This window comes from Nocardioides aestuarii (assembly GCF_039527245.1).
Classification (GTDB): Bacteria; Actinomycetota; Actinomycetes; order Propionibacteriales; family Nocardioidaceae; genus Nocardioides; species Nocardioides aestuarii.
Genome location: NZ_BAAAJT010000003.1, coordinates 129,287 through 241,073, shown reverse-complemented (window position 1 = coordinate 241,073; position 111,787 = coordinate 129,287). Strand labels below are relative to the sequence as shown.

Here is a 111,787-nt window from a genome sequence, read left to right as displayed (position 1 = left end):
AGCCCGACAGGCCACCCTCCTGGCGCAGCTTCTCGAACGCCTCGCGCCGGCCGGTCAGCAGCTTGTGGACGTAGGCCTGGTGCCCGGTGTCGAAGACGACCCGGTCGGTCGGGCTGTCGAAGACGCGGTGGATCGCGAGGGTCAGCTCGACCACGCCGAGGTTGGGTCCGAGGTGGCCGCCGGTGCGCGCGCAGGTGGAGACCAGCAGGTCGCGGATCTCGCTCGCGAGGGCCGTCAGCTGGTCGGGCGTGAGGTCGCGCAGGTCGCGGGGGGACGCGATCGACTCCAGCAGTGCCATGTCGACCGAGCCTACAAGTCGGTGACGGCGATCGCGGCTTCGAGGAGGCTGCCCAGCCAGACCCGCCCCTCGTGCTCGCGCACCCCGGTCACCATGTGGAAGTCGGTCGCGGGGCGGCGTACGTCGCGGACGAGCGCGCCGTCGTCGTCGAAGGCCTGGACGTGGACCACGCGTCTTGGCTGGGGCTGCAGCCGCTCCGGCACGGACGTGGCCGCCACCCGCAGCCACCGCGGGCCACGGTGGAGCAGGCGGACCGCAGCCAGCGCCGGGGAGGCGATCGTGACCCAGACCAGCCCGTCGCTGCCGCGGGCGGTGTTGTCGGGATAGCCGGGCAGGTCGTCGACCAGCAGGTCGGTCGTACCGGCGCGCTCGCCGGCGAGCCAGTGACGCACGACCGTCCGGCCGCCGCTCTCGGCGACCGTGACGAACGACTCGTCGGCGGCCAGCGCCACACCGTTGGCGAACGCCAGCCCCTCCAGCACCACCGCGACGCGGCCGTCGGGGTCGCGGCGCAGCAGCCGGCCAGTGCGGGTGTCGCGCGCGAAGTCCTGGCGCCACTCCTCGATCGGGTGGACCGTGGAGGAGTCGCTGAACCAGATCGTCCCGTCGGCGGCTATCGCGGCGTTGTTGGTGACGAGCAGCCGCGCCCCGTCGACGGAGTCGGTGAGCACGTCGACCCGTCCGGTCGCGGGCTCGACGCGGAGCAGGCCGCGGTGGGCGTCGCAGACGAGCAGCCAGCCCTCGGGGTGGTGCTCGATGCCGAGCGGGCGACCCCCGGTCGCGGCGACGCGATCGATCCGGCGGAGGTCGTGGGAGACCCGCCACACGCTGCCGTCCTCGGTCCCGGTGAAGCAGCAGCCCTCGTCGGGTCCGTGGGTCGCGACGACGACGTCCTCGGCTCCGAACCCGGGGACGGGCACGACCGTCAGGCCCGTCACGGTGCCAGGTCCCGGTAGGCGTCGGAGGCCAGCAGGCCCGGCAGCGCCAGCAGCGCGGAGGCGGTGAGATCGAGGTCGGGCACGGTGGCCGGGTCGACGAAGACGATCTGCCGGCCCTCGTGGCACTCGACGTCGGCGTCGGTGAGGTCGACCCCGGCCACGTAGAGCCGGAACGGGTCGTGGGTCGCGGTGTGCCGGTGGAAGACCGTGAAGTCGCCGTAGGCCGCCAGCGACCCCGGCGGCATCACGATGCCGGTCTCCTCCTCGAGCTCGCGGTAGGCGCCGGGCTCGTAGTCCTCACCGGGCTCGAGGTGGCCGCCGCAGAACCCCCACTTCTCCGGGTCGATCGCCGGGTGCTCGTCGCGCTCCTGGAGCAGGACCCACCCGCGTCGGTCGACCAGGACCACGCTGGCGAAGCGGTTGCCGTCACTCATCCGCTGTAGGGCACCTCGGCCCGCCAGTCGGCCTCGTCCTGGTGGGCAGCGGCGTGGATCGCCGCGGCGACCCGGTCGGGGGTGAAGGCCCCCTCGTCGGACAGCGTGCCGCGGACGGTCACCGACACGGCACGGATGCCGTCGTCCTTCAGGGCCGCGTCGATGCTGAGCACCAGGTTGCGCAGGCCGGCCTTCTGGACCCCGAGCGAGGCGGCGCCGTGCCAGGGCTGGTCGGCCGCCATCGAGCCGGTCGCGGTGATCCGCGCTCCGGCGGACATGTGCGGCCGCGCGGCCTGGAGCGCGCTGAGCAGCGCGCCGACGCCGAGCGTCACGTCGGCCAGCAGTTCGGGCACCGTCAGGGTCAGCGGGTCGCGCTCGCGGAAGGCGCTGGGGTTGAAGTGGAGGACGTCGATCCGGCCGAGCCGCGACCCGAGCTCGTCGACCGCTGCGCGAGCCGCGGTGTCGTCGGTGATGTCGGCGACCACGTGGCCGACCCCGGCGCCGAGCGCCTCGAGGTCGACGGAGAGCTCGCCGAGCGGTTCCTCGTGGACGCCGACGAGACCGACGTCGTAGCCGTCGCGTGCGAAGCGTCGGGCCACCGAGCCGCTGACTCCCGGTCCGGCCCCGACGATGACGATGACCGGTCTGCTCATGGCGCGACGCTAGCGGGTCGGCCTCACAGGCGCGCGACGTAGCGGCGACCGCGCAGGGCGTCCTCGACCAGTCCGACGGAGCGACGGACTCCGAGGAGGCGCGCCTCCTCGAGCAGGAAGGTCTGGACGGCGGCCTCGACGACCGAGAGCTCGGCGACCTGACCCAGGTCGCCACGGGCCTCGCTCAGCCCGCGGCGGCACGCCGCCTGCGCCGACTCGACGTGGAGCACCGCGAACCGGGCCAGGACGACGACGTGGCGCCGGAGACCGTCGTAGCGGCGGTAGTCGGGCGGGCACAGGTCGAGCAACCAGGCGGCGGCCGTGCGCTCCCAGTCGGGCGTGTCGGGCGGGCGCACCTCGCGCGGCCAACCGGGCGGGGCGACGGGGCGGTCCATGCAGGTCATCGTACTCGAACACGTGTTCGATCTCGTGCCAACTTCGGTCCACGAATCACCCACGGGGCGGTGTCGGTCCTTCCCGAACCACCCGGTGTCGCGCCACCATGCTCGGGTGACTCCCGAGGTCGTGGCCGACGAGGAGCTGCCCCCCGACGCCACCAGCGCGTCGCTCGCGCGGCGCCTCGTACGCCGCGCGCTGGCCGCGGCCGAGAACGAGGACGCCCTCGACGCGGCCCAGCTGGCGATCAGCGAGGTGGTCACCAACGCGCTCGTGCACGCCGCTCCCCCGCTGCGGCTCCGGGTGCTGGTCGCCGACCAGTCGCTGCGGGTCGAGCTCAGCGACGGCAGTCCGCGGCTCCCGGCGACGCGCGACTTCGGCGACCAGGCGGCGACGGGACGGGGCCTGCGCCTCGTCGAGGAGCTGGTCTCGCGCTGGGGCTCCCACCCGACCCCTGACGGCAAGGTGGTCTGGTTCGAGATCAGCGACGGCGACCTGCTCGACGGGCTGCTCCCGGACGCCGACGAGGTCGAGACGGTCGAGGCGGCCGACGGCACCGTGGTCTCCATCGAGCTCCACCGGATGCCGCTGCTGATGCACCAGGCCTGGCAGGAGCACGCGGCTGCCCTGCTGCGTGAGGTGATGCTGGTGCGCCTCGACGCCGAGCTGAGCGCGCTCCAGGAGCACGCGGGCGCCAGCGACGCCCTCGGCCTGCTGCTCGACCAGGTCCCGGCGGCCGAGGTCGGCGTCGATCCCGACAGCCTCCTGGCCCACGCGGTCGAGCCCGGCGTCACCGTCGACCAGCTGGTCATCGAGGTGCCTCACGCCTCGTTGCCGAGCTTCGCGGCGCTCGACGTGATGCTCGACGAGGCGCTCGGCCTCGCCGAGAGCGGAGAGCTGCTGTCACCGCCGACGCAGCCCGAGATCCAGGCGATGCGGCTCTGGATCTGCAACCAGGTCCGCACCCAGTCCGCCGGCGGCCGCTCCTCGGCCTGGCCGTCACTGGCGGCCGCGCCCCCGCCGAGGCGGCGCGCGGACGAGCTGGCCTGGGACCCCGTCGAGGTGACGTGGTCCGACCGCGCCCTGGTGGCCGCCGACGACGCGAACCGGATCGTGGCGATCAGCCGGCCCGCGCTGGAGATCCTCGGCCACGACGACGAGGCGCTGCTGGTCGGGCGGCGGCTGGTGTCGATCATCCCCGAGCGGTTCCACCAGGCCCACGTCGCCGGGTTCACCCTCCACCTCGTCAACGGACGCGGGCCGCTGCTGGGCCAGCTGGTGAAGGTGCCCGCGCTGCGGCGCGACGGCCAGGAGGTCGAGGTCGGGATGGTGATCGAGTCGCGGGTGCTGCCCGAGGGCCGCTACCTCTTCGTCGCCGAGCTCTTCGGCTGACGCCCGCCCGTCACTCCCCCAGCTGCTGCCGGACGGACGCGAGCGTCTCCCCACGCAGCCCGACGGCGTCGTGCTCCCAGAAGACGTCGGGATAGACCATCAGGCCCCGCGCGCCACGGTCGTCGAGGACCACGACCTGGAACGCCGGCCACGGGATCCGGGCCGAGGGCCGCTCGAACCCGTGGTCGCGGGGCCGGGCCGAACCCGTGGCGCGCGTAGTAGCCCGGGGCTCCCTCGAGGAAGACGTAGGCCTCGCCGCGCTCGCGGGCGGCGGCGAGCGCCGCCCCGACGAGCGCGCCGCCCGTGCCTGCGCCCTGGTGGTCCGGGCCGACGCTGAGCGGACTCAGCGTCAGCGCCTCGACCAGCCGTTCCTCGTCGTCCACCCAGCACCGCTCGAGCCCGACGTGGCCGACGACCTCACCGTCGTCGACCGCCACCAGCTCCACCTCGACGCGGCCGGCGGCCCGCAGGGCGTCGACCAGGTCGGCGACCTGCTCCTCGCCGAAGGCAGCGGCCACCACGCCGTGGACCGCCACGTGCTCCTCGGGACGAACCGGCCTGATGGTCGTCATCCGGCGAGGAACGAGAGGCGGACCTCGCGCTCGTGGTTGTCGACGTTGAGGTCCACCAGGCAGATGCTCTGCCAGGTCCCGAGGGCGAGCCGGCCGCCGAGCACCGGCACGGTGGCGTACGGCGGCACGAGGGCCGGCATGACGTGGCTGCGGCCGTGGCCGGGGGTCCCGTGGCGGTGACGCCAGCGGTCGTCGGCCGGGAGCAGGTCGGCGAGGGCCGCGAGCAGGTCGTCGTCGGACCCGGCGCCGGTCTCCAGGATCGCGATGCCGGCGGTCGCGTGGGGGACGAAGACGTGGAGCAGCCCGTCGCCCCGTCCCGCGGCGTACGACGCGCAGTCGTTCGTGAGGTCGAGGACGCGGTCGACGTCCCCCGTGCGGTAGGTGCGGGTCTCGGAGTCCACGGACCCGACTCTGCCAGCCTGCTCCGCGCGGTTGTCGATAGGTTCTCGCCCGTGGAGCTGCAGTCGCTGGGATTCCGGACCGAGCTCGCGCTGCTCGAGCGCAGCGGCTCGGAGGTCGTCGACCGGGGCACGCACCTGGTCGTGCGCACGCCCGACAACCCGTCGTTCCACTGGGGCAACTGCCTGGTCCTCCCCGCCGCGCCGGCCGCGGGTGAGGTCGAGGGCTGGGTCGAGGAGCACCGGCGAGAGTTCGGCGCGCCCCACGTCACCCTCGGCATCGACACCACGGATGGCAAGCGCCTCAAGCCGCTGCGGCGGGCGGGGCTGCACGTCGATCTCGTGCAGGCGATGTCGGCCGATGCGGTCGTGCCGCCGCCGCGGCCCGCGTCCGACCTGGTGGCGCGGCGGCTCTCCGGTGACGGTGACTGGGGCCAGCTGGTCGACCTGACACTGGCCGGCGAGGAGGACGACCCCCACGTCACGCGTGAGTTCGTCGAGCGCCGGACCGATGCCTACCGCCACCTCGTCGAGGCCGGTCACGGCCACTGGTGGGGCGCCTTCGTCGACGGCGACCTCGCCTCGAGCCTCGGCGTCTTCCGCGCCGGCGACGGGCTCGCCCGCTTCCAGTCGGTGAAGACCCACCCGGACGCCCGGGGGCGGGGCCTGTGCGGCACCCTCGTCCACCACGCGGGCGTCGACGCGCTGGCCAGCCTCGACGCCGCCACGCTCGTGATGTGCGCCGACCCGTCCTACTCGGCGATCCGCATCTATCGCTCCGTCGGGTTCCGCGACGCCGGGCTCCACGCGGAGGCGACGCTGCGGCCCACCGCCTCCTGACCCTCGACGCCCGGGAGCAAGTCCCTCAACCGCGCCAGGCCGGCGCTGGTCTGGGACTTCACCGTGCCCTCCCCCACACCCAGCAACGCGGCCGTCTCGGCGACGCTGCGGTCCTCGAGGAAGCGCAGCACCACCACCGCGCGCTGGCGCGGGGCGAGCTGCGCCAGGGCGCGCTGGAGGTCGAGCCGGTCGGACCGGTCCTGCTCGAGGACGGGGTCGCGGGACTCGTGGGTCAGGACCTCGCGCCAGCGCCGGCGCCGCCAGCGTGAGACGTTCTCGCGCACCATCACGGTCCGGACGTAGGCGTCCGGCTCGCCCTCGATCCGGTGCCAGTGCGGCACGACCTTGATGAGCGCCTGCTGGACCAGGTCCTCGGCGTCCTGCCGGTGACCGGTGAGCAGGTAGGCCGTGCGCAGCAGGCCGGCCTGCCGGGCGGCGACGTACTCCTCGAAGCCGCGGGGTGCCTCAGCCACGACGCCTCCTGCGGACCAGGAGCACGGCACCGAGCAGGAGCGCCCCGGCGATGGCGGCCTGGAACCAGCCGTCCATCCAGACCCTCGGATCGCCGACGCCCGGCTGGTCGGCGGGGTGGGCGACGGGCCGCGACCACAACCCGCGCGCGTACACCGGGACCATCGTCGACTCGGCACCGAGCCGGAGGCGCTCGACCTCCCCGGTCATGACGTCGACCACGGTCGCACGACGGGGACCGTAGGCACTGACGACGACGTGGGTGTCGTCGCGCCAGCCGAGGACCTGGACCGGTTCGAAGGCCAGCGCCACCTCGGACTCCTGCCCTGCCTCGTCGGTGAGGTAGAGGCGCCACGGCGACGGTGTGCCGCGCTCCTGCTCGGTCCCGACGTAGGCGAGCCTCCGCCCGTCCGGCGCATAGGCCGCGTCGACCAGCTGGTGGGGAAGTCGCAGGCTCGTCCGCTCGCCCGTGTCGGGGTCGGCGACGTGCACGTCGCGCCGGCGGGTCCACACGACGCCGGTCGGCCCGTGGGCCGTGCCCGGGATCCAGTAGTGGCCCGGCCCCTCGACCTCCGCAGGCGCGCCCGACGCCAGCTCCCACGCGACCAGCGAGTCGTCGGTTTCCCCGCTCTCGCCGTCGAGGGCCAGGTTGGTCACCAGGAAGCGACCATCCGCGGTGAACTGGAGGTAGCCCCACCCCTGCTCGACGGACTGGTTCCCGGGGAGCCGGAGCGAGGTCAGCTCACCCGTGCGGACGTCGAGGACGTCCCATCCGAGCTGCCGGCGCCCCTGCATCCGCACCGTCGCCACCAGCGTGCCGTCGTCGGAGAGGGCGACCGACTCGGAATCCACGTTGACCTGCCGGCCCGGCAGGTCGAGGAAGCGAGATCGGCCGTCGACAGCGGAGACGCCGAAGAGCATCAGCCGGTCGCTGTGGCCGATGAGGCCGTCGGGCTGTCGGTGCATGTCAGCCGAGACCGCCGACAGCGGGCCCGGGGTCCGGGTCGGCTCCGACCACGGGTCCGGCGGACGGACATCACGCGGGATCCCGAGGCTGCCGACCTGGCCGGCAGGCTGCGGCGGCGCCGGGGACGGGACGACCGCGACGAGCCCGGCGACCAGCGCCACCACGGCGGCCGTCCCGGCCACGGCCCCGGCCACGCGCAGCCGGTGGCGGCGTACGCCATGGCGCCAGACGGCGTCACCGTGCAGGTCGCCGGTCGGCGCGTGGTCGGCGAGGTCGTGAAGACGCTCGCGCAGGTCGCTGGTCATGTGTTCCTCCTCGGGCTCTCACCCGGGAACACGCACTCAGCCGTGGGATCGGTTGGTGCCCGAGACGAACTCGCCGGAATTGTGCCCCAGGTCGGTTCCCTCCGCGGTGCTGACCGTCAGGACCGGCACGGCGCCGCGGCGGAGCACGAGGGTGATGCCGTCGTCGCGGCGTACGGCGAGCAGTCGCGGTTCGTCGTGGACCACGTCGTAGCCGTCGAGGTCGCGGAGCACGTCGGACCAGGCGGCGAACCCCTCGGCGCCACCCTCGACACCGACGCCGCACGACTCTCGGCTCGCCTCGAGCGGGCCGTAGAGGTGGGTGGGACGCGGAAGCCCGGCGAGGACCTCGTCGATCCGCGGGTCCATGGCCATGTCCCCGCCGCAGCCGATGCGCTCGCTGGCCGCGGCCGCCCGCGCGTCCCGCTGCTCGAGGCCGATCCAGTTCGCCGCCAGCCCCGCGCCGACCAGCAGCACCGCGAGGGTCACCGGTGCGACGAGCATCGTGCGCCGGGAGAGCCCGGGCCAGACCTGCACCGTGATGGCGCCCAGCAGCGCGGGGATCGCCACCGCGCCCGGGAGCAGATCCAGCCCGTAGGCGTACTCGAGCGACAGGCCCCACACCGCTCCGATGCAGATCACGATCGCGCCGAGGGTCAGGACGCCGAGCACGGTGCCGACGACGTAGCGGGCGCGGGTTCCCCTGGTCATGCCCACGAGGGTCCTCCCGACCGTCGGGCGTCCGCCTGCGTCGGCGTACTCAGCCGGGGTGACCCGTCGGGATCAGCCGTCCTGGCCGGCGAGTGCGCTCTCGATCCGCTCGACCTTCGCGGTCAGCTGGCCGTCGTAGCCGGGACGGATGTCGGCCTTGAGGACCAGACCCACCCGCGGCGACACCTCGGCCACCGCGTCGACGGCGGCCTTCACGACCGCCATCACCTCGTCCCACTCCCCCTCGACGTTGGTGAACATCGAGTTGGTCTCGCACGGCAGGCCCGACTCGCGGACCACGCGCACGGCGCGGGCGACGGCCTCGCTGACGCTCCCGGTCTCGTCGGACCCGGTCGGGCTGATGGAGAAGGCGGCGATCATGCCCCGACCGTAGACCGCGCCCCGAGGCCGAGTCGTGGAGTTGTGACACGCGAGTCGCGCAGACGTGACCGCCGAACCCGCACAGATCCGCGACTCGGCGGTCACACACCCACGACTCGACCTGCCTCGTGGCCCTCGAGGTAGGCGGTGACCAGCCCGCCGAGGCTGGGCAGGTGGTAGCCGCCCTCCTGGACGAGGACCGAGGGCAGGCCGAGGCCGCCGAGGATGCGCCCGGCCCGGTGGTAGCCGGCGGCCGTCACCTCGAGCGGGCTCTCCGGGTCGTCGGCGGCGGCGTCGACCCCGAGCGAGACGACCAGCGCGTCGCAGTCGGCGACCCACTCGGCCAGCGCGTGGACGGCCTCGAGCCAGGCGGCGTCCCCGGTGCCCTCCGCGAGCGGGAGGTTGCGGGTGGCTCCCGCGCCGTCGCCGTCCCCGGTCTCGCCGGCGTGGCCGAAGACGTGGGGGAACCACCCCGCGGCCGGATCGACGTGGAGCGAGCCGTAGCGGACGTCGGCGCGCTCCCAGAAGATCGCCTGCGTGCCGTTGCCGTGGTGGGCGTCGACATCGACGACCGCGACCCGGGCGTGGCCGGCGTCGCGCAGCGACTGCGCGGCGAGCGCGGCGTTGTTGACGTAGCACGAGCCGCCGTAGCCGGTCGGCGTCGCGTGGTGGCCCGGCGGCCGCGAGAGCGCGTACGCCGTGGGCGCGCCGTCGGCGACCAGCCGCGCGGCGGTCAGGGCACAGCCGGCCGCCGCCAGGGCTGCCTCCCAGGTCCCCGGCCCGACCAACGTCATCGTGTCGTAGCCGAACTGCCCGGCGAGCCCGTGGAGCGCGGTCGGCGGCGTGGGCGGCATCCCCGAGAGCAGGGCAGGGGTCGGGAAGACGTAGGGCACCACGCGCGACTGTCCGACCAGCTCCTCGTAGGGGCCGTCCGCCCAGCGCGCGGCGGCCGTCCGGAGGAACTCGACGAGCCCCCGGTCGTGGACGGCGTGCAGCGCCTCGGCGGCGTACGGGTCGGCCTCGACGAGCTCGCGGCCCGGACCGACGGCGTCGAGGATCGCGTCGACGCGGGCGGCGACCTCGGTCCCGGGCGTGGGGACGCCGACCCACACCTCGTGGCGCGGCTCGTGGCGGCGGGTGTCGGGCGACCAGACGACGGGGGTGATCGGCATCCGCGCAGCATCCCACCGAAGTCGGGCAGGATGCCCCCATGCCCCGTGTGCGTGACCTCGGTGTCGTCATCGGCACCCTCCCCACCGGCCCCACCAACTCGGTGCTCGACGTCGCCGGCGTCGGCCTCGGCCACGCCACCGTCCACCGCGACGAGCCGGCCCCGCCCGAGGGCCGCGGCACCGCGCGGACCGGTGTGACCACCCTGGTCCTCGCCGAGGACGCCTACCGCCGACCGCTGCCCGCGGGCGGCGCCGTGCTCAACGGCGCCGGCGAGTGCACCGGCTTCCTCGCCGCCGGCGAGTGGGGCGCCACCGAGACGCCGGTCTACCTGACCTCGACCATGCAGCTCGGCCGCGTCTACGACGCGGCGTGCGAGATCGCCCTGGAGCAGCACCCCGAGGTCGCCGACGACGTCGTGATCCCGGTCGTCGCCGAGTGCGACGACTCCTTCCTCAACGACTGCCGGCGGATGCAGGTGACCGCCGACGACGTCCGGGCGTCGTACGCCGCCGCGCTGGCCTCGCGCGGGACGTCCGATCCGCCGGAGGAGGGCGGGGTCGGCGCCGGCACCGGCATGTCCTGCTTCGACTTCAAGGGCGGCATCGGAACCGCCTCGCGCGTGACTCCCGACGGCCACACCGTCGCGGTGCTGCTGCTGACGAACTTCGGGGTCCGGGCCGAGGCGGTGGTGGCGGGCACGCCCCTCGGGCGGCTCCTGGGCACGCCCTCGTCGGGACCCAACGCACCGCAGGGCTCCTGCATCGGCGTCGTGGTGACCGATGCGCCCGTGGACGGTGCGGCCTGCTCGCGCCTGGCCCGGCGGATCGGGCTGGGCCTCGCCCGCGCCGGGTCGGTGGCCCACCACGGCAGCGGTGAGATCTTCCTCGGGATCGGCACCGGCATGCGGCTGGACCGCGACGGTCGCCACGACCGGACGGACCTCGCGTCCGGGCGGGCGCTCGACCCGCTCTTCGCGGCCACGGTCGAAGCCGCCGAGGAGGCGGTGCTGAACTCCATGTTCGGGGCGGTGGACACGGTGGGCCGCGACGGCCACCGCAGCGAGTCGATCCACTCCCCCGCGGTGCTCGACGTCCTGGGGCTGTCGTGAGCGGCGCGGTCGGCTCCGTGGTCGAGGTCCGGGTCCCCGGCGACGGGATCGAGCTCGCGGCGACGCTCTGGCTGCCCGACCCGGCCGCCGGACCGCAGCCGTGCCTGCTGGAGGCGCTGCCCTACCGCAAGGACGACCTCACCTCCTCCTACGCCGAGAGCTATGAGGGACTCCGCGACCGGCACGGCTACGCCGTGTGCCGGGTCGACCTGCGGGGCACCGGTTCGTCCCCCGGAGATGCCACCGACGAGTACCCGCCCGAGGAGCAGCGCGACCTGCAGGCCGTCATCGCCTGGCTGGCCGACCAGGAGTGGTGCGACGGCGAGGTCGGGATGTTCGGGACGTCCTACTCCGGCTTCAACTCGCTCCAGCTGGCCTGCGAGCGGCCGCCGGCGCTGAAGGCGATCTGTGCGATCTACGCGACCGACGACCGCTGGACCGACGACGTCCACTGGCGCGGCGGTGCGCTGCGGTTCATCGACCTCGTCGACTACTGCCACTACATGACCCCCATGAACCTGCTCCCTCCCGTCCCCGCCGTGTGGGGCGAGGGCTGGGAGCAGGAGTGGACCCGGCGGCTCGCGGACCCGCAGCCCTGGCTGTTCCGCTGGCTCGAGGAGTCGGTCCACGGCGACTACTGGAACCACGGCTCGGTCCGCCTCGACGGCACCACCCGCGGCTACGAGCGGATCGAGTGCCCGGTCATGATCGTCGCCGGCTGGGCCGACGGCTATCGCAACAACTCCTTCCGCACGGTCAAGGAGCTGGCCCGCGCGGGCGTCCCCCACCGGCTGCTTGCCGGACCGTGGGCGCACGCCGACGCGACCACCGCCATGCCAGGGCCGCGCGTCGACCTCGAGACCGAGATGGCGGCGTGGTTCGACACCCACCTGCGCCGACGCGGCGACCACGAGGACCGCTGCGAGGTCTTCGTGCGCTCCTCAACGCGACCCGAGCCCGACCTGGACCTCCACGAGGGGACGTGGCTGCGGCTGCCGAGCGTGCCGCCCACGACGCCGGTCCTGCTCCACCTCGCCGCGCCACGCTCGCTCGCCGTCGACCCGTCGGTGGGCACCACCGCGTGGATCGACTGCGCCGGCCACCTCCCGTGGGGCCTCTCGACCGACCAGCGCACCGACGACGTGCGCTCCCTCACGTGGGACGACGAGCCACCGGGCGCGCCGGTCGTCGGACACCCGGTCGCCCGACTCCGGGTCTCCGCGACGGCACCGGCTGCGTCGGTCTCGGTGAAGCTCTGCGACGTGTTCCCCGACGGCACCTCCGCCCTCGTCTCGCGCGGCTCCCTCGACCTCACGTTCCGTGACTCGGTCCACGGCACCCCGTCCCCGCTGGAGCCCGGCGTCGAGTACGACGTCGAGGTGCCGCTCGACGCCTGTGCCTATGCCTGGGCACCAGGACAGCGGCTGCGGGTCTCCGTTGCCGGGGCCGACTGGCCCAACACCGTCGCCCCGCCCGCGCCGGTCTCGATCACGATCCATGCCGCCTCGGTCGAGCTGCCGGTGCTGGAGGGCTCCTGGCCCGACCCAGGTCTCGCCCCCGGCGACGCCCACTCCACCGAGTCCGCCGAGGGTGTGCGGTGGTCGGTGACCGACGACGTGCTGCGGCGACGCACGACGGCCACCACCCTCACCGAGTCCGAGTACGACGCGCCGTACGGCGGGCGGGTGCTGGAGAGCTATGCCGGCGAGGTGACCGTCGACCGGGTGAGCTTCCTCCAGACCGCGACGGCCACCACGGTCTTCCGCCTCACGTGGCCGGAGGCCACGTGCGAGGTCCGGGCCGACCTCGACCTCAGCGTCAGCGCCGACGGCGTCGAGGCGCACGTCGAGACCGTCGCCCTGCGTGACGGCGTGGAGCTCGACCGCTGGTCGACGACGCGGACGTTCGGGGGCCAGTCCGCCGGCGCTTCCCCCGCCCCACCCCCGAGCTGAACGAGCACCGTCCTGCCTTCCGCCGGCGACACGCCGATCGAGACCGGCCGACCGCAGGATGCTCAGCCGACGAGCCGCTCCAGCAGGTGCTCGAGCTGGCGCGGCGGGTCGGTCGTGAGGCCGCCGTGCACCGGGCCCGGCTGGATCACCGTGCTGCGCGGCGCACGCAGGAACCCGAACCGCTGCCCCAGCGGCGCCTCGGCCGCGTCGCCGGCCGCGGGATCGGCCGCGCAGACCGCGCCGACGAAGGCCAGGCCGGCGTGGACCTGAGCGAGGTCGACGCGCGGGTCGAGGGCACGCAGCCGCTCCTCGTCGACGTGGCAGGCGACGTCGAGGAAGCCCTGCTCCTCGCAGTAGACGACGACGCCCACGTTGAGGAACTCCTCGCGGTCGGGCCGCGGCACGCACCGCAGCACGACGTACTGGTAGGCCAGGCGGGTCACGACCCACCTCCGGGGAGCCACGCGGTCGAGCCGAGGCGCGCGGTGAGGAAGTCGACGTACGCCGCGCGCAGGGCGTCGGGCGACTCGACGCCGGGCACCGGCTCGAGCCACACGTCGGGCACGTCGGCGAGCACCTCGACCATGACGTCCGGGGTGAGCTGCTCCCGGGCACGCGCGTCGACCTCGGCCAGGTCGCCCGCGTGGCGGCGCAGGACGTGGTCGGAGGCGTCCCACGGCTGGGCGGCGAAGCGTGCGGGGTCACCGATGCCACCGGACCATCCGTGGTGGAAGTAGAGCGAGGCGCCGTGGTCGATCAGCCAGAGGTCGCCGTGCCAGACCAGCAGGTTCGGGTTGCGCCAGCTGCGGTCGACGTTGGCGGTGAACGCGTCGAGCCACAGCACGGAGGCAGCCTCGCCGGCCGGCGGGGGGTGGGTGCCGTCGTAGCCGAAGGCACCGGGCAGGAAGTCGATCCCGAGGTTCGGCCCCGTGCTGGCCTTCAGCAGGTCCTGGACCTCCTCGTCCGCCTCGTAGCGAGCGATCTCCGGGTCGAGGTCGAGCTGCACCAGCCGCGGCGTCCGCAGCCCGAGTCGTCGCGCCAGGCCCGCCACGACGACCTCCGCGACCAGGACGCGCACACCCTGACCGGCGCCGCGGAACTTGCAGACGTAGGTGCCGAGGTCCTCTCCCTCGACGACCCCCGGGAGCGACCCGCCCTCCCGCAACGGAAGGACGTAGCGGGTGACGGCGACGGTCTCGATCACGCCGGCGGCACCTCGTCGGCGAGCCGCTGCTTCTCGGCGTCGATGTCGAAGTCGGCCGTGGGCCACTGCGGGTTCATGCCGCGCAGGGCGTCTCGGAGGAGCCGGCCGACGGCGAGGTTGCGATACCACTTCCGGTCGGCGGGCACGACGTGCCAGGGCGCGATCTCGGTGTTGGTGCGTTCGAGCATCGTCTCGTACGCCGCGCGGTAGTCGCCCCAGTGTCCGCGCTCGTCGATGTCGCCCGGGTTGAACTTCCAGTACTTGGTCGGGTCGTCGAGCCGCGCCAGCAAGCGCTCCTTCTGCGTGTCGGGACTGATGTGGAGCATGCACTTGAGCACGACCGTGCCGTCGGCGGCCAGCTCCTTCTCGAACTCGTTGATCTGCTCGTAGCGGCTCTCGACCGTGCGCGGGTCGACCCAGTCGTGCACCCTCACGATGAGGACGTCCTCGTAGTGGGAGCGGTCGAACACCCCGACGTAGCCGGCCTCGGGGAGCTTGCGCTTGACCCGCCAGAGGAAGTGGTGCTGCTTCTCCTCCTCGGTGGGCGCCTTGAAGCTGTGGATGCGGACGCCCTGGGGGTCGATCAGGCCCACGGTGTGGCGCAGCACCCCACCCTTGCCGGAGGTGTCCATCCCCTGGAGGACCAGGAGCAGCCGACGGTGGGACCCGGACCGGCCCTCGGCGAACAGCCGTTCCTGGAGGTCGGAGAGCTCGTCGCCGAGCTCGGCCAGCGCCTCCTTGCCGTCCGCCTTGTCGCCGTCGAAGTCCGGGGTCGCGTCGGTGGGGATCGTCGTCAGGTCGACAGGGCCGGGCGGCAGTCGGAGCAGGCTCATGGAGCCCATCATGTCGGACCCGCGGCCGCTGCTCAGCCGACGACGCGCGCGAGGTCGAGCGAGCAGCCGACGAGGGTGGCGGCCGTGCCGTCGTGCTGCGGCTCGTCGAACCAGGTCCCGCGCTCGAACCCGACCTTGTCGAGCACCCGCAGGCTCGCCTCGTTGCGGTGGTCGGGCGCGGCGAAGCAGGTCACCGCGTCGCGGTAGCGCCGGCGAGCGCTGCGCAGCCAGACCCAGAGCATCGTGGTGCCCACGCCCTGGCCGACCAGGTGGGCCTCCCCCACGACGTAGTCGACTCCGACCGAGCCGTCGCCCAGGAGGTGGTCCTGCACGAAGCCGGCACTCCGGCCGTTGACCTCGACGACCCACATCCGGGTCGGCTCGACCCCGTCGATCCGGGGGCCGTAGTGCGCAGCGACCGACTCCTCGGTCGGCTCCTCCGCCGTCACCCACCAGCGCCGGACGTGGTCGGCCCGCCGCCAGCGCAGCACGTCGGGCAGGTCGCCGCGCACCATCGCGCGCAGCGCCACCCGCCGGTCGTGGTCGACCACGAACCGCATCGGCTCGCACGACAGGTCCAGCGGTGTCGGCTCGACGTGGAGGCTCGCCGTCGTCCGGAGCGCCGCGTCCCGCCACGACTCCCCCGGCCGGACCACACCGCTGAGCTCGTGGCCACGGTCGGAGACCGTGAGGTGGACCGCCATGGCCTGCACCCTAGCGGCGCGGACGGCGGGCGACCGGCGCGTCAGCGCTGGCTGATGACGCCCTTGAGGGTGGTCCACCTGCCGAGCGCGGCGAAGACGAAGAAGAGCGCCATGTCCTTGCCGTAGGCGCCCAGCACCTCGCTGTCGGTCAGCGAGGAGGTGACGAACTCGCCCTTGGTCATCCCCGGCGAGACCGTGTCGCCGACGATCTCGTCGTAGGCCGCCGCGGCGTCCCAGCCGACCAGCAGGAAGAAGGTCGCGACGACTCCGAGCACGATCATCGCCACGAGCGGAACCAGACCGCGCCGCGGCGGGGCGCCGGCGAGCATGCCGTAGAGGTAGACCGCTCCCGCGGCGAGCACGAAGCTCGTGATCGAGGCGATGAACCCCAGCTCCCAGACCACCAGGCTGAGCACGGCACCGGCGACGACACCACCCAGGGCACCCAGCAGGCCGCGGCCCACCTTCTCCCGGACCGGGCGGATCCGTCGCCGCCCGAGATGGCCCGTGGAGCCTAGAGATCCCCGAACGGCGCGTCAGGGGAATCGTCGGACTCGCCGAGCTCCTCGCGCACGACCTGCCAGGCCAGCCCGGCGGGATAGCCCTTGCGGGCGAGCAGCCCGACCAGGCGCCGGGTCCGGGTCTGCTCGTCGAAGCGCTCGAGGCTGCGCCGCTTCTTGCGCACCAGGCGGCGAGCGGTCTCGAGCTGCTCCTCGCTGCCGAGCTCGTCGAGGGCCTCGCGGGCGACCTCGTCGTCGACGCCCTTGCGGCGCAGCTCCTGGGCGATCGCCCGCGGCGCGAGGCCCCGGCTGGTGTGGCGCCCCTCCACCCAGCTGCGGGCGAAGGCCGCGTCGTCGACCAGGCCGACCTCCTCGAACCGGTCGAGGAGGCGGGAGGCGATCTCGCCCGGCACGTTCTTGCTGGCCAGCTTGTCGGCCAGCTCCTTGCGGGAGCGGGCACGACCGGTCAGCTGGTCGAGCAGGATCGTCCGGGCGACCGACTCGGGGTCGGCGTCGGGGCCGGCGACCTCCGGATCGACCGGTGGGTCGTCCGGAGGAGCCGCCGCACCCCAGGCCTCGACACCGAGCCCGACGTCACCGCGCCAGGACTCAGTCTCGACACGCGGTCTCGCCCTCGCAGGCTCGGGCGAGCGCTTGCTCGACCTGCCCGCCCCCACGCCCGCCCGACCTCCGGCCGGGCGAGCTGGGCGGTCAGAAGTCATTGATGCCGATCGGCTCGTCGGACAGGTCGTCGGCCGGCTTGTCGACGGCCGGGGTGACGCCCAGCTTCTCGAGGATCAGCTTCTCGATCTCGTTGGCGAGGTCGGGGTTGTCGCGCAGGAAGTTGCGCGAGTTCTCCTTGCCCTGACCGAGCTGGTCGCCCTCGTAGGTGTACCAGGCGCCCGCCTTGCGGATCAGGCCCGCCTCGACGCCGACGTCGATCAGGCCGCCCTCGCGGCTGATCCCCTTGCCGTACATGATGTCGAACTCGGCCTGCTTGAACGGCGGGGCGACCTTGTTCTTCACGACCTTGACCCGGGTGCGGTTGCCGACCATGTCGGTGCCGTCCTTGAGGGTCTCGATCCGTCGCACGTCGAGGCGCACCGAGGAGTAGAACTTCAGCGCCCGGCCACCGGTGGTGGTCTCGGGCGAGCCGAACATGACGCCGATCTTCTCGCGCAGCTGGTTGATGAAGATGGCGGTCGTGTTGGAGCCGTTGAGCGCACCGGTCATCTTGCGCAGCGCCTGGCTCATCAGGCGGGCCTGGAGGCCGACGTGGCTGTCGCCCATCTCGCCCTCGATCTCGGCCCGCGGCACCAGGGCGGCGACCGAGTCGATGACGATGAGCGAGAGCGCGCCGGAGCGCACCAGCATGTCGGCGATCTCGAGCGCCTGCTCACCGCTGTCGGGCTGGCTGACCAGCAGCGCGTCGGTGTCGACGCCCAGCGCCTTGGCGTAGTCGGGGTCGAGCGCGTGCTCGGCGTCGATGAACGCGACGATGCCCCCGGCGCGCTGGGCGCTGGCGACCGCGTGGAGCGCGACCGTCGTCTTGCCGCTGGACTCGGGACCGTAGATCTCCACGACCCGGCCCCGGGGCAGCCCGCCGAGGCCGAGCGCCACGTCGAGCGCGATCGAGCCGGTCGGGATCACCTCCAGCGGAGCCCGCGTCTCGTCGCCCAGTCGCATGACCGAGCCCTTGCCGAACTGCTTCTCGATGTTGGCGAGGGCGACGTCCAGCGCCTTCTCGCGGTCTCCACCAGCCATGTGTGGGGCCTTCCTGTGTCGTGTCGGGTCGGTGCGCCTTCGACGCTAGACGGATCCGCCGACAAGCCGGGGGCGTCCGCGTCGCACCTGTGGAGAACACGCTAGCCGAACAACTGTTCGATCGCGTCGAGCGCCGCCCCGCGTGTCGCGTCAGGTCTCGAGACCGAGCGGCAGCCGCACCAGGAACCGGCACCCCACCGGCGCCCCCGTCGGCACGTTCTCGACGTCCACGACCCCCTGGTGGGCCTCCACGATGCCGCGCACGATGGCCAGCCCGAGACCGGCGCCGCGGAGCTCCCCGGCGGCACCGGGGTCCGGCGTACGCGCCCGCTCCCCCTGCCAGGCGACGTCGAAGACCCGCTCCATGTCGGCCGGGTCGAGGCCGCCGCACCCGTCGGTGACGCTGAGCTCGACCCAGTCGGCGAGGCTGCGCCCGTGGACCTCGACGACGCCGTCGGCGGGGGTGTGGCGGATGGCGTTCATCAGCAGGTTGGCGACCACCCGGGAGAGCCCGGCTGGGTCACCGGCGACCGCCAGCCCCTCCTCGACCGAGCCGCCGAGCCGCACGCTCCGGGACCGGGCCACGGGGTCGGCTCCCGCGATCGCCTCGCTCACCAGGTCGCCGACGACGACCGTCTCGGGCTCGACGCGGAGGACGCCGGCGTGGATCCGGCTCAGCTCGAAGAGGTCGTCGACCATCCGCACCATCCGGTCGACCTCGCGCCTGATCTGGGTGCGGTAGCGCTCCGGGTCGGGCGCCATCCCGTCCTCGAGGGCCTCGGTCATCGCGCGCATCCCGGCGAGCGGGGTGCGCAGGTCGTGCGAGACCCAGGAGATCAGCTCGCGACGGGAGTCCTCCAGCCGCGCCTCGCGGGCGCGCGACTCCTCGAGCCGGCGGCTCGTCGACGCCAGCTCCTCCGAGAGGGCCCGGACCTCCGCCGGGCCGCGCACCCTCGCCGCCACCGGTTCACGGCCGCCGAGGGCACGCGCGTCCTCGTGCAGCGCCGACCACCAGTGCGACACCGCGGCACCGAGCGCCAGGGCCACCCCGACGGACACGACACCGGACACGACCGCGACCAGCGTCACGACGTGCCAGTCGTGGGTCGAGATGAACATCAGCTGCGCCGCGGCCACGACGCCGAGCAGCACCGAGGCGGCCGCCACGACGGCGACCAGCGTCAGCTGCCACCGCACCGACCGGCGCCGCAGCAACCAGGCGAGCCCGAGGCCCACCAGCCCCACGGCCACGGCAGCCGCCGCGGCGACCGCGACGACGGCCCACTGGTCGGCGCTCACGCGACCACCTCCCCTTCCCAGCGGTAGCCCACGCCCCAGACCGTCACCAGCCGCCGCGGCCGGTTGGGGTCGGCCTCCACCTTCTCGCGCAACCGGCGGACGTGGACGGTGACGGTCGACTGGTCACCGAAGGACCACCCCCAGACCTGCTGGAGCAGGTCCTCGCGGGAGAACGCCTGGCCGGGGTGCGCGAGCAGGAACCGGAGCAGATCGAACTCGCGGCCGGTGAGGGCCAGCACCTCGCCGTCGCGCAGTGCCTCGTGCCGCACCGGGTCGACGACCAGGTCGCCGTCGGTGAGCGGCGCCGTCGCGACCGGCTCGGGCTCCGCCGTACGCCGCAGCACGCCGTCGACGCGCAGCGCCAGCTCGCGGGGGCTGAAGGGCTTGGTGACGTAGTCGTCGGCGCCCAGCTCGAGCCCGACCACGCGGTCGGTCTCGGAACCGAGGGCGGTCAGCATGATGACCGGCACCCGACCGCCGTCGGCGCGCAGCCGGCGGCAGACCTCGAGGCCGTCGATGCCGGGCAGCATCAGGTCGAGGACGACGAGGTCGGGTGGGAGCCGGTCGGCCTCGGCCAGCGCCGTCTCACCGTCGGGCGTCTCGACCACCTCGTGACCGCCCGCGCGGAGATAGCTCACGACCACCTCACGGACGGTCGGGTCGTCATCGACCACCAGGACCCGCGCCACGGCGCCTCCTCTCGAGCACCAGCGTGCCGCACGCGACCACCACCACGACGATCGACGCGACCAGCAGCCAGCCCGTCGTGTAGTCGCGGTCGAGCAGGGTCGGGTTCGCCGGCTCGCGGCCGAACAGGACCGGCAGCGAGAGCAGGGTGAGGCTGCCGAGCACGACCGCCACCACGGCGAGGGATGCGCGGACCGTCCCCGGCAGCGCCCGGGCGGCCACCACGCCGGCCACCACGACCACCGGTGCGAGCACCGCGTCGTGGAGCACGACGCCCCCGCCCAGCCAGAGCACCGCGGAGACGAGCTGGTCGGTGTCGGTCCGCGACAGCAGCAGCCACGCGCCGTACAGGCCGACGACGACGCCGACGGCACCAACCACTCCTCGCGTCGCCCTCATGCGGAGATCCTCCCCAGCCACTTGGTCTGCTTCACGCCGGGCCGGTTCGGCGCGATCAGCCGTGCCGGGAAGCCGTGGTCGATGGAGAGCGGCTCGCCGCCCAGCACGAGCGCGACGAGCGTGCGGTCGTCGTCGGCATAGCTCGCCGGCAGCGTCGAGCGCCGGAAGGCGCCCCGCTCCTCCAGCGACTCCACCGACACCGTCGTCCCGCGCGGCACCCCGGCCGCGTCGAGGACGTCGCGCAGCCGGACGCCGCCCCAGCTCGCGCTCTCGCTCCAGCCCTCGACACAGGCGATCGGCAGCGTCTCCGTCCGCTGCGGCATGGAGAGCAGGTCCTCCAGCGTGAACGCGCTCGTGCGGCCGCCGTGGCTGACCTCCAGGGCGTACGCCGCGCTCGTGGCCGCGGCCGCGACGCCGGCCGCCCGTGCGGTCCTGGTCACCGGCAGCCCCTGCGGGCCGTCGCCCGAGCGGACCGACAGCACCGAGACCGACCGCAGCCAGCCGACGCTGTTGCCGGCCGTCGCGAGCAGCGCCACGCCGGCGGCACCCCACGTCGCCCGGACCAGCCCGCGGCGGGTCAGGCCGCCCCCTGCCGGAGGACCGTCGTCGTCGACGTCGCGCGGCAGCGCCTCCCGGACGACGGGGAGCTTCACGGCGACGTGGACCGCGAGCGAGCCGATCGCGATCCACGCCACGGCGTAGTGGGTGGTCCGGAAGGAGAAGTCCCACGGGTACCAGGCGGTGATGTTGACCAGCCCGGTCGCGAGCAGGAACACCGAGGAGGCGACGAGGGCAGCGATGGACGCCCGCTCGGCGAGGTGGACGAGCAGCTCCCGGGACGGACGCGGCGGCCGGAGGAAGAGTCGCGGGAAGACAGTCCAGAGCTTGACCAGCAGCAGCGGCACGGCGGCCGTCCCGCTGAGGACGTGGACGCCCTGGGTCACCCGGTAGCCCCAGGCGGGAGCCGTCGGCACCGGCACGACCGGGTCGGGCAGCTGGGCGTAGTGGCTGAACAGCCCGGTCACGAAGCAGACCCCGAAGCTGATGCCGAGGGCGATGCCGATCCGGCTCGTCACGGCGGGGCTGCGGAGCCGACTGCTGAAGTCGCGGGTCTCGGGGACCCTGAGCGTGGTCACGCCGCCTCCTCGAGGACGGCGTAGAAGCGCTCGCCGGTCGTGTGCGTGGCGCTCACCTGCAGCCCGACCTCGGCGGCGAGGCAGGGGGCGGCGTCCATGCCGACGACCGCCCACTCGAAGGGCCGGCTCCGGACACCGTCGCAGGAGATCACCGCGCGGGTCCGGCTCAGCCCGGTGCCCGGCGCGCCGAGCTCGACCACCACGCGACCACGCGGGTCCAGCAGCTGGCGGACCCGGGACAGCAGGGCGACCGGGTCGCCGCCGATCCCGATGTTGCCGTCGGCCAGGAGCGCCGTGCCCCAGCGCCCCTCGCCGGGGAGCGCGTCGAACACGTTGCGGTGCAGCGCGGCGGCGCCGCGGCGTACGGTCTGGGCGACGGCCTCGGGCACGACGTCGATGCCGAGGGCGACGTGGCCCAGCGCGACCAGTCGCTCCACGAGCCGGCCCGGGCCGCAGCCGATGTCGAGCGTGGGACCGTCGCAGAGCGCCAGGAGGGCGTCGTCGTGGTGGTCGGCGCGCCGGGTCCAGTCGGCGACGGGAAGCAGTCGTGGCACGCCGACCGGGCCGTCGGCACCGAGGTCGAGCACGTGGCAGGGCAGTCCCTGGAGCGCACGGGAGAACACCTCGGTGAAGGGAAGGCCGTCGTGGCGGGTGCTCATCGCGGCACCGCCCGCCACGCCCGGCCGAACTCTCCGGCCGCACACCCACCGACGACGAGGTCGGCGTCCGCGGCCGTGTCGACGTCGGTCAGCGACGGGCCTTCGGCCACCGACGACCCGCCCGCCTCCAGGGCCCGACGGGTGTCCCGGCCCGTCGACTCCGTCGACATGCGTACGCCGCGCAGCGCCGCGGCGGCGGCCGGGTCGCGCAGCGCCAGGACCCACCACCCTCCGTCGGGGGCCGCCCCGAGCACCGCGTCGTGCTCGTCGAGCCCCGCGGCCACCTCGAGCAGCAGGGCCGGGGTGAGCTGCGGGGTGTCCATGCCCACCTGCACGACCGGGCCGGGGCCGGCGTCGACGTGGGCCGCCGCGAGCCGCTCGGCGAACCCGGCGCCGCGCTGGGGCACGACCGTCCAGCCGACCAGTGCGTGTCGCAGGTCGGGCTCGCGGGCGCACCCGGCGAGGTCGTCGGCCAGGGCCAGCACGCACCGGTCGGCCCCCACGGCGTCCGCGCACGCCCGCAGCGTGTCGAGCAGCGCCGCTGCGGCGAGGTCGGCGGCCACCGCGTCCCCCACCGTGGCCGCGAGCCGGGTCTTCGCCCGGCCGGGGTGGGGCGCCTTCGCGACGACGAGCAACCGCACCCGCTCGGCGTACGCCCTCACTGCGCGCGATTGTTCGCTCGGTCGCTCACTCGTGCCTCGCTCGTCTCCGTCGCTCACGAGAGCACCCGCCAGAAGTCGCGGGCCGTCCGCGCCGTGCCGCGCACCGACCCGGACACCTTCGAGCGGGTCCCCTCGGCGCGGGGGTGGTAGCCCACGTCGCGCTCGGTGAACCGCCAGCCGGCGCGGGTCGCGCGGTCGAGCAGCTCGACGGGATAGCCGAAGCGCCGGTCCTCGACGCCGAGGTCGAGCAGCTGCCGGCGGCGTACCACCCGCATCGGCGCGATGTCGTGGACCGGCATCGCGATCCGGCGGCGCAGCCAGGTGACGACGAGACCGTTGCCGAGGCGCGCGTGCCACGGCCAGACGCCGCGGGCGACCGGGCGGCGGCGGCCCACGGCCATGTCCGCCCGCTCGCTGCGCACGTCGTCGAGGAGCGGCAGCAGCTCGGCGGGGTCGAAGGAGCCGTCGCCGTCCATCACCGCCACGTAGGTGGCGGTGGCGGCCTCGACGCCGGCGTGGACGGCCGCGCCGTAGCCCGGCCGTGGCTCGGTGACGACCTTCGCGCCGAGCCGAGCGGCGACGTCGGCGGTGCCGTCGGTCGAGCCGTTGTCGACCACCACGACCCTCAGTCCCTCCGGCACCCGCGGCAGCAAGTCGCGCAACGAGGCCGCCTCGTCGCGGCAGGGCAGGATCAGGTCGCAGTCGAGGTCCACCTCCTCAACGTAGGGGCGGACCGGGCGGGACCGGGGGGTTCGGCCGCTTACGAAGTAGTGACGTCGTGCCGGCAGGTGCGCGGCCCCTGCCCGCCCGGCCGCTACGGTCGCAGCCGTGGACAGTGCCCGGGACGACCGCGCCGCGTGGCTCGGGCTGCTGACGGCCGTCGGGCTGGTCGCACTGGCGATGGTGGTGCCCGCCCTCACCGGCTGGGAGGTGCGTGCCCGGTCCGCGGCAGCGGGCGGGATCTCCGTCCCCCCGCTGCACGGGACCTGGCAGCCCTACGGCGTCGGCCCCGGCACCGTGCCGGCCGTGCTGCTCGCCCTCGCCGGCTGGCGGTGGGCGACCGGTCTCGCCGACCGCCTCCCCTGGCGGCGCCTGCTGCTCGTGTCCTACGCGGTCGCGCTGGCGTGGGCGCTCTCCCTCGCCACCACCGACGGCTGGGCCGGCATCGCGCACGTGACCGCCCACGGCTACGACTACGGCGACACCGCCCGGTCGGTGACCGACGTCGGCACCCTGCTGGAGGGCTGGGTGCCGCGCATCGGCGCCGACCACCCCGACAACTTCGTGACCCACGTGGCCGGCCACCCGCCACTGGCGCTGCTGTTCTTCGTCGCGCTGGTGCGGGTCGGGCTGGGCGACGACCTGGCGATGGGGATCGCGGTGACCGTGGTGGCCGCGACGACCGCGCCGTCCGTCATGGTCGCGCTGCGGCGCCTGGGTGCGGAGGACGCCGCCCGCCGGGCCGCCCCCTTCCTCGTCCTCGCACCGGCCGCGATCTTCATGGCGGTCTCGGGCGACGCGGTGTTCGCCGCGGTCGGGGCGGCTGGGCTCGCGGCCCTCGCCACGGCCGCGACCTCCGCGGGGCCCCGGATGGTCGGCTGGTCGGTCGTCGCAGGCCTGCTGCTCGGGAGCGCCGTGATGATGTCCTACGGCCTGCCGCTGCTGGGCCTCCTGGCGCTCGCCGTGCTGCGGCTGGCCCGGCGCTGGTGGCCGCTCCCGGTGTCCGCCGCCGCGGCGCTGGCGCTCGTGCTCGCCTTCGCGGCCTCCGGGTTCGCGTGGTGGGAGGGCTATGCCGAGCTCACCGACCGCTACTGGCGCGGGCTCGCCTCGCAGCGGCCCGGCGCCTACTGGACGTGGGCCAACCTGGCCGCGCTGGTGCTCGCCGCCGGACCCGTGCTGGGCGCAGGGGTCGGCCGGCTCGCCGCGCTGCGGCGGCGTGCGGACCCCGTCGTCGGCCTGCTCGTGGCGGCAGCCGCCGCCTGCGTGCTGACGGCGACCGCCTCCCAGATGAGCCGCGCCGAGGTGGAACGGATCTGGCTGCCCTTCCTGCCGTGGCTGATGGTCTCGACCGCGCTGCTCCCCGACCGCTGGCGCCGGCCGGCCCTGGGGCTGCAGGTCGGGTGGGCGATCGCCCTGGAGACCCTGCTCTACACGAGCTGGTGACTCAGGCGCGCAGCGGCGCGGTCGCGAACGCGGGCAGCCCCTCCTCGGGCGCGACGGACGCGGTGAAGCCGAGCTCGGCGGTCGCCAGCGCCGGGGACGCGACGACGTGGCGGACGTCGCCGGGACGGTAGTCGCCCGTGGTCTCGGGCTCGAGGGCGCGGCCGCTCCCGCGCGCGACGAGGCGGGCGACGTCGGCGATCGACACCGGCCGGCCGGAGCAGACGTTGTAGGCCGACAGCGCCCCCGTCGGGGCCGCCACCACCGCGTCGATCGCGGCGAGGTTGGCACGGGCGACGTCGTCGACGTGGACGAAGTCGCGCATCTGACCGCCGTCCTCGAAGACCCGCGGCGCCTCGCCACGCTCGAGGGAGGAGCGGAAGATCGCCGCGACGCCGGAGTAGGGCGTGTCGCGGGGCATGCCGGGTCCGTAGACGTTGTGGTAGCGCAGGGCGACGGCGGCGCCGCCTGCCTGGCGGGCCCACGCGGCCGCATAGTGCTCCTGGGCGAGCTTGCTGGCGGCGTAGGCGCTCCGCGGGTCGAGCCGGGCCGACTCCTCGACCAGCCGCCACTCGAGCGCCGACCCACAGACGTCGCAGTGGTTGTCGAAGTCACCGGCGTCGAGCCGAGCGATCTCGCGCGGCCGCACCTCGCGGGTGCCGTGGTCGGGGCAGTCGTAGTGGCCCTCGCCGTAGACGACCATGGAGGAGGCCAGCACGATGCGGTGGACGTCGTGGTCGTGCATCGCGCTCAGCAGCCCGGCCGTGCCGAGGTCGTTGTGGGAGGCATAGAGCGGCAGGTCGGAGACCGTGACCCCGGCCCCGACCAGCGCGGCCTGGTGACACACGACGTCGACCCCACCGACCAGCTCGTGGAGCGCGGCGAGGTCCCGGACGTCGACCTGGTGGGTCCCCGGCGGGGGTGTGGCGCCGCCGTGGGCCTGGGCCAGCATGACGTCGACGCGCACGACCTCGTCACCACGCGCCTCGAGCCGGTCGCCGATGGCGGATCCGATGAACCCGGCGGAGCCGGTCAGCAACACCTTCACGGCAGCGCGTAGGTCAGCTCGACGCCCTGGGCCCAGCCGGAGCACGAGCAGCCGTCGGGGTCGGGCAGCGCGGCGATGGTGTCGGCCAGCATCGTGCGCAGCCGCTCGAGGTTCTGGGCGAAGAGGGCGAAGACCTCCTCCTGCGACACCCCGGCCCCTGCCTCGACGCCGGCGTCGAGGTCGGTGACGAGGGCGATCGGGGTGTAGCACTGGAGCATCTCGCGGGCGAGGACCGCTTCGGGGTGGCCGGTCATGTTGACCAGGCTCCAGCCCTGGGCGGCATAGCTCTGCGACTCGGCGCGCGTGGAGAACCGGGGGCCCTCGACCACGACCATGGCACCGCCGCGGACGACGTCGGGAGCGGACTGCTGGACCGAGTCGCCGAGCCGCTCGCAGTAGGGATCGGCGAACGGCACGTGGCAGGCACCGGTCTCGACGAAGCTCTGGACCCGCGCCTGGGTGCGGTCGACCAACTGGTCCGGCACGACGACGCTGCCGGGGCCGAGCTCGGGCCGCAGCGACCCGACCGCGCAGGGCGCGAGTATCTGGCGGACCCCGAGCGCCCGGAGAGCCCACGCGTTGGCGCGATAGGGGATCCGGTGGGGCGGGAACTCGTGGTGGCCGCCGTGGCGTGGCAGGAACGCCACCCGGCGACCCGCGACGCTGCCGACCGACACCGGTCCGGAGGGCTCGCCGTAGGGCGTGGACACCGTGTGCTGCTCGGCGTCGTCGAGGAAGGAGTAGAAGCCGGAGCCGCCGATCACGGCGACCTCTGCAGTCGCGGTCATGCCTCCACCCTGTCAGGACGGCGGCTGCCGCCCGTCGATGCCGTGACGACCGCGGAGACCACCACTCCCCCGGCGATCAGGCCGGCGAACCCGTTGAGCGCGGCGTAGCCCCAGGCCGCGACGATTGCCCCCGAAGCAGCCCCGCCGAGCGCGGCGGCGAGCCACATGACCATGTCGGCGACGCCCTGGACGTCGGTCCGGGTCTCGACCGGCGACCGGTCGGCGATCGTGGCCGAGGCCGCGACGGTGGCCGCCGACCAGCCGAGTCCCAGGAGGAAGAGGCCGGTCGAGATCTGCCACGACGAGCCCTCCGGCGACCCACCGGACAGAAGCAGCGAGAGCAGCTGGATCCCCGCGCCGAGGAACAGCATCGTGGGGCGTCCCCAGCGGTCGGCGAGCCAGCCCATGACGGGCGAGAAGGCGAACATCCCGAGGACGTGACCCGAGATCACGATGCCGATGACCGAGAGCGCGGCTCCCCCGTGCTCCATGTGGAGCGGGGTCATGATCATGACCGACACCATCACGGCGTGGGCGCTGGCCAGCCCGAGGACCGCGGCCGCGAGGGCCCGGTCGGCACGCAGGACGGCCATCGCGCGCCCCCAGGACGTCCCGGTGGGCGTCTCGTCGGACGCGCCCGCGAGGTCGCGCGCGAGCAGCAGCGGGTCGGGGCGCATCAACAGCCCGATGATCAGCGCCGCCAGCGTCATGCCGATGGCGGCGACCGCGAAGGGGCCGGTGCGCTCGGGGACGCCGAGGGTGCGGGCCAAGGTGGCCGAGACACCCGTGAGGTTCGGCCCGACGACCGCCCCCACCGTCGTCGCCCAGACCACGAGCGACAGCGAGCGGGCCCGGGTCGCCTCCGGGGCGAGGTCCGTCGCGGCGTAGCGGGCGGCGGCGTTGGCGGCCGAGGTGAACCCGAGCAGGCCGGTGCCGAGCAGGAGCAGCGGCATCGACTCCACGACGCCGGCCACGACCGCGAGCACGGCGCCGACGGCACCCGTGAGCAGGCCGGCGACCTGGCCGACCCGCCGGCCGCGACGCGCCATGACGCGGGCGAGCCCGTAGGCCGCCACCGCCGCGCCGAGCACCTGGCTGGTCTGCGCCAGCCCCGCCTGCCCCTCCGACCCGCTGACGTCGCGGGCGAGCAGCGACGCCGTGGCCACACCGATGGTGATGCCGATGGCGCCGATCGACTGGGCGACGACGAGGGTCACGACCGTCCGGCGGTGGACCCGGGCGGGGTCGATCGCCGCGAGGTCGCCGGTCATCGGGCCTGGGGCGGCAGGCCCAGCTGGTGGCAGACGGCGCGCCAGACCTCCTTGGGCGGGACGCCGGCGTCGAGCGCCTCCATCACGGTCCGACTGCCGAGCAGGCCGATGACCTGGTCCTTCGCCCACGTCTCGGCGTAGGCGACGCCGAGGACCTCGTCCATGCGCGTCCAGAACTCCGAGTACCTCACCCGCTCACCTCCCCCCTCGTCATCGGCGCAGCGCCGTCACGTCGAGCCAGACGTCGTCGCGCTGGCCGCCGTGACGCACGAGCGAGCGGACGTCCCACCCCGCCTCGTCGAGCACCGCGCGCAGCGCCGGCGCGCGCCAGAAGGTGAAGTGGCGCGGCCCGGCGACGTGGCCGTGGACCGAGAACCGGGCGCCGTCGCCCTCCTTGACAGCGAGGTGGAGGACGCCGCCGTCCCGCGTCGCCCCGGCCAGCCGTGCGAGCACGGTCGGGAGGTGCTCGCGGCGTACGTGCAGGAGGCTCGCGGAGGCCCACACGCCGTCGTAGGGAGCGTCGCGCTCGGGGTCGGCGAGGTCGTCGACGAGCGGGTCGACCACCCAGGCCTCGTGGCCGGCAGCGCGCAGCAGCCCGACGAAGCCGGGCGTGATGTCCGTGCGTCGCACCGACAGCCCGCGCTGCTCGAGCTGGTCGGCGTCGCGGCCGCCGCCGCTGCCGATCTCGAGCACCCGGGCGCCGTTCTCGAGCAGCCCCGCGAAGCCGTCGTAGGCCGCCTGCAGGTCGTCGGACGGCTCCAGCTGGCCGGTCGCGTAGGCCGCCGCGCTCGCGTCGTAGGACGCCACGGTGATCCCCCGGGTGACGTGGCTGACGTCGTGGGCGTGGTGGACGAGGTCGTGGAGGTGGTAGCGGCCGAGGCTGTCGACGGTGAAGACCGAGCCGTTGCTGCGTCGGCCCGGACGCTGCCACTGGTCGCCCGCCACGGCCTCGTAGGCGGCCGCGACCCGCTCGGCTGCGGCGACCACCTCGTCGGCGACCACGGCCGGGTCCTGGCTGCCGTAGTCGGAGTCGACGGCCGTCTCGTCCTGGTCCCAGTTGGCGAAGGTCGGGTCGTCCTCGGCCAGCATCGCGTCGACGCGGTCGGCGAAGAGCAGGTTGACGTCGCGGACGTGGCAGGCGTACTCGAGCGGCGACCAGACGTGGGCGTCGGGCCTCACGGCGGCATCGTCGGTGGCGAGCACGAACCGCCAGACCGTCGCGTTGTCACGGATCGCCTGGGGCAGCCGCGCCGGGTCGAGGCCGACCGCGTCGAAACCACAGTCGGCGCACGGCCGGTCGAGGACCCAGGTCCAGTCCTTGGTGTCGGGCTCGATGGTCACCGGGCCATCCTCGCAGCCGCGTCCGCCCGGGTCCCTCACGTGAGCAGCAGCTTGTCGAGCCGGCGTCGCACGAGCACGAGTCCGCCGACGCACATCAGCACGAGGTAGACCACCGAGACGGCACTGGCCCACGTGATGGAGCCCGTCGTGAGCTCACGACAGAGGACCACCCCGCGGTAGAGCGGGGTCGCCTCCACCACCCACTGCAGCCAGCCCGGGAAGACCGTGAGCGGGAAGAAGGTGGCCGAGAAGAGGAACATCGGCAGCTGGGCGAGGGTGATCTTGTCGAAGTCCTGCCAGCTCTTCATGTAGGTCGTCAGGCCCATGCAGACCGCGCTGAACGCGAAGCCGATCAGCAGCGCGGCCGGCAGCGCCAGCAGCGCCCACCACGAGCTGACCAGTCCCATCGCCGCCATCACGAGCAGGAAGCCGGCGGAGTAGGTGCCACCGCGCAGCTGGCCCCAGGTGATCTCGCCGCGGGCGATGTCGGCGGTCGTCAGCGGCGTGGCGAGCATCTGGTCGTAGAGCTTCTCGTACTTCAGCTTGAAGAAGACGTTGAAGGTCGAGTCCATGAGCGCACCGTTGAACGCGGAGACGGCGAGCATCCCGGGAGCGACGAAGGCGGCGTAGGCGATCGGCTCCCCGTTGAACTCGAACCCGTCGACCAGCGCCCCCACGCCGATGCCGATGGAGAAGAGGTAGAAGACGGGCTCGAGGAACCCGGTGAGGAAGAGCTTCCAGTGGTGGCGGTAGGTCGTGTAGTTGCGCAGCACCAGGACCTGGAGCGCCTCGGTGGCGCTCAGGGGCGTGACCGGCTTGAGGTCGGTCATCAGCTCACCAGCCGCTTCGTCAGGCCCGACACCGACCAGAACCAGCCGACGACGAGCAGGGCCACCAGCACCGCGACGTTGATCGCGGCGACCGGCCCGTCGACGACCCCGACCGAGAACATCCGCGAGAGGTTGACGCCGTGCCACAGCGGGGTGATCCGGGCGACCCACGCCCCGGCGTCGCCGAGGTTGGTCACCGGGAAGAACGCCCCGGAGAACAGGAAGAGCGGGAAGATGCCGAGCCGGAAGAGGACGCCGAACCCGGCCTCGTCCTTGAGCCGGGCGCTCCAGCCGTAGACCAGGCTCGCGAAGACCATGCCGACCAGCAGCTGGGCGCCGTAGGCCGCGAACGGGCCCCACCACGTCGCGAAGACGCCGAACGGGGCGAGCACGAGCATGAAGACACCGCACGTCGTGGCGAGCCGGAACAGCACGAACATCAGGTGGCCCGAGACCAGGTGGGCCGGCTCGAGCGGCGTCGCGAGCTGGGCGTAGTAGGTCTTGTGCCACTTGATCGCGCCCATGACGGGGTAGGTCACCTCGCCGACCGCGGTCTGCATCGCGTGGGCCGCGACCAGGCCCGGCACCACGAAGGCGAGATAGCTGGTCGCGCCCTCGAGCTGGTCGGGGTCGCCGGCGATGAAGCCGCCGAGCAGCACGCCCATCGCGAGGACGTACATGACCGGACTGAGGAAGCTGCTGACGACCGAGGCCTTCCAGGTCCGCTTGTAGACGGTCAGCCAGTAGTCGAGCTGGCGACCGAGTCCCTCGCGGATGGACAGGCCGGGCGCGGTGGAGACGGCGGCCATCAGTCGACCAGCGTCCGGCCGGTGAGGCGGAGGAAGACGTCCTCGAGCGTGGAGCGGCGCACGAGCACCGCGACCGGGGTCAGGCCGCGCTCGTGGGTCTTGGCGATGACCTCCTCGCCGTCGTGGCTGTAGACGAGCAGCCGGTCGGGCAGGACCTCGACCCGGTCACCGAGGTCGGCGAGCTTCTCGGCCAGCGCCTCGTGCTCGCCGATGCCGAAGCGGAGCTCGGCCACCTCGCGGGTGGAGTGGTGCTCGATCAGCTCGCGCGGGCTGCCCTCGGCCACGATGAGTCCCTTGTCCATGACCACGAGCCGGTCGCACAGCTGCTCCGCCTCGTCCATGTAGTGGGTCGTGATCACGAGGGTGACGCCGGCCTGCTTCAGCCGGAAGAGCTGGTCCCAGAGCACGTGGCGGGCCTGCGGGTCCAAACCCGTCGTCGGCTCGTCGAGGAGCAGCAGGTCGGGGCTGTTGACGAGGCTGCGCGCGATGGTCAGCCGGCGCTTCATGCCGCCGGAGAGGTCCTCGACGCGCGATCGGCGCTTGTCGGTGAGGTTGACGAACTCCAGCAGCTCCTCGCTGCGCTCGCGGACGGTCGCCTTGTCGATGCCGAAGTAGCGGCCGTAGATGTAGAGGTTGTCGAACACGTTGAGCTCGTTGTCGAGCGTGTCCTCCTGGGGGCAGACGCCCAGGCGGCCGCGGATCGAGGGACCGTCGGTCGCCGGGTCGAGACCGAGGATCCGCAGCTCGCCGCCGCTCACCGGCGAGACCGCCGCGATCATCCGCATCGTCGAGGACTTGCCGGCGCCGTTGGGGCCGAGGAAGCCGAAGGCCTCGCCCCGTCGTACGTCGACGTCGATGCCCTTGACGGCCTCGAAGTCGCCGAACGACTTGCGCAGGCCCCGGGCCGAGATCATCGCGTCAGTCACGATGGTCGATCCTAGGCAGTGCCACCGACAGACTCATCCGGATATCGGGGCGGGGGCGTCTCGGTCACGAGCCATACCGGTCGAACGGTGCCCGGCAGGTGCACGGTGGTGGGAAGGCGTCGTCGTCACTCGGGTCGCCGTCGGCGCATCCGCGACCGAGAGGAAGAGTGACATGATCGCGTTCTACCGCACGGGGGAGATCGCCAGCGGCCGGCTGACCGAGGCCGTGACCTTCGCCAAGGAGGTGGCCGGCTACGTCGAGCAGACCACCGGCGTCGCCGTCGGGGTGGCCCTGCCCGTCGGGGGCAACCCCAACCGGGTCGGCTGGTCGGCGACCTACGACGACCTCGCCGGGCTCGAGACGATGACGCAGAAGCTGATGGCCGACCCGAAGTACATGGAGCTGGTCACGAGCAACTCCGCCCACTTCATCGAGGGCTCGATCCGCGACGAGATCTGGAGCACCGTCTGAGCGGTTACCGGCGCGATCTCGCCGTCCGGCGGACGTAGCGGCGCGCAGCCCACGCGAGCAGCCTGCTGTCGCTCGTACGGCGCAGCGCGGCCTTCTGGAGCCCGAAACCGGCGGCCCGCACCGAGCTCCCGGCGACCTCGGCAGGCGTCGGAAGCCTCCCCTCGCGCTCCTCGAACGCGCGACGGTAGCGCCGGAAGAGGCCGCCGTGCGCCAGGGCGACGGCGGCCAGCACCGACTCCGCCGCCTCGAGGAGCTCGGCCTCGGTGACGACGTCGAAGGGCGGCGAGCCCGTCGTCGGTGCCAGCGGGACGAGGTCCCCGAGGTCGCCGACGACCCGCACACCGCGGGCCTCCAGGTCTGCCACCAGGCGGCCGGCCCGATCGCACGCCCAGGCCGAGTGCTCGGGCGGCAGTCGCAGCGGCCGCGACCCCGCGGACGCCGTGCGCGGGCGGATCGCGGCCTCGACGACGAAGCGGTACTGCTCGGTGTTGAGCGGACCGAGCACGCGAGGGTTGAGGCGCCGGATCACCTCCAGCTCCGCCGCCCCGAACGACACGTTCCGTCGCCGCGGCTCCTCGCGGTCCCACAACGGCACCGGCAGGTCGACGGCCTCGCCGAAGCGTTCGAGGAGGACCCGCCCGGGCGCCCCCGCAGGCGGCACCGTCACCAGGGTCACCCGGTCGACCGGGACCACGCTGGTCCAGGCGTCGAGGACCCGCAGCGGGTCGTGGCGCACCCAGAACGCCGTCGCGGACGGCACCTGCGACCGCTCGGGCTCACGGACGGCGGCGATGTAGTCGCGCCACGAGGTCGTGCCACCCGTCACCACGTCCTGCTGCCACGCGGACACCACCGTGCGACCGAGGTCGCGCAGCCCGACCACGACGTGCACCCGGTGTCCGGCCAGGCTGCGCACCACCCGGCGGACGTGCCGGGGCCGCGCCAGGCCGAGCTCCTCCTCCGAGACCACGACCGACCGCCCCTCGTAGGGCGCCACCTCCTCGACCAGCTGGTTGAAGGCGCCGGCGACCCGACCGGCGTCGTCGCCCTTCACCCGCTGGCCCAGCAGGTCGTACGCCGCCAGCCGGTGCGCCCGGTGGCGGCCGCCCGGGTAGAGCACGCCGGCGTCGGCGAGCGCGTCGGCGTGGGAGTCGAGGGCAGCCTGGATCGACGTCGTCCCGGTCTTGGGGAGACCCACGTGGAGGTGGACGTCGACCATGACCCGCAGCCTCGGCGAACCGGGGCGTCACGGCATGGGGCTGGAGTCCCGGACGGGCCGGGAAGGTCACGGGGGCCGGACGGGTCAGCCGGTGCGGCGCCGCGTGACCAACCACCAGAGGGTCAGCACGCCCGACATCGCCAACCCGGTCAGCATCAGCGCCGCGGCCAGTCCCCGGATGATCAGGAGGGCACGGACGTCCCCGCCGGACACGACCAGCAGGAGGTTCGTGGTGACCCCGATGGCCCAGAAGAGCGCGGTCAGGAGCCAGGCCCGTTTGACGATCAGTCCGGTCATGGCCCGAGGCTAGCGACCCGCGACGCTCAGACCTGCGATCGCAGGACGTCCACCTCGCAGCCCGGGGCGAAGGGGTCGAACCCGTGCTCCATCAACCAGCGGATCGCCGTCAGGCTGCGCAAGGACCACCAGCCCCGGACCGCGTCGAGGTCGACGTCGGCGCCGTAGCCGGCCAGGACGTCCTCGAGGTGCTCCCGGTGGCCCATCGTCAGCACCGCGAGGTCGTAGGCCGGGTCGCCCCGTCCCGCCTCGGACCAGTCGAGCACGCCCGTGACCTCGTCGTCCTCGACGACGAAGACGTGGGAGCACTGGAGGTCGCCGTGGGTGAAGGCGGGCTCGTGGGGACGCAACGCGCGCTCGGCGAGGCCACGGTTGTGGTCGACGAGGTCGGCGGGAAGCACCTCGTACGAGACGAGCCAGTCGCACTCGCCCGCCAGCGCCTCGCCCCGCGTCGAGCCCCGTCGCGACGGCCACGGCGGCAGCGGGGCGTCGTGCAGGGAGCGGACCGCCGCGCCGGCGGCCCGCCACGCTGCGGCCGACGCCGTCGAGGGCTCCCCCAGCCGTGCGATCGCGCGTCCGGGCAGTGCGGCGAGCGCCAGGACGGGCGGCGTGCGCCACAGCACCCGAACGGTCGGCACTGGGGCGAGCGCCATCGACTCGACCTCGCGGTCGGCCTGGTCCGCGTCGCCGTCGACCTTGAGGAAGACGTCACCGACCCGCAGCGTGGCGCGCTCCCGGTGGGCCACCACCACCTCGACGTCGTCGGCCACCACGTCACTCCACCAGGTGCCGGTGCTCGCGTGTCCAGGTCGCCCGCGCCCGGAGGTCCTCCAGCAGCCCCTGCCTCACCCACGACGCCCACGGCTCGATGCCCTGGTCCGCCAGCCACAGCACCCGCTCGACGGTCTTCTGCTGGCGCTCGACCACCCGGTCGACGAAGCCGACCCCACTCGCGCCGTACGCCGCCAGCAGCTCGCGCACGCGCGCGGCCCGGTCCGGCGGTGCCGGGAACCCGTGGTCGTCCGCCGCGACCTCGTCGGGCCGGAAGGGGGCAAAGGTGTCGGCGAGGTAGGCGACGTCGTCCATCGCGGGCCCGGGCGACGCGTGGTCCCAGTCGATCAGGCCGACCGCCTCGCCGTCGCGCCACACGAAGTTCCACGGTGCCGGGTCGCCGTGGCAGACCACGTCGGCGCCCGGGACCGGTGGGAACGCCCACTCGACCCGGGCCGGCGGCTCGAAGGTGCGGGTCGCGTCGTGGACGCGCCGGAGCAACCGGGCCGCCGACTCCAGCCCCTCGGTGCTCCACTGGTGCGGCATCGCGTCGCCGCCGCAGTCGCCCTCGAGATAGGTGACCGCCTCGACGTCGTCACGCACGCCGACGGGCTCGGGCACGCACTCCAGTCCCTGCTCGCGCAGGTGGGTGAGCAGGGCGTGCACCGCCCCGGTCCACGGCCGGACAGGGCGCAGGACGAGGCCGTCGGTGACCGTCACCGCTCCCCCGACCAGCCGCCACCGCGTCCGCATGGGCGGAGCATGCCTCAGATCGGCGCTCATCGCAGCCGGTCGTAGAGGGCGCTGTCCGCCCAGCCCGCGCCGTCGTGCCCCGGACCCGAGAGCCGCTCGGTGCCGACGTGCTCGAATCCGGCGCTCTCGGCGAGGCGCCGCGACGCGGCGTTGCCGACCGAGGTCAGGAGATAGAGCCGGCGCGCGCCGAACCCGCCGTCGGCACGCGTCCGCAGCAGCCAGCCGCAGGCCAGGTCCAGCCCGGTCGCCATCGCCCCGGTCCCACGCCCCGCGGGCAGCGACCAGTAGCCGAGCTGGGCGGTCACGTCGTCCCCGCTGCCCTCGAAGTCGAAGACGCCGAGGCTGCCGAGCGGTCGGTCCGTGGCGGCGTCGGCCACGCACCAGCCGACCCGACGCCCCTCCGCGTGGGCGAGCCGGACGAGGAGCAGGTAGTCCGGGGCGTCCTCGAGGGTGCGCGGCAGCGGGGTCGCGGGGATCCAGGCCCGCACGAGCGGGTCGTTGCCGGCCTCGACCAGCGAGGGCAGGTCGTCGTCACGCCACGGCCGCAGCCGCACCCCGTCCTGCTCCAGCACGGGCGGCTCGTACCACGGCGTCGAGGGGGTCCGGTCGTCGCCGCGGACGAGCCAGCCGGTCCACGCGTCGCGCCGCTCGCCGCGCTGGGGCAGCAGCCGCGGCACGGTCGCACCGAAGGTGAAGCCGAGGTTCCAGACCGTGCGCCGCGACGCCCAGTTGCCGACGAAAGCCTTCCAGGTCACGACCTCCACGCCCTGGGTGTCGAAGCCCCAGTCGAGCAGCAGGTCGAGCGCCCGTCGCATCGCACCGGCGCCCCGGACGTCCGGGTGGAGCCCGAAGCCGAGCTCCCCCTCGCCGCCGCCCTTCATCCGGAGGTCGACGGTGCCGCCGAACCGGCCCCCGACCTCGATCGCGAAGGCGTAGGTCGTGTCGTCGGCCCACGCCGAGGGGATCGCCCGTGTCAGCCAGTCACGGCCGTCCGCCTCGTCGTACGGAGTGGGGACGGTCGTCCAGGCCAGCGACTCGTCGTCGCGGCACTGCTCGACCACGCGCGACAGGTCGTCGATCGTGTGGGCGCGCAGGGTGACCACGCCGTCGGTCAGCACGGGCACGTCGTCGGGGAAGCGCATGCCGCCATCCAATCCGAGCCGACCGGGAGGGCCAACCGACTTTCGGGCGAGCCGGGCTGTCGGTGGCGGCTGGCAGGATGACCGGGTGCCCGACAGAGCGGCGGCCCTCGACCGTTTCAGCGCGCCCACCCGCGAGTGGTTCAGCGCTGCCTTCGCCGAGCCGACGACCGCCCAGGCCGGCGCGTGGGAGGCGATCAGCCACGGGCGCCACGCCCTCGTCGTCGCCCCGACCGGGTCGGGCAAGACGCTCAGCGCCTTCCTCTGGAGCCTCGACCAGCTCGTCACCCGAGAGCAGCCGCCGAAGGCCGAGCGCTGCCGCGTCCTCTACGTCTCGCCGCTCAAGGCGCTCGCGGTCGACGTCGAGCGCAACCTGCGCGCACCCCTCGCCGGGATCCGCCACACGGCCGAGCGGCTCGGGGAGAAGCTCCCCGACGTGACCGTCGGACTCCGCTCCGGCGACACCTCGGCGGCTGACCGCCGCAAGCTGACGACCGCCCCGCCCGACGTCCTGATCACGACGCCCGAGTCGCTGTTCCTGATGCTGACCAGCCAGGCCCGCGAGACGCTGCGCAGCGTCGAGACGGTGATCGTCGACGAGGTCCACGCGGTCGCCGGCACCAAGCGCGGCGCCCACCTCGCGCTCAGCCTCGAGCGGCTCGACCACCTGCTCCCCCGGCCCGCCCAGCGGATCGGCCTCTCCGCGACCGTCCGCCCGACCGAGGAGGTCGCCCGGTTCCTGGGCGGCCAGGCGCCAGTCGAGATCGTCTCCCCGCCGAGCGAGAAGGCGTGGGACCTGAAGGTCGTCGTCCCGGTCGAGGACATGACGGCGCCGGAGGACTACGACGACAGCGCCGACGACGAGGGCCGGGACCCCGATCGGTCGCAGTCGATCTGGCCCCACGTCGAGGAGCAGGTCGCCGACCTCGTCGAGGCCCACCGCTCGACGATCGTCTTCGCCAACAGTCGCCGGCTCGCCGAGCGGCTGACCTCGCGGCTCAACGAGATCGCGGCCGACCGCGCCGGCGTCGAGCTCGACGGCGACGGCACGCCGCCCGCGGAGATCATGGCCCAGTCCGGGCGGTCGGGCGGCGCGGCTCCGGTGATGGCGAAGGCCCACCACGGCTCGGTGTCGAAGGAGCAGCGCGCCCTCATCGAGGACGACCTCAAGCGCGGCCGGCTCCCGGCGGTGGTCGCGACCAGCAGCCTCGAGCTCGGCATCGACATGGGCGCGGTCGACCTCGTCGTCCAGATCGAGTCGCCACCGAGCGTCGCCAGCGCCCTCCAGCGGGTCGGCCGGGCCGGCCACCAGGTCGGCGAGACCAGCCGCGGCGTCCTCTTCCCCAAGCACCGCGGCGACCTCGCCCAGACCGCCGTGGCGGTCCAGCGGATGCGTGACGGCGCGATCGAGTCGCTCCGCGTCCCGACCAACCCGCTCGACGTGCTCGCCCAGCAGGTCGTCGCGATGTGCGCGCTCGACGCCTGGGACGTCGACGAGCTGTTCGCGCTCGTACGCCGCAGCGCGGCCTTCACCACGCTCCCACGCAGCGCCTACGACGCGACCCTCGACCTGCTCGCGGGGCGCTACCCCTCCGACGAGTTCGCCGAGCTCCGGCCCCGGCTGGTCTGGGACCGGGTCAACGGCGAGCTCACCGGCCGTCCCGGTGCCCAGCGCCTGGCCGTGACCAGTGGCGGCACCATCCCCGACCGCGGCCTCTTCGGCGTCTTCCTCGTCGGCGAGGGCACCGGTCGCCGGGTGGGCGAGCTCGACGAGGAGATGGTCTACGAGTCCCGCGTCGGCGACGTCTTCACCCTCGGCACCACGAGCTGGCGGATCGAGGACATCACCCACGACCGGGTCCTGGTCTCCCCCGCCCCCGGCATTCCCGGGCGGCTCCCCTTCTGGAAGGGCGACTCGCTCGGGCGCCCGGCCGAGCTCGGGGAGGCGGTCGGTGCCTTCACCCGCGAGCTCGCCTCGATGACGGAGAAGAAGGCGGTCGCCGAGGCGCGCAGCCACGGGCTCGACGACTACGCCGCCACCAACCTGGTCCGCTACCTCTCCGAGCAGGTCGAGGCGACCCGGACGCTGCCGAGCGACGTCTCGGTGCTGGTCGAGCGGTTCCGCGACGAGCTCGGCGACTGGCGGCTGGTCGTCCACTCCCCCTACGGCACGCCTGTCCACGCCCCGTGGGCGTTGGCGATCAACGCCCGGCTGCGTGAGCGCTTCGGCATCGACGGCCAGGCGGTCGCGAGCGACGACGGCATCGTCGTGCGGGTGCCCGACACCGAGGCGGAGCCGCCGACGGGCGAAGTGGTCGCCTTCGACCCCGAGGAGATCGAGGAGATCGTCACCACCGAGGTCGGCGGGAGCGCGCTGTTCGCGAGCCGCTTCCGCGAGTGCGCTGCCCGGGCCCTGCTGCTGCCCCGGCGCGACCCCGGCCGCCGCAGCCCGCTGTGGCAGCAGCGGCAGCGCTCGGCCCAGCTGCTCGAGGTCGCCTCCAAGTACCCCTCGTTCCCGATCGTCCTCGAGGCGGTCCGCGAGTGCCTCCAGGACGTCTACGACCTGCCGGGCCTCGTCAGCCTGATGAAGCGGGTCGACACCCGTGAGGTGTCGATCGTCGACGTCGCCACGGCCCAGCCGTCGCCCTACGCGCGGACCTTGCTCTTCGGCTACGTCGCCCAGTTCGTCTACGAGGGCGACTCCCCGTTGGCGGAGCGTCGGGCCGCGGCCCTCAGCCTCGACCAGGGCCTGCTCGCCGAGCTGCTCGGCCGCGCCGAGCTCCGCGAGCTGCTCGACCCCGAGGTGCTCGCCGAGGTCGAGGCCGAGCTCCAGCGGCTCGCCCCCGACCGCAAGGTCCGCGATGCCGAGGGGGTCGCCGACCTGCTCCGGCTCCTCGGACCGCTGTCGACGGCCGAGGTGGCCGAGCGCAGCACGACCCCCGACGACGTCACGGGCTGGCTCGCCACGCTCACGGGGGCGCGGCGGGCGGTCGAGGTCCGGGTCGCCGGCGAGGAGCGGTGGGCGGTGGTCGAGGACGTCGGCCGGCTCCGCGACGGCCTCGGCGTGCCCGTCCCACCCGGCACCCCCGAGGTCTTCACCGAGGACATCGACGACCCGCTCGGCGACCTCATCGCCCGCCACGCCCGCACCCACGGCCCCTTCACGGCCGCGGAGGTCGCCACGCGCCTCGGGCTCGGCGAGGCCGTGGTCCGCCACACCCTCCAGCGGCTCGGTGCCCAGGGCCGCGTCCTCGACGGCGAGTTCCGTCCGTCGGGCGCCGGCACCGAGTGGTGCGACGCCGAGGTGCTCCGCCGGCTCCGTCGTCGGTCGCTCGCCCGCCTGCGCCAGGAGATCGAGCCGGTCGAGCAGTCCGCGCTCGCCCGCTTCCAGACGGCGTGGCAGCACATCACCGGCTCCGGCAAGGGCGGACGCCAGCGCGGCGTCGACGGCGTGCTCACGGCGATCGGCCAGCTCGCCGGCTGCCCCGTGCCGGCCAGTGCGCTGGAGAGCCTGGTGCTCCCCGCCCGTGTCCGCGACTACGAGCCGGCGATGCTCGACGAGCTGACCAGCGCCGGCGAGGTCGTGTGGTCGGGTCACGGCACGCTGCCGGGCTCCGATGGCTGGGTGAGCCTCCACCTCGCCGACCAGGCGCCGCTGACGCTCCCCGAACACGCGCCCTTCGACCACTCCGAGCTCCACCAGGCGGTGCTCGAGGCGCTCGAGCCCGGCGGAGCGTGGTTCTTCCGCCAGCTCCAGCGGGCCGTCGACGGGAGGGTCGACTCGATGCCGACCGACGACGCGCTCGCCGGCGTCCTGTGGGACCTCGTCTGGGCAGGCCGGATCGGCAACGACACGCTCGCCCCGCTCCGCGCCCTGGTCGGCAACCGCGGCAGTCACCGCCAGCGACGCCCCGGCCCCCGCGTCGTCCGTACGGGTCCACCGCACGTCGCGGGCCGGTGGGCGGTGCTCCCCGAGCCCGACACCGATCCGACGCGTCGCGCCCACGCGGCCGCCGAGCGGCTCCTCGACCGCCACGGCGTGGTGACCCGCGGCGCCGTCCAGAGCGAGCGCACCCCCGGCGGGTTCGCCGCGGTCTACAAGGTCCTCTCCCTCTTCGAGGAGTCCGGCCGCTGCCGGCGCGGCTACTTCGTCGACGGCCTCGGCGCCGCCCAGTTCGGCACCGCGGGTGCCGTCGACCGGCTCCGCACCTTCTCCGAGGTCGACCTCGACCAGCCGCGGGTCGCCGTCGCTCTCGCGGCCACTGACCCGGCGAACCCCTACGGCGCCGCGCTGGTCTGGCCGGAGACCACGTCCGAGGGCGGCCACCGGCCGGGCCGCAAGGCCGGCGCCCTGGTCGTGCTGGTCGACGGCCAGCTGGTCCTCTACGTCGAGCGCGGCGGCAAGACGTTGCTGACCTGGGCCGACGAGCCCGAGCTGCTGGCGCCCGCGGCCCAGGCGCTCGCCGACGCGGCCCGGCGTGGCCAGCTCGGCCGGCTCACGGTCGAGAAGGCCGACGGCGCGCAGGTCCTCGGCAGTGGTCCCACACCGCTGCGCGAGGCGCTCGCCGAGGCCGGCTTCGCCACCACGCCGCGGGGGCTCCGGCTCCGTGCCTGAGGGTGACGCCGTCGTCCGCACGGCCCGGCGGCTCGACCGCGTCCTGCAGGGCAGGACGCTGACGGCGACCGACTTCCGCGTGCCCCGGTTCGCCGTGGCCGACCTCTCCGGCGGCCTCGTCACCGGCACCCACACCCGCGGCAAGCACCTGCTGACCCGGATCGAACTCCCCGATCGGCAGTGGACGCTCCACACCCACCTCAAGATGGAGGGCAGCTGGCGCGACTTCGCCCCCGGCCAGCGCTGGAGCAAGCCGTGGCACACCGCCCGCGTCGTGCTCACCACCGCGGAACGGGTGGCGGTCGGCTTCTCCCTCGGCGTGGTCGAGCTGCTGCCCCGCGATCGCGAGGAGAGCGTGACCGACCATCTCGGCCCCGACGTCCTCGGCGACGACTGGGACGCCGCAGAGGCGGTGCGCCGCCTCTCCGACCTGCCTGCTGACCTAGACGTCCGCGACGCGCTCCTCGAGCAGCGCTGCCTCGCCGGGGTCGGCACGATGTGGGCCGCCGAGGCCCTGTTCGCCACCCGCGTCCATCCGCGCACCCCGGTCGGTGAGGTGGCCGATCTCGAGGCGGTCGTCACGAAGGCCCAGGAGCTGATGGCGAAGGCCGTCCGACGCCGCCCGACGACCACCTACGTCTACGGCCGTCGTGGCCAGCCCTGCCCCCGTTGTCGCACCCCGATCCGCACCGCGAAGACGGGTCCGCTCGGCAAGGAGCGGCCCGCCTACTGGTGCCCCGTGTGCCAGGCGGAGCCGCGCGACTCCTGAGCGCCCCCTTCGCGTGCCGATAGGCTCCGCTGGACTGCAGCGGGGTCAGGGGCGGGGTGGTGTTCGTCGTCTGCCGGCGGTGGCCGGGGTGACGTCCACGGTGCCGGTGTGGTCGCGGAGGAACTGGTAGCCGTGGGGTGATGTCCACAGGTAGGTGCCGGGTTCGATGGTGGTATAGCTCCACGCGGCGTGGGTCTTGAGCCGGTGATGGGATCGGCACAGGGGTGCGATCTCGCAGGTGCAGGTGGGGCCGCCGGTGCCGTCGGGTGTCCAGGACCGGACGTGGTCGCAGTCGCAGGACCGGGCGGGTCGGGTGCACCACGGGAACACGCAGTGCTGGTCACGCAGGGCGATGTGCTCGCGGATCCGGTCGGGGACCTCGTAGGCGTCGACGTGGACGTGGTCGGCAAGGTTGATCATCGGCTTCACCACGACCTGGGCGTCGGGGTTGCCGCACCACTCCCTGATCGTCTCGACCGTGACCGGGGTCCGGGTGGACTCGCACCGCCCCACGGTGTGGCCGGCCTCCCCGCGCAGCGCGGCGTCGGTCAGCGCGACCATCAGCACCATCTTCTGCTTCGGCTTCCGATTCCGGGTCGGAGGAGGGGCAGCACAGGCGTCACCGGTGGTCGAGCCTGTCGAGACCTCATCGCCGGTGGTCTCGGACTCGAAGTCGAGGGTGGGCTGGCGTCGCCCGAGACTCCCGGCGGCCATGGAGCGGCGCACGTCGAGTGATTCGGTGCAGCCGAGGTCGGCCAGTTCCTCGGCACCTTCACGGATGGCGTCCTCGAGGTCGAAGGCGTCGATCAGGTCGAGCTCGCCGGTGACCTGGGCGGTGCCGTTGAAGGATGGCTGGTCGGTGTGGATGTCGAAGCAGCGCCGGTCTTCGGCATCGCGCCGCTCCTGCTCTGCGGTCTCGGGCATGTGCCGGGCGACGGCCTCGTCCACGAGCCGGTCGAGCTGTGAGACCCGGATCCTCCCCGCCACCGCGGCGACATGGGCGTCGACGAAGGCCGCGGCTTGCATCGACAGCTGCCGGCCGATGGTGGCGTCCGCGACCCGGCGCGCCCGCCACGCCTGCACCGTCCCGGTCAGCACCTGCTCCCACAACCGCGGCAACCGGTAACGCAGCTCCAGGGCGTGCCCGAGGTAGTACTTCCCCGCCTCCGGTGTCATGCCGACCGCGGCACCGAACTCCGCCACACTGAACTCCGCCACCAGCGGCGCACCGGGTCCGGCGAGCCCGACCGGTGCCTCTCCGCCGCTGCGGAGGCGGTAGCGCTCGGAGTCCTCGGGCCACTCGGCGGGATGGATGACCGCCCACTGCACCGCCGCCTCCAGGAGCCGGACCTCGGCCTGGTCGGCCAACGCCCGCTGGCCCCGCACGAACGCCAGCACACCCCGAGCATCGTCAGGAACCTGACGGCTCCCGGACCAGGCTTCGGCGGTGGTGGACATGAGTCCATTCAAGCCGGACCCACTGACAAGTCCGGCCCGAAATCAAGCTCCCCGACCGGCCTGTGGAAAACCGCACTGTCATGCCGATGAGCGGTCATGCGAATGGCAAGCAAAGCCGTATCCCAGACCCCTAGTCTTCGCAAGCATGAGGGACTTCCGGAAGAAGTGGGCGCTCGCCCCGGCGTGGTTGCGGATCTGGTGCATCGTCGCCGTGCCCCTGGCGCCACTGGCTGTCGCTGCAACCTTCATTGCCAACTACAACGGATCCGTTCCCATCTGGGTCGGTCTGGGCAGCGCGGTGTTGTGCCTCACGCCGTGGGGAGTGTTGAGCCAAGCGCCTTGGGACGGCACGCAGAGTTGAGGTGCCGGGCGGACTGTTCGCTCATGCCGCTGTCAGTACGGCAGAACTTCGCTGGCTACAGCACCCGGACGTCAGTGAGGGCGACCTTCCCGGTTGAGCTCACCTCGAACTCGGCAGTGAGGTCACTGGGACTCTCCTCGGTGGTCCACAGCGGCACACACCCCCACGCGGAGCCGTTCGAGCCGTGCTGCAACTCGCTTGCGGGGTGCGACCAGATCTCCTCCGGCTGACGAATCAGCTCCGCGCCCCCGTGACCGTAGTTCTCCACCCAGGTCAGCAGTGCCGGCCGCTCCCCGCGAGCGAGCGCGTCTAGCTCATCGCGCAGTGCGGGACGGATCTCGTTCGGGATGGTCACGAGATGACGCTAGCCCGACGCGAGCCGTGACCGCTCATGCCGCTGAGCGGATGGCGGCACAGCGTTCGCTCATGCCGCTGAGCGGATGGCGGCACAGCGTTCGCTCATGCCGCTGTCAGTACGCCATAGCGCGACATCATCCGGCCGACTCCGTGCCCCTCGCCACGCGCACGTAGCAGGCAGCACTGGAACCGGCCATGGCTGCACCAAGCAAGCCGGCAATGAGCGCGAGCACGAGCACCTCCTCCGGCTCGAGTGCCGCGTACAGCACGAAGAAGAGGGCCACCATGAGGCCCACCTGCGTGGCCCGTGGAATACCCGTCGCGCTGCGCTTCCCACCGAGCTCGCGGGTGCCTGATCGAGACATTGCCCACCCGGCGGCAAGCGCGGCACCTATGCCAACCGCAGGGATGGCGCATCTCAAGGCGAAGCTCTGAACCGAGGCGTAGCCGAAGGCGACATACGCCGACGCGAGTGCAAGCGACCCGAGGATGAGGAACGCGAAGCGCCCCCGGATCTCATCGAGTTGCTGGGCGAGCGCGTACGGGTCGGACATGTCCCGATGTTGGCACATAGCGTGACCGCTCATGCCGCTGAGTGCGCGGTCGTGCCGATGAGCGGTTGGTCGCCGGCGTGGGAAGGTATCAACGTGGAGAACGTCGCGGTGAGAGCTGAGACCCAGGAGGGCGAGCATGAAGCCACCGTGGTGGTCACGCTGGAGGGGTCCTCTTGGCAGGTGAACATCCGGGCCGATCCCAGTGATTGGGAGCGTTTGACCTCCGTGTCGGACACGGACTGGAGTAGACGCCGCGCCGTGCGTCTCGGGTCGGTTGAAGGGTCCGCCGTGTGGTGGCACCTCTCCGACGATGTTCTCCACCTGAACGTCGGTGATGGTGGCCCAGAGGCGTCGGACCTGGCCTTCGTTGTTCCGCTATCGGCTCTCCGGGACGTGCGGGCCCTGGTCGCCGCCGTTGATGATGACTGGGGCTAGCGGGGCTCAGCGAGAAGTCCGCTCACGCCGGTGCTGTCAGTTCGGCATCGCGTGCTCGCTCACCCCCGCGATCCGCTAGCTCGCAGCATTGTGCGGGTAGTCACCACCCCATGTCCCGCGAGACCTCTTCACGTGCTGCGTCAATCTGTTCCTGCGTGACACCGGGGATGTCCGTCTCGTGTTCCAGCCGCGTGAGCAGGTCAACGAGGGCCTGCTTCTCTGCCGGATGCTGTGTCGGGACAGCATCCAGGTCGACCGTCATCAGCCAGTGGAGGAGGACGACGGCGTCTGACCGCCACAGCGAGATCGGCACGGTGGGCAACGACGGATCCATGCCGCGCATCATCCACCGAACGCGCTCCCGCCGATGAGCGGGCGTGCTGTCAGGATGGCCGGATGGACGTGCAGTGGCCCGCTGAGGATGAACTGGCTGAACGCCTGCAGGTCATTCGCCTTGCCGCCAAGCACCTCGTTGGCGTGAACGTCTACGAGCACGCTCTTGTGGATCTGCTGCAGCTTCTCCAGTCGGACCGGCTTCCCCACTCGACGGCAGTCGATGCCTTGCTGAAGCTGGTCAGGGACTGGGACTGGGGAGCGGTCGAATTGCTGGAGTTCTCGATGCGGTCGCTGCAGTGGCCTGAGGTCCGCGAGGCGCTTGCCGCCCACGCCGCCCACGGTGATGACCCCCGCACTCGCGACCTTGCGCAGCAAGTACTGCAGGTGTTCGAACCGGAGTGGCCCGACGGCGAGATTTACCGCACCTACCGGCCCCAGTCCTGACTGCAAGCTCATGCCACTACCTGAAGGCGAATCTGCTGACGGCAAGGGCGCTACTTTGCTGACTCCCACCAGTCGAAAATGCGGTCGATGAAGTTGGTGGTCACGAGCCACGGCTCCAAGCCAAAGTGGTCTGTAGCTCGTTTCGCAGGTACTCGGCGACCTCGTAGCGATTGTCTCCCCGGAGCAGGTGCGACATCAGCGGGTCGCGGATGCAGTCGTACTCGTCCACAGGACTTGGCCCATCGTGCCCGTCGTCCGGCTCGAACACCCCTAAGGGGTCCCACTCGTTCAACAGGGCGCGCAGTTCGAGTTGCGCCCGCCGCGCCCAGTCCGCGTCGTGATGCACCCGGCGAGGGTACAGAGGCCGTGACCGCTCATGCTGCTCACAGGTGCGCTTTTCGGAGGTCGCCGCCCGTGATGGGCGGCGCCTCCTGGGGCCTGGCCCGACTCGAACGGTGCCGTCATCCTTGGGTTCAGGGACGCCCAGTACCAGCGCCGGGCGTTGAGCAGGCTGACCTACAACGGTACGGGAGCAGAAGGGGCGACGTCTCCTACGCCGGATCATCTTCTCGGTCCGAGCACGTCAGTTGACTGCACGCTCATGCCGCTCTCACTGCGGCGGGGACTCAGGCCCCTGTCGGGCCGCCTTGCGTGATGCTGCACCCGCAAGAATCAGACCGCCCAGAGCGAGAACCAGTCCGATCGCCGTGAACACCCTCATGGTCCCGTCATCGGCAACGATGAAGATCACCACGAAAAAGACGGCAGCGAGCGCGCTGAAGAGGGCGACCTGCCTCGCTGCCTTCGAGGTGGATGACACTCGTTTCCCCTCTAATTCGGTTGGCACACGTGCCCAGGAGCATGTCACGCCGGATCTCGCGCGTGACCGCTCATGCCGCTGAGCGGATGGCGGCGTGCCTTGGACGGATGGGTCAGACGCCGAACTTGTGGTGGGCGTCGAGGTCGGTCAGTCGGTTCAACTGGGCAGCCACTCGGGACGCTCGGGACGGGTCAGAGAGTCGTCCCTCGAGGTTGCTCAGGACCCACGTGGCTTGCTCAGCGAGGGGCACCTCAACAGACAGAGGTGCGTGCTCGAACGCAGCGCGCACGAGAGCGGCGTCGTGCCAACCGCCGCCCCAAGCGCGGCACGAGAGGTCGATGAACCATGCACCGCCGGTCCTGGTGAGCCGCACGGACATGTCGCCGTTCACTAGTCGCAGGGCAGCGTCTTGAGTGGATGCCGGGGCTGGCGAGTCGGCGAAGGCGTAGTCACGGGTCGCGAGCTCGTGCGCCAGGATCTCAAGAGACTCCGGCAACTCGTGCATGGGTCTGACAGTGCCACAACTGCCCGGTGACGAGCCGCTCATGCCGCGTAGCGTGCGCGCGGCGTCGCTCGCTCATGCCGCGTAGCGGTCATGCCGATGAGCGGGTGCGTCGGGTCCCGGAGTCGAATCCCGCGCGGGACGTCACGAGCAGGACCATGCCCAAGCCGAGCCACTCCATCGCCGTTGGGGAGAGGGCCTGGGCGAGCAGGAGTGCTGCGCCAGTCGCTCCGATCGCCAGCGTCTGGGTAGCGATGATCCAACTACGGGACCGCGGCCCCTCCGTTCGTTGCTGCGTGAGTTGCCCGACACGCAGCCCGACAAACACCGCGATTGGCACAAGAGGGAGCAGCCAGACCGGGTTGGTGACAGGCGCGGGAAGGATCCACCAGTAGACGATGTACAGGCCAAGCGGAATCAGGGACAGCACGTACCAGGCGGCCGGTCCCGGCTCCTTCACGTCGGAATCGATCAACTCGGCTCCCCTCGTTGGACCGGCCAGAAGGCAGCGGCCCGCGTCAGGCTAGCCGAGTGCGCGCCCACCAGCGGGGAAACGACCGACCGCTCATGCCGCCGAGCGGATGGCGGCACAGCGTTCGCTCATGCCGCGTGGCGATCATGGCGATGAGCGACAAACGGGGTTGCTTGCGGTGGGGGTGGCCTTGAAACTCGGGTGATGCGACTCGCCCAGCCCTCTGCCGCGCAGCTGGCCTTCGCGGCGTCGCTGAGCGTCCCTGCCGAGACCGGTCTCTCGGCCGGCGAGGTAGTAGCGGAGATCGAGGCTGGCCGTATTCGGCCCGAGTGGTCCGTCCTGGCGATCGACGAGTCTGGCGCGGTCATCGGGCGAGCGATGTGGTGGGGCCGGGACACGGCCGTGCCGATCGCGCTGGACGTGTGGGACGTCGCTGCGCACGTGACCGACCGCGACAGCCTTGCCACAGCCCTTCTCCATGCGGGACACGAGGCCCTGTCCACGCGAGGGGTGGCCGCCCCGCTGCCACACACGATGCGACTGCCGAACGACTGGCGCGACCATGCGACCCTCGTCGCCGAGGTGGACCTGAAGAGTCGCGCCGCTGCTGCAGCGGGAATGACGCGGGTCAACGAGCGACTCCAGTTCCAGTGGGACGCGCATCGACCGTTGCCGCCCGAGCCCCGCTCGCTCGTGTTCGCACCAGCCGACGACGACACGTTCCTAAGACTGTTCGCCGCCGCTACGGAGGGCTCGCTGGACGTCATGACCCGCCGCGAGCTCGAGTCCAGCAGCCCCGACGACTTGGCCCGTGCCGAGATCGACTACTACCGAGCCTGCCCAGGGGAACGCTCCTGGTGGCACACGGCCGCCACGACCGACCGCACCGTCATCGGAGTCGCCATCCCGTCAGCGACCCCGACGAACCGCAACGTCGGATACCTCGCTGTGCTCCCGCAGCACCGAGGTCGGGGGTACGTCGACGAGATCCTCGCGTTCATCACCCGCTTCCACGCCGAGCAGGGCGCCCCTCGCATCACGGCGACCACGGACGCCGCCAACGCCCCCATGGCGGCGGCCTTCCGCCGCGCCGGCTTCCGCTGCACCGAGACGCGCATCGATCTCGAGGCCCCCTGAGGCCAGGATCACGCTCGCTCATGCCGCTGAGCGGATGGCGGCATAGCGTTTCGTCATTCCGCTGAGAGCACGGCCGTTGGTCCCCGAGGTGTTGCATCACGGTGGTTGTCAGCGATCTCGTGCACGGGCGATGGCTGATTGGATGACCTCGTGGTCCGCCCAGAACCGGTCTCCAGGGGTCGAGTCGGGCCAGGGCCAGTACACGACGACCTCGTTGAAGCCCGCCTGCTCGGCCCGTTCCAGGCACTCCAGGTAGGTCTGCTCGCTACCGAGCGGGTTCACGGGCCCATAGCCCACGAGCAGTGACCGCCGAAGCTCGTTGGGGTCGCGCGCGGCGCTCTCGCAGGCGCGGGTCACGGCTGCCGACTGGCGGGTCACCTCGTCCCAGAAGTCTTCGTCCGAGAGACTTGCGGCGCGGGCGCCGCCGTAGCTGCTCCATCCGTCGCCGCAACGTGCGACCAGGTCGTAGCCGCGCGGTCCGTGTGCGCTGATCATCAGGTGGGGTCGGGCTTGGCCCGGGACCAGAGGCAGGGGCGTCACCGCTCGGGTGCGCAGCGGGCGGCCCGACCACAACGACTCAAGTGATTCCACGGTCTCGACGAAGCGATCGAACCGCTCCTTGTTGGTGCGCGTCTCGCCCAGGAGCACCTCTTCGTCGCCCGGGACACCTGCGCCGACACCCAACACGAACCTTCCGCTGCTGAGGTCTTGGAGCGTGGCCGCCGTACGGGCCAGCGGCGCCGGGGCGCGAACTGCTGCGGAGGCGACAAGCGTGCCCAGCTCCAGCTCGGTGGTCACCTGCGCCGCCGCTGCGAGCATGGTGTAGGGGTCGCCAATCCACCGTCCTTGCAGCGACGGATGGGTGAGGTGATCCCCGAGGTAGGCGACATCGAAGCCCAACAGCTCGAGGCTCTGCCAGGTCGACCTGGCCGCGGCCCATGGCTCGAGCCAGGGGCCGAACACTCCCAGCCTCATGTCACTGGTCCAGCCGTCGCATGGCAGCCATTGTGGGGAATACCCGGACTCGAGAACAGCCCCATCCGGAGCCGGCCGTCGCCCGCACACGCGCGACCGCTCATGCCCCTGAGCGAATGGCGGCACAACGTTCGCTCAGCTCACTGCATTGTTCATGGGCGGGAGCGTGAGATGACCTCGTCGATGGAGGACTGAACGACTGCCGTCGGGATGTCGTGCGGAGCTTCGACCTGGCGGTAGCTGCCCTCGCCCCATCGCTGAGCGATGTCTTTCGAGATCTGCTCGTAGGCCGGGTAGGTGCGTCCGCAGATGTCCCGGGGGCTGTCGCACTGTGCGACGGTCGAGATGAGGAGTTCCAGTGGGACGTCGCGCGGCACCGGAGACTCGCCCACGAACTCACTCACGTCTCGGTAGTCCAGCGACTCCCCGTTGGCGCCCGCGTAGTAGTCGGTCTCACCCTGACGCTCTTGGGGCGTCATCGCCTTGAAACCCAGGGTCGACCACTGCTGCCAGGGAGGGACCGGGTTGATGGCGACGACGCCGGCAGTCTCTTCGGGGTAGGCGGCTGCGTATGCCTGGACCAAGAGGCCCCCGGCCGAGTCTCCTACGAGCAGGTAGGGGCCGGGCACGCCAGCGATCTCGAGCAGCCCGTGCAGGTCCGAGGCGAGGTCCCTGTCGGTGCTGACGCGCTGGTAGGAACACACCCTCATCTGAGATGCGTAGGTGTCTCCGATGCCGGAGAGCGCCTGGTAGGGAGCACCCTCGCCGACCTCCAGGACCATCGTGGTGTCGCCCTGACCCACACAGTCCAGCAGCATCTCGCGTCCGTCCACGGTGAAGGTGCCGCCCAAGGAATCGCCGCTCGCGGAGGTGTCTTGGGAGTCCGATGGGGCACCAGCGCTCGACGCGGTCCGTTCGCTCTCGGCAGCGGTGGGTGTCGCGGAGTCGTCGGCGCACGAGGCCAGAAGGAAAACCGCCAACAGCAACCACGCAGGAGCCGCTCGCCCGCTGACTCCATGCATGGTCATGTGACCACTAGACCCCGGGCGGAGGGCCACGGCAATGCATTTGTCCGACCATCCGCTGGCTGGACGAGGAGCGCCTCCAACGCCGTCCCGGATGCCGCTGTGCGGAGGGCGGCACAGTGGTCGCTCACTCCCGCCTGCGGAAAGTCAGCCTCGGTTGGGGTGACGGCACCCCGGGGTGCGGATGGTGTTCCGGAACGCCAGGTCCTCGCTCGCGTCGACCGTTCGGTGCACGGCCAGCGCCGACAGCTCGACTTGTGGGAACCCGAAGAGCGTCAGGGTCCCGCTGTCGTTGCATCCCTCGGGATGGAAGACCACCACGATGTCGAACGTCGTCGTCGAGTCGCCGGCCAGCTCACGGTCGAGCGCGTGGAGGGCGTCGACCGTCGCCAGCTCCCCGTGTGGCGCGGAGCCGTCGATGCTCTCCGCGAGCAGGACCGATCCGGTCTCCGGACCCATCGCAGCCGCTCGGACCTCACCGACATGAACCGGTCGGCCGCCGTGGTTGGCCACGGTGACGGTGAACGTGCACCGCATCTCCTCGGATGTCCGCACCAGCAGGCTTGTATCGGCACGTTCACGGACCTTCGCCGTGTCACGGCAGTCGTGGCCCGTCACGCCGACCACCACCTGGTCCAACGTGTGGCCCGCGAATCCCCGCCAGACGAGCGTGATGACGACTGCGGCCACGGCGACGCCGACCCACATCAGAGGCCGACGACGACGTCCATGCGTGGCCGGGGACCTGGTGGTCTCCATCGACTCACTGATGGTCGAGGTCGGTGACATGGTCGAACCGTAGGGCAGTGCTCCTCGTGTCGGGGCCGGATCGCACCAAGGTTCCTGGGGTCGTTCGCGCTCGAGACGTCCTAGATTCGACCCATGGACCTCGAGCTGCGGGAGATCACTCCCGACGTGCTGGCCGAGCTGCGCGCACACGTGGTGCTTCCGCCGCACCAGGCCGAGTGGGTCGGCGGGAGCGTCGACGACTCGCTCCAGGAGGCAGCGGAGCTGCCGGAGGGGAACCCGTGGCCGTGCGGCGTCTACCGCGACGGCGTCCCGGTCGGCTTCGTGATGCTGAGCTGGGACGTCGAGCCGCACCCACCCAGCCTCTACGGGCCGTGGTTCCTCTGGAAGCTGATGGTCGCGCCGGCTGCCCAGGGAACGGGGGTCGGCACGGCCGTGGTGCGACACCTCGCCGCCCTGGTCAAGGAACGTGGCGCGACCGAGCTGCTGACCAGCTGCCACCCGGAGGGCGAGCACTCGCCCTACCAGTTCTACGTCGGGCTCGGGTTCGTGCCGACGGGCGAGTACGCCGAGTGGGACGAGGAGATCCTCGTGCTCAGGCTGTGACCGCGCCAGGATCGAGACGCGCGGTGGTGAGCCAGCCGTTGATGCGTTCCGCAGGTGGTCCTCCCGGTGCACACTGAGGCATGACGTATCGACGTCGCCTCGCATGGGCCAGCTACCTCGCCGTCTCCGCCGCTGCCCTGGGCACCTGCGTGTTCCTCGTCCTCGAGGCCCGCGGTCCGGCCAGCGCCGGCCTGATCCTGCTGGGCGGCCTGATCGTGGTCGGCATGGGAGCGGCGATGACGCACACCCTCATGTCCCCGGCCCCGGAGCTGGAGGACGCCGGCCACGCGAGGGGCGGCTGGGAGGGCGCGAGCCTCGACGGCGGTGGCCACGGGGGTGGCGACGCCGGGTTCTGACGGTCTCAGGCGGCAGCGACGATGTCGGGCACGCCGGGAGTGGCAGGACCGACGTCGGTGGTGGCGGCCTCCTCGACCGCGACCAGCGAGGAGACGTCGGAGAGGACCTCCGACAGCGGGACGTCCAGAGCAGCGCACAGCGAGGCGAGCAGCTCGGAGGACGCTTCCTTCTGACCGCGCTCGATCTCGGAGATGTAGCCCAGCGAGACCAGGGCCTCGGCGGAGAGCTGGCGCAGGGTGAGACCGCGCTGCAGCCGCTTCTCGCGGAGGACGTCACCGAGCAGTCGCCGGAACATCACCATGCGGGTCACCTCCCTCACCAGGTCGTGGGGCCCAACGCTACCGGAGCCCTGGTTCTTCCCTGCGTAGTTTCCACACGAGCGTCGCGATCGCCTCGCCGACGGTCTGGTCCTGCACGTCCGCCCGGTCCCCGGCCAGCGACAGCTCCACCGCCTCCGACCCCGCGGGACCGGCCAGCCCGACGAACACCGTGCCGACCGGCTTCCCCTCCTGCCGATCGGGCCCGGCCACGCCCGTCGTGCTGATGCCCCACGTCGCGTCGAGCGCGGTCCGCACCCCCGACGCCATCGCTCGTGCGCACTCCGCCGAGACCACGCCGTGGGTGGCGACCAGCGCGTCGGGCACCCCGAGCAGCTCCTGCTTGACCCGCGTCGCGTAGGCGACGATCCCGCCGACATAGGCCGCCGACGCGCCCGGCACCCCGGTGACCGCCGCGGCGAGCCGGCCGCCGGTCAGCGACTCCGCCGTCGCGAGCGTCGCGCCCCGGTCGACCAACAGGGCCACCAGCCCGCGAGCGTCCGGAAGTGCGGTCACGTACCCGACCGTAGGACATGATGGGCGGCATGGCGCTGCCGATCGAGGACTACGCCCTCATCGGGGACCGGCACACCGCTGCGCTCGTCGGCCGCAACGGGTCGATCGACTGGCTGTGCCTCCCCCGCTTCGACTCGCCCGCGTGCTTCGCCGGTCTGCTCGGCGACGACGACCACGGCCACTGGCAGCTGGTCCCGGTCGGCGAGTGGACCTCGACCCGGCGCTACGTCGACGACTCGACGAGCCTGGAGACCACCTTCACCACCGCGGACGGTGTCGTCACGCTGCTCGACCTGATGCCGACGGGCGACGACCGCGCCGACGTCGTACGCCGCCTCACCGGGGTCGAGGGGACCGTGAGGTTCCGCCACGAGTGGGTCGTGCGCATGGACTACGGCCACATCAAGCCGTGGGTGACCCGCCACCACCCCGGAAAGGGCGACCACGCCATCACCGCCGTCGCCGGTCCCGACATGCTCGTGCTGCGCGGCCCGCGGCTGCCCACGCCGACCGACCACAAGCACGCCGACGAGTTCGACGTCGCGGCCGGTGACACGCTCACCTTCTCGACCACGTGGGTCCGCTCCTCCGACCCGATCCCGGACAAGGAGAAGATGAAGAAGCGGATCAAGGCCACGATCCGCGACGAGCGCGGCTGGCTCGACCAGTGCAAGCTCGAGGGCCTCCCCCACCGCGACGCGGTCGTCCGGTCGCTGCTGACGCTGCGGCTCCTCACCCACGAGAAGACCGGCGGGATCGTGGCGGCGCCGACCACGTCGCTGCCCGAGGCCTTCGGCGGCTCGCGCAACTGGGACTACCGCTACTGCTGGCTGCGCGACGCCGCGCTCACCCTGGAGGCCCTGATCTCCGCCGGCGCGACCGAGGAGGCCGAGAAGTGGCGGACCTGGCTGCTCCGCGCCGCCGCCGGCGACCCCGCCGACCTCCAGATCATGTATGCCGTCGACGGCGCCCGTCGGCTGCCGGAGATCGAGCTCGACCACCTGCCGGGCTACGCCGACTCGCGTCCCGTCCGGATCGGCAACGGGGCCGTCACGCAGCGCCAGACCGACGTCCTGGGCGAGGTCATGATCGCCCTGTCGGAGAGTCGCGACGCCGGTGTCCCGAGCGACGCGAACGCCTGGTCGCTGCAGCGCCAGCTCGTCGACGCGCTCGCGGACTCGTGGCAGGAGCCCGACCACGGGATCTGGGAGATCCGGGGCCCGGTCCAGCACTTCACCCACTCACGGGCGATGGTGTGGGCCGCCTTCGACCGCGCCGTCCGCGCCGTCGAGGACCACGGCCTCGAGGGACCCGTCGACCGCTGGCGCGAGCTGCGCGACGCGGTCCACGCCGAGGTGTGCGAGCGCGGGTTCGACACGGAGCGCAACACCTTCACCCAGCACTACGACACCCGCGAGGTCGACGCGTCGCTGCTGGTGCTGCCGCTGATCGGCTTCCTGCCCGGCGACGACCCGCGCGTGCTCGGCACCATCGCCGCGGTCGAGGCCGACCTGATGTGCGACGGGCTGGTGCTGCGCTATCGCACCGAGTCGGGTGTCGACGGCCTCGAGGGCGACGAGCACCCGTTCCTCGCCTGCTCGTTCTGGCTGGTGTCGGCCTACGCCGAAGCGGGACGCCCCGACGACGCACGGGCGCTCCTGGACCGACTCGTCGGGTTGTGCAACGACGTCGGACTCCTCGCCGAGGAGTACGACGTCGACGGTGACCGGATGGCCGGGAACTTTCCCCAGGCCTTCAGTCACCTGGCGCTGGTGCAGGCGGCCTTCCGCCTGCACCAGCACCAGCAGTGACGATCGGGTCGGACTAGCGCCGCACCACCCGGATCTGGCTGACGTCCTTCGCACGCGCCACGGTCTCGCTGCCCCGGTAGACCACGGTCAGCCGATAGCGCCCGGGCTTCTGGAAGCGGGCGAGCCGGACGTGGGCCCGGCCGTCGTCGAGCCTCTTCACCGCGACCAGGCCGCGGCCCTGCACCCGGAAGGCCACCTGGCCGGTCGCGGGCGCGCCCTCGGCCCGTACCCGCACCCAGACCCGCGGGCGGGTCTTCTTGGCCTTGACCCGGTCGGGTCGCACGTCGACCTTGACGTGGGCCGTCGCCGGCTGGGCCGTCTCCGTGACGTCGATGCCCACGATCTCCGGGTTGTGGTCGGAGGCGCGGTAGACGTCGGGGGCGTAGAAGTCCGTCACGTTGTAGTTGTGGCGGCTGTACTCGTAGGCGATCGCCTCGTTGGCGTTGATCTCCCAGATGTCCACGCCGGTCACGGCAGCCAGGGCCGCGTCGTTGGCGAGCACGTGGTCGAGCGAGCCGGACTGCCCGTCGAAGGAGTAGCTCCACTCGTCGGCCGTGTCGGAGGTCAGCTGGGTCCAGCCGGCGTCCTCGAGCGCGAGCATCGGGTCCTCGCGGGTGTAGGAGTTGAAGTCACCGGTGAGGAACTCCTTCTCCAGGCCCCGCTCGGTCGCGAAGTCGTCGGCGAACTGCGCGAGCGCCTCGGCCTGCGCGACCCTGCTCTCGTTGCAGTTGCCCTGCGGACCCTCCGGCTCCCCGTCGCACGCCGAGCCCTTGGACTTGAAGTGGTTGACGATCACCGCGAAGGCGTCGGACTCCGCGCCGGCGACCGGCACGAAGGCCTGGGCGAGCGGCTGGCGGGCGTTGGCGAACGCCGGGTCGTCGAAGATCACCGAGTCGCCGTCGAGCGAGACGGCCGACGGGTCGTAGATGAACGCCGTGCGGATGACGTCCTCGCTGGCCGGCAGGTCGGCCGGATCGGGCGACGGCACGAAGGCCCAGCGCTCCTCGCCGGCCGCGTCGTTCAGCGCCGTGGTCAGCTCGGCCAGGGCGTCGTCCCGGTCGGCCTCGCCGAGCGCCAGCGAGTTCTCGATCTCCTCCAGGGAGACCACCGAGGCGTCCAGCGCGTTGATGGCCGCGACGATCTTGTCCTGCTGACGGGTGAGGTCCTCGTCCTCCGCCGCACCACGCGGGCCGTCGGGCTCACAGCGGTTGTCGGTGACCTCGTCACCGGCGCGGTCGGTGTAGTAGGTGCAGGTGCCGCGACCGCTCTCCACCCAGTCCATGCCGGTCGTGTTGAAGTAGTTGAGCACGTTGAACGTGGCGACGGTGATGTCACCGCCCACGTCCTGGGGCGTGGCGTTGTCGGGTCGCGTGTCCTCGAAGGTCACCAGGTCGGGCTGCACGCCGGTCACGGCGCCGGTGGGCTGCACCCGCCACGCGTCGAAGCCGTAGTCGACGACGACAGGGGCGTCCAGGGTGGCGTCGGCGCCGACCCGGGCGGTGATGTCCTGGTCGATCCACGGCAGCGGCTGGTCCTTCGCCGCGGCATTGGTCTGGTAGTCCGTGCTCGCACCGTCGTCGAGGATGACGCCCCGCGCGGCGTTGTCGGCGACCACGGCGTCGTAGGCCTCGGTCTCGCTCGGGTTGGCCACCTCCGTCGGCGTGATGAGGGGCGTGTCACCGGTGGCCAGCCCGACCTCGCCGTAGCGGTTGGTCGAGTAGTTGTTGCTGACCGTGAACTGCTGCCCGGAGAGGTCGACGAGCATGCTCTCGAGCGACTCGCGAGCGGCCTCGGTCGCGGGCCACGAGACGGCGGCCGGCGTGATGGTGCCGGTCCCGGTCTTCACGATGTCCCCGTCGCTGCCGGCGGTGAGCTCGGTCAGGCCGTTGTACTCGCTGACCTCACCGGTGACCTCGACCGCGTCGCCGAGGTCGACCAGGCCGGCGCGGGTGCCGTTGTAGGTGTAGACGAACAGGCCGTGGGAGGCCGTCCCGGGCTCCGCGCCTGCGGTCTGGATGACGAAACCGTTCTTGCCGCCGGTGTCGTAGACGGCGGTGACGACGCCCTCGGTGGTCACCGTCTGGCCGGCCAGCGGCGAGGTGTCACCGGTGCCCTGGATGTCGGCGATGGCGGTGGGCTCGACGGGCTCGCTGACGGTGAGGGCGAACTGGACCTCGTCCGTGGCCGCGGGCTCGGCGGAGTCGGTGACCGTCGCGGTGATCGTGAACTCACCGGTCTCGGTCGGGGTGCCGCCGATGGTCCCGTCGCTCGTCTCGCCCAGGCCGGCCGGCAGACCGCTGAATTCCCAGCTGTAGGGCGCGGTGCCGCCACGGGCCTCGAGCGTGATCGGGGTGATCGGCTCGTCGACGGTGACCTCGACATCGCCGGGGTCGGTCGCCGTGAGGTCGTTGCTCGGGGTCCCGAACGTCTGTCCCGTGTTGGCAGCGGCCGGTGACTGGGCCGTGGGACCGGTCCAGGTGAAGTCGCCGTACGTGGTCCCGGTGCCGGTCAGCTGCAGCGACTGACCGACGGCCTCGGTGCCGGCCTCGGCGACGCCGATGTCGGTGCTGGTCTGGCCGTCAGCGGCGCCGCCGACGCCGGCGAACGTGCCCTCGTAGCTGAGGAACTGCACCAGCGTGCTGCTGTTCACCAGGGCGACCGCGTCGGGCGCGCCGTTCTGGATTCCGGCGGCGTCCACGCTGACCGTGCCGTAGCCGCCGGCCTGGGACGGGATGGAGCCCGAGAGCGCCGTCGTCGCATAGGGAGCACCGCCGTTGCCGTTGTAGAGCACGATGCTCCACCCGGTCAGGTCGGTGCCGGCAGGACCGGCGACCTCCACGAACTCGCCCACGTCGGTGCTGGCGTTGTCGTAGTGGATCTCGTTGATGAACACGGTCGAGTCCGGGCCCGGGACCGCCGAGGCGGGTGCCACGGCCAGGGCCGAGAGGCCGCCGGCGAGCAGGGAGACGACCACCGAGGCGCCAGCGGCGCGACGGAGTGCAGGCATGAAGAAACCTTCCGCGAGAGGAGACAGGGTCCGCCCGGGGTGGTGTCCCCACGGACCTCGGTCACCCTAACCCGGTGCCTCGGCGCGACTTCGCCACCAGTTGATGAAGATTCGGTGACGAAAGTGTCGTCAGTTGCCGGAGCGCGACCGGAGGTTCTCCCGCTGCCGCCAGACGTCGCGGAAGAACTCGTAGCCCGACCACAGGGTCATCCAGACCGCCCCGGCCAGCGCGACCTGCCCGGCGTAGAACACCAGCTCGCCCGCCAGGCCGAACCGGTCGAAGGCACCGCCGTGGGCACCGTCGCCGTGGGGCAGCGGCAAGGTGAGCACGCTCAGCGCCAGCGCCTGCAGCGTCGTCTTGATCTTGCCGCTCGACGCGGCGGCGATGACGACGTGCTTGAGGATCGAGAGCCGCAGCAGGGTCACGCTCCACTCACGCAGCAGGACGACGATCGTCACCCACCACCAGATGTCGCCGACGACCGAGAGCGCGATGAAGGCCATGCCCGTGATCGCCTTGTCGGCGATCGGGTCGGCGATCTTGCCGAAGTTGGTCACGATGTCGTGCTTGCGCGCCAGGTCGCCGTCGATCTTGTCGGTGATCATCGCGCCCGCGAACAACGCGAAGGCCACCAGCCGCCAGGTGATCGACTCGCCGCCGTCGGCGAGCAGGGCCCAGCCGAAGAACGGCACCATCACGATCCGGAGGGTCGTGAGCGCGTTGGGCACGTTGAGGTTGCTGGTGCCGGGACGGGTCTCGGTCACGGGAGCTCCTTGGCGTGGAGGTCGGCGCCCTCGCTGGCGACGACCTCGGCGGTCACGAGGTCACCGAGGGACGCGGTGCAGCCGATCAGGTAGGTGTCGCCGTCGACCTCGGGGCCCTGGTGGGCGGCGCGACCGCGGACCTCGATCCCGTCCTCGCCGTCCTCGACGGACTCCACCAGGACGGAGACGGTCTCGCCGATGCGCTCCTCGGCGCGCTGGCTGACCAGCTCCTCGACCAGGGCGGTGACGTGCTCGGTCCGGGCCCGCACCTCGTCGTCGTCGAGCTTCCCGTCGTAGGACGCCGCCTCGGTGCCGTCCTCGTCGGAGTAGCCGAACACCCCGGTGACGTCGAGGCGGGCCTCGACGAGGAAGTCGCAGAGCGTCTGGAGGTCGTCCTCGGTCTCCCCGGGGAAGCCGACGATGACGTTCGAGCGCACGCCGGCGGTCGGGTCGAGCTCCCGGATGCGCGCGAGCAGCGCGAGGAAGGACTCGGGATCGCCGAAGCGGCGCATCCGTCGCAGCACGGTGGCGCTGGCGTGCTGGAAGGAGAGGTCGAAGTAGGGCGCCACGCCGGGCGTCGTCGCGATGGCCTCGACGAGGCCGGGGCGGGTCTCGGCCGGCTGGAGGTAGGAGACCCGCACGCGCTCGAGGCCGTCGACAGCAGCGAGCTCGGGCAGCAGCGTCTCGAGCAGCCGGAGGTCGCCGAGGTCCTTGCCGTAGGAGGTCGAGTTCTCACTGACGAGGAACACCTCCTTGACGCCCTGGCCGGCCAGCCAGACCGCCTCGCCGAGCACGTCGCTCGGGCGGCGGCTGACGAACGAGCCGCGGAAGGCCGGGATCGCGCAGAACGAGCAGCGCCGGTCGCAGCCGCTGGCGAGCTTGAGCGGCGCCATCGGGCCCCCGTCGAGCCGCCGGCGCACGGCGCGGGGACCACTGGCAGGCGTGTGGCCCGGGACACTCAGGAAGTCGTCGTCGATCGACGTCGCCCGGTCCACCGGGGTGATCGGCAGCAGCCGGCGCCGGTCCTGCGGCGTGTGGGGGTGGTGGGCCTCGCCCGCGACGATCGAGCGCAGCCGCGCGGCGATGTCGGGGTAGTCGTCGAAGCCGAGCACGGCGTCCGCCTCGGGCAGGGACGCTGCGAGGTCCTTGCCGTAACGCTCGGCAAGGCAGCCGACCGCCACGACCGCCTGGGTCCTGCCGGTCTCCTTGAGGTCGGCGGCCTCGAGCAGCGTGTCGACGCTGTCCTTCTTGGCCGCCTCGACGAAGCCGCAGGTGTTGACCACCACGGTGTCGGCGTCCTCGGCGTCGTCGACGAGCCGGAAACCACCGGCCTCGAGCCGACCGGCCAGCTCCTCGGAGTCGACCTCGTTGCGGGCACAGCCCAAGGTCACGAGCGCGACCGAGAGCAGGCTCTCGGTCGCCGCGGGGGCGGTGGGGGTCTCGGCAGTCATGTCCGCACGAGTATGCCGCCTCGCGGCCCGGCGACCCGATTCGCCGGGCCGTGGCCGCGCCCGTGGGGAGGGTCTCAGTCGGTGGCGACGAACAGGTCGGAGGCGCGCTGGCCGGTGGCGCCGAGCGGGCCGTTGTCCTGACCGTCGACCGTCGTGGTCAGCGATCCGTCGCTGGACTCCACGCGCACCGGCGGCGAGACCTCGAGCGACTTGGTCTCGCCGAACGCGATGCCGCCCTGGAAGACGACCGAGCCGCGTCCGTCACGCACCGTCACGCGGGCGCCGCCGCCCGCCGCCGTCAGCTCGACCGGCACGGCGGGAGCGGCCTTGGTGCCGCCGCTGGTCAGACCGGCGCTGCCGTTGAGCACGGTCCGGGTCTCCGGGACGTCGCTCGGGCCGTCCATCGCCAGCCGGGCCACCGACCAGGCGAGGACCACGGCCATGACGGCGGCCACCAGCACCGACCAGTTCGGACCGCCGCGGGTGCCGCGGATCGAGCCGTGGGCGCCGGTCGCGAGCTCGGCCTCGAAGACGCGGCGCGGGCTGATCGGGGCGTCGGCGTAACGGTCGTCGTAGGCCGTCAGCAGCGGCGCGACGTCGACCCCGAGGACGCGCGCGAGGGTGCGCAGGTGGCCACGGGCGTAGAAGTCGCCGCCGCACGGGGTGAAGTCGTCGACCTCGATCGACTCGATCACGTGGGGACGGATCCGGGTGCGCTCCGCGAGCTGGTCGACGGTCAGCGCGAGCCGGGTGCGGGCGGCGGCCAGCTCCGGGCCGACCACCGGGTCGACTGCCGGCCGCACCGCGTGGTCGTCGATGAGCAACGGCTCGACGGCGTGGCCCTCACGGGCGATCGGCGCGACGCGGTCGCCCCAGACCTGGGTCTCCTCGACCAGGCTCACGCTCCCGGGTCGGCGCAGCTCGCGGCCGGCCGCCTCGTCGTCCGCCGCGTCCGCGCCGGTCTCGACCCGCAGCTCCGCACGGGCAGCTGCGGTCGGCAGCCGGAGCGGGCTCGGCGTCGCGCTGGCGACGAGGGGCTCCGTGTCCTCGGTGGCGACCTCCTCGACGAGGACGTCGATGTCGGCCTCCTCGTCGTGCTCGCGCTGGCACAGGCCGGAGAGGCGGAACAGCGCGTGGGCGAGGCGCGGACGCGGGTCGGGCAGGTGCCGCTCCTCGTCGGTCGCGACCTCGACCTCCACACCGTCGGTCTCGGCCTCGTCGACCTCCTCGACCTCGATCTCGCGGGTGCCGACCTCGACCACGCGGCTGGTGCCGGCCGCCAGGGCCGTCAGCGCAGCGGTCAGGTCGTCACCCTGGCCGGAGACGCGGGTCGACAGGCCGAGCGGCAGCGCGAACGGGGCGCCGTAGAGGCGCTGGCACAGCCGGGACTGGCGCCGGGCTCCGCGGTCGAGCTCCTCGAGCAGCCGCGCCGGGTTGTGGACGACCATGACCAGCCGGCCGTCGCGCAGCAGGCCACGGCGCGGCGTGTGCTCGACGCGGGCGAGCGCGCCCCACGGCAGCCCGCCCCAGGTGCGGCCCAGCCGCATCCGGACGCCCTGGGCGTCGGCGACCAGGAGCGGCGTCCGGGCGTCGAGCAGCGCGGCGAGGTGGCCGATGCCGAGTGCTCCGAGCACGACCGCGAGGGTCCAGTCGACGACGGCACCGCTCTGGGCGGCACGGGCCGCCCAGGCGATCGCGACCGCCGACGCGAGGCCACCGACCAGCGCGGCCAGGCCGGCGTTGCGGCGTACGACGACCGCCTCGGGAGCGAGCGCCAGCGACGTGGGGGTCTCCCCCGTCGCCGACTCCTCGTCGTGGTGGCCGAAGACCGGTGCCTCACTCATGACGCCTCCCCCTGGATCACTGCGATCACGGACTCGATCTCGTCGGGCTTGACCAGCACGTCCCGGGCCTTGGAACCCTCGCTCGGGCCGACGACGCCCCGGCTCTCGAGGATGTCCATCAGCCGGCCCGCCTTCGCGAAGCCGACGCGCAGCTTGCGCTGCAGCATCGACGTCGAGCCGAACTGGGTCGAGACGACCAGCTCGATGGCCTGCACGACCAGCTCGAGGTCGTCGCCGATGTCGTCGTCGAGGTCCTTCTTCGCCTGCTGCGGCGCCGTCACGTCCTCGACGTAGGTCGGCTCCAGCTGCTTCTTGCAGTGGGAGACCACCGTGGCGATCTCGGCCTCGGTGACCCACGAACCCTGGATACGGGCGGGCTTCGACGCGCCCATCGGCAGGAAGAGCCCGTCGCCCTGGCCCACCAGCTTCTCCGCGCCCGGCTGGTCGAGGATGACCCGGCTGTCGGCCAGCGAGGACGTCGCGAAGGCCAACCTGGACGGCACGTTCGCCTTGATCAGGCCGGTCACGACGTCGACGCTCGGACGCTGGGTGGCCAGCACGAGGTGGATGCCCGCGGCGCGCGCCAGCTGGGTGATGCGGACGACGGCGTCCTCGACGTCGCGCGGGGCGACCATCATCAGGTCGGCGAGCTCGTCGACGATCACCAGCAGGTAGGGGTAGGGAGCCAGCTCGCGCTCGCTGCCCGCCGGCAGCTCGACCTTGCCGGCCCGCACCGCCTTGTTGAAGTCGTCGATGTGCCGGAACCCGAAGTTGGCCAGGTCGTCGTAGCGCATGTCCATCTCGCGCACGACCCACGCGAGGGCCTCGGCCGCCTTCTTGGGGTTGGTGATGATCGGGGTGATCAGGTGGGGCACGCCCTCGTAGGCGTTGAGCTCGACCCGCTTGGGGTCGACCATGATCATCCGCACCTCGTCGGGCGTCGCCCGCATCAGCACCGAGGTGATCATCGAGTTGATGAACGACGACTTGCCCGAGCCGGTGGCGCCGGCCACCAGCAGGTGGGGCATCTTGGCCAGGTTGGCGACCACGAAGCCGCCCTCGACGTCCTTGCCGAGCCCGGCGACCATCGGGTGGTGGTCGGAGCGGGCGGTGTTCGACCGCAGCACGTCGCCGAGGGAGACGATCTCCTTGTCGGTGTTGGGGATCTCGATGCCGATCGCGGACTTGCCGGGGATCGGGCTGAGGATGCGCACGTCGGCCGAGGCGACCGCGTAGGCGATGTTCTTCGACAGCGCCGTGACCTTCTCCACCTTCACGGCAGGACCGAGCTCGACCTCGTAGCGGGTGACGGTCGGGCCGCGCGTGTAGCCGGTGACCTGCGCGTCGATGCCGAACTCCTCCAGCACCTGGGTCAGTCGGTCGACCACCGCGTCGCTCGCCTTCGAGCGGGCCTTGTGCACCGACCCGGGCTTGAGCGCGCCGTTGTCCGGCAGGGAGTAGGTGACGTCGCCGGACAGCGCCAGCTGCTCGACGCGCTGCGGGATCGGGCTGTGGGGAGGCGGCTCGAGCTCCTCACGTCCCTTGTCGGGCGCAGCGTCGTAGAGGTCGGGGGCGACGGGGCTCGTCTCGGTGGGCGTGTCGTCCTCGTCCGGAGCCGCCTTGGCTGCGGCCCTGGCACGCTTCTTCAGCTCCCGGTCGCTGAGGACCGGGCTGTCGTAGGCGGGGTCGCCCATCTCGGGGTCGATGTCGTCGCCCGCACGTCCGCGCCGGCGGACGGGCTGGGTCGGCTCGGCGTCCTCGTCGTGGGTGCGGCCGAGCATCGAGTCGCGCAGGTGCGCCAGCCGCGTCGGGATCTGGTAGACGGGCGTCGCGCTGATGACGAGCACGCCGAACGTCGAGAGCAGCACGAGCAGCGGCACCACGACGTAGGCCGAGCGGAGCAGGTCGAGCAGGAGGCTGCTGACCACGAAGCCGATCGCGCCGCCACCGAACTGGAGGTCGGTGGCATCGCCGAGCTGGGGCTGGGGGTTGCCGCTGGCGATGTGGACGATGCCGAGCACGCCGAAGCCGAGCGCGAGCCAGCCGATCACCTGGCGGCCGGCGGGGCCGTTGTGCTCGGGATCGCGCATGTTGCGCCAGCCGATGAGCACGAGCATCACCGGGACCAGCCAGCCGACCTTGCCGACCGAGCCGGAGACGACCGTGCGAGCGACGTCCATCGCGCCCCCCGGCAGCTGCCACCAGACCGCGGCGGCGGCGACGACGGCCAGGGCGATCAGGAAGAGCCCGACGCCGTCGCGGCGCTGCTCGGGCTCGAGGTCGCGGGCTGCTCCCCCGACCTTGCGGGCCCCGGCACCGAGGCCGTGGGCGGTCGCCATCCAGGTCGCACCCACCCCTCGACCGAGCGCGCCGAAGGTGCGCGAGACCGGGCCGGGCCCGTTACGGACAGCCCGAGGAGCCGGACGGCTCTTCGAGCTGGTCCGGCTGGAGCTGGGTCGGGTGCGGCTGGTGGTACTCCGGGTTCGGGAGGTCGAGCTCCTCGAGCTGGTCTTCGGCTTCGACTTCGATGCTGACTTCGAGGCCGAGGACCTGGACGAGGACGTGCTCTTGCTCCGCGACCCCGGCGGGGAAGACGTACGGGTCGCCATGGTCAGAAGGCTAGGCCACCGTCACTCCAGTCACACGGATCACAGGATGCGTGTCGCCGTCACAACTGCCGACCGGGTCAGGCGAGAGGGACGCGGAGCACGAAGGTGCTGCCCGTGCCGAGCTCGGAGGTGACCTCGATGGTGCCCCCGTGCATCTCGGCGATGGTGCGCGCGATCGCCAGGCCCAGGCCGGTGCCGGGGATGGTCAGCGCCTCGGGGTTGGTGGAGCGGTGGAAGGCCGAGAAGAGGTGGACCTGGTCCTGGGTCGAGATGCCGAGGCCGGTGTCACGCACGGCGACCTCGCCGTGGCCACCGGCCGCGCGGACCTCGACGACGACCGTGCCGCCGCGCGGGGTGTACTTCACCGCGTTGCTCGAGAGGTTGTCGACGACGCGAGGCAGCTCCTCAGCGTCGGCGTTGACCCAGACCGGCCGGTCAGGCAGGTCGAGGGTGAAGGTGATGCCGGCGTTCTCGGCCTGGATGCGCAACATCTCCGCCGACGAGCGGCACAGCTCGGCGAGGTCGAGGCGCACCCGCTCCAGCTCGCGCCGGCCCTGGATGCGTGAGTAGTTGAGCAGGTTGGTGACCAGCCGGTCGAGCCGCGCGGCGTTGCGGCCGATCGCGCCGACCGAGGCGGGCTGGACGCCCGCCTCCTCGAGCAGCTCGGTGTGGCCGATGATCGAGGTCAGCGGCGTCTTGAGCTCGTGGGAGATCGTGGCAATCAGCTCGCCCTTGTAGCGGTCGAGCTCGCGCAGCTCGACCAGCAGCCGGCGCTCCGTACGCCGCAGCCGCACGTCGCGCACCAGGCGGCCCAGCTCCCGCCCGGCTTCGTGGACCGCGTCGACCTCGTCGGCGTCGAAGTCGGGGTGCGAGTCCTCGCGGAGGACCACCAGGTAGCCCAGCACGTCGCGGTCCACGTTCATCGGGGCCAGCAGGCCGTGGGTCCACCCCCCGGCGACCAGCCGCTCGCGCAGCGACGCCTCCGAGGTCAGCGCGGGGAAGTCGTCGTCACGCAACGAGAACGTCAGCGGCCGCTGGTGGCCGGCCTCCGCATGACGCACCAGGTCGGCGCGCAACGAGCGCACGACGTGGTCGCTGGCTCCCACCGGCGCCGGCGCTCCGGCGGAGTGGTCGACCGGGTCGTCGACGTTGTCGCCGAAGACCCGCAGCGAGACCTGGCCGAGCGGCATCGCCCCGTGGATCGCGTCGGCCGCCTTCTCCAGGGCCGGGTCGATCTCGGTCGACCCGGACAGCAGCGCCAGCTGCTTGAGCGCCTCACCCAGCTGGACCTGCCGGCTCAGCTGCTGGCGACGCTGGGCGTTCTCGAGAGCCAGACCGGCCTGGACGACGAACATCTCGAGGATCTCGCGCTGCTGCTGGTTGGGGATCTTGTTGTCCGGCGGCAGGTCGACCGCCATGTTGCCCAGCAGCGCACCGGTCGAGGAGTAGAGCGGCGCGTAGAGGGTGTCGAGCGGGTGCCAGGCGTCGGGGTCGTCGGTCACCTCGATCTCGGGCACCCAGAGCCCCTCGATCTGCTCGGGTCCGAGCCGCTCGTGGGGGACGAACCGCAGGATGCCCCAGTGGTCGGCGATCGAGAACTCGCGCTTGATGATCTGCTCGGCAGGCGTACGACGCCCGAGGATCTGGTCGCGCACCTCGTCGTCACCGCCGACGGCTGCCATGACGAACGTGTCGCCCTCGAGGCGCGAGATCGCCGCCACCCCGAACCCCAGGCCCTCCACGACGCCCTGTGCGATCTCCTCGAGGACCTCCGAGAGGTCGGTCGAGGAGCTGACGCGCCGAATGATCTCGTAGAGACGGCGCACGCCGTCGGCGTTGAAGGTGTCGAAGCGCGTCATGCGTCCCGTCCTTCCCGAGCGGCGGCTCGTCAGGCCTCGATGACCACCGGGATGATCATCGGGCGTCGGCGGTGTGCCTGGTTGACCCACCGTCCCACCACCCGCCGCACCGTCTGCTGCAGCTGGTAGTTGTCGTCGACTCCCTCGGACCGGGCGCGATGGAGGGCGTCGATGATCGGCTGCTTGATCTCGTCGAAGGTCGAGTCGTCCTCCGCGAAACCACGGGCGTGGATCTCCGGGCCCCCGGAGACCTTGCCGGTCACCGAGTCGACGACCACGATGACAGAGATGAACCCCTCCTCGCCGAGGATTCGCCGGTCCTTCAGGTCGGACTCGGTGATGTCACCCACCGAGGACCCGTCGACGAAGACGTAGCCGCACTCGACCTTGCCGGCCACCGACGCCACTCCGTCGACCAGGTCGACGACCACGCCGTCCTCGGCGATGACGACCTGCTCCTCCGGGACACCCGTACGCCGGGCGAGCGCGCCGTTGGCGAGCAGGTGACGGATCTCGCCGTGCACCGGCATCACGTTGCGGGGCCGCACGATGTTGTAGCAGTAGAGCAGCTCGCCCGCGCTGGCGTGGCCGGAGACGTGCACGAGGGCGTTGCCCTTGTGGACCACGTTGGCGCCGAGCCGCGCGAGCCCGTTGATCACGCGGTAGACGGCGTTCTCGTTGCCGGGGATCAGGCTCGAGGCGAGCACGACGGTGTCGCCGGGCACGAGGTGCACGAAGTTGTGGTTGCGCTGGGCGATCCGGGCCAGGGCCGACAGCGGCTCCCCCTGGCTCCCGGTGGAGATCAGCACCTGCTTCTCGGGGGCGAGGTCGGCGAGCTCCTTGGCGTCGACGACGACACCCGGCGGCACGTCGAGGTAGCCGAGGTCGCGGGCGATGGCCATGTTGCGCACCATCGACCGGCCGACGTAGCCGACCTTCCGGCCGTGCTCGACGGCCGCGTCGAGGACCTGCTGGACGCGGTGGACGTGGGAGGCGAAGCAGGCCACGATGATCCGCTGGTCGCTCTCGTGGAAGACCCGCTCGATGACCGGCGCGATCTCCTGCTCGGAGGTGGTGAAGCCCGGCACCTCGGCGTTCGTGGAGTCGACCATGAAGAGGTCGACCCCCTCCTCCCCCAGTCGGGCGAAGGACCGGAGGTCGGTGATGCGCCCGTCGAGCGGGAGCTGGTCCATCTTGAAGTCACCGGTGTGCAGCACCAGACCGGCGCCGGTCCGGATGGCCACGGCCAGCGCGTCCGGGATCGAGTGGTTGACCGCGACGAACTCGAGCTCGAAGGGCCCGAACGTCAGGGTGTCGCCCTCGCGGACCTTGTGGTGGACGGTCTCGCGCAACCGGTGCTCGCGCAGCTTGCTGCCGAGCAGCGCCAGGGTCAGCTCCGACCCCACCAGCGGGATGTCGCCGCGCTCGCGCAGCAGGAACGGCGTCGCGCCGATGTGGTCCTCGTGGCCGTGGGTCAGGACCAGCGCCTCGACGTCGTCGAGCCGGTCACGGATCGGCTCGAAGTCGGGGAGGATCAGGTCGACGCCCGGGTGGTTCTCCTCGGGGAACAGCACGCCGCAGTCGACGATCAGCAACCGCCCGGCGTACTCGAAGACGGTCATGTTGCGACCCACCTCACCCAGCCCGCCGAGCGGGATGACCCGGAGCCCGCCCTCGGCGAGCTCAGTGGGGGCGGACAGTTCGGGGTGCGGGTGGGACATGGACTCTCTTTCGTCGGTGGTGCCGACCAGGTGTCGGCAGGGGCGTGGCCGCCTAGAGCAGGCCGGAAGCCTCGAGGCCCGTCCGCAGCTGCGCCACCTCGGCGTCGGTGAGCGGCACCAGCGGTCCGCGCACCCGTCGGTTGTCGAGGACACCGAGCAGCTCGAGCGCGGCCTTGGCGGTCGTCGCGCCGTAGTTGTCGACCTTCATGATCGCGTCCATCGCCGGCAGCAGCCGGTGGTAGAGCGCGAGGGCGCCAGTGTGGTCGCCGTGGAAGAACGCTCCGGCCATCGCGGCCAGCATCTGGCCGCCGGCGTGGCCGACGACCGAGACGAAGCCGCAGGCGCCGTGGGCGAGCCAGCCGAGGTTGGCGTGGTCGTCGCCGGAGTAGACGGCGTAGCCGAGGTCGACCAGCCGCACGCCGCGGGCGAAGTCGCCGACCGCGTCCTTGACCGCCACGACCGGTCCGAGGTCGCGGGCCGCCTCGTAGGTCTCGAGCGCGATCGTGGTGCCGGTGCGGCCCGGGACGTCGTAGAGCATCACCGGCACGTCGGTCGCGTGGACGACGTCGCTGAAGTGGTGGAGGACCCCGGCCTGGCTGGGCTTGTTGTAGTAGGGCGTCACCAGCAGCAGGCCGTCGGCCCCGAGCTTCTCGGCCTGACGCGCCAGCTCGACGGAGTGGGCGGTCGCGTTGGTGCCGACGCCGGCGACGACCTTGGCGCGGCTCCCGACCGCGTCCTTGACGACACGGAGGATGTCGCCGTCCTCGGCGACGCTGGTGGCCGGCGACTCGCCCGTCGTGCCACTGACGACGACGCCGTCGTGGCCGTTGTCGACGAGGTGGGCCGCGATCGCCGCGGTGCCGTCGAGGTCGACCGACCCGTCCTCGGTGAACGCCGTCGCCATCGCGGTGAGCATGCGGCCGAACGGGGCCTCGGGAGCGGTCGAGGGGGTCATGCGGTCAGGGTATCGGCTCCCCTACCTCGGTTCTGCTCCCGGCGGGCGGGTTTGCGCGTTTTGCTCCGCAACGGTGGACAGCCGCTCACCATGGTCCGTGCGCCCTCCCCCGTGGGCGCCGCGCCATGTCAGTGGAGGACCCTTGCCCAGCCCGTCTGCCCCGCGCCGGACCGCCCGTCCGGTCCTGGCCCTGGTGGCCGCGTGCGTCACGCTCGCGGCCCTGGTGCTGCCGTCGACCGCGGTCCTCGCCGCGCCCCCGAACACGCCCCCGGGCACCCCGAGCGCGCCCGACAAGCCCGCCGAGGACAATCAGGAGAAGCCGGAGAAGCCCGAGGTCTGGACCGGCTACCCCGGCACCAACACCGCCCACGACACCTACGGCTACCCGTGGCCGGCCGCGCCGGACTGCAACGAGGCGAGCATCGGGTCGGGCTGCGTCAACGACGGCCTCGGCTTCTTCCAGGGCCAGTGCACCTCCTGGGTGGCCTACCGCGTCAGCCAGCGCAACGGGGTGGCCTTCAGCAACTGGTACGCCGGTCGCCACTGGGGCAACGCCTCGGAGTGGGCGAAGGTCGCCAAGGGCGCGAAGATCGCGGCCAACAAGGTCCCCGCGCCCGGCGCGATCGGCTGGTACGCCCGCGGCCACGTCTCCTACGTCGAGTCGGTCAACACCGACGGCTCGGTCGTGATCTCGGAGATGAACACCGACGGCCACAACGGCTTCGTCGTCCACACGGTCTACCCCGGTGACTCCAGCTGGCCGGACAAGTTCATCCACGTCGCCGACGTGGTCCCCGTCGACTACACCGCTCCCGAGGCGCCCGGCGACCCCAGCGCCCGCTCGGTGAAGGGCGGCGTGCGTGTCGACTGGTCGAAGTCGGCCGACGACCTCGGCACCACCGGCTACACGGTCCGCCGCGACGGCATCGTCGTCGCCGAGACCGCGAGGCCTGGCTGGACCGACCGCCGCGCCTCGGCCGGGCAGCCCTACTCCTACTCCGTGACCGCCCACGACGCGGCTGGCAACGTCTCGGCCGCCGCGACCACCCGGCTCGCGCTCGGGACCCGTGCCCCGGCCCGGCTCGCGGCGCCCTACCTGAAGGGCACCGCGGTCAGCGTGGCCATGGGCGATGCGACCGTCGTCTGCGGCCTGCGCGGCGGTCCGCGTGACCAGCGGGTCGGCTGCACCCGGCGTACGCCGCGTGGTCCCGAGCTGGTCCGCGCCGGCCGCGAGGTCGGCTGGGGCACCGAGACGTCACGCACGTTCGTCGCCGGACGCGACGGCAAGGTCTGGTTCTGCCGCGACGTCGCCGCCGGCGGGCGCAGCGCCCACGCGTGCCTGCCCTTCGACCTCGCCACCCGCAGCTGGGGCTTCGACCGGCGCGACCGCTACCGCCCCGCCCTGGACCGCGTCACGTGGCTCGCCACGACCAACGGACCGGCCGCCTGCGGCGCCACGGGTGACCGCGCGACCTGCTCGGTGATGGGCCAGCAGGGCTGGCACACGCCGAAGCGGGCCGACCGCGCCCTGCCCGGGGACCCGCTGTCACGCGCGTTCGTCCCGACCCGCGACGGGGTGGCGTTCTGCCGCGTCGTCTCGGCCCGGGCCGCCTGCGCCGAGCTGGGCACGCGGGGCGGCTGGGACAAGGACGTCCTCGCTGGCCGCGACGTCGCCCACGGCCGCTGGGTCACCGGTGAGACCGGCCCCGAGCTGGTCGCCGCGACCGGGCGGGGACGGGTCGCCGTCGAGGTCGACCCGGCCCCGAGGACCCCGAAGCGCACCCTGGTCCACCGCCTGTCCTGACCTCCGGGCCGCTCGAGGACCTAGACTCGACCCACTGACGACGAGGGGGATCCCATGCCCGACGAGAAGAAGCAGGCCGACAAGACCGACGAGCCCACCGAGGTCGAGACGGGCGAGCCCCGCCCGCGCCTCGGGACATCAGCGGACGTCGCCGAGGTCGCCGCCAGCTACTACGCGAAGGTCGCCCGCCCCGGCCGGTGACGGCTACTCCCCCTGCGCCCACCCGGCGACAGGGAGCGTCAGGAACACGCCGACGCTCGGCGTACCCACCAGGTCCACCAGGAACCGGCGAAGGCGCTCGCACCGGTCGTCGCGCGTCTCCGCCCGGCTCGCGGTCCAGCGCGAGCGCACCTCGATGACGAGGTCGAGCCCGCCGGCGTCGTAGGGGCCACGCGGACGGAAGCGCAGGTCGACGTCCCCGGGGCGCAGGTCACCGTCGTAGGGCTCCTCGGGACACTCGACCGCCAGGGACACCTCGTGCGGCAACCGCTCGGCGAGCAACCGCAGCTGAGCGTCGTCGAACCGGGCGGCATGGGTGATCTCGACCAGGGGCACCCACGCACGCTAGTCCCCGCGGCGGTGCCGCAGGAGGGGCAGCACGTGGTCGACGAGCAGCGGCGCGAGGTCGTCGTGCTCGTCGTCGAGGCGCATCCAGCGCAGCTCCTCGATCTCGGCGGCCGCGACCGGCTCGGCGGTCAGGACCGCGGTGAAGACCGTGGAGTCGACGCGATGGCCCGGCTCGTTGGCGGCCGCCGCGGAGAACCGGCCCAGGGCCCGGAGGTCCGAGGCCACCAGGCCGACCTCCTCGTGCGCCTCCCGCACAGCCGCCTGCTCGGGTGACTCCCCCGCCTCGATCTTCCCGCCGACCAGCATGAAGCGGTCGGTGCCCCGCTTGCGGACGGTCAGCACCTTCCCGTCCCGCAGGAACGCCACGGCGGCCACGACCAGCAGGCGCTCCTCGTCGGTCACCGCACGCGCTCCCAGGTGACGACGTCGAAGTCGTCGCCGGGGACCCGGGACGTCTCGTGCCACTCGGACCGGTCGACGGCGGGATAGTGGGTGTCACCGGACGGCGCGAGGTGGACCTCGCTGATGACCTGGGCGTCGGCGAGCGGGAGCGCGGCGGCATAGACCTGTGCTCCCCCCGCCACGAAGACGTCGCCGGTGAGCCCCGCGAGCGCGGACTCGAGGTCGGGCGCGGTGGTGACGCCCTCGGCCGACCACGTCGGGTCGCGGGTCAGCACGACCGTGGCGCGACCGGGCAGGGGCCGGCCGATCGACTCGTAGGTCGCCCGTCCCATGACGAGCGTGTGGCCGAGCGTGGTCGCCTTGAAGTGGGCGAAGTCCTCGGGCAGGTGCCAGGGGATGCCGCCGTCGGCGCCGATCACACCGTTCTCGGCGACGGCGGCGATCAGGACGACGCGGCGCCCGGGAGCGGGCTCAGACGGCAATGGGGGCCTTGATCCCGGGGTGGGGGTCGTAGCCCTCGATCGTGATGTGGTCGAGGTCGAAGGCGTCGATCTCGGTCACGGCCGGGTCGAGCCGCAGCGTCGGCAGCGCTCGCGGATCACGGGTCAGCTGGAGCCGGGCCTGGTCGAGGTGGTTGGAGTAGAGGTGGGCGTCGCCGAGCGTGTGGACGAAGTCGCCGACCTCCAGCCCCGTCACCTGCGCGAGCATGTGGGTCAGCAGCGCGTAGGACGCGATGTTGAAGGGCACGCCCAGGAAGACGTCGGCCGAGCGCTGGTAGAGCTGGCAGGAGAGCCGCCCCTGCGCGACGTAGAACTGGAAGAACGCGTGGCAGGGCGCGAGTGCCATCTGAGGGATGTCGGCGACGTTCCAGGCCGACACGATGTGGCGACGGCTGTCGGGGTCGGCCCTCAGGTTCTCGACGAGCTGGGCGACCTGGTCGACGTGGCGGCCGTCGGGCGCGGGCCACGACCGCCACTGATAGCCGTAGACGGGCCCGAGGTCGCCGTCCTCGTCGGCCCACTCGTCCCAGATCGTGACGCCGCGGTCCTGCAGCCACTTCACGTTGGTGTCGCCGCGCAGGAACCACAGGAGCTCGGCGAAGACCGAGCGCGTGTGCACCTTCTTCGTGGTCACCAGCGGGAAGCCCTCGGCGAGGTCGAAGCGCATCTGGTGGCCGAAGACCGACAGCGTGCCGGTGCCGGTGCGGTCACCCTTCTCCACGCCCTCGTCGAGGATCCGCTGGAGGAGGTCGAGGTAGGCCTGCACGGAGCCGACTCTACGGCAGCGAGACCGTCCCGCGTACGACCGTCTGCGCGTCGCCGCCGACCCAGATGTCCTCCCCCACGACCTCGACGTGCACCCGGCCGGCACGACCGATCGCCGTCCCCTGCGCCGCGACGTACGCCGCCGGCAGGACCCGGCCGGCGAGCCACTGCGCGAGCCCGGCGTTGAGGCTGCCGGTGACCGGGTCCTCGGTGATGCCCGAACCGGCCGGGCAGAAGGCGCGGACCTCGCAGGCCGTGTCGCCGTCCTCGCGCAGGCCCACGACGCCCACGTCCTCGTGGAGCCGGGAGAAGTCGGGCTCCAGCGACAGCACCAGGTCGGCGTCGCGGACCAGCAGCCCCATCCAGCCGGGCCCGTTGTCGACCCACGCCGCCTCGAGCACGTCGGCCGGGTCGAGGCCGATCGCGTCGACCACCGCGGCGACGTCGGCGTCGGCGACGGGCCCGGAGCGGACCAGCGGCGGCGCCGAGAACGCCAGCCGGCCGCCCCGCCGCAGCATCACGAGCCCCGCGGCGCACTCCTGCACGACCCGGTCGTCACGGGCCGGCACACCCCCGGCCTCCAGCCACGCGTGGGCGCTGCCGATCGTGGGGTGTCCGGCGAACGGGAGCTCCGCGAAGGGCGTGAAGATCCGCAACCGGTAGTCGGCGGCGGGGTCCGTGGGCGGCAGCAGGAACGTCGTCTCGCTCAGGTTGGTCCACCGGGCGAACGTCTGCATCGTCGCGTCGTCGACCTCCCCGGCGTCGTGGACCACGGCGACCGGGTTGCCGCGCAGCCGCGCGGAGGAGAAGACGTCGACCTGCCGGAAGTCATGCACGAGCACACGCTAGCGATCAGTGGGCCAGGACCGGTGGCTCGGGAGCGTCCTCGGCCACCTCGGCGCGGTCGATGCAGACGTCCGAGCGGCCCGGCACGCACTCGTAGATCCGGTAGTTGCCGCGCGAGGGCATCTGGAGCGTGTCCTGGTAGGTCTTGTCCTGCAGGTCGTGCTCCACGGCGAACCAGAAACGGCCGTCCTCGGAGTAGGCCCAGCTGACCGGCGCGTCGCTGGGCGAGTACATCCTCGGCAGCCGTCGCCCGGTCGAGGTCTCGTAGACGCGGACCTCCTCCACGGAGTCGCGCACGAACAGGTATCGCCCGTCAGCGGTGAGCCGTCCCTCGCTGCCCGCGACCGGCGTGCCCCGACGGTAGGCACCCGCCTGGAGCAAGTAGCCCTCCGCGAAGCTGCTCAACCGGGCGCCGCCGGCGACGTCGGCCAGGCTGCCCTCGAGCGCGAACGCGTCACCACGCAGCGGCTCCCACACGTAGTCGTTGCCGCGCGCCGCGTAGTAGACGCGCTCGCCGTCGACGGCGACCGGGCCGCTGCCCGCCACCGGCTGCCCGCCGCCCTCGCCCGGCGATGCGAGCGAGCGACGGCCGACCTCCTCGCCCACCCGGGTGTCGAACACCACGAGCTCAGGGTCGCCGGCACCCGGGTCGGCCCACGCCACCCATCCGTTGTCCGGCTCGGCGACGAGGCCGTCGCCCGGCACCGTGCGGCCCAGCCGCGTCGTCCCGCCCTCGTCCCCGACGAGCGTCACGACGCCCTCCTGGTCGGCCATGACCGCCCCGCCCGGCACCGACACGAGGTCGACCACGGCCGGCACGGTCACGACCACGTCGTCCAGGTGGAGCCGGCCGTTGCCGTACCACGCGAGCGGCAGCGGGTTCTCGGCCTCGACCACCTCACCGATCCCGTCGTCCCCCGGCCGCAACCACCACGCCACACCGGCCACGACGAGCAGCAGCGCGACCGTCACGACCAGCGCGCGGCGTACGACGCGGGCGCGGAGCGCGCGCACGGCCGACGCGACCTCGGCGACCGGGAGGAGGTCGACGTGGAGCGCCGAGAGCGCGAGGAGGACGTCCGGGTCGGGCAGCAGCGGCGCCTGCTCCGGGACCCGGTCGAGGACGTCGGCGACCTGGTCGTCGGCGAGGCCGGCCACCTGCCGCAGCACGACGACCTCCCGCTGCCCCGCCGACAGGGCGGCGAGGGCGGCGCAGACCTCCTCGAGGCGCTCGACCGCCTCCGGCCCGGCGTCCCCGTCCGGCGCGGGATCGACCCACGGCTGCTCCGGGTGCCGCCGGCGGTGCCGGGTGAGCTCGTGGTGGAGCTCGCGCTGGACCGCCACGTCGACGTCCTCCTCGCGGTGGAGGCGGGCGAAGTCGGGACGAGCGGCGACCACGGTCGCGAAGGCGACCGCCCGAGAGTCGGCCCGGCCGAGCCCGAGCAGCAGCAGGGTGCGGACGAGGGTCGGCCAGCGCGCGGCGAGCCAGTCGCCGAAGTCACGGTCGTCGGTGGAGCGGTCGCGGGCCATGTCGTCGGTGATTCGGAGCGACCCGGCCCGGGGATGGGTCTCAGGCGTGGAGCGACATCGGGCCGTAGACGACCCGCTCGTGCTCCACCAACGTCACCTGGTCGACGCCCTCGGCGGCCAGGTCGGACCAGGTCTCCCCGACCCACGACTCGGCGTCGGCCTGGCTGGTGAAGCGCTGGCCGGCGAGCTCGTCGGGGACCGACACCTCGGTGCCGGCGGAGTCCTCGAGACGCCACCACCACGGCCGGTCGGCCGGGGACGGGCGGCGGAACGACGACGGTTGGTCGGGCAGGTTCATCAGGACTCCCGGACGCTCGTGTCGACGAAGGGCGGCTTGACGAGCTGGAAGACCTCGCGGCGGCCGCGGACGTCGACACCGACCTCGGCGTCGGGGTCGACCATCGTCGGGACCAGCGCGAGGCCGATCCCCTTGCGCAGGGTCGGGCTGAAGGTGCCGGAGGTGACCTCGCACAGCGGCACGTCGGCGGCGAGCGAGACGGTCATGCCCGGGCGCGGGATCCCGCGGCCGGTGGCGACCAGCCCTCGGAGCAGCCGCTTCGGGCCCTCCTCCTTCTCGGCCCGGACGGCCGCGTCGCCCCAGAACCGCTCCTTCTTCCAGCCGACGGCCCAGCCGAGCCGCGCCTGGTTGGGCGTGACGTCGAGGGTGATGTCCTGGCCGTGGAGGGGGTAGCCCATCTCGGTGCGCAGCGTGTCGCGGGCGCCGAGCCCGCAGGGCTTGATGTCGTGGGCGGCGCCGGCCTCGAGGATCCGGTCCCAGAGCGTCCCCGCCGCGTCGTTGGCGACGATGAGCTCGTAGCCGCGCTCGCCGGTGTAGCCCGTGCGGCACACCACGACCGCCACGTCGGAGTCCTCGTCGAGCGCGGCCTCGACGAAGGACATGTAGTCGTGCCCGGTCGGGAGCCCGACGGCATCGAGCACCTCGTCGGAGCGGCTGCCCTGCACGGCGAGGACCGCGTAGTCGTCATGGTGGTCGATGACCTCGACGCCCTCGGGCGCCTCGGCCCGGAGGCGGCGTACGACCTCGGCGCTGTTGGCCGCATTGGGGACGAGGAGCACGTGCTCGTCGTCCTGCCAGTAGGCGATCAGGTCGTCGACGACGCCGCCGGTGGCGTCGTCGAGGCAGAGGGTGTACTGCGCCTGGCCGGGCGAGATCTTCGCGAGGTCGTTGCTCATCGTCGCGTTGACGAAGTCGGCCGCGCCGGGTCCGGTGACGAGGACCTTGCCGAGGTGGCTGACGTCGAAGACGCCGACGGTGGTGCGGACCGCGGTGTGCTCGCCGACGGTGCCGCCGGGGTATTCCAGCGGCATCGACCAACCGCCGAACTCCGCGAGCTTCGCCCCGAGCGCGACGTGTCGGTCGTGAAGCGGCGAGGTCTTCGGTGCGTCGCTCATGCCGTCGAACCTATCGCAGCGCACGGCTGCTGAACCGGTCCCTCGCCGGACCCGTATCCTGCCCCGGTGACGACTTACCAGCTGCGAGCCGCCAACCCTGCGAAGACCCGAGCCGACGCCGTCGTGGTGGGGGTGGTGCAGCAGCGCAAGGGATCGTCCGGCGACAAGCCCGAGGCGCAGGTCGCGGCCGGCGGCGAGGACGTCGCGAAGGCCTATGGCCGCAAGTTCCGGCCGCTCCTCGCCAGCCTCGGCGTGACCGGCAAGGCCGGCGAGGTCCACCGCATCCCGACGGGCGGGACGCTGTCCTCCCCGGTGCTCGTGCTGGTCGGCCTCGGCCCGGTGGGGTCGGGCAAGGACGCCGGTCCCGACCAGGTCGCCGTACGCCGCGCGGCCGGTGCGGCCGCCCGCGCCGTGACCAACGCGGCGTCCGTCGCGCTCGCCCTCCCTGCGGACACGCCCGAGGAGGTCCGGGCCGTCACGGAGGGCTGGGCGCTCGGTGGCTACACCTTCACCAGCTACAAGAAGCCCAGCGACACCTCGGCGCCCGGCACCGTCACCGTGCTGTCGCCGTCGGCCCGCAAGTCCGCCGTGGCCGACGCGTTCGAGACCGCGCAGGTGCTCGCCGCCGCCGTCGCCACGACCCGCGACTGGGTCAACACCCCCCCGGCCGACCTCCGGCCGCCGTCCTTCGCCGACGCCGTCGTCGAGGCCGCCGGGGCGACCGCCAAGGGTCGCGGCAGGACCAGGGTGAAGGCCGTCGTCCACGACGAGAAGAGCCTGGCCGAGCTCGGCTGCGGCGGCATCCTGGGCGTCGGTGCGGGTTCCGACGCCCCGCCGCGCCTGGTCGAGCTGACCTATGCGCCGAAGGGTGCGACGACCCACCTCGCGCTGGTCGGCAAGGGCATCACCTTCGACTCCGGCGGCCTCTCCATCAAGCCGTCGCAGAACATGCACGAGATGAAGTCCGACATGGCCGGTGCCGCCGCGGTGGTGCAGGCGACGCTCGCGATCGCCGAGCTCGGGCTGCCGATCCGGGTCACGACCTTCGTGCCGATGGCCGAGAACATGGTGTCGGGCTCCGCGACGCGCCCCGGTGACGTGCTGAAGATCTACGGCGGCACCACCGTCGAGGTCCTCAACACCGACGCCGAGGGCCGGTTGGTCCTGGCCGACGGCATCGTGCGCGCCACCGAGCTGGAGCCCGACGTGATCGTCGACGTCGCCACCCTCACCGGACACATGGTGCTCGCGCTCGGCGACCGGGTCGGCGGCGTCATGGGCACCGAGTCGGTCGTCGACGACGTCCTCGCCGCGGGCGAGACCGCGGGCGAGACCCACTGGCCGATGCCGCTGCCCGAGGAGATGGGCGAGCGTGTCAAGGGCAGCAAGATCGCCGACGTCCTCCAGCACGACTGGAACCGGATGGGCGGCGGCCTCTACGCCGGCGCGTTCCTCCGTGAGTTCACCGCCGACGTCCCGTGGGCCCACCTCGACATCGCCGGCCCGTCCTACCGCTCCGGCGGCGCCTACGGCCACGTCACGACCGGTGGCACCGGCTTCGCCGTCACCACCCTCGTCGAGTACGCCCGGTCGCTGTCGGCCGGGAAGAAGAAGTAGCGACCGCCTCGACTAGAGCTCGCCGGACTTCCTGCGCCGGTTGTAGTCGCGCATCCGCTGCGGGATGCCGACCACGGCCGCGTCGTAGGAGGGCACCTGGTGCTTGTTGCAGAACTGGTGGGCCCACTGGACCGACGGCACACGGCGTCGGGTCCACTCGCCGTCGTGGGCGACGAGGAGCAGGGTGACGTCGCTGACGGCCGTGCGGGGCTCGACGAAGCCCTCCACCCCGCGACGTTCTGACACCCACGTCGTGAGGTGCTGCTCGTCGGCACGGTCGGAGGCACGCACGGTGGTCGAGCCGGTGCGGGCGGCGTCGCGCGAGGGACGTCGCATCTTCTGGCGCGATCCGCGGCCACTGCGGAAGCGGTCGAACAACCCCATGGGGTCCAGTGTGCCGGGTCGTGCCCCACCGTGCGGGCGACACGTTGCGAGCCGCTGTGCAAAGAGTGCAAAGATGGGGCGGCGCGAGCCGAGGGAGCTCGCGCCTGGAGGGAGCAGCGTGTCCGACGCAGAAGGTGCCGTGTCCGACGAGTTCGACGTACTGATCCTCGGGGCCGGTTCGGGCGGCTACGCCTGCGCCCTGCGGGCAGCGCAGCTCGGGCTGTCGGTCGGACTGGTCGAGAAGGGCAACCTCGGCGGCACCTGCCTCCACGTCGGCTGCATCCCCACCAAGGCCCTTCTCCACGCGGCCGAGGTCGCCGACTCTGCGCGGGAGTCCTCCGCCTTCGGCGTGCAGGCCACGCTCGACGGCATCGACATGGCCGGCGTCAACGACTACAAGGACAAGGTCGTCGGCCGCCTGTTCAAGGGGCTCACCGGACTGATCAAGTCCCGCGGCATCACCGTGATCGAGGGCGACGGCCGGCTCACCGGTTCGCGCGAGGTCACCGTCGGCGGGACGGCCTACACGGGCAAGCACGTCGTGCTCGCCTCCGGCTCCTACAGCCGCTCGCTCCCCGGCCTCGACGTCGACGGCGAGCGCGTCATCACCAGCGAGCACGCGCTCCGCCTCGAGAAGGTCCCGTCCTCCGTGGTCGTCCTCGGCGGCGGCGTGATCGGGTGCGAGTTCGCGAGCGTCTGGCGCAGCTTCGGCGCCGAGGTGACCATCGTCGAGGCGCTGCCCCGGCTGGTGGCGGCCGAGGACGAGGCGTCGTCGAAGGCGCTCGAACGCGCGTTCCGCAAGCGCGGCATCGCCTTCCGGACCGGCACGCCCTTCCAGAGCGTCAAGACCACCGACGACGGCGTCGCCGTCACGGTCGAGGGTGGTGACGTCATCGAGGCCGAGCTGCTGCTCGTCGCTGTCGGCCGCGGACCCGTGACCAACGGCCTCGGCTACGACGAGCAGGGTGTCGCCATGGACCGCGGGTTCGTCCTCGCCGACGAGATGTGCCGGACCAACGTCGAGGGTGTCTACGCCGTCGGCGACATTGTCCCCGGGCTCCAGCTGGCCCACCGCGGCTTCCAGCAGGGCATCCTCGTCGCCGAGCACATCGCCGGCCTCGAGCCGGCCCCGATCGACCCCGCCGGCATCCCGCGGGTCACCTACTCCCACCCCGAGGTCGCCTCGGTCGGGCTCACCGAGGCCCAGGCGGTCGAGGCGCACGGCGCCGACCAGATCGAGAGCCTCACCTACGACCTCGGCGGCAACGGCAAGAGCCAGATCCTCCAGACCCAGGGCTTCGTCAAGCTCGTACGCCGCACCGACGGGCCGGTCCTCGGCGTCCACCTCGTCGGCGACCGGGTCGGCGAGCTCATCGGCGAGGCCCAGCTGATCTACGGCTGGGAGGCCCACGCCGACGACGTCGCGCCCCTGGTCCACGCCCACCCCACCCAGAACGAGGCGCTCGGCGAGGCCCACCTGGCCCTGGCCGGCAAGCCGCTGCACGCCCACTCCTGACCACGACAACTCCACCCGGTTCTCCAACAGAAGGAAGAGCATTGGCCACCGAAGTCACCCTCCCCGCGCTCGGCGAGTCCGTCACCGAAGGCACCGTCACCCGCTGGCTGAAGCAGGTCGGCGACCAGGTGGCGGTCGACGAGCCGCTGCTGGAGGTCTCCACCGACAAGGTCGACACCGAGATCCCCTCCCCCGTGGCCGGCACGCTGGTCGAGATCAAGGTCAACGAGGACGACACCGTCGAGGTCGGCGCCGTGCTGGCGATGGTCGGTGACGAGTCCGAGGCCGGCGGCGACTCCGGCGGGTCCGACGATTCGGGTTCCGAGGAGTCCGAGGAGTCCGACGACTCCGCGGAGTCCGACGACTCCGCGGGTGGCGGCGAGGACGTCGAGCAGGAGCGGGCCGAGCAGCAGGCCGAGGAGGTCGAGCAGGAGGAGTCGACCCCGTCCGAGCAGCCCGCCGAGGAGCCGGCCGCGGAGGAGAAGTCCTCCGGCGGCGGCGGGGGCGGCGGTACGTCGGTGACCCTGCCCGCGCTGGGCGAGTCGGTCACCGAGGGCACCGTCACCCGCTGGCTGAAGCAGGTCGGCGACGAGGTCGCGGTCGACGAGCCGCTGCTCGAGGTCTCCACCGACAAGGTCGACACCGAGATCCCCTCGCCGGTCGCCGGCACGCTCCAGGAGATCAAGGTCAGCGAGGACGAGACCGTCGAGGTCGGCGCCGAGCTGGCCGTCATCGGCGACGGCTCGGCAGCCCCTGCCGAGGAGAAGGCCGAGCCCGAGGCCCAGCCGAAGGACGAGGAGCAGGCCGAGAAGAAGGCCGAGCAGGAGGAGCAGGTCGAGGAGGAGAAGGGCGACCTCCCGCCGGGTGACGAGACCCCGGAGCGGGAGAAGGAGCAGCCCGCGGCCCAGGAGGCCCCGAAGCAGGAGGCCCCGAAGCAGGAGACCCCGAAGCAGGAGGCCCCGAAGCAGGAGAAGGACCGCGACGAGCCGGCCTCCTACGTCACCCCGCTGGTGCGCAAGATGGCCGCCCAGCACGACGTCGACCTCTCGACGGTGACGGGCACCGGCGTCGGTGGCCGGATCCGCAAGCAGGACGTGCTCGAGGCCGCCGCCAGCGCGGCCAAGGCCGCTCCCGCCGCCGAGGCACCGGCGGCGTCCGCCGGTGCCAGCCAGGCGCCGGCTGCCCAGGCCCCCAGCAGCGACCCGTCGCCGCTGCGCGGCAAGACCGAGTCGCTGTCGCGGCTGCGCAAGATCATCGCCTCGCGCATGGTCGAGTCGCTCCACGGCTCGGCCCAGCTGACGCAGGTGATGGAGGTCGACGTCACCCGCATCGCGCGGATGCGCGAGGAGGTGAAGGCCGACTTCCTGGCCCGTGAGGGCGTGAAGCTGTCCTACCTGCCGTTCTTCGCCAAGGCCGCGATCGACGCGCTCAAGCAGCACCCGGCCCTCAACGCCACGATCGACACCGAGGCGGGCGAGGTCACCTACTTCGACCGCGAGCACGTCGCCTTCGCCGTGGACACGGAGAAGGGCCTGCTCACGCCGGTGGTCAAGGACGCCGGCGACCTCTCGATCGCCGGTCTGGCCAAGAAGATCGCCGACGTCGCCGAGCGCACCCGCACCAACAAGATCGGCCCCGACGAGCTGTCGGGCGGCACCTTCACCATCACCAACCTCGGCAGCTTCGGGGCGCTCTTCGACACCCCGATCATCAACAAGCCGCAGGTCGCGATCCTCGGCCCCGGTGCCGTGGTGAAGCGCCCGGTCGTGATCGACGACCCCAACCTGGGCGAGACGATCGCGGTGCGCCACATGGTCTACCTGTCGTTGACCTACGACCACCAGCTGGTCGACGGCGCCGACGCGGGCCGGTTCCTGCGTGAGGTCAAGCAGCGCCTCGAGGCCGGTCAGTTCGAGGTCTGACCCCCGCCGCACCCGGTCGCTGACGCCGGGTCGCCACGGACGCCGTGGCGACCCGGCGTCGCCGCGCACGGGACAGAAAACAGGAGGCACCGTGTCGGTGCCTCGCCTTAGCGTGGAGGCATCATGACGACGCCGCTGGCCACCCTCACCGACGCCGTCGACACCACCGCTCACCACCCCGAGCGGGTCCCGGTCGACTGGCGTCGGCTGCGCCGACCCGCCACCTACGCCGCGCTCGGGCTCTCGTTCGCCGGCGCCATCGGCACCTCGCTCGGCTCCGTGGTCACCGGCCGCCTCGCCGACGACCCGACCCGGCTGCTGCTGCTCGCGCTCGCGGCCTGCGTCGTCGGTGGCGCCGTGGTCGATGCCGTCGCGAAGACGATCTGGTCCGTCGTGGTCGACCGGGCGGAGGGCGTGCTGCGCGCCGACCTGCTCGACGCCGCCCTCGCCCAGCCCCTCCACGACCTCTCCGAGCAGGCCGTCGGCGAGATCCTCGACCGGATCGACGACGACACGTGGGAGGTCGGCCAGCTGCTGCGCTGGGGGGTGTGGATGGCGCTGCGCACCCTCATGGCGTCGGGGCCGCTCTGGATCGTCGCCTCCCTCGCCTGGTGGCCGGCGGCCTTCCTGTTCCCGGTCTCCGCGGTCGCGGTCTTCGCGCTCGTCCGACGCCTGCTGCCGCAGGTCGCCGAGCGCAAGGTCCTCGAGGAGATGGCGTGGACCGACCACGCGGCGTCGACCGAGGAGGGCATCGCCGCACGCGACGACCTGCGCACGAGCCTGGGCCAGGCCCATGTCCTGCGCCGCAACGCCGGCTACGCCGCCGTCGTCCACCAGCGGTTCCGCCGGGTGCTCGCGGTCGAGAGCCAGGTCGCCCGCCGCAGCGGCACGATGCTCCACGGCCTGCTGGCCGGCATCGGCGTCGTCGGGGTCGCCCTGGCCGCCCACGGCGACCTGTCGACCGCCGCCCTGGTGACGCTGTTCCTGGCCGCCACGATGTTCGTCGGCCAGGTCAACATGCTGGCGATGCACCTGCCCGACCTCCAGGAGGGGCTCGGCGCGGTCATCCGGCTGCGCCAGATGCTCGCCTCCCCGGCCGAGCCGACGGGCGGGCGCCCGTTGCCGGACGGTCCGCTCGACGTGGTCTTCGACGACCTCCACTTCACCTACGGCACCGGCTCGTTCGCGCTGCGCGGCGTCGACCTGGTCATCCCCGCCGGCCACACCTGCGCCTTCGTCGGCCGCACCGGGTCGGGCAAGTCGACCCTCGCCTCGCTGCTGTCCCGGGCGGTCGAGCCGCCGTCGGGCAGCGTCCGGCTGGGTGGCGTCGACGTGACCACGCTCGACCTCCAGCAGCTGCGGCGTGCGGTCGGGGTGGTGACGCAGCGCACCGAGATCCTTGCCGGCACCCTTGCGGAGAACATCGCGCTCTTCAGCGACGTGCCCCGGGTCGCCGTCGAGGCTGCGGTGACCGAGCTCGGGCTGACCGACTGGGTCGCCGGCCTGCCCGCCGGCCTCGACACGCTGCTCGGCCCCGACGGCAGCAGCCTCTCGGCGGGCGAGGAGCAGCTGGTGGCCTTCGCGCGGCTGCTCGTCCGGGACGTCCGGGTCGTCGTGCTCGACGAGGCCACGGCGCGCATGGACGCGCTCACCGAGGCCCGCGTCGTCCGGGCCGCCGCCCGGCTGCTCGAGGGTCGCACCGGCATCCTCGTCGCCCACCGGCTGTCCACCACCGAGCGTGCCGAGCAGGTGGCCGTGCTCGAGGCGGGCCGGGTCGTCCAGCACGGGCCACGGCAGCGGCTGGTCGACCGGGACGGCCCCTTCCGCGACCTGCTGGAGGCCGCCGCCCACGAGGTCGTCGTCGACCACGACGAGGTCCGGGCCGCCGCGATCGGCTCGGTGCGGCGTACGACCACACCACCGGCACCGGCCGAGCTGCGTCCGACGCCGAGCCTGGCGAGGGCGGTGTGGAGCGCCATCACCATCGAGCCCCAGTGGGGCCTGCTCGGGGTCGTGCTGTTCCTCGTGGCGTCGCTGACCGGTGCCTTCGGTGCGTTGACCGGGTGGATCTGGGGCCACGTGGTGACGGCGCTCCAGCGCGGCGACGACCCCCTGTGGTTGCTCTCCGTGCTCGTGGTCTCGTTGCTCGCGAGCCCGCTGGTCCTCGCCCAGGCCTTCCGGCTCTACCCGCGCTGGTGGATCTCGGTGCGGCTGCGCGTGCGCGCCACCGTCCTCGCGGGCCAGACCGAGCAGCGCCGGCTCGCCCGCACCCCTCCCGGCGAGGTCGTGGCGCGGGCCATGGACGCCGACCGGCTCGCCCGCTACACCGACCGCTGGGTCGACTTCGTCAACGGCCTCGTCGTGGCCGGGGTCACCGCGCTCGTCGCCGGCACATGGCTCGCCGGGTTCGTGCTGCTCGCCGTCATGGTGTCCGCCGCGCTGGCGTCGTCGCTCGGGCGGCGCGTCGCGGGCCGCTCGGCCGCCGCGTCGTCGGCCGCCCGCGCCGGCTTCGGGCAGGCGCTGGTCTCGGCCCTGGAGTCGGTCCGCACGGTCAAGCTCGCCGCGGCGACCCCCGAGATCCACGCCCACCTGCGACAGGTCGACAGCGGGCGGGTCGACGCCGCGGTCCGTGAGCACCGGGTCCAGACCCTGCTCGACGGGGTGCCGATGGTGATGGTGCAGTGCGGCGTCGTCGCGGCCTGGGCCGGCCTGCTGACGGGCCGGTGGGGTCTGGCCACGGCGCTGCTCGTCGCCAACGCCGTGAGCGGCTTCGACTGGTTCGGGCGGGTCGCGGGCTCCGTCGTCACCGAGGCGCCCGGCACCCGCGCGTGGATGGACGCGACGAGCCGGCTGGCCGGTGGTGGCGACCTGATGCGAGTCCCGACCGGCATGGATCTCGTCGCGGGTGACGCGGCCCCGCCGGCCCACGGCCACGACGAGCCGCTCCACACGCTCTCGCTGCGCGACGTCTCCGCCGTCCACGACGACGGCACGCTCGGGGTCAGCGGCGTCGACCTCGAGCTCCGACGCGGCGAGCTGGTGCTGCTGCTGGGCCAGATCGGCTCCGGCAAGTCGAGCCTGCTGGCGGCGCTCGTCGGGCTCGTGCACAGCACCGGCGACATCGCATGGAACGGTCGCGCGGTCGGCGACCCGCAGGGGGAGCTGCGACCGGGACGGGTCGCCTACGTCGCCCAGGTCCCCCGCGTGCTGTCGGGCACCTTCGCCGGCAACATCCACCTCGACCACCCCGACCGTGCGCTCGACGCCCCCGTCGCCGGCGCGCGTCTCGAGCGTGACGTCGCCGAGGCCGGCGGCATCGACTCGCTGGTCGGCCATCGCGGCGTACGCCTCTCCGGCGGACAGGTCCAGCGGCTGGCCCTCGCGCGGGCACTCGCCTGCGACAGCGAGCTCCTCGTCGCCGACGACGTCTCCTCGGCCCTCGATGCCGCCACCGAGGTCGAGCTCTGGCGCGCACTCCGCGAGACCGGGGCGACCGTGGTCGGCGCGACGAGCAAGACCGCAGCACTCGCCCAGGCCGACCGGGTCGTGGTCCTCCACGACGGCACGGTCGCCGACGTGGGTCCGTGGGCCGAGCTCTCCCCGCGCTGGCGGCACCTCGCCGGCTGACAGGAGGGCTGACGCGTTTCGGCGCGTCTGGAAGGCTGGCCGCATGCGCGTCCTCCTCGCCGGCGGCTCCGGATTTCTCGGCTCCCACCTCACCGCCCACCTCCGCACCAGGGGCCACGACGTGACCCGGTTCGTACGCCGCACGCCCACCGGCTCCGACGAGGTCGAGTGGCAGCCCGCCGACGGCGTCGTCCCCCGCGAGGCGGTCGCCGCGGCCGACGTCGTGGTCAACCTCGCCGGCTCCCCCACCGCCGGCAACCCGCATTCCTCGCGCTGGGCCCGCGAGCTGCGGGACAGCCGGGTGACGACGACCCAGCTGCTCGCCGAGGAGATCGCCGCCACCGGAGGCCGGGCCGCGCTCGTCGCCGGCAACGGCATCTCCTTCTACGGCGACCACGGGGACACCCTGGTCACGGAGGACTCCGAGAGCCGCGGGGACGCCCTGCTCACCCGCGTGACGCGCGAGTGGCAGGCCGTGACGTCGTCCGCCGAGAGCGCGGGCGCCCGGGTGTGCGTGCTCCGCACCGCGCCGGTGATGGACCGGCGCAGCATGCCGTTGAAGGCGCTGGCGCCGCTCTTCTCCCTCGGTCTCGGCGGCCGGCTCGGCAGCGGGCGCCAGCACATGCCGCAGATCAGCCTGCGCGACTGGGTCGGTGCCACGACCCACCTGGTGGAGCACGAGACCGCGTCGGGTCCGTTCAACCTCTGCTGCGAGCAGACGCCGACCAACGCCGAGTTCACGCAGGCGCTGGCCTCGGCCCTCCACCGGCCCGCCTTCCTCCCCGCGCCCGCGCCGGTCCTCCGGCTGGCCGCGGGCGAGCTGGCTCCCGAGCTGCTCGGGTCGGTCAACGCCCGGCCCGCCGCCCTGCTGGCCAGCGGCTACGAGTTCCGCGACCCCGACGTCACCGAGGTGGTCGCCTCAGGTCTGGCCCGCCGCGATCCCTGACCTCGACGACACGCCATTCCCCGCCCCGCTCGGCGAGCACGACCCGGCGCGTCGACCAGCGGTCGCGAGGCAGGTCGACCCGCTCCCCCGACGCCGTGCTCACCCAGCCGCCGGTCAGCCGGTCGGTCACGAGCAGGACGAGCCGGTCGCCGGCCCGTCGCACCACCTCCACGCTCGCCCGCTGCACGCCCAGCCCGTGCACCCGCAGCCCCCGGGCGTCGTACGCCGCCAGCAGGCGACGGTCCGCCCGCCCCGACCGCGAGCCGCGGGCGTAGAGCCCGGCCAGGGACTCCACGTCGCCGGCGACCCACGCCTCGGACCGCGCAGCGTCCCAGGCCCGCAGCACCGCGAGCGGTGCGGTCCGGTCCGGCGCGGCAGCCGCGGCGACCGGCCCGGCCGACGCCGCGGGCCGCGACGCCGGCACGGCCAGCGGCACCGCAGCGACGAGGGCGCACCCGGCCGCACTGACCAGGAGCGCGACCACCACCCACGTCCTCGGCATGCGTCCCAACCTAGGTGCCCGCGCGCGGTCGCGCCGGGGCTCCTCCACAGGCTCCGGCGTAGGCTGGCGGGGTGCTGAAGGAGACCCCTGACCACCGCATCGCCGGGCTCGGTGACGACGCCGTCGACTACCTCGCCGCGTGGGACCTCCAGCGCGAAGTGCACGAGGCGGTGGTCGAGGGCCGCCAGCGCGACACGGTGCTGCTGCTCGAGCACCCCCCGGTGTTCACCTGCGGCAAGCGCACCGACGACCACGAGAAGCCGCTCGACCCCGGCGGGGCGCCGGTCATCGACGTCGACCGCGGCGGCAAGATCACCTTCCACGGCCCCGGCCAGCTCGTCGGCTACCCGATCGTCACGCTGCCCGACCACGTGAAGGTGGTCGACTACGTCCGTCGCGTCGAGGAGGCCCTCATCGCGACGTGTGCCGAGCTCGGCGTCGTGACCGCCCGCGTGCCCGGTCGCAGTGGCGTGTGGTTGCAGGCCGACGGACGCGGTCCCGAGCGGAAGGTCGCCGCCATCGGGATCCGGGTCAGCCGCGGCGTCACGATGCACGGCTTCTCGCTCAACTGCGACGTCGACATGGCGTGGTACGACCGGTTCGTCCCGTGCGGGATCGCCGACGCCGGCGTGACGTCCCTGAGCCGCGAGCTCGGGCGCGACGTGACCGTCACCGAGGTGATCCCGGTGGTGCAGCGACACCTCGACGACTACCTCACCTGGGACGACTACACCCCCACCCCCGACTACGAGCCGCGGCCCGAACCCGGGCGGGTCCGCCCGATCCAGCTCGTCACCCCCTGACGCGTAGGATCGGGTGACGTGACACAAGCTCCCGCTCCCGAAGGCCGCAAGCTCCTCCGACTCGAGGTCCGCAACGCCGAGACCCCCATCGAGCGCAAGCCGGAGTGGATCAAGACCCGCGCGAAGATGGGTCCGCAGTACACCGAGCTGCAGAACCTGGTGAAGGGCGAAGGACTCCACACCGTCTGCCAGGAGGCGGGCTGCCCCAACATCTTCGAGTGCTGGGAGGACCGCGAGGCGACGTTCCTCATCGGTGGCGACCAGTGCACCCGCCGCTGCGACTTCTGCCAGATCGACACCGGCAAGCCGCAGCCGCTCGACCGCGACGAGCCGCGCCGGGTGGCCGAGTCGGTCCAGAAGATGCAGCTGCGCTACGCGACGATCACCGGCGTCGCCCGCGACGACCTCGAGGACGGCGGCGCCTGGCTCTACGCCGAGACCGTGCGCGCGATCCACGAGCTCAACCCCGAGACCGGCGTCGAGAACCTGATCCCCGACTTCAACGGCAAGCCCGACCTGCTGCGCGAGGTGTTCGAGTCGCGGCCGGAGGTGCTGGCACACAACGTCGAGACGGTGCCGCGGATCTTCAAGCGGATCCGGCCGGCCTTCCGCTACGAGCGCTCGCTCGACGTCATCACCCAGGCCCGCGACTTCGGCCTGGTGACCAAGTCCAACCTGATCCTCGGCATGGGCGAGACCCGCGAGGAGGTCAGCCAGGCGCTGCGCGACCTCCACGACGCGGGCTGCGAGCTGATCACGATCACCCAGTACCTCCGCCCCTCGGTGCGCCACCACCCGGTCGAGCGCTGGGTCAAGCCCGAGGAGTTCGTCGAGCTCAAGGACGAGGCCGACGAGATCGGCTTCTCCGGCGTCATGTCGGGACCGCTGGTCCGTTCGTCCTACCGGGCCAGTCGGTTGTACCGTCAGGCCATGGACGCCCGCGCGTCCGTCTGACCGACAGCCCCGCCGTACCCGCACGCAGGAAGCGCAGGATCCCCACGCATGAGCAACGTCGACCCGTCCGAGATGAGCCGCCGGCAGCAGATGGTGGCCACCTACCGGATGGCCAAGCAGGTCTACCCGCGCACCGGTCTGCTGCTGCTGGCGACGTTCCTGGTCGGGGCTGGTCTCGGCTTCCTGCTCTTCTTCTTCGTGCTCCCGGGCGACGGCACGCTGGCGCTGGTCTTCTCGATCATCGGCTCGGTCATGGTCGGCCTGCTGGCGCTCGTGATCGTCTTCGGACGACGTGCCCAGTCGGCTGCCTACAAGCAGATGGAGGGGACTCCCGGCGCCGGCGCCCGCGCGCTGATGACGCTGCGGCGTGGCTGGAAGACCGACCAGGTCATCGCCTTCAACAAGCAGCAGGACCTCGTCCACCGCGTCGTGGGCCCTCCGGGCATCGTGCTGGTCGGCGAGGGCAACCCCAACCGGCTCAAGCAGCTGCTCGCCAACGAGGAGCGGCGCCACGCCCGGGTCGCCTCCGAGGTGCCGATCCACACCGTCATCGTGGGCGACGGCGAGGGCCAGGTCCCGCTCCCCCGGCTCGTCAAGCACGTCACCAAGCTCGGCCGCAGCCTCCGGGGCGCCGAGCTGACCGACGTCCTCGGCCGGCTGCGCGCGATTGACGCCAGCCGCCCCAACATCCCGATCCCCAAGGGCCCCGTGCCGACCAGCATGAAGGGCATGCGCGGTCAGATGCGCGGCCGCTGAGCCGTTCCGTCGCCGAGCCGTCAGCCGGCGCTGCGCGCGAGGTAGTCCTGGAGCGTGACGGTGGCCGTGCCGGCCACCATGTCGTGGAGGCCACGGCCGTCCCGCCGGAAGACCAGTGGCGGGACCACCAGGCAGATCAGCACGCTGCGCGCGACCGCGCGGACCAGGTCGGGCGGTCGGGGCGTCCCGTCGGCCTGCACGACGCGCAGCCGCGTGGCGAGCTTGCCGAACGAGCCGCCCACGAAGGCGGTGAGCAGCGCGCTCTCGAGGACGAAGACCCCCATCGTCGCGATGCTCGCCGGGTTGCCCGGCAGGACGCCCGTCGCGACGAGCAGCTCCGCAACTCCGTAGCTGGCCAGCCAGTCGACGACGAGCGCGAGGATGCGGCGGCCCCACGTGGCGGTCTCGATCACTCCGCCAGCGTATCGACGGCGCTCCAGGGCCGGCGTGCCGGACATCTGTTACATGCCTGAAACAAACGGGATACGGTCGAGAAACTGCCCCTGCCTACGTTCGGGGCACCGGTGCAGCGACGCACCACGACCTGACCTGCACCACTGACCCGAATCACTTGCGGTCGGCCAGGAGCCGACCAAGGAGGGGACGCATGTTCGAGAACAGCGACGAGCTGCTGAAGTACATCAAGGACGAGGGCGTCGAGATGGTCGACGTCCGCTTCTGTGACCTGCCGGGCATCATGCAGCACTTCACGGTGCCGGTGTCGTCCTTCGACCAGTCCGTCTTCGACGACGGCCTGAACTTCGACGGCTCCTCCATCCGTGGCTTCCAGGCCATCAACGAGTCGGACATGGCCCTGTTCCCCGACCCGACCACGGCCTACGTCGACCCGTTCCGCAAGTCGAAGACGCTCAACATCAACTTCTTCATCCACGACCCGATCACGGGCGAGGCCTACTCCCGCGACCCGCGCAACATCGCGCGCAAGGCGCTGGCGCACCTCTCCTCGACCGGCATCGCGGACACGGCGTACTTCGCGCCCGAGGCCGAGTTCTACATCTTCGACAACGTCCGCTACTCCACCGACGTCAACGAGGGCTACTACCACATCGACTCCGTCGAGGGCTGGTGGAACTCGGGCAAGGAGGGCGAGGACAACCTCGGCTACAAGACCCGCCTCAAGGGCGGCTACTTCCCCGTCGAGCCCTACGACCACTACAGCGACCTGCGCGCCGACATGGTCAAGAACCTCGAGCTCTGCGGCCTGACCGTGGAGCGCGCCCACCACGAGGTCGGCACCGCGGGCCAGGCGGAGATCAACTACCGCTTCGACACGCTGCTCAAGGCCGCCGACGACGTGATGAAGTTCAAGTACCTCATCAAGAACACCGCGTGGGAGCAGGGCAAGTCCGTCACCTTCATGCCGAAGCCGATCTTCGGTGACAACGGCTCGGGCATGCACGTCCACCAGTCGCTGTGGCAGGACGGCGAGCCGCTGTTCTACGACGAGACCGGCTACGCCGGCCTCTCCGACACCGCCCGCCACTACATCGGCGGCATCCTCAAGCACGCCCCGGCCGTGCTGGCCTTCACCAACCCGACGGTGAACTCCTACCACCGCCTGGTCCCCGGCTTCGAGGCGCCGATCTCGCTCGTCTACTCCTCGCGCAACCGCTCGGCCTCGGTGCGGATCCCGATCACGGGTGCCAACCCGAAGGCCAAGCGCGTGGAGACCCGGTTCCCCGACCCGTCGGCGAACCCCTACCTCGCGTTCTCGGCGCTGATGCTCGCCGGCCTCGACGGCATCAAGAACAAGATCGAGCCGGCCGAGCCGATCGACAAGGACATCTACGAGCTCCCGCCGGACGAGATGGCCGAGATCGACCAGGTGCCGACCAGCCTCGGTGCCGTGCTCGACGCGCTCGAGGACGACCACGACTTCCTCACCGAGGGCAACGTGTTCACCCCCGACCTGATCGAGACCTGGGTCGACTTCAAGCGCACCGCCGAGATCGCCCCTGTGCAGCTGCGCCCGCACCCGCACGAGTTCGAGCTCTACTACGACATCTGACGGACAGGGTCGAAACAGGCCCTGACCCGAACAAGCGCGCGGCCCCCGCGGAGGAATCCCCCGGATTTCCACCATGGGGGCCGTTGCGCGTCCCCGGGCGATGGTCGGGGTGACTGCGCAACTGGCGGCTTTCCGGACCGACAGGGTCATGAACATCGACCTGTCGGTCCCGATCTGGACCATCGACCACGTCGCGGCTGCGCTCCACCTCGAGGTGGACACCGCCCGCGAGTACACCTACCGCGACGACGTCCTGACCTGGTTCGCCGCCCTGCCGACCTCCCGTCGGGCCGCCGGGCGCACGAGCACCAGCACCGTCGCCGTCCGCAGTGCGCAAGCTGGGGGCCGAGCAACGCCGCCCCGGACCTCCTGCCTTCGAGGGCGCCGCGGATGCTGTGGCGGCGAAATCAGGGCGTGAAGACGATCTTGATGACGCCCTCCTCCTTGGCGCGGAAGCGTTCGTAGGCAGCGGGTGCCTCGTCGAGCGGGAGCCGGTGGGTGACGAAGTCCTCGGTGCCCAGCGGATCCGCGTCGTCGAGCAGCAGCGGCATGATCGCGTCGGTCCAGGCGCGTACGTTGGCTTGCCCCATGCGCAGCTGCAGCTGCTTGTCGAACATCTGCATCAGCGGCATCGGGTCGGCAGCGCCGCCGTAGACACCGAGCAGGCTGACCGTGCCGCCGCGTCGCACCGCGTCGAGCGCGGTGTGCAGCGCGGCCAGCCGGTCGACGCCGGCCCTCTGCATCAGCGGCTGTCCAACCGCGTCGGGCAGCAGTGCGATGAACTTGTGCGCTGCTTCCGCCACGGGGTTGCCGTGTGCCTCCATGCCGACCGCGTCGATGACTACGTCGGCGCCCCGCCCAGCCGTGCGGGAGCGGACCTCCTCCCCCACGTCGTCGACCTGGGTGAGGTTGATCGTGCTGGCGCCCCGGGCAGCGACGCGGTCCAGGCGATCGGGCAGGTGGTCGACGACGATCACCCGGTGACCTCGGGAGATCGCGATGCGCGCGGCCATGTCACCGATCGGACCAGCCCCGAGCACGAGCAGCACGCCGTCGTCCGGCAGGCCGGCGTACTCCACGCCTTGCCACGCCGTGGGCAGGACGTCGGAGAGGAAGACGAACCGGTCGTCCGCCGGTCCCTCGGGGACCTTCATCGGCAGGAAGTCGGCGAAGGGGACGCGGAGCAGCTCGGCCTGCCCGCCCGGCACCGACCCGTAGAGACTGCTGAATCCGAACAAGCTGGCACCTGTCCCGGTGTCCCGGTTCTGCGTGGTCTCGCACTGGCTGTGCAGCCCCCGCGAGCACATCCAGCAGTCGCCGCAGCTGATGTTGAACGGCACGACGACGCGGTCGCCGACCGCCAGGTCCCGGACCTCAGCACCCACCTCCTCCACGACGCCCATCGGCTCGTGACCGACCACGTCGCCGGGCGTCATGAACGGCTTCAGCGGTTCGTACAGGTGCAGGTCCGAGCCGCAGAGACCGGTGGTGGTGATACGCACGATGGCGTCGGTCGGCTCCTGGATCGTTGGGTCGGCACCTCCTCGACGCTGACCTTGCGTGCGCCCTGCCAAGTGACTGCCTTCATCGTTGTCTCTCCTTCGTTGCTGGATCGTGGGCCCGGACGTGGTCAGCCGAGCGAGGCGGCGAACCGCTCCCACACCCGGTGGGCGGGCAGCAGCTCGGCCAGGTCGAGGAAGGTGGTGGTCAACCGTCCGTACCCGTGCCGAAGCGACCGATGCAGGTGCGCGGCCGCCAGTGCCGGTCGCCCACCAGCGAGGCCTCCGTGTCGGTCGCGCCCTCCGTCCGATGAGGGTCAGCTCGGGCGGACCACGGGGCGGCAGGACCGTCACGACCCCGTTGGACGAGTCGGAATCGGCCCTGACTCGACCGTGCGCCGTCGCGAGCGCAAGTTCGCCCTCGGGGGCGTGGTGCTCCGGGGTGGCCGTGACTACGTTCGGCACCCATGCAGAGTGCGTCCCTCACTCGAGCCGCCCGCTGGGTGGCCCGTCGCCGGCACGACTCCGTGATGTGGAACGACCTGATCCAGCTCGTGAAGTCTGTGGTTGCCGCGACGCTGGCGTGGGTGCTGGCCGCCCAGTGGCTCGGCCTCTCGCAGTCGTTCCTCGCCCCCTGGTCGGCGCTGCTTGTCGTCCACGCGACCGTCTACCGGTCGATGTCGCGCGGCGTCCGCCAGGTGGGTGCCACCGTCGTGGCCGTGCTGCTGGCCGCCGCTGTGGGGCAGCTCCTGGGTCTGGACGCCTGGGGACTCGCCGTGCTGCTGGCCGTGGCCATGCTGGTCGGGCGCATCCCGTGGTTCGGGCCCGAGTCCATCACCGTCACCACGACGGCCCTCATCGTCCTGACCACCGGATGGTCCGAGGACGCGAGGCTCGTCGCGCGCCTCCTCGACACCGGGATCGGGGTCGCCGTCGGGCTGGCGGTCAACGCCGTCGTGTGGCCACCGCTCCTGCGCCACACTGCGGTCTCGTCGATGCTTCGTCTCGACGAGGGGATCGGAACGTTGTTGCGAGACATGGGGACACGACTGGCCAGCGGCAGCGTCGAGGAGGAGGTCGAGGGATGGATCGAACGGTCCCGCGAACTCGAGGACAACATCGCCGAGGCATGGGCGCTGGTCCGTCAGAGCAGCGAGGCGGCCCGCTTCAATCCCCGTCGCCAGGCTCGCGAGGTGCGCGACCCGCAGCAGTGGTTCGCGCGACTCCGAAGGCGAGAGCAGGCGCTGGCCGAGGTGCGGAGCATGGCCCGGACCCTCGGCGTGGCCGGGCCGTCCGAGGCACCGTGGGCCGATCCGTTCGCCCGCACGTGGCCCGAGCTGCTGGTCGCCGCCGGTGAAGCTGTCCACGACGCCGATCCCGAGCGGATCGGCCGGGCGCGGGAGCGCCTCGAGCAGCTGATTGACGAGCTCGAGTCCGGCGGTATGCCCCCGCGCTGGCCGGTACACGGGGCGCTGATCATCAACCTGCGCAACGCCCTCGACGAGCTCGACGCCGTCACCGTCGTCGGCCGGCGACAGGGGTGATCAGCCGGTGAGAACGGGTGCCTCGGACGACGTGGAGGTGTGGGGCGACTCTGGTGAGGCCTCGAGGAGCCCGTGGCGGACCCCCCAGAGCACGGCCTGCGACCGCGAGGTGACGCCCATCTTGCGGTAGCCGCTGCGCACGTAGCTCTTCACGGAGTTGATGCTGAGGGAGAGCTCACGCGTGATGCTGGCATTGTCGAGTCCGAGAGTGATGAGGCGGATGACCTGCTCCTCCCGCGGCGTGAGCAGCTGGTCCTGCCCGGCTCGTCGCCGGAGGGGTGTCGTCACGCCGTACTCCACCACCTGCTCACCGCGGTGCACTGCCTCGAGTGCCGCTACGAGAGTCGGCGCGCTGACCGTCTTCGCGATCACGCCAGCTGCTCCGCAGGCGAGGAACTCGTTGACGAGGTCGGGACGTGGGTTCCAGGTGTAGACGACCATCCGACCGGCGAAACGGTGGGCCGGGAGGAGGGAGACGGACGCGGGCTCCTGCACACCGCTCGAGGGATCGTGCAGGGTGAGGTCGACATCGCGGAATGGTTCGCCGTCACGCTCGGGGGGCGTCACGACGACTCGCGCGGAGTAGGGCGCGAGCATCTCGTGAAAGCCGCGGGTCACGAGGTCGCACTCGTGGGCCAGAGCGAGCCTCAGAGGTGGGCGGGCCGTGGTCTGGTTCATGATCGTCCAGTACCCCGCTGGGCTGCGGTCATGCGGCCTTGTTGCTGCATCGGCCGTGTGGAAGGTTCGAGTCATGGCAGGTGACCTGGCAGCAGTCCTCGCGGAGGCAGCGCGCGTCCTGCAGTCCGAGCAAGGTGAGCGGGCGACCATGCAACGGACCCTCGAGCTCGCGGTCGCACTGGTCCCGTCCTGCGAGGAGGCCGGGATCTCGGTGGTCGTGCGCGGCCAGTTCGACAGCCCCGCGGTCAGCAGTGAGGTCGTGGCGGCGGTCGATCGCCTGCAGGCGGAGTACGGCGAGGGACCGTGCATCGACGCGATCCTCGAGCAGCGTCTCGTCTACGGCTCCGACCTCGCCGCGGACGCGCGCTGGCGCTTGTGGGGTCCAGCCGTGGTCAGCGAGTTCGGCATCCGCAGCATGCTGTGCTTCCGGCTCTTCACCGCCGAGGACGTGGTGGGTGCCCTCAATCTCTACTCCTCGCAGCCGAACGCCTTCGACACCGTCGACCGCGACCACGGCGTCGCTCTGGCCGCCCATGCTGCCGTTGCGGTCGTCTGCGCCCAGCACGCCGACCAGATGCGGGTGGCCCTCGACTCCCGCACCGTGACCGCCCAGGCCACCGGGATCCTGATGGAGCGGCACGGGCTTCCCGCCGACACCGCGTTCGACGTGCTCCGGCGGGTTTCCTCCCAGACCAACCGCAAGCTGCGCGACGTCGCCCAGGAGCTGGTCATGTCCGGTCACGTGTCGGCCGGCGACAGGACGTTGCTCTGAGCCACACGCGGCGGCGCGGAGGCCAGGTGGCTGCAGCCTCCGCGCCTGGCCTCGAACGGCGGGGCCCCACCCTCCGCGACCTGCCTCCAGTAGAGGTCATGCGGAGCCACAGGTCCACCACGCGGACCCCTCGCCGCCGCATGACCCCGTGAGACACGGGTACGGGCAAGCCGGACCGAAGGGGCGACCGGGGGAACCGTCTCGGGTCTGGCTGGCGGCGCGATCCGTCGTGCACGACCGCCCCCGTTTCGCCCCCAGGGAGGGGGCGCGGAGGTCGCGAACCGTCCTACGTTCGTAGACCGCCGGTGAGCCGACAACCCGAGGAGTGGGATGAGCACGACCGGACAGGACCACGATGTCGACCGTCGCAAGCGGTTCCGGCCCCTGAGCGAGGACGCGGCCATGCCTCGGCCCACAGCGTGCACCGTCGAGGTCGACGGGAGACCCGTGGACGCGGAGGCCGGGCGCCCCCTGATCGAGGCCCTGTCCCCGCACGACCAGCCCGGGGAGTTCCCCCGTGCCTGCTACCACCCCGCGCTGGGTCCGCTGCAGACGTGTGACACGTGCGTCGTCGAGGTCGATGGCGAGCTGGTGCGAGCCTGCGTCACCGACACGGAGGACGGTCTCAGCGTCGGGCTGGGAGGACGCGCTGCCGAGGCTCGCGAGTCCGCCGCCCAGCTGCTCTTGCGCAACCACGTCCTCTACTGCACGGTCTGCGATCACAACGACGGCTCCTGCACCCTCAAGAAGAGCATCGAATCCTCCGGGCTGACCCACGAGCGCATTCCCTTCCGCTCCAAGCCCTACGAGGTGGACGACAGCCACCCCTTCTACCGCTACGACCCCGACCAGTGCATCCTGTGCGGTCGGTGCGTCGAGGCCTGCCAGGACGTGCAGGTCACCGAGACGCTGTCGATCGACTGGGAGGCCGAGGACCCGCGTGTGCTGTGGGACGGCGGCGCTCCCATCGGCGAGTCGTCGTGCGTGGGCTGCGGCCACTGCGTGACCGTCTGCCCCTGCAACGCCCTCATGGAGAAGACCATGGTCGGCCGGGCGGGCCTCTTCACCGACTGGCCAGAGGACATCTGGCACGCCTCCATCGACCTCGTGAAGGCCGTCGAGCCCACGACCGGCTACGCCCCCCTCTACGCCCTCTCGGACGCCGAGGCGACCGCACGCCAGGCGGCCACGGAGCGGACCAAGACCGTCTGCACCTACTGCGGCGTCGGCTGCTCCTTCGACGTCGAGACCCGCGGCCGGGAGATCCTGCGCATCCAGCCCCAGTACGAGGCCCCGGCGAACTCCATCTCCACCTGCGTCAAGGGCAAGTTCGGCTGGGACTTCGTCAACGCCGAGGACCGCCTCACGCGCCCGCTCGTACGCCGGGGCGCGCGCTTCGTCGAGGTGTCGTGGGAGGAGGCCCTCGACGAGATCGCGCGCCGGCTGACCGGGATCATCGACGAGGACGGGCCGGACGCCGTCGCCGTCATCGGCTCGTCCAAGGCCACCAACGAGGAGTCCTACCTCACCCAGAAGCTGGCCCGGCAGGTGCTCGGCACCCACAACACCGACAACTGCTCGCGCTACTGCCAGGCACCGGCGACCGAGGGGCTGTGGCGCACCGTTGGCTACGGCGGAGACGCCGGGTCGATCAGCGACATGGAGCGGGCCGCGCTCGCCCTCGTCGTCGGCTCCAACACCTCCGAGTCCCACCCCGTCATCGCCGCCCGGCTCAGGCGCGCCCAGAAGCTCAACGGGCAGCAGCACATCGTGGCCGACCTGCGAGAGCACGAGATGGCCGCGCGCGCCGACGTCTTCCTCCGTCCGAAGCCGGGCACCGACCTGGTGTGGCTCTCGGCAGTGACCCGCCACATCCTCGAGCAGGGCTGGGCCGACGACGAGTTCCTCGCCGAGCGCGTCAACGGGCTCGAGGACTACCGCGCGTCCCTCGAGCCGTTCACGCTCGACTACGCCGAGGAGCGGTGCGGCATTCCCGCGCACACGCTGCGTGACGTGGCGGAGCGGGTCTCCCACGCCGACAGTGTTGTCGGTCTCTGGGCGATGGGCGTGACCCAGCACCACATGGGGTCGGACACCTCAACGGCGGTCTCGAACCTGCTCCTCGTCACCGGCAACTATGGTCGGCCGGGCACCGGCGCCTACCCGCTGCGTGGCCACAACAACGTCCAGGGGTGCAGCGACTTCGGCACCATCAACTCCTTCTACCCCGGCTACCAGCCCGTCGAGGACGAGGCGGTGCGCGACAAGTTCGCCGCGGCGTGGGGACGCGAGCTGCCGCTGGAGCCGGGCCTCGACAACCACGAGATGGTCGACGCCGCCTACGACGGCTCGCTGCGGGCGCTCGTCGTCGTCGGCGAGGAGCTGTCGCTCGTCGACGCCAACGTCCACTACGTGCAAGAGGCACTCGAGCGACTCGACTTCATGGTCGTCTCGGAGCTCTTCTTCTCCCGCACGTGCGAGTTCGCCGACGTGATCCTGCCGGCGGCGGCGTCGCTCGAGAAGGATGGCACCTTCACCAACACCGAGCGACGCATCCAGCGGCTCAACCGGGCGATGGCACCCGTCGGCGACGCGCGCCCTGACTGGGAGATCCTGCAGGGGATCGCGGCCCACATGGGTCACCAGTGGGGCTTCACCCACCCCAGCCAGATCATGGACGAGATCGCCGACCTCACGCCTCTGTTCGCCGGTGTGCGCTACCACCGGCTCGAGGGCTACAACTCGCTGCAGTGGCCGGTGGCGGAGGACGGTTCCGACACCCCCCTGCTCTACAGCGAGTCCTTCCACTTCGACGACGGTCGTGCCCGGTTGTACCCGCTGGGGTTCCGGGAGCCGCAGGACCAGCCCAGCGAGGAGTACCCGCTCCACGTGAACAACGGCCGAAGCCTGGAGCACTTCCACGAGGGCAACCTCACCCTGCGCTCCGCCGGCCTGACCCATCTCGTGCCGGACACCTGGGCCGAGATGACGCGCCGCACCGCCGAGAAGCATGGCGGGCTGGCCACCGGCGACTGGGTCCGGCTGATCTCGCCGCACGGCGAGGCCACCGTGCGGGTGCTTCTCTCCGAAGAGGTCGCCGACGAGGAGCTCTGGGTCCCGATGCAGGCAGCCGAGATCAACCTGATGACCTCGAACGTGGTCGACCCGGACTCCCACACGCCCGCCTACAAGGAGATCGCCGTGCGGATCGAACGCACGGACGGTCCCCAGGAGCGGCGCGGCGGCGAGCGCAAGGGTGCCGACCGCGCCCGCAAGGGCGCCCGCGACGCGAAGGGCGACCCACACGGTGCCCCCATCCCCCGCCACCACCACCGCTACGGCAACCCCACCCCGCAGCTCGGCGTGCAGGTCGAGCGCAAGTGGGCGCGCGACGACTACCAGGACCCGCTGAACCACGGGAGGAGCAACGACTGATGGCCCACTCGCTCGGATACACGCCGCCCACGCCGCCGGACACCGCCGCCCGCGACGACCTCGACGACCTGGTGGCTGCCCTCCATGAGAGCGGCCTCCTCCGAGCGGCCGCAGGTGGCGCGCGGTCCTACCCGCGGCTGCTCGGTGCGCTGCTCGACACGGTCGACGCCGACACCGTCCGCGCTCTCATCGCGCTCACGGGTGCGGCGCGCGGCCTCGATCCCGACCGTGCGGAGGAGGTCGCCACCGGCGTACGCCGCGCGCGGGACGCGGCTGCCACGGCCGCTGCGTCGCGGGAGCCGGAGGGGGTGCGCGCCCTGTTCCGCCGCCTGCGCGACCCCGACACCCGGCGCGGTCTCTCCGCCGCCCTTGCCGCCCTGGCTGCGCTCGGCTCGGCGCTGGGGACGAGCGCGGACGACCGGGGAGACGCATGACCGACACCGCTGTGGCACGACCGGACAGAGCCGAACCGGCGCGGCGCCTGACTCGTTTCGGACACCTGACGATCGAGTACGACGAGCGCGTCCTGCGACCGCGGTCGTGGACGGCACGTCAGTCGGTGTGGGCGGCGGATCTGCTCCAGGAGGCGCCCCCGGGTCCAGTGCTCGAGCTGTGCTGCGGGGCCGGCCACATCGGTCTGCTCGCGGTGGCGGCCTCGGAGCGCCGGCTGGTGTGCCTGGACACCGACCCCGTCGCCTGTGGCTTCGCCGGTCTCAACGCCCGGCGCGCAGGGATCTCCGGTCGGGTCGACGTGGTCGAGGCGGACCTCGACTCGCTGATGCCGCTCGACCAGCGGTTCGCGATGGTTCTCGCAGACCCGCCCTACCTGCGATCGGCCGACACCCGGCGCTTCCCCGACGACCCGTTGTCTGCGATCGACGGCGGACCCGACGGGATGCGCCTGGTGTGGCCTTGTCTCGACGTGGTGCGCGAGTGGCTGCTGCCCGAGGGCTCGGCCCTGCTCCAGCTCCACAGTGCCGAGCAGGCCCGACGGGTGTCCGATGCGCTGGACGCGGACGGCGACCTCTCCGTCCTCGAGTGGCGCAGCCTCGGCCGGGGGGTCGTGGCGCGCATCGGCCGCCCTTGACCGCTCACGGACGACGGTCGCGCGGGAACTGCTGGTGGGTGCCGTCACACCACGGCGGTGCTCCGGTGGCGCCGCAGCGGCAGACCGCGCTGACCGATCGACTCGTCCGGTGCCGCTTCCCGTCGGCGTCCTCGACGACGTGGTCACCGCGTAGCAGGAGCGGTCCGCCCGGGCAGACGATGACGTCCGGGTGCTCCTCCTCACTCACGCCGGGACCCCTGGGTCTGCTCGCTGCTCCCCCTGCCAGTCACCGAGCATGCGCGCGGCGTACCTGGCCTCGAGGTCGAGGCAGGTGAACGCACCCAGGAACACGTCGTCCCGCAGGTCAGGCTCCTCGGCGACGAGGCTGCCGCAGACCAGCCGGCAGGCGAGCTGGTCGTGCACGGCGTCCGCCATGACGTGCTCGTCGTAGTAGCCGGCGATCTCCTCGGGGAGCCCGAGGCGTCGCAGACCCAGCGCGATCCTGCGGGACGGCAGGCTGCTGGTGGCCTCGAAGGCGGCCAGGTGGCCGACCGCCGCGCCCCGCCACCGCCGGTGCAGGCCGAACAGGGACATGGCATTGTTCTGCTCCAGGACCTCCGTCGGCGCCTCGCCGACGTAGGTGCCGGGGGTCTCGTCCAGGCCGACCGCGCGGAGCCCTCGGGCGAAGAGGTGGGAGTGGAGGCGACGCGGATCTCCCCCGCCGTACTCGTCGAAGGCCAGCTCGAGGAGAGCCGCTTTCGGGCGGGCGGGCAGCCGGGGTACGACCCACGCGGTGGGGTCGAACTCCCGCAGGTGGTAGAGCGAGCGATGGCGCAGCAGCTCGAGCACCTGGTCGAGGGTCGCCGTGCGCTGGACGTAGGACGACAGCGACGCTCCCTCGAAGGCCGCGGTCAGCTCGAAGAGCTCCTCGCCGACGTCGCCCGGCGGTGCCGGGCCGACGAAGCGGTCGCGCAGGCGTTGCTCCCACGGGCCTTCGAGCCGTCGTCGCAGCCCGAGCAGCGACGGGTCCCACTCCAGAACCTCGTCGACCTCCGCCAGCTCGCGGTGGTGGAGCGCGTACAGGAGCCAGAGCGCCAGCTGCTCGTCATCTGGTCCGTCGGGACCCGCGACCGGGTCGACGGCCTCCGGCGGAGCCCCGTCGAGCACCTGGAGCACCGCCCCGCTCGCCGCGCCCCGGGCCCGGGGCAACACCGACGTCACTCGGGGGCGGGGTAGCCGTCGGCGCGCAGGAGCCGGGCCAGGTGGGCCGCGTTGGAGGCCGTGGTGGCGATGGTGCTGGCCACGAACTCGGGGGTCTCGTCGTGGTCGATGTAGTCCACCGAGCCCATCGCCTCGCCGACCCAGTAGGCGCCGGCGTTCGCTGCGACGGAGAACCCCACGTCGTTCAGCCCCTGCAGGCACTCGGCGATCGTGTGGTGCGCCCCGTCCTCGTTGCCGACGACCCCGACCACGGCGACCTTGTCGCTCATCGACATCCGGCCGCGGTCGTCGGTCTCGGCGATCTCCGCGTCGAGGCGCTCGAGCACCATCTTGCACACCGATGAAGGCTGACCAAGCCAGATGGGCGTGGAGATCACCAGGATGTCGGCCTCCAACAAGCGGTCCCGGAGGGCCGGCCAGCCGTCACCGTCCCCCTCGTCGGTGGTCACCCCGAAGCGCACGGCGTGGTCGACGACGCGCACCTCGTCGCCACTGACCCCATGAGCCGCCAGCGCATCCAACAGGTGCGTGGCCATGAGGGCGGAGCTGGAGTCGGCGGGCGACGGCTTGAGGGTGCAGACGAGCGCGAGTGCCCGAAGGTCAGGGATCGAGTCCATGTCTCCGTCGTACCCGGTCGCGGCGTGGCTCACGACCACCCTCACGGGTGCTGCACCTGGTAGATCAGCGCGCTGGCCACCTCGGCAAGCCGGACGTTGGAGTCGTTGGACAACCGGACCAGCTCGGCGAAGGCGGCCTCGGCCGTCACGCCGTGGCGACCCATGAGGATGCCCTTGGCCTGGTCGATGGTCGCTCTCGAGGTCAACGCCTCGCGCAGCTGCTCGGCCTCGCGCAGGGTTTCCCCCCACGAGCGCAGCGCCCACACGACCGCCTGCACCACCGGGGTCAGCAGGTCCTCCTCCCCTGCTCCCTGCTCGCGGAGCACCTCGCGGAAGGCGCGCAGCACCTGGTGGGTCTCGTCGGGGACGCGGACCTCCTCGGCGCGTACGACGATGCCTGCGACCTCGCCGGCCGCCCACACGGGCGCGTTGACGGGCAGCCAGGTCCGCGGGAGGAAGCGATCCGGCGAAGCGACGTCGGGGATGTCGTAGCGCTGGAGCACCAGGTGGTGGGGATGCCGGTGGCGGAGTACCCGTTCGAAGGACGCTTCCATGCTCCGGCGCCCGTCGTCACCCTCCTCGGCGCCGGGATTGGCGGGATAGGCGTCGAAGGCGTCGCGTGACACGAGAGCGGCCTCGGGGAAGCCCATCACCTGCTCGTGGGCGCGGTTGACGGCGCGGATGACGAGGTCGCGGTCGAGCACCAGCAGCGGGACGGGGTCCTCGCGGAACTCCTCGTCGTGGCGCCACCGGGTGAGGTCTGCAGGGCCGATCACTTCCACTCTCTCTCAGGAGAACGGGGACACGGGCTCGCTGCTGAACCGGGCAATATCCAAGCACGTCGACCGACGCCGTCCCGACACCGACCCGGGCGGTCCACCCTTGAGTGGGTAGTCACTCAAGGGGACCGCAGCGGGCGATCCCGGGCGCGCACCGTCTCCACGACCGGGCGAGCGGCATGGGCCTGCCGCGGCTACGGCCGCGGGTGGGTGCGACACCCGATCGCGAGATCGGTCACGCCGCTCCCGAGACACCCTCCAGCTCGCCACGCAGGCGCGCCAGGAGGGCCGACATGAGCCGGGACACCTGGGTCTGGGTCACGCCCAGTGCAGCGCCGATCTCGCGCTGGGTGGCGCCGTCCACGAAGCGCATGTGGAGCATCAGCCGCTCGCGGTCGTCGAGCCCGGACACCAGCGGGGTCAGGGTCACCCGTGCCTCGACCCGGGCGTAGCCGGGGTCGGCGCCGCCCAGCCGTTGGGCCAATGCAGTCGCCTGGCCGTCGTCGTCCTCCTCGGCGTCCAGCGAGCTCGGGGAGAAGCAGCCGTTGGCCGCCATGGCGCGGCCGACCGCCCCTTGGTCCTCGGCAAGGTGGGCTGCGATCTCCGAGAGCTCCGGGGAACGTCCGAGCTCGTGGGCGAGCTCGGAACGGGCCCGCGTGATCCGGGCCTGCAGCTCCTGGATCGATCGCGGGGGACGGACCATCCATCCCGCGTCCCGGAACCAGCGGCGGACCTCGCCCCGTACGGTGGGAACGGCGTATCCCAGGAAGACGGTGCCTCGCGCGGGGTCGAATCGGCGAACGGCCTTGACCAGGCCGAGGTAGGCGACCTGATGGAGGTCATCTGAGGCGACACCGCGGCCCTCGTACCGGTGTGCCACGTCGCGCGCGACTCCCATGTTGAGGCAGACCAGCCGCTCCTGGACCTCTTGCCGGCGGGGCCTGCTGCACCGGGCGGCCAGCTCGTCGAAGAGGCACGCGGTCTCTGCGTTGCGCTCGGACGGGGTGAGATCAGGGGTGGAGCTTTCGAGATCGTTGCGTGGGAGGGTCACAACAACCACCTCCTCGCGAAAGTGGACGGTCGCAGCGCATGGCTCGGCCACGTCCTTCCACGCAATCATCGTTGCGCTCGTCTCGCAACCACCCGTCCCGGTGACGACATGCGCCGGCCGAGGCGGGGTACGGGCGCAGGGGCGGCGGCTCGGCGCCGGCCTCCCAGTCCGGCCGGGAGGGTTCAGCAGCGAGCCCTCCCGGTCCTCAGGACCGGCGTAGCCGACCCAGGCGGGCGTGGGCTAGCGCAGCGCGAGCCGCGTTGCTCCCCGGTGCCCCGTGGACGCCGCCGCCCGGGTGCGCCGAGGCCGAGGCGAGAAACAGACCTCGCACGGGTGTCTCGGCACGGCCGAGGCCCGGCACGGGACGGAAGACGAGCTGCTGGTGAAGCTGTGCGGTGCCGCCGTTGATCGCGCCTCCCTCGAGGTTCGCGTTCCGCGCCTCGAGCTCGCGGGGCCCGAGCACCCGCCGGCCGGCCACACGGGCGGAGAACCCCGGCGCCAAGCGCTCGAGACGCGCTTGGACCCGGTCGGCCATGCGCTCGAGGTCGTCGGCGTCCCACCGGCCCCGGATTCCGCCGTCCCCGGCGTCGGCGACCACGCGCTGCGGCACGTGGGTGTACGCCCAGGCCGACTCGGTCCCGACCGGCGACCGTGAGGCGTCAGAGGTGGTCATCTGGCCGGCGAGCAGGAACGGATGCTCGGGGACCCGGCCGGCAGCCACCTGGCTCCACGCCAGGGTCATCTCCTCGACGGAGTCGGCGACGTGGACGGTGCCCGGTGAGCACGCGGGCGTCGACTGCCACGGGACGGGACCGTCGAGCGCCCAGTCGACCTTGACCGTCGCCGCATCGAGGCGGAAGCGGCTCATGGCGTCGAGGGTGCGCTGCGGGAGCGCGGCCGGCGGCACCAGCCCGCCGTAGAGCTTGGTGGCGACGACGTCGGCCACGACGGCCCGGCTCGCGTCGTGACGTTCACCGTCGCGGGTCCTCACGCCCGTGGCGCGGCGCGCCTCCACCACCACTTCCGTCACCTCGGCGTCGCAGCGGATCTCGCCACCCAAGGCCCGGAGCCGCCGTGCCAGCGACTGCGTGAGCTCGCCCGAGCCCCCGACCGGCACCGGGAAGCCGACCGTCTGGCCGAGCATCGTCATGAGCAACGCCATCGCCCCGGACCCGGCCGCGTCCAGGGGGATGTCGGCGTGCCCGGCGTTGCCGGCGAGAAGCAGCCGGGGCAGGTCACCGCGGAAGCGGGAGTCGCCGAGCACCAGGGCCGGCGTCAGGAGCGTCCTCACGAAGTCGAGACCGCCTGCCCGGCGCAGCCGGAGGGCCAGCCCCGCACCGTGCTTCAGCGGGGGGAAGGGGGTGAGCAGGGCGCCGATCAGGGACGGGGCGACGCGGTCCCACCGATCGCACAGGTCGAGCCACGCCTCGCCGTCCCCCGGCATGTCCTCGTCGAGGAGCCGTGCCGTGGTGTCTCGGTCGCGGTGGAGCAGGGCCCACCGACCGTCCGGGAGGGGGTGCCCCAGCACGGCGGGTGCGTGGGACCAGCGCAGGCCGTGTTCCTCCAGCGCCAGGTCCCGGATCGTCGGTGAAGCGGCGGCGAGCGGGTAGAAGGAGCTGAAGACGTCGTGCACGAAGTCCGGGTGGAGGCCGCGGTCCCAGCGCACGGCGCCGCCGATGTCGGGCTGGGCCTCGAGCACCAGCACCGACCAGCCCCGGTCGGCCAGCAGGTTGGCCGCGACCAGGCCGTTGGGCCCGGCGCCGACGACCACGGCGTCGTGGGTCACCTGGCGCGGCCCTCCGCCAGGAGGACCAGGCGGCGCAGGGACTCGCGGTTGCGGACGTGGATCAGCGGTCGACGCGCGAGTGCCGGCATGAGCCTGCCCGGCCCGCGCACGGCGTCCTCCTCAAGATCGATGCGGGTGCCCTCTCCCTCGTCCGCCAGGGTCACCACGACCTCGGCCTCGCCGGCTGGCCAGCCTCGGGCGCGGAGGACCAGGCTCTCCCGCGGTTGCGACTCGAGCACCTCCGTGGTGTCGTCGGTCACGGCAGGCCACACTCCTGCGGAGTGGTGGAGGCGGGCGCCCGGCTCGGGCCAGTGCCCGTCGACGTCCCTCATCCGGGTCGCCCCGACCACCCACAGGGGGTAGAGCCAGCCGTCGCTGAGCACCCTCCACACCTGGTCGCGGCTGGCCCGCGTCGTCATCGTCACGCTCATGCGGATCGGGCCCCCCGTCCGCCCTGCTCGTCCATGAACCGCACGCTACCGGCGGGACGGGGATCCCCCTGGGTGTTCAGGGGTGCGTTGCGCAGCACCTCGCGCACCTCGCTGCGGTCCCGCTCGGGGTCAGCGTCGCCGACGACCAGGACCACGTCCCCGTCGGACACGGCGTCGAACCCGGCGGCGTGCAGCGCGGCAACCGTGCTCGCGGGGTCCTCGCCGGGCTCGACCCGGTAGCGCAGGGACTGTCGTTGCCCCTCCGCCTCGTCCACCTGGATGCGCCGCCGCCGGGCAAGGGCGGCCAGAGCCGTCCCCAGCACGCCGACGACGGCCAGCGCGATCAGCACGGGCACCAAAGCCACGGACATGGAAACCTCCTGGTCGAGAGTCGTCGGAGCCGGTACCCGGTGCGGACCGGTCCATGCCTGCCGGCTCACCGCTGCCGGGAGGAGGCGATGCCGACCCGCGTCAGCGCCGCGGCGAGCTCGCCCACCTTCGTCGGCGCGACGAGCGCGCCGAGTGTGGCCGGGTCGTCAGGCAGCCCCACGGCGCGCGCGCCGCCGATCGCCTTGTCGTCGAAGAACGGCCGCACCTCGGGCCAGACCACCTGTACCTCCCGGCAGAAGATCGCGGCTCCCACCGGCCCGAGCCGGGGGAACCCCTGGAGCGCGTCCAGCAGCGCATCGACCTCGCCCTCCTGCCCGGTGGGACGAATCCGGCGGAGGTCGCCGCGGTGGCGGTCGAGCAGCAGCTCGCAGGTGTCGGCGAGCGACGTGGCCGTGCTCTCGTCGTACCGGCGATAGCCCCCACGCCCCAGCGCGTCGACGCGTTCCTGCCACGTGGAGGCGAGCATCCGCTCCGGCGTCCGCCAGCCGAAGTCCCACAGCTCAGCCGCCGTGGCAGCGGCGATGTCGGCGGCGATCCTCGTCGAGGCCAGCGTCGACAACACCAGCAGCTGGAACAGCGGCGACGGCTTGTCAGCGAGACGGATGCCCGCCTGCTCGGCGTAGGTGCCGCCGTGCTCGCCCAGCACCGACGCGACGAGGTCGCGGTGACTCATGCGGCGGCCACACCGCCATCGGGACGCAGCAGCACCTTGGTCCACCCCTCGCGCCGCTCGTCGAACTGCGCATAGCCCTCGACCGCGTCCTCGAGCGAGAGCTCGTGGGAAACCAGGAAGTGCGGCGTCGCGACCCCGGCGAGGATGAGGTCACGCAGCTGCCGGTTGTAGCGCTTCACCGGCGCCTGCCCGGTGCCCATGTGCTGGCCCTTCGTGAAGAAGGTGCCGTAGTCGAAGCCCACCCGACCGTCGGCGGCCTGCTCGTCCGGAGCACCGGGGTCCTGCGGGACGTAGACCCCGACGACGCCGAGCCCGCCGTGGGCCTTCACGACGGAGACCAGGTTGTCGAGCACCAGCTCGGGGTGCTCCTGGCCACTCGGGTCGTGGGCCTGCCACCCGACCGCCTCGACGCCGCGGTCCACCGGGGCGCCCCCCCGCGCATCGAGGATCTGCTGGACCGGGTCGCCGTCGGAGAAGTCGATCGGCGTGGTGTCGATCTGGCGAGCCAGCTCGAGCCGGTCGGCGTGCTGGTCGACCACGAAGACCTCGCCGGCACCCCGGATCCGCGCGGAGTGCGCCGCGAGCAGCCCCACGGGACCGGCTCCGAAGACCGCCACGCTGTCCCCCGGCTCGAACCGGCTCAGCTCCACGCCGTGCCAGCCCGTCGGGAAGATGTCGGAGAGCATCGTGAAGTCGTTCTCGTGCTCCTCGCCCGGCGGGAGCTGGAGCAGGTTGAAGTCGGCGTAGGGCACTCGCAGGTATTCCGCCTGGCCGCCGGCGTACGGTCCCATGTTGGCGTAGCCGTAGGCCGCTCCCTGCATTCCCTCGATCGGGTTGGTGCGCTCGCAGAAGGATGTCCAGCCCTCGTTGCAGGAGCGGCAGGTGCCGCAGCCAATGTTGAAGGGGACCGACACCCGGTCGCCGACGCGCACGTGCTGGACGCCGTCGCCGACCTCCTCGACCACGCCCATGTTCTCGTGGCCCAGGACCTTGCCCTCCTCGACCCCGGCCCGCCCCTCGTACATGTGCAGGTCGGAGCCGCAGATGTTGGTCGTGGTGATCCGTACGACTGCGTCGAGCGGGTTCTCGATGCGTGCGTCAGGGACGTTCTCGACGGCGAGGTCGCGCTCGCCCCGGTAGACGACTGCCTTCATGGTTCCTCCTCTGGTGACGGGTCTGCGGTCACGGGGGACGTACCCGGGCCGGGCCGCGGCATGACCCGCCGCGAATCGGGGACGGTGTCGAGATGACCGTCCTCGCCGTGATCTTCGGACTCGCCCTGCTGCTCGCCGTGCTCGTCTCGTCGCTCGCGGACCGCGGCCCGCTCTCCACCACTGTGGTCTTCCTCGGCGTCGGCCTCGTCGCCGGACCCGTGGCCCTCGACCTCGTCGACACCACGCCCGAGGCGGTCGAGACGGCCGCCGAGATCGCGCTCTTCGCGATCCTGTTCATCGACGGTCAGCACGCACCGGCCTCGGTGATCCACGGGTGTTGGCGGACCGCAGGCCGGGCGCTCGTCGTCGCCACTCCGCTCACGTTCGCGCTCGTCGCCGTGTCCGCCCACTACCTGGTCGGGCTGCCGTGGCTGGCAGCCGCCGTCCTCGGCGCGCTCCTGGCGCCCACCGACCCGGTCTTCGCCTCCGCACTGGTGGGCCGCGACGAGGTGCCAGCCGAGGTACGTCGCACGCTCAACGTCGAGAGCGGGCTCAACGACGGGCTGGCGCTCCCCGCGGTTCTCCTGCTGGCGGGTCTGGCCGGCGGCCGCCCCGAGGGATGGACCACCGATCCCCTCATGCTGCTTCTCGAGGTGGTCCTGGGTGTCGCGCTCGGTGTCGCGGTACCGGCCGCCGTCGTCCTGCTGTTGAAGGTGCCCGGGGTCGGTGCTGTCGAGCGGCTGCGGCCGCTGGGTCCGCTCGCCGTGGCGGTCATCCTCTGGGGGGTGTGTGACCTGGTGTCGGCCAACCAGTTCCTCGCGGCCTTCTGCGCCGGCTCCACCGTCGCCACGCTCCGCCCGTCGTCGTCCGAAGCCTTCCGTCCCACGGGCGAGCTCGTGAGCGAGCTGGTCAAGGGCGCAGCACTGCTCGCCTTCGCGACCCTGCTCGACCCAACCCTGTTCGTCACGGCGGGAGTGGTCGGGGTGATGTTCGCGCTGCTGGTCGTCCCTGTCTCCCGCCCCCTGGCCATGTGGCCGGCCACCGCGGGCGCCGGGCTCCCTGTCGCCCAGCGGATGGGTCTGTCCTGGTTCGGGCCGAAGGGATTTGCCAGCGTGGCCTACGCGGTGATCGTCCTGCTGAGCGGGATGGAGCACGCGGAGGAGGTGTTCGCGCTGGCCACGGTCAGCGTGCTGGTGTCCGTCGTGGCCCACAGCACGCTCGACGTGCCCCTCTCTGCCCGCTTGCAGCGTGCCGAGGCCCGTCAGGGGTGAATCGCGCCCGAGTGGGCACGAAGCCCTCGGACAACGACACCAGACCAGACCAGCTGGAAGGAGTGCACGCATGCCCCAGGCGAGGCAGCAGCAGGACGTTCCCGGGATGCAGGCGGCGATGGAACCGGTACCCGACTGCGGTGAGGAGAGCTACCGTGGCTCCGGGCTCCTCGAGGGCAAGGTCGCGCTCGTGACCGGCGGCGACAGCGGCATCGGCCGCGCGGTCGCCATCGCCTACGCCCGCGAAGGAGCCGACGTCGCGATCTCCTACCTTTCCGAGCACGGCGACGCCGAGGTGACCGCAGAGCACGTGCGGGGTGCGGACCGGTCCGCGCTGCTGCTGCCCGGCGACCTTGCCGACCCCGCGCACTGCCGCGAAGTCGTCGAACGCACGGTCACCGAGTTCGGGCAGCTCGATGTGCTCGTCAGCAACGCGGCCTACCAGATGAACCGACCGAACCTCGAGGACGTCAGCGACGAGGAGTGGGACCACACCCTGGCGACCAACCTGTCCGCGATGTTCCACCTGGTCAAGGCGTCGCTGCCCCACCTCGGCCCAGGGTCGTCGATCATCGGCAGCTCGTCGGTCAACTCCGACGCCCCCTCCCCCGACCTGGCGCCCTATGCGTGCACCAAAGCGGCGATCGCCAACCTCTGCGCCAGCCTCGCCCAGATGCTCGGGCCGCGCGGCATCCGCGTGAACAGCGTGGCCCCCGGCCCGATCTGGACGCCGCTGATCCCCGCGACGATGCCACCGGACAAGGTGGAGGCGTTTGGTGACGACACCCCCTTGGGCCGCGCCGGGCAGCCCGCCGAGCTCGCCGGCGCCTACGTTCTGCTGGCCTCCGGCGCCGGGAGCTACATGTCTGGGTCACGGATCGAGGTCACCGGAGGACGACCGGTCCTGTGAACCGGCCGGATGGCCGGGCCGCACCCGGCCAGGACTGGGACGACCGCCTGACAGGCGACTCGGACAGCGTGCGCGAGGACGTCACGCCCGAGCTCCTCGTCTGCACCGCGTTGGTGCGCGGCGACCTGGTCGACGGCTGCACCAGCTCGGTCCTGCTCGGTCC

General features: G+C 72.4%; 117 protein-coding genes (2 of these 117 cut by a window edge). 35 read left to right on the top strand and 82 right to left on the bottom strand.

What is annotated here, in order from left to right:
* The 5 genes in view from dxs to ABD091_RS18705 are tightly spaced (at most 23 nt apart) and all read right to left on the bottom strand, a layout consistent with a single transcriptional unit that may run on beyond the window.
* Positions 1-298: the start of a 1-deoxy-D-xylulose-5-phosphate synthase gene (gene dxs / locus ABD091_RS18725; RefSeq protein WP_343921472.1), read on the bottom strand. 1,619 nt of this gene lie to the left of the window's left edge; 298 of the gene's 1,917 nt are visible here — the first part of the coding sequence; its start codon is at positions 296-298; its stop codon lies off the left edge, out of view.
* A gap of 11 nt (positions 299-309) precedes the next feature.
* A complete protein-coding gene (locus ABD091_RS18720) occupies positions 310-1,236 on the bottom strand; it encodes an SMP-30/gluconolactonase/LRE family protein (RefSeq protein WP_343921470.1) in 927 nt (308 codons plus the stop codon).
* Positions 1,233-1,670 (bottom strand): NUDIX domain-containing protein, encoded by a 438-nt coding sequence (locus ABD091_RS18715; protein WP_343921468.1) that lies wholly within the window; start codon positions 1,668-1,670, stop codon positions 1,233-1,235. Before ABD091_RS18715 ends, ABD091_RS18720 begins: the two co-directional genes overlap by 4 nt.
* Positions 1,667-2,323: an SDR family oxidoreductase gene (locus ABD091_RS18710; RefSeq protein WP_343921466.1), complete on the bottom strand. Its 657-nt coding sequence runs from the start codon at positions 2,321-2,323 to the stop codon at positions 1,667-1,669. Before ABD091_RS18710 ends, ABD091_RS18715 begins: the two co-directional genes overlap by 4 nt.
* A gap of 23 nt (positions 2,324-2,346) precedes the next feature.
* Positions 2,347-2,718 (bottom strand): hypothetical protein, encoded by a 372-nt coding sequence (locus ABD091_RS18705; protein ID WP_343921464.1) that lies wholly within the window; start codon positions 2,716-2,718, stop codon positions 2,347-2,349.
* 115 nt (positions 2,719-2,833) lie between these two features.
* On the opposite strand from ABD091_RS18705, the gene ABD091_RS18700 reads away from it, so the two are divergent.
* On the top strand, positions 2,834-4,111 hold the full coding sequence (locus tag ABD091_RS18700) for an ATP-binding protein (protein ID WP_343921461.1): 1,278 nt from the start codon (positions 2,834-2,836) through the stop codon (positions 4,109-4,111).
* On the opposite strand, the gene ABD091_RS18695 is transcribed toward ABD091_RS18700, so the two are convergent.
* Positions 4,081-4,683, bottom strand: coding sequence for a GNAT family N-acetyltransferase (locus tag ABD091_RS18695; protein ID WP_343921459.1), 603 nt, complete (start codon positions 4,681-4,683; stop codon positions 4,081-4,083). The genes ABD091_RS18700 and ABD091_RS18695 overlap by 31 nt on opposite strands.
* On the bottom strand, positions 4,680-5,084 hold the full coding sequence (locus ABD091_RS18690) for a YjbQ family protein (protein ID WP_343921457.1): 405 nt from the start codon (positions 5,082-5,084) through the stop codon (positions 4,680-4,682). The genes ABD091_RS18695 and ABD091_RS18690 overlap by 4 nt, the downstream gene beginning before the upstream one ends.
* 51 nt (positions 5,085-5,135) lie before the next feature.
* Between ABD091_RS18690 and ABD091_RS18685 the strand changes: the two genes are divergently transcribed.
* On the top strand, positions 5,136-5,921 hold the full coding sequence (locus ABD091_RS18685; protein ID WP_343921455.1) for a GNAT family N-acetyltransferase: 786 nt from the start codon (positions 5,136-5,138) through the stop codon (positions 5,919-5,921).
* Here ABD091_RS18685 and ABD091_RS18680 read toward each other — a convergent pair.
* The 5 genes from ABD091_RS18680 to ABD091_RS18660 all read right to left on the bottom strand — a co-directional run bounded on the left by ABD091_RS18680 (position 5,852) and on the right by ABD091_RS18660 (position 9,925).
* Positions 5,852-6,394 (bottom strand): SigE family RNA polymerase sigma factor, encoded by a 543-nt coding sequence (locus ABD091_RS18680; RefSeq protein ID WP_343921453.1) that lies wholly within the window; start codon positions 6,392-6,394, stop codon positions 5,852-5,854. The genes ABD091_RS18685 and ABD091_RS18680 overlap by 70 nt on opposite strands.
* Positions 6,387-7,664 carry a WD40 repeat domain-containing protein gene (locus tag ABD091_RS18675; RefSeq protein WP_343921451.1) on the bottom strand — a complete coding sequence of 426 codons (1,278 nt, stop codon included), beginning with the start codon at positions 7,662-7,664 and terminating at the stop codon, positions 6,387-6,389. The genes ABD091_RS18680 and ABD091_RS18675 overlap by 8 nt, the downstream gene beginning before the upstream one ends.
* A 36-nt stretch (positions 7,665-7,700) precedes the next feature.
* Positions 7,701-8,372: a hypothetical protein gene (locus tag ABD091_RS18670; protein WP_343921449.1), complete on the bottom strand. Its 672-nt coding sequence runs from the start codon at positions 8,370-8,372 to the stop codon at positions 7,701-7,703.
* 72 nt (positions 8,373-8,444) lie between these two features.
* Complete coding sequence (locus ABD091_RS18665; protein ID WP_343921447.1) at positions 8,445-8,753, bottom strand: MTH1187 family thiamine-binding protein; 309 nt, start codon at positions 8,751-8,753, stop codon at positions 8,445-8,447.
* A 101-nt stretch (positions 8,754-8,854) separates the two neighbouring features.
* Positions 8,855-9,925 carry a histone deacetylase family protein gene (locus ABD091_RS18660; protein WP_343921445.1) on the bottom strand — a complete coding sequence of 357 codons (1,071 nt, stop codon included), beginning with the start codon at positions 9,923-9,925 and terminating at the stop codon, positions 8,855-8,857.
* Between the two features lie 38 nt (positions 9,926-9,963).
* On the opposite strand from ABD091_RS18660, the gene ABD091_RS18655 reads away from it, so the two are divergent.
* Both ABD091_RS18655 and ABD091_RS18650 read left to right on the top strand, forming a co-directional pair.
* Positions 9,964-11,034, top strand: coding sequence for a P1 family peptidase (locus ABD091_RS18655; RefSeq protein ID WP_343921443.1), 1,071 nt, complete (start codon positions 9,964-9,966; stop codon positions 11,032-11,034).
* Entirely contained in the window at positions 11,031-12,986 is a 1,956-nt protein-coding gene (locus ABD091_RS18650) for a CocE/NonD family hydrolase (RefSeq protein ID WP_343921441.1), read from the top strand. Before ABD091_RS18655 ends, ABD091_RS18650 begins: the two co-directional genes overlap by 4 nt.
* 62 nt (positions 12,987-13,048) lie before the next feature.
* On the opposite strand, the gene ABD091_RS18645 is transcribed toward ABD091_RS18650, so the two are convergent.
* From ABD091_RS18645 to ABD091_RS18580, 14 genes are all read right to left on the bottom strand, one after another.
* Complete coding sequence (locus ABD091_RS18645; RefSeq protein ID WP_343921439.1) at positions 13,049-13,450, bottom strand: DUF3037 domain-containing protein; 402 nt, start codon at positions 13,448-13,450, stop codon at positions 13,049-13,051.
* Positions 13,426-14,190 carry a HipA family kinase gene (locus tag ABD091_RS18640; protein ID WP_343921437.1) on the bottom strand — a complete coding sequence of 255 codons (765 nt, stop codon included), beginning with the start codon at positions 14,188-14,190 and terminating at the stop codon, positions 13,426-13,428. The genes ABD091_RS18645 and ABD091_RS18640 overlap by 25 nt, the downstream gene beginning before the upstream one ends.
* Positions 14,187-15,032 (bottom strand): polyphosphate kinase 2 family protein, encoded by an 846-nt coding sequence (locus ABD091_RS18635; RefSeq protein WP_343921839.1) that lies wholly within the window; start codon positions 15,030-15,032, stop codon positions 14,187-14,189. The genes ABD091_RS18640 and ABD091_RS18635 overlap by 4 nt, the downstream gene beginning before the upstream one ends.
* 23 nt (positions 15,033-15,055) lie before the next feature.
* Complete coding sequence (locus ABD091_RS18630; protein ID WP_343921435.1) at positions 15,056-15,727, bottom strand: GNAT family N-acetyltransferase; 672 nt, start codon at positions 15,725-15,727, stop codon at positions 15,056-15,058.
* Between the two features lie 41 nt (positions 15,728-15,768).
* Entirely contained in the window at positions 15,769-16,191 is a 423-nt protein-coding gene (locus ABD091_RS18625) for a hypothetical protein (protein ID WP_343921433.1), read from the bottom strand.
* Positions 16,192-16,241: 50 nt separating this feature from the next.
* Positions 16,242-16,904 carry a regulatory protein RecX gene (locus ABD091_RS18620; protein ID WP_343921431.1) on the bottom strand — a complete coding sequence of 221 codons (663 nt, stop codon included), beginning with the start codon at positions 16,902-16,904 and terminating at the stop codon, positions 16,242-16,244.
* 34 nt (positions 16,905-16,938) lie between these two features.
* Positions 16,939-17,991 carry a recombinase RecA gene (recA, locus tag ABD091_RS18615; RefSeq protein WP_343921429.1) on the bottom strand — a complete coding sequence of 351 codons (1,053 nt, stop codon included), beginning with the start codon at positions 17,989-17,991 and terminating at the stop codon, positions 16,939-16,941.
* Between the two features lie 150 nt (positions 17,992-18,141).
* Positions 18,142-19,290 (bottom strand): sensor histidine kinase, encoded by a 1,149-nt coding sequence (locus ABD091_RS18610; RefSeq protein WP_343921427.1) that lies wholly within the window; start codon positions 19,288-19,290, stop codon positions 18,142-18,144.
* Positions 19,287-19,979: a response regulator transcription factor gene (locus tag ABD091_RS18605; RefSeq protein ID WP_343921425.1), complete on the bottom strand. Its 693-nt coding sequence runs from the start codon at positions 19,977-19,979 to the stop codon at positions 19,287-19,289. The genes ABD091_RS18610 and ABD091_RS18605 overlap by 4 nt, the downstream gene beginning before the upstream one ends.
* Positions 19,954-20,376, bottom strand: a complete 423-nt coding sequence (locus tag ABD091_RS18600) for a hypothetical protein (protein ID WP_343921423.1) — start codon at positions 20,374-20,376, stop codon at positions 19,954-19,956. The genes ABD091_RS18605 and ABD091_RS18600 overlap by 26 nt, the downstream gene beginning before the upstream one ends.
* Complete coding sequence (locus ABD091_RS18595) at positions 20,373-21,512, bottom strand: molybdopterin-dependent oxidoreductase (protein ID WP_343921421.1); 1,140 nt, start codon at positions 21,510-21,512, stop codon at positions 20,373-20,375. Before ABD091_RS18595 ends, ABD091_RS18600 begins: the two co-directional genes overlap by 4 nt.
* The gene (locus ABD091_RS18590; RefSeq protein ID WP_343921419.1) at positions 21,509-22,171 is read right to left on the bottom strand and encodes a methyltransferase domain-containing protein; all 663 of its coding nucleotides are present in this window, start codon (positions 22,169-22,171) and stop codon (positions 21,509-21,511) included. The genes ABD091_RS18595 and ABD091_RS18590 overlap by 4 nt, the downstream gene beginning before the upstream one ends.
* Complete coding sequence (locus ABD091_RS18585; protein ID WP_343921417.1) at positions 22,168-22,833, bottom strand: TIGR04282 family arsenosugar biosynthesis glycosyltransferase; 666 nt, start codon at positions 22,831-22,833, stop codon at positions 22,168-22,170. Before ABD091_RS18585 ends, ABD091_RS18590 begins: the two co-directional genes overlap by 4 nt.
* Positions 22,834-22,886: 53 nt before the next feature.
* A complete protein-coding gene (locus tag ABD091_RS18580) occupies positions 22,887-23,546 on the bottom strand; it encodes a glycosyltransferase family 2 protein (protein WP_343921415.1) in 660 nt (219 codons plus the stop codon).
* 115 nt (positions 23,547-23,661) lie between these two features.
* On the opposite strand from ABD091_RS18580, the gene ABD091_RS18575 reads away from it, so the two are divergent.
* A complete protein-coding gene (locus tag ABD091_RS18575) occupies positions 23,662-24,996 on the top strand; it encodes a hypothetical protein (RefSeq protein ID WP_343921413.1) in 1,335 nt (444 codons plus the stop codon).
* A 1-nt stretch (position 24,997) separates the two neighbouring features.
* Here ABD091_RS18575 and ABD091_RS18570 read toward each other — a convergent pair whose 3' ends face one another.
* The 8 genes from ABD091_RS18570 to ABD091_RS18535 are packed head-to-tail and all read right to left on the bottom strand — an operon-like array spanning position 24,998 to position 32,006.
* Complete coding sequence (locus tag ABD091_RS18570) at positions 24,998-26,041, bottom strand: NAD-dependent epimerase/dehydratase family protein (protein ID WP_343921411.1); 1,044 nt, start codon at positions 26,039-26,041, stop codon at positions 24,998-25,000.
* Positions 26,038-26,829: an S-methyl-5'-thioadenosine phosphorylase gene (locus ABD091_RS18565; protein ID WP_343921409.1), complete on the bottom strand. Its 792-nt coding sequence runs from the start codon at positions 26,827-26,829 to the stop codon at positions 26,038-26,040. The genes ABD091_RS18570 and ABD091_RS18565 overlap by 4 nt, the downstream gene beginning before the upstream one ends.
* Complete coding sequence (locus tag ABD091_RS18560) at positions 26,826-28,100, bottom strand: MFS transporter (protein WP_343921407.1); 1,275 nt, start codon at positions 28,098-28,100, stop codon at positions 26,826-26,828. The genes ABD091_RS18565 and ABD091_RS18560 overlap by 4 nt, the downstream gene beginning before the upstream one ends.
* The gene (locus ABD091_RS18555) at positions 28,097-28,291 is read right to left on the bottom strand and encodes a DUF3046 domain-containing protein (protein WP_343921405.1); all 195 of its coding nucleotides are present in this window, start codon (positions 28,289-28,291) and stop codon (positions 28,097-28,099) included. The genes ABD091_RS18560 and ABD091_RS18555 overlap by 4 nt, the downstream gene beginning before the upstream one ends.
* Positions 28,292-28,310: 19 nt before the next feature.
* A complete protein-coding gene (locus ABD091_RS18550; protein ID WP_343921403.1) occupies positions 28,311-29,441 on the bottom strand; it encodes a class I SAM-dependent methyltransferase in 1,131 nt (376 codons plus the stop codon).
* Between the two features lie 35 nt (positions 29,442-29,476).
* The gene (locus ABD091_RS18545) at positions 29,477-30,271 is read right to left on the bottom strand and encodes an ABC transporter permease (RefSeq protein ID WP_343921401.1); all 795 of its coding nucleotides are present in this window, start codon (positions 30,269-30,271) and stop codon (positions 29,477-29,479) included.
* Entirely contained in the window at positions 30,271-31,080 is an 810-nt protein-coding gene (locus tag ABD091_RS18540) for an ABC transporter permease (RefSeq protein WP_343921399.1), read from the bottom strand. The genes ABD091_RS18545 and ABD091_RS18540 overlap by 1 nt, the downstream gene beginning before the upstream one ends.
* Positions 31,080-32,006, bottom strand: a complete 927-nt coding sequence (locus ABD091_RS18535) for an ABC transporter ATP-binding protein (RefSeq protein ID WP_425571494.1) — start codon at positions 32,004-32,006, stop codon at positions 31,080-31,082. The genes ABD091_RS18540 and ABD091_RS18535 overlap by 1 nt, the downstream gene beginning before the upstream one ends.
* Before the next feature lie 172 nt (positions 32,007-32,178).
* Here ABD091_RS18535 and ABD091_RS18530 point away from each other — a divergent pair, with 172 nt between their 5' ends.
* On the top strand, positions 32,179-32,478 hold the full coding sequence (locus ABD091_RS18530; RefSeq protein WP_343921396.1) for a hypothetical protein: 300 nt from the start codon (positions 32,179-32,181) through the stop codon (positions 32,476-32,478).
* Between the two features lie 4 nt (positions 32,479-32,482).
* Here ABD091_RS18530 and ABD091_RS18525 read toward each other — a convergent pair whose 3' ends face one another.
* From ABD091_RS18525 to ABD091_RS18505, 5 genes are all read right to left on the bottom strand, one after another.
* Positions 32,483-33,697: a hypothetical protein gene (locus ABD091_RS18525; protein ID WP_343921394.1), complete on the bottom strand. Its 1,215-nt coding sequence runs from the start codon at positions 33,695-33,697 to the stop codon at positions 32,483-32,485.
* 84 nt (positions 33,698-33,781) lie between these two features.
* Complete coding sequence (locus ABD091_RS18520; RefSeq protein WP_343921392.1) at positions 33,782-33,994, bottom strand: hypothetical protein; 213 nt, start codon at positions 33,992-33,994, stop codon at positions 33,782-33,784.
* 26 nt (positions 33,995-34,020) lie between these two features.
* A complete protein-coding gene (locus ABD091_RS18515; RefSeq protein WP_343921390.1) occupies positions 34,021-34,764 on the bottom strand; it encodes an aminoglycoside phosphotransferase family protein in 744 nt (247 codons plus the stop codon).
* A 4-nt stretch (positions 34,765-34,768) separates the two neighbouring features.
* The gene (locus ABD091_RS18510) at positions 34,769-35,518 is read right to left on the bottom strand and encodes a phosphotransferase enzyme family protein (protein WP_343921388.1); all 750 of its coding nucleotides are present in this window, start codon (positions 35,516-35,518) and stop codon (positions 34,769-34,771) included.
* Positions 35,519-35,544: 26 nt separating this feature from the next.
* Positions 35,545-36,660 carry a GNAT family N-acetyltransferase gene (locus ABD091_RS18505; protein WP_343921386.1) on the bottom strand — a complete coding sequence of 372 codons (1,116 nt, stop codon included), beginning with the start codon at positions 36,658-36,660 and terminating at the stop codon, positions 35,545-35,547.
* 85 nt (positions 36,661-36,745) lie between these two features.
* Here ABD091_RS18505 and ABD091_RS18500 point away from each other — a divergent pair, with 85 nt between their 5' ends.
* Both ABD091_RS18500 and ABD091_RS18495 read left to right on the top strand, forming a co-directional pair.
* Entirely contained in the window at positions 36,746-41,272 is a 4,527-nt protein-coding gene (locus ABD091_RS18500) for an ATP-dependent helicase (protein ID WP_343921384.1), read from the top strand.
* Positions 41,265-42,041: a DNA-formamidopyrimidine glycosylase family protein gene (locus ABD091_RS18495; protein ID WP_343921382.1), complete on the top strand. Its 777-nt coding sequence runs from the start codon at positions 41,265-41,267 to the stop codon at positions 42,039-42,041. Before ABD091_RS18500 ends, ABD091_RS18495 begins: the two co-directional genes overlap by 8 nt.
* Before the next feature lie 45 nt (positions 42,042-42,086).
* Here ABD091_RS18495 and ABD091_RS18490 read toward each other — a convergent pair whose 3' ends face one another.
* The gene (locus ABD091_RS18490; RefSeq protein WP_343921380.1) at positions 42,087-43,439 is read right to left on the bottom strand and encodes an HNH endonuclease signature motif containing protein; all 1,353 of its coding nucleotides are present in this window, start codon (positions 43,437-43,439) and stop codon (positions 42,087-42,089) included.
* 205 nt (positions 43,440-43,644) lie between these two features.
* Between ABD091_RS18490 and ABD091_RS18485 the strand changes: the two genes are divergently transcribed.
* Positions 43,645-43,860 (top strand): hypothetical protein, encoded by a 216-nt coding sequence (locus ABD091_RS18485; protein WP_343921378.1) that lies wholly within the window; start codon positions 43,645-43,647, stop codon positions 43,858-43,860.
* A gap of 55 nt (positions 43,861-43,915) precedes the next feature.
* Here ABD091_RS18485 and ABD091_RS18480 read toward each other — a convergent pair whose 3' ends face one another.
* Both ABD091_RS18480 and ABD091_RS18475 read right to left on the bottom strand, forming a co-directional pair.
* On the bottom strand, positions 43,916-44,215 hold the full coding sequence (locus tag ABD091_RS18480) for a DUF7668 domain-containing protein (protein ID WP_343921376.1): 300 nt from the start codon (positions 44,213-44,215) through the stop codon (positions 43,916-43,918).
* A gap of 136 nt (positions 44,216-44,351) precedes the next feature.
* A complete protein-coding gene (locus ABD091_RS18475) occupies positions 44,352-44,771 on the bottom strand; it encodes a hypothetical protein (RefSeq protein ID WP_343921374.1) in 420 nt (139 codons plus the stop codon).
* A gap of 21 nt (positions 44,772-44,792) precedes the next feature.
* On the opposite strand from ABD091_RS18475, the gene ABD091_RS18470 reads away from it, so the two are divergent.
* On the top strand, positions 44,793-45,206 hold the full coding sequence (locus ABD091_RS18470) for a hypothetical protein (RefSeq protein WP_343921372.1): 414 nt from the start codon (positions 44,793-44,795) through the stop codon (positions 45,204-45,206).
* 100 nt (positions 45,207-45,306) lie between these two features.
* Here ABD091_RS18470 and ABD091_RS18465 read toward each other — a convergent pair whose 3' ends face one another.
* A complete protein-coding gene (locus tag ABD091_RS18465; RefSeq protein ID WP_343921370.1) occupies positions 45,307-45,540 on the bottom strand; it encodes a hypothetical protein in 234 nt (77 codons plus the stop codon).
* 62 nt (positions 45,541-45,602) lie between these two features.
* Here ABD091_RS18465 and ABD091_RS18460 point away from each other — a divergent pair, with 62 nt between their 5' ends.
* Complete coding sequence (locus ABD091_RS18460; RefSeq protein WP_343921368.1) at positions 45,603-45,986, top strand: hypothetical protein; 384 nt, start codon at positions 45,603-45,605, stop codon at positions 45,984-45,986.
* A gap of 100 nt (positions 45,987-46,086) precedes the next feature.
* Here the strand turns inward: ABD091_RS18460 and ABD091_RS18455 are convergent, their stop codons facing one another.
* From ABD091_RS18455 to ABD091_RS18445, 3 genes are all read right to left on the bottom strand, one after another.
* Positions 46,087-46,332: a hypothetical protein gene (locus ABD091_RS18455; protein WP_343921366.1), complete on the bottom strand. Its 246-nt coding sequence runs from the start codon at positions 46,330-46,332 to the stop codon at positions 46,087-46,089.
* Between the two features lie 586 nt (positions 46,333-46,918).
* Positions 46,919-47,311 carry a hypothetical protein gene (locus tag ABD091_RS18450; protein ID WP_343921364.1) on the bottom strand — a complete coding sequence of 131 codons (393 nt, stop codon included), beginning with the start codon at positions 47,309-47,311 and terminating at the stop codon, positions 46,919-46,921.
* Between the two features lie 88 nt (positions 47,312-47,399).
* Positions 47,400-47,783, bottom strand: coding sequence for a hypothetical protein (locus tag ABD091_RS18445; RefSeq protein WP_343921361.1), 384 nt, complete (start codon positions 47,781-47,783; stop codon positions 47,400-47,402).
* A 201-nt stretch (positions 47,784-47,984) separates the two neighbouring features.
* Here ABD091_RS18445 and ABD091_RS18440 point away from each other — a divergent pair, with 201 nt between their 5' ends.
* Positions 47,985-48,917: a GNAT family N-acetyltransferase gene (locus ABD091_RS18440; protein WP_343921359.1), complete on the top strand. Its 933-nt coding sequence runs from the start codon at positions 47,985-47,987 to the stop codon at positions 48,915-48,917.
* Between the two features lie 108 nt (positions 48,918-49,025).
* On the opposite strand, the gene ABD091_RS18435 is transcribed toward ABD091_RS18440, so the two are convergent.
* The 3 genes from ABD091_RS18435 to ABD091_RS18425 all read right to left on the bottom strand — a co-directional run bounded on the left by ABD091_RS18435 (position 49,026) and on the right by ABD091_RS18425 (position 51,607).
* Complete coding sequence (locus tag ABD091_RS18435; protein WP_343921357.1) at positions 49,026-49,880, bottom strand: LLM class flavin-dependent oxidoreductase; 855 nt, start codon at positions 49,878-49,880, stop codon at positions 49,026-49,028.
* A gap of 164 nt (positions 49,881-50,044) precedes the next feature.
* Complete coding sequence (locus ABD091_RS18430; RefSeq protein ID WP_343921355.1) at positions 50,045-50,743, bottom strand: alpha/beta fold hydrolase; 699 nt, start codon at positions 50,741-50,743, stop codon at positions 50,045-50,047.
* Positions 50,744-51,064: 321 nt separating this feature from the next.
* Positions 51,065-51,607 (bottom strand): hypothetical protein, encoded by a 543-nt coding sequence (locus ABD091_RS18425; RefSeq protein WP_343921353.1) that lies wholly within the window; start codon positions 51,605-51,607, stop codon positions 51,065-51,067.
* 192 nt (positions 51,608-51,799) lie between these two features.
* Between ABD091_RS18425 and ABD091_RS18420 the strand changes: the two genes are divergently transcribed.
* Together ABD091_RS18420 and ABD091_RS18415 are read left to right on the top strand one after the other, a co-directional pair.
* Positions 51,800-52,270, top strand: coding sequence for a GNAT family N-acetyltransferase (locus ABD091_RS18420; RefSeq protein WP_343921351.1), 471 nt, complete (start codon positions 51,800-51,802; stop codon positions 52,268-52,270).
* Positions 52,271-52,350: 80 nt separating this feature from the next.
* Complete coding sequence (locus tag ABD091_RS18415) at positions 52,351-52,626, top strand: hypothetical protein (RefSeq protein WP_343921349.1); 276 nt, start codon at positions 52,351-52,353, stop codon at positions 52,624-52,626.
* A gap of 5 nt (positions 52,627-52,631) precedes the next feature.
* Here the strand turns inward: ABD091_RS18415 and ABD091_RS18410 are convergent, their stop codons facing one another.
* On the bottom strand, positions 52,632-52,928 hold the full coding sequence (locus ABD091_RS18410; protein WP_343921347.1) for a helix-turn-helix domain-containing protein: 297 nt from the start codon (positions 52,926-52,928) through the stop codon (positions 52,632-52,634).
* 37 nt (positions 52,929-52,965) lie between these two features.
* On the bottom strand, positions 52,966-53,460 hold the full coding sequence (locus tag ABD091_RS18405; protein WP_343921345.1) for a CinA family protein: 495 nt from the start codon (positions 53,458-53,460) through the stop codon (positions 52,966-52,968).
* 29 nt (positions 53,461-53,489) lie between these two features.
* Here ABD091_RS18405 and ABD091_RS18400 point away from each other — a divergent pair, with 29 nt between their 5' ends.
* A complete protein-coding gene (locus ABD091_RS18400) occupies positions 53,490-55,271 on the top strand; it encodes a glycoside hydrolase family 15 protein (RefSeq protein ID WP_343921343.1) in 1,782 nt (593 codons plus the stop codon).
* Positions 55,272-55,284: 13 nt separating this feature from the next.
* On the opposite strand, the gene ABD091_RS18395 is transcribed toward ABD091_RS18400, so the two are convergent.
* The 8 genes from ABD091_RS18395 to dapA all read right to left on the bottom strand — a co-directional run bounded on the left by ABD091_RS18395 (position 55,285) and on the right by dapA (position 69,482).
* Entirely contained in the window at positions 55,285-58,278 is a 2,994-nt protein-coding gene (locus ABD091_RS18395) for an ExeM/NucH family extracellular endonuclease (protein ID WP_343921341.1), read from the bottom strand.
* 129 nt (positions 58,279-58,407) lie between these two features.
* Positions 58,408-59,043, bottom strand: coding sequence for a CDP-diacylglycerol--glycerol-3-phosphate 3-phosphatidyltransferase (gene pgsA / locus ABD091_RS18390; RefSeq protein ID WP_343921339.1), 636 nt, complete (start codon positions 59,041-59,043; stop codon positions 58,408-58,410).
* A complete protein-coding gene (gene rimO, locus ABD091_RS18385) occupies positions 59,040-60,494 on the bottom strand; it encodes a 30S ribosomal protein S12 methylthiotransferase RimO (protein ID WP_343921336.1) in 1,455 nt (484 codons plus the stop codon). The genes pgsA and rimO overlap by 4 nt, the downstream gene beginning before the upstream one ends.
* A gap of 74 nt (positions 60,495-60,568) precedes the next feature.
* The gene (locus tag ABD091_RS18380) at positions 60,569-62,338 is read right to left on the bottom strand and encodes a helix-turn-helix domain-containing protein (protein ID WP_343921334.1); all 1,770 of its coding nucleotides are present in this window, start codon (positions 62,336-62,338) and stop codon (positions 60,569-60,571) included.
* On the bottom strand, positions 62,335-64,947 hold the full coding sequence (locus ABD091_RS18375; protein WP_343921332.1) for a DNA translocase FtsK: 2,613 nt from the start codon (positions 64,945-64,947) through the stop codon (positions 62,335-62,337). The genes ABD091_RS18380 and ABD091_RS18375 overlap by 4 nt, the downstream gene beginning before the upstream one ends.
* Before the next feature lie 77 nt (positions 64,948-65,024).
* The gene (locus ABD091_RS18370; RefSeq protein WP_343921330.1) at positions 65,025-66,806 is read right to left on the bottom strand and encodes a sensor histidine kinase; all 1,782 of its coding nucleotides are present in this window, start codon (positions 66,804-66,806) and stop codon (positions 65,025-65,027) included.
* A 29-nt stretch (positions 66,807-66,835) separates the two neighbouring features.
* The gene (locus ABD091_RS18365; RefSeq protein WP_343921328.1) at positions 66,836-68,527 is read right to left on the bottom strand and encodes a ribonuclease J; all 1,692 of its coding nucleotides are present in this window, start codon (positions 68,525-68,527) and stop codon (positions 66,836-66,838) included.
* Positions 68,528-68,579: 52 nt separating this feature from the next.
* Positions 68,580-69,482 (bottom strand): 4-hydroxy-tetrahydrodipicolinate synthase, encoded by a 903-nt coding sequence (gene dapA, locus ABD091_RS18360; protein WP_343921326.1) that lies wholly within the window; start codon positions 69,480-69,482, stop codon positions 68,580-68,582.
* A gap of 142 nt (positions 69,483-69,624) precedes the next feature.
* Between dapA and ABD091_RS18355 the strand changes: the two genes are divergently transcribed.
* Complete coding sequence (locus tag ABD091_RS18355) at positions 69,625-71,286, top strand: CHAP domain-containing protein (RefSeq protein ID WP_343921324.1); 1,662 nt, start codon at positions 69,625-69,627, stop codon at positions 71,284-71,286.
* Between the two features lie 54 nt (positions 71,287-71,340).
* Positions 71,341-71,487 (top strand): hypothetical protein, encoded by a 147-nt coding sequence (locus tag ABD091_RS18350; protein ID WP_343921322.1) that lies wholly within the window; start codon positions 71,341-71,343, stop codon positions 71,485-71,487.
* Positions 71,488-71,490: 3 nt separating this feature from the next.
* On the opposite strand, the gene ABD091_RS18345 is transcribed toward ABD091_RS18350, so the two are convergent.
* From ABD091_RS18345 to gcvT, 8 genes are read right to left on the bottom strand one after another with little or no spacing between them, the layout of a single operon-like run.
* Positions 71,491-71,841 (bottom strand): hypothetical protein, encoded by a 351-nt coding sequence (locus ABD091_RS18345; protein WP_343921320.1) that lies wholly within the window; start codon positions 71,839-71,841, stop codon positions 71,491-71,493.
* Between the two features lie 9 nt (positions 71,842-71,850).
* A complete protein-coding gene (locus ABD091_RS18340; RefSeq protein ID WP_343921318.1) occupies positions 71,851-72,255 on the bottom strand; it encodes an NUDIX hydrolase in 405 nt (134 codons plus the stop codon).
* Entirely contained in the window at positions 72,252-72,737 is a 486-nt protein-coding gene (locus ABD091_RS18335) for a dihydrofolate reductase (RefSeq protein ID WP_343921316.1), read from the bottom strand. The genes ABD091_RS18340 and ABD091_RS18335 overlap by 4 nt, the downstream gene beginning before the upstream one ends.
* Entirely contained in the window at positions 72,727-73,521 is a 795-nt protein-coding gene (locus ABD091_RS18330) for a thymidylate synthase (RefSeq protein ID WP_343921314.1), read from the bottom strand. Before ABD091_RS18330 ends, ABD091_RS18335 begins: the two co-directional genes overlap by 11 nt.
* Before the next feature lie 10 nt (positions 73,522-73,531).
* Positions 73,532-74,356 (bottom strand): PhzF family phenazine biosynthesis protein, encoded by an 825-nt coding sequence (locus tag ABD091_RS18325; RefSeq protein WP_343921312.1) that lies wholly within the window; start codon positions 74,354-74,356, stop codon positions 73,532-73,534.
* A gap of 16 nt (positions 74,357-74,372) precedes the next feature.
* A complete protein-coding gene (locus ABD091_RS18320; protein WP_343921310.1) occupies positions 74,373-75,896 on the bottom strand; it encodes a hypothetical protein in 1,524 nt (507 codons plus the stop codon).
* A 40-nt stretch (positions 75,897-75,936) separates the two neighbouring features.
* Entirely contained in the window at positions 75,937-76,194 is a 258-nt protein-coding gene (locus ABD091_RS18315) for a hypothetical protein (RefSeq protein WP_343921308.1), read from the bottom strand.
* Positions 76,194-77,309, bottom strand: coding sequence for a glycine cleavage system aminomethyltransferase GcvT (gene gcvT, locus ABD091_RS18310; RefSeq protein WP_343921306.1), 1,116 nt, complete (start codon positions 77,307-77,309; stop codon positions 76,194-76,196). The genes ABD091_RS18315 and gcvT overlap by 1 nt, the downstream gene beginning before the upstream one ends.
* A 66-nt stretch (positions 77,310-77,375) precedes the next feature.
* On the opposite strand from gcvT, the gene ABD091_RS18305 reads away from it, so the two are divergent.
* On the top strand, positions 77,376-78,926 hold the full coding sequence (locus ABD091_RS18305; RefSeq protein ID WP_343921304.1) for a leucyl aminopeptidase: 1,551 nt from the start codon (positions 77,376-77,378) through the stop codon (positions 78,924-78,926).
* A gap of 12 nt (positions 78,927-78,938) precedes the next feature.
* Here ABD091_RS18305 and ABD091_RS18300 read toward each other — a convergent pair whose 3' ends face one another.
* A complete protein-coding gene (locus tag ABD091_RS18300; protein ID WP_343921302.1) occupies positions 78,939-79,310 on the bottom strand; it encodes a hypothetical protein in 372 nt (123 codons plus the stop codon).
* A gap of 139 nt (positions 79,311-79,449) precedes the next feature.
* On the opposite strand from ABD091_RS18300, the gene lpdA reads away from it, so the two are divergent.
* The 4 genes from lpdA (at position 79,450) to ABD091_RS18280 (ending at position 87,321) form a co-directional block, all read left to right on the top strand.
* Positions 79,450-80,826 (top strand): dihydrolipoyl dehydrogenase, encoded by a 1,377-nt coding sequence (gene lpdA, locus ABD091_RS18295; RefSeq protein WP_343921300.1) that lies wholly within the window; start codon positions 79,450-79,452, stop codon positions 80,824-80,826.
* Between the two features lie 41 nt (positions 80,827-80,867).
* Positions 80,868-82,748 carry a 2-oxoglutarate dehydrogenase, E2 component, dihydrolipoamide succinyltransferase gene (sucB, locus tag ABD091_RS18290; protein WP_343921298.1) on the top strand — a complete coding sequence of 627 codons (1,881 nt, stop codon included), beginning with the start codon at positions 80,868-80,870 and terminating at the stop codon, positions 82,746-82,748.
* Between the two features lie 123 nt (positions 82,749-82,871).
* Complete coding sequence (locus ABD091_RS18285; RefSeq protein WP_343921296.1) at positions 82,872-86,375, top strand: ATP-binding cassette domain-containing protein; 3,504 nt, start codon at positions 82,872-82,874, stop codon at positions 86,373-86,375.
* A 43-nt stretch (positions 86,376-86,418) separates the two neighbouring features.
* A complete protein-coding gene (locus ABD091_RS18280; RefSeq protein WP_343921294.1) occupies positions 86,419-87,321 on the top strand; it encodes a TIGR01777 family oxidoreductase in 903 nt (300 codons plus the stop codon).
* Here the strand turns inward: ABD091_RS18280 and ABD091_RS18275 are convergent.
* Positions 87,278-87,823, bottom strand: a complete 546-nt coding sequence (locus tag ABD091_RS18275; protein WP_343921292.1) for a hypothetical protein — start codon at positions 87,821-87,823, stop codon at positions 87,278-87,280. The two genes, ABD091_RS18280 and ABD091_RS18275, sit on opposite strands and share 44 nt — an antisense overlap.
* Positions 87,824-87,894: 71 nt before the next feature.
* Here ABD091_RS18275 and lipB point away from each other — a divergent pair, with 71 nt between their 5' ends.
* From lipB to ABD091_RS18260, 3 genes are read left to right on the top strand one after another with little or no spacing between them, the layout of a single operon-like run.
* The gene (lipB, locus tag ABD091_RS18270) at positions 87,895-88,626 is read left to right on the top strand and encodes a lipoyl(octanoyl) transferase LipB (RefSeq protein ID WP_343921290.1); all 732 of its coding nucleotides are present in this window, start codon (positions 87,895-87,897) and stop codon (positions 88,624-88,626) included.
* An 18-nt stretch (positions 88,627-88,644) separates the two neighbouring features.
* The gene (lipA, locus tag ABD091_RS18265; protein WP_343921288.1) at positions 88,645-89,580 is read left to right on the top strand and encodes a lipoyl synthase; all 936 of its coding nucleotides are present in this window, start codon (positions 88,645-88,647) and stop codon (positions 89,578-89,580) included.
* A 48-nt stretch (positions 89,581-89,628) separates the two neighbouring features.
* Complete coding sequence (locus ABD091_RS18260; protein ID WP_343921286.1) at positions 89,629-90,336, top strand: DUF4191 domain-containing protein; 708 nt, start codon at positions 89,629-89,631, stop codon at positions 90,334-90,336.
* A gap of 20 nt (positions 90,337-90,356) precedes the next feature.
* On the opposite strand, the gene ABD091_RS18255 is transcribed toward ABD091_RS18260, so the two are convergent.
* Positions 90,357-90,749 (bottom strand): RDD family protein, encoded by a 393-nt coding sequence (locus ABD091_RS18255; RefSeq protein ID WP_343921284.1) that lies wholly within the window; start codon positions 90,747-90,749, stop codon positions 90,357-90,359.
* A gap of 194 nt (positions 90,750-90,943) precedes the next feature.
* Between ABD091_RS18255 and glnA the strand changes: the two genes are divergently transcribed.
* Positions 90,944-92,365 (top strand): type I glutamate--ammonia ligase, encoded by a 1,422-nt coding sequence (gene glnA / locus ABD091_RS18250; RefSeq protein WP_343921282.1) that lies wholly within the window; start codon positions 90,944-90,946, stop codon positions 92,363-92,365.
* 109 nt (positions 92,366-92,474) lie between these two features.
* The gene (locus ABD091_RS18245) at positions 92,475-92,783 is read left to right on the top strand and encodes a hypothetical protein (protein ID WP_343921280.1); all 309 of its coding nucleotides are present in this window, start codon (positions 92,475-92,477) and stop codon (positions 92,781-92,783) included.
* On the opposite strand, the gene ABD091_RS18240 is transcribed toward ABD091_RS18245, so the two are convergent.
* Complete coding sequence (locus tag ABD091_RS18240; RefSeq protein WP_343921278.1) at positions 92,773-93,867, bottom strand: alcohol dehydrogenase catalytic domain-containing protein; 1,095 nt, start codon at positions 93,865-93,867, stop codon at positions 92,773-92,775. The genes ABD091_RS18245 and ABD091_RS18240 overlap by 11 nt on opposite strands.
* Positions 93,868-94,331: 464 nt before the next feature.
* Between ABD091_RS18240 and ABD091_RS18235 the strand changes: the two genes are divergently transcribed.
* Positions 94,332-95,408, top strand: coding sequence for an FUSC family protein (locus ABD091_RS18235; RefSeq protein WP_343921276.1), 1,077 nt, complete (start codon positions 94,332-94,334; stop codon positions 95,406-95,408).
* Here the strand turns inward: ABD091_RS18235 and ABD091_RS18230 are convergent, their stop codons facing one another.
* A complete protein-coding gene (locus ABD091_RS18230; RefSeq protein ID WP_343921274.1) occupies positions 95,409-96,086 on the bottom strand; it encodes a response regulator transcription factor in 678 nt (225 codons plus the stop codon).
* A gap of 73 nt (positions 96,087-96,159) precedes the next feature.
* On the opposite strand from ABD091_RS18230, the gene ABD091_RS18225 reads away from it, so the two are divergent.
* The 4 genes from ABD091_RS18225 to ABD091_RS18210 all read left to right on the top strand — a co-directional run bounded on the left by ABD091_RS18225 (position 96,160) and on the right by ABD091_RS18210 (position 101,380).
* Positions 96,160-96,858, top strand: coding sequence for a GAF and ANTAR domain-containing protein (locus tag ABD091_RS18225; RefSeq protein ID WP_343921272.1), 699 nt, complete (start codon positions 96,160-96,162; stop codon positions 96,856-96,858).
* Positions 96,859-97,260: 402 nt separating this feature from the next.
* A complete protein-coding gene (gene fdhF, locus ABD091_RS18220) occupies positions 97,261-100,293 on the top strand; it encodes a formate dehydrogenase subunit alpha (protein WP_343921270.1) in 3,033 nt (1,010 codons plus the stop codon).
* Positions 100,293-100,727: a DUF1641 domain-containing protein gene (locus ABD091_RS18215; protein WP_343921268.1), complete on the top strand. Its 435-nt coding sequence runs from the start codon at positions 100,293-100,295 to the stop codon at positions 100,725-100,727. Before fdhF ends, ABD091_RS18215 begins: the two co-directional genes overlap by 1 nt.
* Positions 100,724-101,380, top strand: a complete 657-nt coding sequence (locus ABD091_RS18210) for a methyltransferase (RefSeq protein WP_343921266.1) — start codon at positions 100,724-100,726, stop codon at positions 101,378-101,380. Before ABD091_RS18215 ends, ABD091_RS18210 begins: the two co-directional genes overlap by 4 nt.
* A 4-nt stretch (positions 101,381-101,384) precedes the next feature.
* Here the strand turns inward: ABD091_RS18210 and ABD091_RS18205 are convergent, their stop codons facing one another.
* The 10 genes from ABD091_RS18205 to ABD091_RS18160 form a co-directional block, all read right to left on the bottom strand.
* Positions 101,385-101,588 carry a CDGSH iron-sulfur domain-containing protein gene (locus tag ABD091_RS18205; protein WP_343921264.1) on the bottom strand — a complete coding sequence of 68 codons (204 nt, stop codon included), beginning with the start codon at positions 101,586-101,588 and terminating at the stop codon, positions 101,385-101,387.
* The gene (locus tag ABD091_RS18200) at positions 101,585-102,553 is read right to left on the bottom strand and encodes an iron-containing redox enzyme family protein (protein WP_343921262.1); all 969 of its coding nucleotides are present in this window, start codon (positions 102,551-102,553) and stop codon (positions 101,585-101,587) included. The genes ABD091_RS18205 and ABD091_RS18200 overlap by 4 nt, the downstream gene beginning before the upstream one ends.
* Positions 102,554-102,558: 5 nt before the next feature.
* Entirely contained in the window at positions 102,559-103,179 is a 621-nt protein-coding gene (locus ABD091_RS18195; protein ID WP_343921260.1) for a flavodoxin family protein, read from the bottom strand.
* Between the two features lie 41 nt (positions 103,180-103,220).
* Positions 103,221-103,955 (bottom strand): ANTAR domain-containing protein, encoded by a 735-nt coding sequence (locus ABD091_RS18190; RefSeq protein WP_343921258.1) that lies wholly within the window; start codon positions 103,953-103,955, stop codon positions 103,221-103,223.
* A 238-nt stretch (positions 103,956-104,193) separates the two neighbouring features.
* A complete protein-coding gene (locus tag ABD091_RS18185; RefSeq protein WP_343921256.1) occupies positions 104,194-105,009 on the bottom strand; it encodes a sigma-70 family RNA polymerase sigma factor in 816 nt (271 codons plus the stop codon).
* Between the two features lie 205 nt (positions 105,010-105,214).
* Entirely contained in the window at positions 105,215-106,795 is a 1,581-nt protein-coding gene (locus ABD091_RS18180) for a phytoene desaturase family protein (protein WP_343921254.1), read from the bottom strand.
* A complete protein-coding gene (locus ABD091_RS18175; RefSeq protein ID WP_343921252.1) occupies positions 106,792-107,214 on the bottom strand; it encodes an SRPBCC family protein in 423 nt (140 codons plus the stop codon). The genes ABD091_RS18180 and ABD091_RS18175 overlap by 4 nt, the downstream gene beginning before the upstream one ends.
* Before the next feature lie 8 nt (positions 107,215-107,222).
* Positions 107,223-107,597 carry a hypothetical protein gene (locus tag ABD091_RS18170; RefSeq protein WP_343921250.1) on the bottom strand — a complete coding sequence of 125 codons (375 nt, stop codon included), beginning with the start codon at positions 107,595-107,597 and terminating at the stop codon, positions 107,223-107,225.
* 65 nt (positions 107,598-107,662) lie between these two features.
* Positions 107,663-108,289: an endonuclease gene (locus tag ABD091_RS18165; RefSeq protein WP_343921248.1), complete on the bottom strand. Its 627-nt coding sequence runs from the start codon at positions 108,287-108,289 to the stop codon at positions 107,663-107,665.
* A complete protein-coding gene (locus ABD091_RS18160) occupies positions 108,286-109,443 on the bottom strand; it encodes a glutathione-independent formaldehyde dehydrogenase (RefSeq protein ID WP_343921246.1) in 1,158 nt (385 codons plus the stop codon). Before ABD091_RS18160 ends, ABD091_RS18165 begins: the two co-directional genes overlap by 4 nt.
* A gap of 92 nt (positions 109,444-109,535) precedes the next feature.
* Here ABD091_RS18160 and ABD091_RS18155 point away from each other — a divergent pair, with 92 nt between their 5' ends.
* The 3 genes from ABD091_RS18155 to ABD091_RS18145 form a co-directional block, all read left to right on the top strand.
* Entirely contained in the window at positions 109,536-110,714 is a 1,179-nt protein-coding gene (locus ABD091_RS18155) for a cation:proton antiporter domain-containing protein (RefSeq protein ID WP_343921244.1), read from the top strand.
* Between the two features lie 70 nt (positions 110,715-110,784).
* Positions 110,785-111,624 (top strand): SDR family oxidoreductase, encoded by an 840-nt coding sequence (locus tag ABD091_RS18150; RefSeq protein ID WP_343921242.1) that lies wholly within the window; start codon positions 110,785-110,787, stop codon positions 111,622-111,624.
* A gap of 68 nt (positions 111,625-111,692) precedes the next feature.
* Positions 111,693-111,787, top strand: the start of a protein-coding gene (locus tag ABD091_RS18145) for a GAF and ANTAR domain-containing protein (protein WP_343921240.1). 544 nt of this gene lie beyond the right edge of the window; the window shows 95 of its 639 coding nt (coding positions 1-95); the start codon lies at positions 111,693-111,695; its stop codon lies off the right edge, out of view.

Bases quoted from the DNA above. Each gene is read 5' to 3' on its own strand.
- ABD091_RS18715 (WP_343921468.1), bottom strand. From the start codon at position 1,670: ATGAGTGACGGCAACCGCTTCGCCAGCGTGGTCCTGGTCGACCGACGC.
- ABD091_RS18710 (WP_343921466.1), bottom strand. From the start codon at position 2,323: ATGAGCAGACCGGTCATCGTCATCGTCGGGGCCGGACCGGGAGTCAGC.
- ABD091_RS18705 (WP_343921464.1), bottom strand. From the start codon at position 2,718: ATGGACCGCCCCGTCGCCCCGCCCGGTTGGCCGCGCGAGGTGCGCCCG.
- ABD091_RS18695 (WP_343921459.1), bottom strand. From the start codon at position 4,683: ATGACGACCATCAGGCCGGTTCGTCCCGAGGAGCACGTGGCGGTCCAC.
- ABD091_RS18675 (WP_343921451.1), bottom strand. From the start codon at position 7,664: ATGACCAGCGACCTGCGCGAGCGTCTTCACGACCTCGCCGACCACGCG.
- ABD091_RS18670 (WP_343921449.1), bottom strand. From the start codon at position 8,372: ATGACCAGGGGAACCCGCGCCCGCTACGTCGTCGGCACCGTGCTCGGC.
- ABD091_RS18665 (WP_343921447.1), bottom strand. From the start codon at position 8,753: ATGATCGCCGCCTTCTCCATCAGCCCGACCGGGTCCGACGAGACCGGG.
- ABD091_RS18660 (WP_343921445.1), bottom strand. From the start codon at position 9,925: ATGCCGATCACCCCCGTCGTCTGGTCGCCCGACACCCGCCGCCACGAG.
- ABD091_RS18655 (WP_343921443.1), top strand. From the start codon at position 9,964: ATGCCCCGTGTGCGTGACCTCGGTGTCGTCATCGGCACCCTCCCCACC.
- ABD091_RS18635 (WP_343921839.1), bottom strand. From the start codon at position 15,032: ATGGGCTCCATGAGCCTGCTCCGACTGCCGCCCGGCCCTGTCGACCTG.
- ABD091_RS18630 (WP_343921435.1), bottom strand. From the start codon at position 15,727: ATGGCGGTCCACCTCACGGTCTCCGACCGTGGCCACGAGCTCAGCGGT.
- recA (WP_343921429.1), bottom strand. From the start codon at position 17,991: ATGGCTGGTGGAGACCGCGAGAAGGCGCTGGACGTCGCCCTCGCCAAC.
- ABD091_RS18600 (WP_343921423.1), bottom strand. From the start codon at position 20,376: ATGAGGGCGACGCGAGGAGTGGTTGGTGCCGTCGGCGTCGTCGTCGGC.
- ABD091_RS18590 (WP_343921419.1), bottom strand. From the start codon at position 22,171: ATGAGCACCCGCCACGACGGCCTTCCCTTCACCGAGGTGTTCTCCCGT.
- ABD091_RS18565 (WP_343921409.1), bottom strand. From the start codon at position 26,829: ATGACCGCGACTGCAGAGGTCGCCGTGATCGGCGGCTCCGGCTTCTAC.
- ABD091_RS18560 (WP_343921407.1), bottom strand. From the start codon at position 28,100: ATGACCGGCGACCTCGCGGCGATCGACCCCGCCCGGGTCCACCGCCGG.
- ABD091_RS18545 (WP_343921401.1), bottom strand. From the start codon at position 30,271: ATGACCGACCTCAAGCCGGTCACGCCCCTGAGCGCCACCGAGGCGCTC.
- ABD091_RS18540 (WP_343921399.1), bottom strand. From the start codon at position 31,080: ATGGCCGCCGTCTCCACCGCGCCCGGCCTGTCCATCCGCGAGGGACTC.
- ABD091_RS18530 (WP_343921396.1), top strand. From the start codon at position 32,179: ATGATCGCGTTCTACCGCACGGGGGAGATCGCCAGCGGCCGGCTGACC.
- ABD091_RS18525 (WP_343921394.1), bottom strand. From the start codon at position 33,697: ATGGTCGACGTCCACCTCCACGTGGGTCTCCCCAAGACCGGGACGACG.
- ABD091_RS18520 (WP_343921392.1), bottom strand. From the start codon at position 33,994: ATGACCGGACTGATCGTCAAACGGGCCTGGCTCCTGACCGCGCTCTTC.
- ABD091_RS18510 (WP_343921388.1), bottom strand. From the start codon at position 35,518: ATGCGGACGCGGTGGCGGCTGGTCGGGGGAGCGGTGACGGTCACCGAC.
- ABD091_RS18505 (WP_343921386.1), bottom strand. From the start codon at position 36,660: ATGCGCTTCCCCGACGACGTGCCCGTGCTGACCGACGGCGTGGTCACC.
- ABD091_RS18485 (WP_343921378.1), top strand. From the start codon at position 43,645: ATGAGGGACTTCCGGAAGAAGTGGGCGCTCGCCCCGGCGTGGTTGCGG.
- ABD091_RS18475 (WP_343921374.1), bottom strand. From the start codon at position 44,771: ATGTCCGACCCGTACGCGCTCGCCCAGCAACTCGATGAGATCCGGGGG.
- ABD091_RS18465 (WP_343921370.1), bottom strand. From the start codon at position 45,540: ATGGATCCGTCGTTGCCCACCGTGCCGATCTCGCTGTGGCGGTCAGAC.
- ABD091_RS18460 (WP_343921368.1), top strand. From the start codon at position 45,603: ATGGACGTGCAGTGGCCCGCTGAGGATGAACTGGCTGAACGCCTGCAG.
- ABD091_RS18450 (WP_343921364.1), bottom strand. From the start codon at position 47,311: ATGCACGAGTTGCCGGAGTCTCTTGAGATCCTGGCGCACGAGCTCGCG.
- ABD091_RS18440 (WP_343921359.1), top strand. From the start codon at position 47,985: ATGCGACTCGCCCAGCCCTCTGCCGCGCAGCTGGCCTTCGCGGCGTCG.
- ABD091_RS18420 (WP_343921351.1), top strand. From the start codon at position 51,800: ATGGACCTCGAGCTGCGGGAGATCACTCCCGACGTGCTGGCCGAGCTG.
- ABD091_RS18415 (WP_343921349.1), top strand. From the start codon at position 52,351: ATGACGTATCGACGTCGCCTCGCATGGGCCAGCTACCTCGCCGTCTCC.
- ABD091_RS18410 (WP_343921347.1), bottom strand. From the start codon at position 52,928: ATGGTGATGTTCCGGCGACTGCTCGGTGACGTCCTCCGCGAGAAGCGG.
- ABD091_RS18400 (WP_343921343.1), top strand. From the start codon at position 53,490: ATGGCGCTGCCGATCGAGGACTACGCCCTCATCGGGGACCGGCACACC.
- ABD091_RS18395 (WP_343921341.1), bottom strand. From the start codon at position 58,278: ATGCCTGCACTCCGTCGCGCCGCTGGCGCCTCGGTGGTCGTCTCCCTG.
- rimO (WP_343921336.1), bottom strand. From the start codon at position 60,494: ATGACTGCCGAGACCCCCACCGCCCCCGCGGCGACCGAGAGCCTGCTC.
- ABD091_RS18380 (WP_343921334.1), bottom strand. From the start codon at position 62,338: ATGAGTGAGGCACCGGTCTTCGGCCACCACGACGAGGAGTCGGCGACG.
- ABD091_RS18375 (WP_343921332.1), bottom strand. From the start codon at position 64,947: ATGGCGACCCGTACGTCTTCCCCGCCGGGGTCGCGGAGCAAGAGCACG.
- ABD091_RS18370 (WP_343921330.1), bottom strand. From the start codon at position 66,806: ATGACGCGCTTCGACACCTTCAACGCCGACGGCGTGCGCCGTCTCTAC.
- ABD091_RS18365 (WP_343921328.1), bottom strand. From the start codon at position 68,527: ATGTCCCACCCGCACCCCGAACTGTCCGCCCCCACTGAGCTCGCCGAG.
- dapA (WP_343921326.1), bottom strand. From the start codon at position 69,482: ATGACCCCCTCGACCGCTCCCGAGGCCCCGTTCGGCCGCATGCTCACC.
- ABD091_RS18350 (WP_343921322.1), top strand. From the start codon at position 71,341: ATGCCCGACGAGAAGAAGCAGGCCGACAAGACCGACGAGCCCACCGAG.
- ABD091_RS18320 (WP_343921310.1), bottom strand. From the start codon at position 75,896: ATGGCCCGCGACCGCTCCACCGACGACCGTGACTTCGGCGACTGGCTC.
- ABD091_RS18315 (WP_343921308.1), bottom strand. From the start codon at position 76,194: ATGAACCTGCCCGACCAACCGTCGTCGTTCCGCCGCCCGTCCCCGGCC.
- gcvT (WP_343921306.1), bottom strand. From the start codon at position 77,309: ATGAGCGACGCACCGAAGACCTCGCCGCTTCACGACCGACACGTCGCG.
- ABD091_RS18300 (WP_343921302.1), bottom strand. From the start codon at position 79,310: ATGGGGTTGTTCGACCGCTTCCGCAGTGGCCGCGGATCGCGCCAGAAG.
- ABD091_RS18285 (WP_343921296.1), top strand. From the start codon at position 82,872: ATGACGACGCCGCTGGCCACCCTCACCGACGCCGTCGACACCACCGCT.
- ABD091_RS18280 (WP_343921294.1), top strand. From the start codon at position 86,419: ATGCGCGTCCTCCTCGCCGGCGGCTCCGGATTTCTCGGCTCCCACCTC.
- ABD091_RS18275 (WP_343921292.1), bottom strand. From the start codon at position 87,823: ATGCCGAGGACGTGGGTGGTGGTCGCGCTCCTGGTCAGTGCGGCCGGG.
- ABD091_RS18260 (WP_343921286.1), top strand. From the start codon at position 89,629: ATGAGCAACGTCGACCCGTCCGAGATGAGCCGCCGGCAGCAGATGGTG.
- glnA (WP_343921282.1), top strand. From the start codon at position 90,944: ATGTTCGAGAACAGCGACGAGCTGCTGAAGTACATCAAGGACGAGGGC.
- ABD091_RS18235 (WP_343921276.1), top strand. From the start codon at position 94,332: ATGCAGAGTGCGTCCCTCACTCGAGCCGCCCGCTGGGTGGCCCGTCGC.
- ABD091_RS18230 (WP_343921274.1), bottom strand. From the start codon at position 96,086: ATGAACCAGACCACGGCCCGCCCACCTCTGAGGCTCGCTCTGGCCCAC.
- ABD091_RS18225 (WP_343921272.1), top strand. From the start codon at position 96,160: ATGGCAGGTGACCTGGCAGCAGTCCTCGCGGAGGCAGCGCGCGTCCTG.
- fdhF (WP_343921270.1), top strand. From the start codon at position 97,261: ATGCCTCGGCCCACAGCGTGCACCGTCGAGGTCGACGGGAGACCCGTG.
- ABD091_RS18215 (WP_343921268.1), top strand. From the start codon at position 100,293: ATGGCCCACTCGCTCGGATACACGCCGCCCACGCCGCCGGACACCGCC.
- ABD091_RS18210 (WP_343921266.1), top strand. From the start codon at position 100,724: ATGACCGACACCGCTGTGGCACGACCGGACAGAGCCGAACCGGCGCGG.
- ABD091_RS18195 (WP_343921260.1), bottom strand. From the start codon at position 103,179: ATGGACTCGATCCCTGACCTTCGGGCACTCGCGCTCGTCTGCACCCTC.
- ABD091_RS18175 (WP_343921252.1), bottom strand. From the start codon at position 107,214: ATGACGACGCGGGCCAGCCGCGACCAGGTGTGGAGGGTGCTCAGCGAC.
- ABD091_RS18170 (WP_343921250.1), bottom strand. From the start codon at position 107,597: ATGTCCGTGGCTTTGGTGCCCGTGCTGATCGCGCTGGCCGTCGTCGGC.
- ABD091_RS18165 (WP_343921248.1), bottom strand. From the start codon at position 108,289: ATGAGTCACCGCGACCTCGTCGCGTCGGTGCTGGGCGAGCACGGCGGC.
- ABD091_RS18160 (WP_343921246.1), bottom strand. From the start codon at position 109,443: ATGAAGGCAGTCGTCTACCGGGGCGAGCGCGACCTCGCCGTCGAGAAC.
- ABD091_RS18155 (WP_343921244.1), top strand. From the start codon at position 109,536: ATGACCGTCCTCGCCGTGATCTTCGGACTCGCCCTGCTGCTCGCCGTG.
- ABD091_RS18150 (WP_343921242.1), top strand. From the start codon at position 110,785: ATGCCCCAGGCGAGGCAGCAGCAGGACGTTCCCGGGATGCAGGCGGCG.